Origin of the sequence: Agrobacterium tumefaciens (assembly GCF_017726655.1) — a bacterium.
GTDB classification, from domain to species: Bacteria; Pseudomonadota; Alphaproteobacteria; order Rhizobiales; family Rhizobiaceae; genus Agrobacterium; species Agrobacterium tumefaciens_B.
This window is the reverse complement of the sequence record NZ_CP072308.1, coordinates 168,493-281,815: the sequence shown is the minus strand read 5'-3', so window position 1 is coordinate 281,815 and position 113,323 is coordinate 168,493. Positions and strand designations below refer to the sequence as shown.

Annotated in this window: 111 protein-coding genes and 1 riboswitch (1 of these 112 cut by a window edge); of the genes, 47 read left to right on the top strand and 64 right to left on the bottom strand. The window is 59.7% G+C overall.

Annotated elements, in window-relative coordinates; translation table 11 throughout:
- The first annotated feature begins 205 nt into the window (after positions 1-205).
- Genes AT6N2_RS01400 through AT6N2_RS01385 form a run of 4 tightly spaced genes read left to right on the top strand, consistent with a single transcriptional unit; the run spans position 206 to position 3,735 of the window.
- Complete coding sequence (locus AT6N2_RS01400) at positions 206-1,495, top strand: efflux RND transporter periplasmic adaptor subunit (RefSeq protein WP_209087832.1); 1,290 nt, start codon at positions 206-208, stop codon at positions 1,493-1,495.
- A 15-nt stretch (positions 1,496-1,510) separates the two neighbouring features.
- On the top strand, positions 1,511-2,230 hold the full coding sequence (locus AT6N2_RS01395; protein WP_077224769.1) for an ABC transporter ATP-binding protein: 720 nt from the start codon (positions 1,511-1,513) through the stop codon (positions 2,228-2,230).
- A complete protein-coding gene (locus AT6N2_RS01390) occupies positions 2,220-3,428 on the top strand; it encodes an ABC transporter permease (RefSeq protein WP_209087829.1) in 1,209 nt (402 codons plus the stop codon). The genes AT6N2_RS01395 and AT6N2_RS01390 overlap by 11 nt, the downstream gene beginning before the upstream one ends.
- Positions 3,429-3,456: 28 nt before the next feature.
- On the top strand, positions 3,457-3,735 hold the full coding sequence (locus tag AT6N2_RS01385; protein WP_209087827.1) for a hypothetical protein: 279 nt from the start codon (positions 3,457-3,459) through the stop codon (positions 3,733-3,735).
- 51 nt (positions 3,736-3,786) lie between these two features.
- Here AT6N2_RS01385 and sufA read toward each other — a convergent pair whose 3' ends face one another.
- From sufA to AT6N2_RS01350, 7 genes are all read right to left on the bottom strand, one after another.
- Positions 3,787-4,176 carry a Fe-S cluster assembly scaffold SufA gene (sufA, locus tag AT6N2_RS01380; RefSeq protein ID WP_004442383.1) on the bottom strand — a complete coding sequence of 130 codons (390 nt, stop codon included), beginning with the start codon at positions 4,174-4,176 and terminating at the stop codon, positions 3,787-3,789.
- Positions 4,177-4,281: 105 nt separating this feature from the next.
- Positions 4,282-4,665, bottom strand: coding sequence for an SUF system Fe-S cluster assembly protein (locus tag AT6N2_RS01375; protein WP_004442386.1), 384 nt, complete (start codon positions 4,663-4,665; stop codon positions 4,282-4,284).
- A 36-nt stretch (positions 4,666-4,701) separates the two neighbouring features.
- On the bottom strand, positions 4,702-5,943 hold the full coding sequence (locus tag AT6N2_RS01370; RefSeq protein ID WP_063948754.1) for a cysteine desulfurase: 1,242 nt from the start codon (positions 5,941-5,943) through the stop codon (positions 4,702-4,704).
- 109 nt (positions 5,944-6,052) lie between these two features.
- Positions 6,053-7,324 carry a Fe-S cluster assembly protein SufD gene (sufD, locus tag AT6N2_RS01365; protein ID WP_209087825.1) on the bottom strand — a complete coding sequence of 424 codons (1,272 nt, stop codon included), beginning with the start codon at positions 7,322-7,324 and terminating at the stop codon, positions 6,053-6,055.
- Positions 7,325-7,347: 23 nt separating this feature from the next.
- Positions 7,348-8,103 carry a Fe-S cluster assembly ATPase SufC gene (gene sufC, locus AT6N2_RS01360; protein ID WP_003522658.1) on the bottom strand — a complete coding sequence of 252 codons (756 nt, stop codon included), beginning with the start codon at positions 8,101-8,103 and terminating at the stop codon, positions 7,348-7,350.
- Positions 8,104-8,341: 238 nt separating this feature from the next.
- Positions 8,342-9,811 (bottom strand): Fe-S cluster assembly protein SufB, encoded by a 1,470-nt coding sequence (gene sufB / locus AT6N2_RS01355; RefSeq protein WP_006698793.1) that lies wholly within the window; start codon positions 9,809-9,811, stop codon positions 8,342-8,344.
- 199 nt (positions 9,812-10,010) lie between these two features.
- On the bottom strand, positions 10,011-11,180 hold the full coding sequence (locus AT6N2_RS01350) for a cysteine desulfurase family protein (protein ID WP_209087822.1): 1,170 nt from the start codon (positions 11,178-11,180) through the stop codon (positions 10,011-10,013).
- 211 nt (positions 11,181-11,391) lie between these two features.
- On the opposite strand from AT6N2_RS01350, the gene AT6N2_RS01345 reads away from it, so the two are divergent.
- Positions 11,392-12,069 carry an alpha/beta hydrolase gene (locus AT6N2_RS01345; RefSeq protein ID WP_063948746.1) on the top strand — a complete coding sequence of 226 codons (678 nt, stop codon included), beginning with the start codon at positions 11,392-11,394 and terminating at the stop codon, positions 12,067-12,069.
- Positions 12,070-12,135: 66 nt separating this feature from the next.
- Here the strand turns inward: AT6N2_RS01345 and AT6N2_RS01340 are convergent, their stop codons facing one another.
- Entirely contained in the window at positions 12,136-13,257 is a 1,122-nt protein-coding gene (locus tag AT6N2_RS01340) for an anhydro-N-acetylmuramic acid kinase (protein ID WP_209087819.1), read from the bottom strand.
- A gap of 148 nt (positions 13,258-13,405) precedes the next feature.
- Here AT6N2_RS01340 and tyrS point away from each other — a divergent pair, with 148 nt between their 5' ends.
- On the top strand, positions 13,406-14,659 hold the full coding sequence (gene tyrS, locus AT6N2_RS01335; protein WP_063948742.1) for a tyrosine--tRNA ligase: 1,254 nt from the start codon (positions 13,406-13,408) through the stop codon (positions 14,657-14,659).
- A 141-nt stretch (positions 14,660-14,800) separates the two neighbouring features.
- Here the strand turns inward: tyrS and AT6N2_RS01330 are convergent, their stop codons facing one another.
- Complete coding sequence (locus tag AT6N2_RS01330; RefSeq protein WP_209087816.1) at positions 14,801-18,181, bottom strand: DUF3971 domain-containing protein; 3,381 nt, start codon at positions 18,179-18,181, stop codon at positions 14,801-14,803.
- 234 nt (positions 18,182-18,415) lie between these two features.
- Between AT6N2_RS01330 and bcp the strand changes: the two genes are divergently transcribed.
- The 14 genes from bcp (at position 18,416) to AT6N2_RS01260 (ending at position 31,119) form a co-directional block, all read left to right on the top strand.
- On the top strand, positions 18,416-18,883 hold the full coding sequence (gene bcp / locus AT6N2_RS01325; protein WP_063948738.1) for a thioredoxin-dependent thiol peroxidase: 468 nt from the start codon (positions 18,416-18,418) through the stop codon (positions 18,881-18,883).
- A 13-nt stretch (positions 18,884-18,896) separates the two neighbouring features.
- A complete protein-coding gene (locus AT6N2_RS01320) occupies positions 18,897-19,721 on the top strand; it encodes a ferritin-like domain-containing protein (protein WP_209087813.1) in 825 nt (274 codons plus the stop codon).
- A 92-nt stretch (positions 19,722-19,813) separates the two neighbouring features.
- Positions 19,814-21,106 (top strand): M23 family metallopeptidase, encoded by a 1,293-nt coding sequence (locus AT6N2_RS01315; RefSeq protein WP_209087811.1) that lies wholly within the window; start codon positions 19,814-19,816, stop codon positions 21,104-21,106.
- 219 nt (positions 21,107-21,325) lie between these two features.
- On the top strand, positions 21,326-22,822 hold the full coding sequence (locus AT6N2_RS01310) for a DEAD/DEAH box helicase (protein WP_209087808.1): 1,497 nt from the start codon (positions 21,326-21,328) through the stop codon (positions 22,820-22,822).
- Positions 22,823-22,829: 7 nt separating this feature from the next.
- Positions 22,830-23,288 carry an NUDIX domain-containing protein gene (locus AT6N2_RS01305; protein WP_209087805.1) on the top strand — a complete coding sequence of 153 codons (459 nt, stop codon included), beginning with the start codon at positions 22,830-22,832 and terminating at the stop codon, positions 23,286-23,288.
- 887 nt (positions 23,289-24,175) lie between these two features.
- Positions 24,176-25,303 carry a branched-chain amino acid ABC transporter substrate-binding protein gene (locus AT6N2_RS01300; protein ID WP_209089577.1) on the top strand — a complete coding sequence of 376 codons (1,128 nt, stop codon included), beginning with the start codon at positions 24,176-24,178 and terminating at the stop codon, positions 25,301-25,303.
- 130 nt (positions 25,304-25,433) lie between these two features.
- The gene (rpe, locus tag AT6N2_RS01295) at positions 25,434-26,111 is read left to right on the top strand and encodes a ribulose-phosphate 3-epimerase (protein ID WP_063948726.1); all 678 of its coding nucleotides are present in this window, start codon (positions 25,434-25,436) and stop codon (positions 26,109-26,111) included.
- 44 nt (positions 26,112-26,155) lie between these two features.
- Positions 26,156-26,659 carry a hypothetical protein gene (locus tag AT6N2_RS01290; protein WP_209087803.1) on the top strand — a complete coding sequence of 168 codons (504 nt, stop codon included), beginning with the start codon at positions 26,156-26,158 and terminating at the stop codon, positions 26,657-26,659.
- Between the two features lie 81 nt (positions 26,660-26,740).
- On the top strand, positions 26,741-28,048 hold the full coding sequence (gene purB / locus AT6N2_RS01285; protein ID WP_063948722.1) for an adenylosuccinate lyase: 1,308 nt from the start codon (positions 26,741-26,743) through the stop codon (positions 28,046-28,048).
- 80 nt (positions 28,049-28,128) lie between these two features.
- The gene (locus AT6N2_RS01280) at positions 28,129-28,692 is read left to right on the top strand and encodes an alpha/beta hydrolase (RefSeq protein WP_063948721.1); all 564 of its coding nucleotides are present in this window, start codon (positions 28,129-28,131) and stop codon (positions 28,690-28,692) included.
- 192 nt (positions 28,693-28,884) lie between these two features.
- Positions 28,885-29,649: a phosphoribosylaminoimidazolesuccinocarboxamide synthase gene (gene purC, locus AT6N2_RS01275; protein ID WP_063948719.1), complete on the top strand. Its 765-nt coding sequence runs from the start codon at positions 28,885-28,887 to the stop codon at positions 29,647-29,649.
- A 53-nt stretch (positions 29,650-29,702) separates the two neighbouring features.
- Positions 29,703-29,945 carry a phosphoribosylformylglycinamidine synthase subunit PurS gene (gene purS, locus AT6N2_RS01270; protein WP_006314096.1) on the top strand — a complete coding sequence of 81 codons (243 nt, stop codon included), beginning with the start codon at positions 29,703-29,705 and terminating at the stop codon, positions 29,943-29,945.
- A 19-nt stretch (positions 29,946-29,964) separates the two neighbouring features.
- Positions 29,965-30,636: a phosphoribosylformylglycinamidine synthase subunit PurQ gene (gene purQ, locus AT6N2_RS01265; protein WP_209087800.1), complete on the top strand. Its 672-nt coding sequence runs from the start codon at positions 29,965-29,967 to the stop codon at positions 30,634-30,636.
- A 78-nt stretch (positions 30,637-30,714) separates the two neighbouring features.
- Positions 30,715-31,119, top strand: coding sequence for a hypothetical protein (locus AT6N2_RS01260; protein WP_209087797.1), 405 nt, complete (start codon positions 30,715-30,717; stop codon positions 31,117-31,119).
- Positions 31,120-31,319: 200 nt separating this feature from the next.
- Here AT6N2_RS01260 and AT6N2_RS01255 read toward each other — a convergent pair whose 3' ends face one another.
- Positions 31,320-31,625 (bottom strand): DUF1127 domain-containing protein, encoded by a 306-nt coding sequence (locus tag AT6N2_RS01255; RefSeq protein ID WP_209087795.1) that lies wholly within the window; start codon positions 31,623-31,625, stop codon positions 31,320-31,322.
- Between the two features lie 93 nt (positions 31,626-31,718).
- Here AT6N2_RS01255 and AT6N2_RS01250 point away from each other — a divergent pair, with 93 nt between their 5' ends.
- The 3 genes from AT6N2_RS01250 (at position 31,719) to AT6N2_RS01240 (ending at position 35,776) form a co-directional block, all read left to right on the top strand.
- Positions 31,719-33,137 carry a PLP-dependent aminotransferase family protein gene (locus AT6N2_RS01250; protein ID WP_209087792.1) on the top strand — a complete coding sequence of 473 codons (1,419 nt, stop codon included), beginning with the start codon at positions 31,719-31,721 and terminating at the stop codon, positions 33,135-33,137.
- Between the two features lie 154 nt (positions 33,138-33,291).
- Positions 33,292-35,526, top strand: a complete 2,235-nt coding sequence (gene purL, locus AT6N2_RS01245) for a phosphoribosylformylglycinamidine synthase subunit PurL (RefSeq protein WP_209087789.1) — start codon at positions 33,292-33,294, stop codon at positions 35,524-35,526.
- Positions 35,527-35,542: 16 nt separating this feature from the next.
- Positions 35,543-35,776, top strand: a complete 234-nt coding sequence (locus AT6N2_RS01240) for a BolA family protein (protein ID WP_003516012.1) — start codon at positions 35,543-35,545, stop codon at positions 35,774-35,776.
- Positions 35,777-36,103: 327 nt separating this feature from the next.
- Here AT6N2_RS01240 and AT6N2_RS01235 read toward each other — a convergent pair whose 3' ends face one another.
- Complete coding sequence (locus AT6N2_RS01235) at positions 36,104-37,252, bottom strand: hypothetical protein (protein ID WP_209087786.1); 1,149 nt, start codon at positions 37,250-37,252, stop codon at positions 36,104-36,106.
- A 110-nt stretch (positions 37,253-37,362) separates the two neighbouring features.
- Between AT6N2_RS01235 and AT6N2_RS01230 the strand changes: the two genes are divergently transcribed.
- The 3 genes from AT6N2_RS01230 (at position 37,363) to AT6N2_RS01220 (ending at position 39,436) form a co-directional block, all read left to right on the top strand.
- Positions 37,363-37,611 (top strand): hypothetical protein, encoded by a 249-nt coding sequence (locus AT6N2_RS01230; RefSeq protein WP_209087783.1) that lies wholly within the window; start codon positions 37,363-37,365, stop codon positions 37,609-37,611.
- A gap of 144 nt (positions 37,612-37,755) precedes the next feature.
- On the top strand, positions 37,756-38,091 hold the full coding sequence (gene grxD / locus AT6N2_RS01225; protein WP_209087780.1) for a Grx4 family monothiol glutaredoxin: 336 nt from the start codon (positions 37,756-37,758) through the stop codon (positions 38,089-38,091).
- Positions 38,092-38,227: 136 nt separating this feature from the next.
- The gene (locus AT6N2_RS01220; protein WP_063949092.1) at positions 38,228-39,436 is read left to right on the top strand and encodes a multidrug effflux MFS transporter; all 1,209 of its coding nucleotides are present in this window, start codon (positions 38,228-38,230) and stop codon (positions 39,434-39,436) included.
- Between the two features lie 224 nt (positions 39,437-39,660).
- On the opposite strand, the gene AT6N2_RS01215 is transcribed toward AT6N2_RS01220, so the two are convergent.
- From AT6N2_RS01215 to rpsD, 5 genes are all read right to left on the bottom strand, one after another.
- The gene (locus tag AT6N2_RS01215) at positions 39,661-40,485 is read right to left on the bottom strand and encodes an inositol monophosphatase family protein (protein WP_144573956.1); all 825 of its coding nucleotides are present in this window, start codon (positions 40,483-40,485) and stop codon (positions 39,661-39,663) included.
- A gap of 30 nt (positions 40,486-40,515) precedes the next feature.
- On the bottom strand, positions 40,516-41,343 hold the full coding sequence (locus AT6N2_RS01210; protein WP_209087777.1) for an inositol monophosphatase family protein: 828 nt from the start codon (positions 41,341-41,343) through the stop codon (positions 40,516-40,518).
- Between the two features lie 16 nt (positions 41,344-41,359).
- Entirely contained in the window at positions 41,360-42,283 is a 924-nt protein-coding gene (gene ttcA / locus AT6N2_RS01205) for a tRNA 2-thiocytidine(32) synthetase TtcA (protein ID WP_425292737.1), read from the bottom strand.
- Positions 42,284-42,347: 64 nt separating this feature from the next.
- On the bottom strand, positions 42,348-43,277 hold the full coding sequence (locus AT6N2_RS01200; protein WP_209087772.1) for a glutaminase: 930 nt from the start codon (positions 43,275-43,277) through the stop codon (positions 42,348-42,350).
- Between the two features lie 69 nt (positions 43,278-43,346).
- A complete protein-coding gene (gene rpsD, locus AT6N2_RS01195; RefSeq protein WP_004442465.1) occupies positions 43,347-43,964 on the bottom strand; it encodes a 30S ribosomal protein S4 in 618 nt (205 codons plus the stop codon).
- Positions 43,965-44,412: 448 nt separating this feature from the next.
- Between rpsD and AT6N2_RS01190 the strand changes: the two genes are divergently transcribed.
- Positions 44,413-45,396 (top strand): TerC family protein, encoded by a 984-nt coding sequence (locus AT6N2_RS01190; RefSeq protein WP_209087769.1) that lies wholly within the window; start codon positions 44,413-44,415, stop codon positions 45,394-45,396.
- A gap of 237 nt (positions 45,397-45,633) precedes the next feature.
- Here AT6N2_RS01190 and AT6N2_RS01185 read toward each other — a convergent pair whose 3' ends face one another.
- The 7 genes from AT6N2_RS01185 to AT6N2_RS01155 form a co-directional block, all read right to left on the bottom strand.
- Entirely contained in the window at positions 45,634-47,178 is a 1,545-nt protein-coding gene (locus tag AT6N2_RS01185; protein WP_233282457.1) for an ATP-binding protein, read from the bottom strand.
- Between the two features lie 95 nt (positions 47,179-47,273).
- On the bottom strand, positions 47,274-48,167 hold the full coding sequence (locus tag AT6N2_RS01180) for an EamA family transporter (RefSeq protein WP_209087766.1): 894 nt from the start codon (positions 48,165-48,167) through the stop codon (positions 47,274-47,276).
- 37 nt (positions 48,168-48,204) lie between these two features.
- On the bottom strand, positions 48,205-48,840 hold the full coding sequence (locus AT6N2_RS01175; RefSeq protein ID WP_209087763.1) for a LysE family translocator: 636 nt from the start codon (positions 48,838-48,840) through the stop codon (positions 48,205-48,207).
- Positions 48,841-49,025: 185 nt separating this feature from the next.
- Positions 49,026-49,265, bottom strand: a complete 240-nt coding sequence (locus AT6N2_RS01170) for a hypothetical protein (RefSeq protein WP_209087761.1) — start codon at positions 49,263-49,265, stop codon at positions 49,026-49,028.
- A gap of 392 nt (positions 49,266-49,657) precedes the next feature.
- On the bottom strand, positions 49,658-50,479 hold the full coding sequence (gene murI / locus AT6N2_RS01165; RefSeq protein WP_209087758.1) for a glutamate racemase: 822 nt from the start codon (positions 50,477-50,479) through the stop codon (positions 49,658-49,660).
- Positions 50,463-51,296: an RNA methyltransferase gene (locus tag AT6N2_RS01160; RefSeq protein ID WP_063949091.1), complete on the bottom strand. Its 834-nt coding sequence runs from the start codon at positions 51,294-51,296 to the stop codon at positions 50,463-50,465. Before AT6N2_RS01160 ends, murI begins: the two co-directional genes overlap by 17 nt.
- A 379-nt stretch (positions 51,297-51,675) precedes the next feature.
- Positions 51,676-52,206 (bottom strand): hypothetical protein, encoded by a 531-nt coding sequence (locus AT6N2_RS01155; protein ID WP_063948676.1) that lies wholly within the window; start codon positions 52,204-52,206, stop codon positions 51,676-51,678.
- Between the two features lie 214 nt (positions 52,207-52,420).
- Between AT6N2_RS01155 and AT6N2_RS01150 the strand changes: the two genes are divergently transcribed.
- Positions 52,421-53,635, top strand: a complete 1,215-nt coding sequence (locus AT6N2_RS01150) for an NADP-dependent isocitrate dehydrogenase (RefSeq protein ID WP_063948674.1) — start codon at positions 52,421-52,423, stop codon at positions 53,633-53,635.
- Between the two features lie 439 nt (positions 53,636-54,074).
- Positions 54,075-54,701, top strand: coding sequence for a glutathione S-transferase family protein (locus AT6N2_RS01145; protein WP_209087755.1), 627 nt, complete (start codon positions 54,075-54,077; stop codon positions 54,699-54,701).
- A 75-nt stretch (positions 54,702-54,776) separates the two neighbouring features.
- Here the strand turns inward: AT6N2_RS01145 and AT6N2_RS01140 are convergent, their stop codons facing one another.
- The 3 genes from AT6N2_RS01140 to recA all read right to left on the bottom strand — a co-directional run bounded on the left by AT6N2_RS01140 (position 54,777) and on the right by recA (position 59,229).
- A complete protein-coding gene (locus tag AT6N2_RS01140; RefSeq protein WP_209087752.1) occupies positions 54,777-55,160 on the bottom strand; it encodes a VOC family protein in 384 nt (127 codons plus the stop codon).
- 80 nt (positions 55,161-55,240) lie between these two features.
- A complete protein-coding gene (gene alaS / locus AT6N2_RS01135) occupies positions 55,241-57,904 on the bottom strand; it encodes an alanine--tRNA ligase (protein WP_209087750.1) in 2,664 nt (887 codons plus the stop codon).
- Between the two features lie 236 nt (positions 57,905-58,140).
- On the bottom strand, positions 58,141-59,229 hold the full coding sequence (gene recA / locus AT6N2_RS01130; RefSeq protein WP_063948669.1) for a recombinase RecA: 1,089 nt from the start codon (positions 59,227-59,229) through the stop codon (positions 58,141-58,143).
- A gap of 246 nt (positions 59,230-59,475) precedes the next feature.
- Between recA and AT6N2_RS01125 the strand changes: the two genes are divergently transcribed.
- Positions 59,476-60,417, top strand: a complete 942-nt coding sequence (locus tag AT6N2_RS01125) for a carbohydrate kinase family protein (protein WP_209087747.1) — start codon at positions 59,476-59,478, stop codon at positions 60,415-60,417.
- A 29-nt stretch (positions 60,418-60,446) separates the two neighbouring features.
- Positions 60,447-61,370 carry a pseudouridine-5'-phosphate glycosidase gene (locus tag AT6N2_RS01120; RefSeq protein ID WP_209087744.1) on the top strand — a complete coding sequence of 308 codons (924 nt, stop codon included), beginning with the start codon at positions 60,447-60,449 and terminating at the stop codon, positions 61,368-61,370.
- Positions 61,371-61,655: 285 nt separating this feature from the next.
- Here the strand turns inward: AT6N2_RS01120 and AT6N2_RS01115 are convergent, their stop codons facing one another.
- Positions 61,656-63,884 carry an OmpA family protein gene (locus AT6N2_RS01115; protein ID WP_209087742.1) on the bottom strand — a complete coding sequence of 743 codons (2,229 nt, stop codon included), beginning with the start codon at positions 63,882-63,884 and terminating at the stop codon, positions 61,656-61,658.
- Between the two features lie 346 nt (positions 63,885-64,230).
- Here AT6N2_RS01115 and AT6N2_RS01110 point away from each other — a divergent pair, with 346 nt between their 5' ends.
- The 5 genes from AT6N2_RS01110 (at position 64,231) to AT6N2_RS01090 (ending at position 68,095) form a co-directional block, all read left to right on the top strand.
- Complete coding sequence (locus tag AT6N2_RS01110; protein ID WP_144573940.1) at positions 64,231-65,004, top strand: ABC transporter substrate-binding protein; 774 nt, start codon at positions 64,231-64,233, stop codon at positions 65,002-65,004.
- 112 nt (positions 65,005-65,116) lie between these two features.
- Positions 65,117-65,920 (top strand): ABC transporter permease, encoded by an 804-nt coding sequence (locus AT6N2_RS01105; protein ID WP_144573939.1) that lies wholly within the window; start codon positions 65,117-65,119, stop codon positions 65,918-65,920.
- The gene (locus tag AT6N2_RS01100; protein ID WP_209087740.1) at positions 65,917-66,747 is read left to right on the top strand and encodes an ABC transporter permease; all 831 of its coding nucleotides are present in this window, start codon (positions 65,917-65,919) and stop codon (positions 66,745-66,747) included. The genes AT6N2_RS01105 and AT6N2_RS01100 overlap by 4 nt, the downstream gene beginning before the upstream one ends.
- Positions 66,748-66,917: 170 nt before the next feature.
- Positions 66,918-67,184: an usg protein gene (locus AT6N2_RS01095; protein ID WP_209087739.1), complete on the top strand. Its 267-nt coding sequence runs from the start codon at positions 66,918-66,920 to the stop codon at positions 67,182-67,184.
- Positions 67,185-67,270: 86 nt separating this feature from the next.
- Positions 67,271-68,095: a class I SAM-dependent DNA methyltransferase gene (locus tag AT6N2_RS01090; RefSeq protein ID WP_209087737.1), complete on the top strand. Its 825-nt coding sequence runs from the start codon at positions 67,271-67,273 to the stop codon at positions 68,093-68,095.
- Between the two features lie 242 nt (positions 68,096-68,337).
- On the opposite strand, the gene AT6N2_RS01085 is transcribed toward AT6N2_RS01090, so the two are convergent.
- The 4 genes from AT6N2_RS01085 to AT6N2_RS01070 form a co-directional block, all read right to left on the bottom strand.
- Positions 68,338-69,303: an aliphatic sulfonate ABC transporter substrate-binding protein gene (locus tag AT6N2_RS01085; protein WP_209087735.1), complete on the bottom strand. Its 966-nt coding sequence runs from the start codon at positions 69,301-69,303 to the stop codon at positions 68,338-68,340.
- Positions 69,304-69,589: 286 nt separating this feature from the next.
- A complete protein-coding gene (locus AT6N2_RS01080) occupies positions 69,590-70,078 on the bottom strand; it encodes an Lrp/AsnC family transcriptional regulator (RefSeq protein ID WP_003507846.1) in 489 nt (162 codons plus the stop codon).
- A gap of 70 nt (positions 70,079-70,148) precedes the next feature.
- Positions 70,149-70,802 carry a uracil-DNA glycosylase family protein gene (locus tag AT6N2_RS01075; RefSeq protein ID WP_209087733.1) on the bottom strand — a complete coding sequence of 218 codons (654 nt, stop codon included), beginning with the start codon at positions 70,800-70,802 and terminating at the stop codon, positions 70,149-70,151.
- Entirely contained in the window at positions 70,795-71,388 is a 594-nt protein-coding gene (locus AT6N2_RS01070; RefSeq protein WP_209087732.1) for a thermonuclease family protein, read from the bottom strand. Before AT6N2_RS01070 ends, AT6N2_RS01075 begins: the two co-directional genes overlap by 8 nt.
- Positions 71,389-71,497: 109 nt before the next feature.
- On the opposite strand from AT6N2_RS01070, the gene AT6N2_RS01065 reads away from it, so the two are divergent.
- The gene (locus tag AT6N2_RS01065; protein ID WP_209087730.1) at positions 71,498-73,033 is read left to right on the top strand and encodes a sensor histidine kinase; all 1,536 of its coding nucleotides are present in this window, start codon (positions 71,498-71,500) and stop codon (positions 73,031-73,033) included.
- A 13-nt stretch (positions 73,034-73,046) separates the two neighbouring features.
- On the opposite strand, the gene AT6N2_RS01060 is transcribed toward AT6N2_RS01065, so the two are convergent.
- A complete protein-coding gene (locus AT6N2_RS01060) occupies positions 73,047-73,451 on the bottom strand; it encodes a diacylglycerol kinase (RefSeq protein WP_209087728.1) in 405 nt (134 codons plus the stop codon).
- A gap of 8 nt (positions 73,452-73,459) precedes the next feature.
- Positions 73,460-74,494, bottom strand: a complete 1,035-nt coding sequence (cobT, locus tag AT6N2_RS01055; protein WP_209087726.1) for a nicotinate-nucleotide--dimethylbenzimidazole phosphoribosyltransferase — start codon at positions 74,492-74,494, stop codon at positions 73,460-73,462.
- A 152-nt stretch (positions 74,495-74,646) separates the two neighbouring features.
- Between cobT and AT6N2_RS01050 the strand changes: the two genes are divergently transcribed.
- The 4 genes from AT6N2_RS01050 to ribB all read left to right on the top strand — a co-directional run bounded on the left by AT6N2_RS01050 (position 74,647) and on the right by ribB (position 77,409).
- Entirely contained in the window at positions 74,647-75,432 is a 786-nt protein-coding gene (locus AT6N2_RS01050; RefSeq protein ID WP_337926164.1) for an adenosylcobinamide-GDP ribazoletransferase, read from the top strand.
- Positions 75,433-75,450: 18 nt separating this feature from the next.
- The gene (locus tag AT6N2_RS01045; RefSeq protein ID WP_063948646.1) at positions 75,451-75,642 is read left to right on the top strand and encodes a DUF1289 domain-containing protein; all 192 of its coding nucleotides are present in this window, start codon (positions 75,451-75,453) and stop codon (positions 75,640-75,642) included.
- Entirely contained in the window at positions 75,639-76,346 is a 708-nt protein-coding gene (locus AT6N2_RS01040; RefSeq protein WP_209087722.1) for a TIGR02281 family clan AA aspartic protease, read from the top strand. Before AT6N2_RS01045 ends, AT6N2_RS01040 begins: the two co-directional genes overlap by 4 nt.
- A gap of 151 nt (positions 76,347-76,497) precedes the next feature.
- A riboswitch (FMN riboswitch) is annotated at positions 76,498-76,647 on the top strand.
- 120 nt (positions 76,648-76,767) lie between these two features.
- Positions 76,768-77,409 carry a 3,4-dihydroxy-2-butanone-4-phosphate synthase gene (gene ribB / locus AT6N2_RS01035; protein WP_144573932.1) on the top strand — a complete coding sequence of 214 codons (642 nt, stop codon included), beginning with the start codon at positions 76,768-76,770 and terminating at the stop codon, positions 77,407-77,409.
- A 79-nt stretch (positions 77,410-77,488) separates the two neighbouring features.
- Here the strand turns inward: ribB and AT6N2_RS01030 are convergent, their stop codons facing one another.
- The 4 genes from AT6N2_RS01030 to AT6N2_RS01015 all read right to left on the bottom strand — a co-directional run bounded on the left by AT6N2_RS01030 (position 77,489) and on the right by AT6N2_RS01015 (position 80,760).
- The gene (locus AT6N2_RS01030) at positions 77,489-78,250 is read right to left on the bottom strand and encodes an ABC transporter permease (RefSeq protein ID WP_063948640.1); all 762 of its coding nucleotides are present in this window, start codon (positions 78,248-78,250) and stop codon (positions 77,489-77,491) included.
- A complete protein-coding gene (locus AT6N2_RS01025; RefSeq protein ID WP_209089573.1) occupies positions 78,247-79,173 on the bottom strand; it encodes an ABC transporter ATP-binding protein in 927 nt (308 codons plus the stop codon). The genes AT6N2_RS01030 and AT6N2_RS01025 overlap by 4 nt, the downstream gene beginning before the upstream one ends.
- Before the next feature lie 105 nt (positions 79,174-79,278).
- On the bottom strand, positions 79,279-80,100 hold the full coding sequence (locus AT6N2_RS01020; RefSeq protein ID WP_209087720.1) for a sulfite exporter TauE/SafE family protein: 822 nt from the start codon (positions 80,098-80,100) through the stop codon (positions 79,279-79,281).
- A 138-nt stretch (positions 80,101-80,238) separates the two neighbouring features.
- The gene (locus tag AT6N2_RS01015; RefSeq protein ID WP_209087718.1) at positions 80,239-80,760 is read right to left on the bottom strand and encodes a DUF2244 domain-containing protein; all 522 of its coding nucleotides are present in this window, start codon (positions 80,758-80,760) and stop codon (positions 80,239-80,241) included.
- On the opposite strand from AT6N2_RS01015, the gene nth reads away from it, so the two are divergent.
- Entirely contained in the window at positions 80,759-81,541 is a 783-nt protein-coding gene (nth, locus tag AT6N2_RS01010) for an endonuclease III (protein WP_144573930.1), read from the top strand. The two genes, AT6N2_RS01015 and nth, sit on opposite strands and share 2 nt — an antisense overlap.
- Here the strand turns inward: nth and AT6N2_RS01005 are convergent.
- On the bottom strand, positions 81,503-82,240 hold the full coding sequence (locus AT6N2_RS01005) for a sulfate transporter family protein (RefSeq protein WP_209087716.1): 738 nt from the start codon (positions 82,238-82,240) through the stop codon (positions 81,503-81,505). The two genes, nth and AT6N2_RS01005, sit on opposite strands and share 39 nt — an antisense overlap.
- Positions 82,241-82,533: 293 nt before the next feature.
- Here AT6N2_RS01005 and AT6N2_RS01000 point away from each other — a divergent pair, with 293 nt between their 5' ends.
- On the top strand, positions 82,534-83,367 hold the full coding sequence (locus tag AT6N2_RS01000) for a MurR/RpiR family transcriptional regulator (RefSeq protein WP_209087714.1): 834 nt from the start codon (positions 82,534-82,536) through the stop codon (positions 83,365-83,367).
- A 63-nt stretch (positions 83,368-83,430) separates the two neighbouring features.
- On the opposite strand, the gene AT6N2_RS00995 is transcribed toward AT6N2_RS01000, so the two are convergent.
- The 10 genes from AT6N2_RS00995 to AT6N2_RS00950 form a co-directional block, all read right to left on the bottom strand.
- Complete coding sequence (locus AT6N2_RS00995) at positions 83,431-85,005, bottom strand: FGGY-family carbohydrate kinase (RefSeq protein WP_209087712.1); 1,575 nt, start codon at positions 85,003-85,005, stop codon at positions 83,431-83,433.
- Between the two features lie 60 nt (positions 85,006-85,065).
- The gene (locus AT6N2_RS00990) at positions 85,066-85,785 is read right to left on the bottom strand and encodes an HAD family hydrolase (RefSeq protein ID WP_209087710.1); all 720 of its coding nucleotides are present in this window, start codon (positions 85,783-85,785) and stop codon (positions 85,066-85,068) included.
- A 7-nt stretch (positions 85,786-85,792) separates the two neighbouring features.
- The gene (locus AT6N2_RS00985) at positions 85,793-87,277 is read right to left on the bottom strand and encodes a mannitol dehydrogenase family protein (protein ID WP_209087708.1); all 1,485 of its coding nucleotides are present in this window, start codon (positions 87,275-87,277) and stop codon (positions 85,793-85,795) included.
- 118 nt (positions 87,278-87,395) lie between these two features.
- The gene (locus AT6N2_RS00980) at positions 87,396-88,394 is read right to left on the bottom strand and encodes an ABC transporter ATP-binding protein (RefSeq protein ID WP_063948622.1); all 999 of its coding nucleotides are present in this window, start codon (positions 88,392-88,394) and stop codon (positions 87,396-87,398) included.
- Between the two features lie 12 nt (positions 88,395-88,406).
- The gene (locus AT6N2_RS00975) at positions 88,407-89,231 is read right to left on the bottom strand and encodes a carbohydrate ABC transporter permease (RefSeq protein ID WP_004445255.1); all 825 of its coding nucleotides are present in this window, start codon (positions 89,229-89,231) and stop codon (positions 88,407-88,409) included.
- A gap of 11 nt (positions 89,232-89,242) precedes the next feature.
- Complete coding sequence (locus tag AT6N2_RS00970; RefSeq protein ID WP_063948620.1) at positions 89,243-90,115, bottom strand: carbohydrate ABC transporter permease; 873 nt, start codon at positions 90,113-90,115, stop codon at positions 89,243-89,245.
- A gap of 241 nt (positions 90,116-90,356) precedes the next feature.
- Positions 90,357-91,670, bottom strand: coding sequence for an ABC transporter substrate-binding protein (locus tag AT6N2_RS00965; protein ID WP_063948618.1), 1,314 nt, complete (start codon positions 91,668-91,670; stop codon positions 90,357-90,359).
- A 143-nt stretch (positions 91,671-91,813) separates the two neighbouring features.
- On the bottom strand, positions 91,814-92,767 hold the full coding sequence (locus tag AT6N2_RS00960; RefSeq protein ID WP_209087706.1) for a sugar-binding transcriptional regulator: 954 nt from the start codon (positions 92,765-92,767) through the stop codon (positions 91,814-91,816).
- Positions 92,768-92,849: 82 nt separating this feature from the next.
- A complete protein-coding gene (locus AT6N2_RS00955) occupies positions 92,850-94,133 on the bottom strand; it encodes an extensin family protein (RefSeq protein ID WP_209087704.1) in 1,284 nt (427 codons plus the stop codon).
- 406 nt (positions 94,134-94,539) lie between these two features.
- Positions 94,540-96,354, bottom strand: coding sequence for a methyl-accepting chemotaxis protein (locus AT6N2_RS00950; RefSeq protein WP_209087702.1), 1,815 nt, complete (start codon positions 96,352-96,354; stop codon positions 94,540-94,542).
- A gap of 238 nt (positions 96,355-96,592) precedes the next feature.
- Here AT6N2_RS00950 and AT6N2_RS00945 point away from each other — a divergent pair, with 238 nt between their 5' ends.
- Positions 96,593-96,904, top strand: coding sequence for a DUF1883 domain-containing protein (locus AT6N2_RS00945; protein ID WP_209087700.1), 312 nt, complete (start codon positions 96,593-96,595; stop codon positions 96,902-96,904).
- Positions 96,905-97,016: 112 nt separating this feature from the next.
- Here the strand turns inward: AT6N2_RS00945 and AT6N2_RS00940 are convergent, their stop codons facing one another.
- On the bottom strand, positions 97,017-98,333 hold the full coding sequence (locus AT6N2_RS00940; RefSeq protein WP_209087698.1) for a replication-associated recombination protein A: 1,317 nt from the start codon (positions 98,331-98,333) through the stop codon (positions 97,017-97,019).
- Positions 98,330-99,736 carry a DegQ family serine endoprotease gene (locus AT6N2_RS00935; RefSeq protein ID WP_209087696.1) on the bottom strand — a complete coding sequence of 469 codons (1,407 nt, stop codon included), beginning with the start codon at positions 99,734-99,736 and terminating at the stop codon, positions 98,330-98,332. The genes AT6N2_RS00940 and AT6N2_RS00935 overlap by 4 nt, the downstream gene beginning before the upstream one ends.
- Positions 99,737-99,950: 214 nt before the next feature.
- Here AT6N2_RS00935 and AT6N2_RS00930 point away from each other — a divergent pair, with 214 nt between their 5' ends.
- A complete protein-coding gene (locus AT6N2_RS00930) occupies positions 99,951-100,301 on the top strand; it encodes a lysozyme inhibitor LprI family protein (RefSeq protein WP_063948605.1) in 351 nt (116 codons plus the stop codon).
- A gap of 12 nt (positions 100,302-100,313) precedes the next feature.
- On the opposite strand, the gene AT6N2_RS00925 is transcribed toward AT6N2_RS00930, so the two are convergent.
- Together AT6N2_RS00925 and ilvD are read right to left on the bottom strand one after the other, a co-directional pair.
- The gene (locus AT6N2_RS00925) at positions 100,314-101,315 is read right to left on the bottom strand and encodes a serine hydrolase domain-containing protein (protein ID WP_209089571.1); all 1,002 of its coding nucleotides are present in this window, start codon (positions 101,313-101,315) and stop codon (positions 100,314-100,316) included.
- 424 nt (positions 101,316-101,739) lie between these two features.
- Positions 101,740-103,575, bottom strand: a complete 1,836-nt coding sequence (ilvD, locus tag AT6N2_RS00920) for a dihydroxy-acid dehydratase (protein ID WP_063949084.1) — start codon at positions 103,573-103,575, stop codon at positions 101,740-101,742.
- 307 nt (positions 103,576-103,882) lie between these two features.
- Here ilvD and msrP point away from each other — a divergent pair, with 307 nt between their 5' ends.
- Both msrP and msrQ read left to right on the top strand, forming a co-directional pair.
- Complete coding sequence (gene msrP, locus AT6N2_RS00915; RefSeq protein WP_209087694.1) at positions 103,883-104,824, top strand: protein-methionine-sulfoxide reductase catalytic subunit MsrP; 942 nt, start codon at positions 103,883-103,885, stop codon at positions 104,822-104,824.
- Between the two features lie 2 nt (positions 104,825-104,826).
- Complete coding sequence (gene msrQ / locus AT6N2_RS00910; RefSeq protein ID WP_209087692.1) at positions 104,827-105,492, top strand: protein-methionine-sulfoxide reductase heme-binding subunit MsrQ; 666 nt, start codon at positions 104,827-104,829, stop codon at positions 105,490-105,492.
- Between the two features lie 424 nt (positions 105,493-105,916).
- Here msrQ and rplQ read toward each other — a convergent pair whose 3' ends face one another.
- The 12 genes from rplQ to rplF all read right to left on the bottom strand — a co-directional run.
- Positions 105,917-106,342 (bottom strand): 50S ribosomal protein L17, encoded by a 426-nt coding sequence (gene rplQ / locus AT6N2_RS00905; protein ID WP_003521014.1) that lies wholly within the window; start codon positions 106,340-106,342, stop codon positions 105,917-105,919.
- A 118-nt stretch (positions 106,343-106,460) separates the two neighbouring features.
- Positions 106,461-107,471, bottom strand: a complete 1,011-nt coding sequence (locus AT6N2_RS00900) for a DNA-directed RNA polymerase subunit alpha (protein WP_003495228.1) — start codon at positions 107,469-107,471, stop codon at positions 106,461-106,463.
- Positions 107,472-107,666: 195 nt separating this feature from the next.
- Positions 107,667-108,056 (bottom strand): 30S ribosomal protein S11, encoded by a 390-nt coding sequence (gene rpsK / locus AT6N2_RS00895; RefSeq protein ID WP_003495225.1) that lies wholly within the window; start codon positions 108,054-108,056, stop codon positions 107,667-107,669.
- A gap of 138 nt (positions 108,057-108,194) precedes the next feature.
- The gene (rpsM, locus tag AT6N2_RS00890; RefSeq protein WP_003516122.1) at positions 108,195-108,563 is read right to left on the bottom strand and encodes a 30S ribosomal protein S13; all 369 of its coding nucleotides are present in this window, start codon (positions 108,561-108,563) and stop codon (positions 108,195-108,197) included.
- A 302-nt stretch (positions 108,564-108,865) separates the two neighbouring features.
- The gene (locus AT6N2_RS00885; RefSeq protein ID WP_003507790.1) at positions 108,866-109,456 is read right to left on the bottom strand and encodes an adenylate kinase; all 591 of its coding nucleotides are present in this window, start codon (positions 109,454-109,456) and stop codon (positions 108,866-108,868) included.
- Entirely contained in the window at positions 109,453-110,793 is a 1,341-nt protein-coding gene (gene secY / locus AT6N2_RS00880) for a preprotein translocase subunit SecY (RefSeq protein WP_004442582.1), read from the bottom strand. Before secY ends, AT6N2_RS00885 begins: the two co-directional genes overlap by 4 nt.
- Entirely contained in the window at positions 110,738-110,905 is a 168-nt protein-coding gene (locus AT6N2_RS00875; protein ID WP_155737506.1) for a hypothetical protein, read from the bottom strand. The genes secY and AT6N2_RS00875 overlap by 56 nt, the downstream gene beginning before the upstream one ends.
- A gap of 218 nt (positions 110,906-111,123) precedes the next feature.
- Positions 111,124-111,603: a 50S ribosomal protein L15 gene (rplO, locus tag AT6N2_RS00870; protein WP_209087690.1), complete on the bottom strand. Its 480-nt coding sequence runs from the start codon at positions 111,601-111,603 to the stop codon at positions 111,124-111,126.
- Positions 111,604-111,619: 16 nt separating this feature from the next.
- Entirely contained in the window at positions 111,620-111,826 is a 207-nt protein-coding gene (rpmD, locus tag AT6N2_RS00865; protein ID WP_003495212.1) for a 50S ribosomal protein L30, read from the bottom strand.
- Positions 111,827-111,837: 11 nt separating this feature from the next.
- The gene (gene rpsE / locus AT6N2_RS00860; protein ID WP_003495208.1) at positions 111,838-112,407 is read right to left on the bottom strand and encodes a 30S ribosomal protein S5; all 570 of its coding nucleotides are present in this window, start codon (positions 112,405-112,407) and stop codon (positions 111,838-111,840) included.
- 119 nt (positions 112,408-112,526) lie between these two features.
- Entirely contained in the window at positions 112,527-112,889 is a 363-nt protein-coding gene (rplR, locus tag AT6N2_RS00855; protein ID WP_003521008.1) for a 50S ribosomal protein L18, read from the bottom strand.
- Between the two features lie 12 nt (positions 112,890-112,901).
- A protein-coding gene (rplF, locus tag AT6N2_RS00850) for a 50S ribosomal protein L6 (RefSeq protein WP_063948598.1) crosses the window boundary here: on the bottom strand, positions 112,902-113,323 show its 3' portion. It continues 112 nt past the right edge of the window; only the last 422 of its 534 coding nucleotides appear in the window; its start codon lies off the right edge, out of view; its stop codon occupies positions 112,902-112,904.

Genomic DNA, 113,323 nt, shown 5'->3' with positions numbered 1-113,323 from the left:
TCTGCCCAAAAGATGGCATCGGCTTTTCGAATACCTATCTCTAGCAGACCAGAACTATCATAAATATTACCAAGTTTTCACTTCACCCTTGGGGCAAGCTATGCCACTTCCCACAATCAGAGGAATATAACGGCGACAGACGGACGGACAAATCGGAGAGCGACGGCAACTCTCTGTAGTATTTTGAACTTTGCGAGTGACGAGAATGAATGACGCCAATACGAGTGGCAGCGACACCCAGCCCGATCTGCGCGAGATTTTGGGGACGACCAGAAACGGCCGAAAGAAAAAGTCGCGTCGGTTCCACTATTTGGCAGCAGCCATTGTGCTGATTGGCGGCGGTCTTGGTTATTATTACCAATCACGCGCAGGCAGCGTGGCTTACACCTACACGACGGAACCCGCACGCCGTGGCGATCTCTCCGTCATCGTCACCTCCACCGGCTCGGTTCAGCCGACGGATCAGGTTGATATATCCAGCGAACTGTCCGGCACCGTGCGCAAGGTTAATGTCACCTATAACACGCCGGTCAAGGCCGGGGACGTTCTGGCGGAGCTGGATACCAACAAGCTGGAGGCCGACGTGCAGAGCGCTCGGGCAAAACTCGCCTCCGCCAAGGCCAGTGTGCTCAAGGCGCGCGCCGATCTCGACTCGGCAAAAACCTCGATGGAGCGCCTGAGATCGCTGGTGCAGAACCGCGTCTCGAGCCAGCAGGATCTGGACGCCGCGCAGTTCACCTACGATGCGGCGGCCGCAACGCTTGACGTCAATGAGGCGAGCGTGCTCTCGGCGGAAGCGGATCTGCGGCTCGCCGAGGTCAACCTTGGCAAGGCGAAGATCGTCTCGCCCATCGATGGCGTCATCCTTACCCGCAGTGTCGATCCCGGCGCCACCGTCGCCTCCTCGCTAAATGCGCCTGTGCTTTTCACCATCGCCGGCGATCTGCGGCACATGGAGTTACAGGTCTCGGTGGACGAGGCCGATGTTGGCAAGGTCGATACAGGCCAAAAGGCCACGTTCAATGTCGATGCCTATCCCGACCGCAGCTTCCCGGCCGAGATAGAGACGGTGCGCTTCGCCTCGGAGACGGTTTCCAACGTCGTCACCTACAAGGGCATATTGACGGTCGACAACGCCGAACTGCTGCTGCGCCCCGGCATGACGGCAACCGCCAATATCGTCGTGGAGGACATCAAGGATGCCCTGCTGGTGCCCAATTCGGCGCTGCGTTACACGCCGCCGCGCGAATCCGCCTCCCGCGGCGGCGGGTTGATGAGCCTGTTCCGCCCGCCGCGCATGGGCCGCTCGCAGAACCGCGACACTGGCCAGGCAGCGACCGGCAAGAGAACCGTTTGGGTGTTGCGCAACAACGCGCCCGTCTCCGTCGCCATCGAAACCGGCTCCACCGACGGCCAGCATACCGTCGTAAAATCGGGAGAGCTGAAAGCCGACGACCAGGTGATTACCGACGCCACCGCGCGCAACGCCGGCTGAGGGAGGGGCATGCGTTTGGAACAGCCGCCGCTCATCGAATTTCGTGACGTCGTCAAGCAATATGGCCGCGGCGAAGCGACGATCCGCGCGCTCGATGGCGTCAGCTTATCCATTCGTGAAAAGGAATTCGTTGCCATCATGGGGCCGTCAGGCTCCGGCAAATCCACCTCGATGAACATCATCGGCTGTCTGGATGTGCCATCGGCAGGCGAGTATCTCTTCCAGGGCGTGCCGACCAGCGGCTTCGACAATGAGCACCTGACGCTGCTGCGCCGGCACATGCTGGGTTTCGTCTTTCAGGGCTTCAATCTTCTCTCCCGGACATCGGCCGTCGAAAATGTCGAGTTGCCGCTGATCTATCGCGGCATGAAGGCCTCGGAGCGTCGGGAGCGCGCCATGGAGGCGCTGGCGCAGGTGGGGCTCAAAGGCCGCGAAGATCATACCACGCAGGAGCTTTCCGGCGGCCAGCAGCAGCGTGTGGCCATTGCCCGCGCCATCGTTACCCGCCCCGCCCTGCTTCTGGCCGACGAGCCGACCGGCAATCTCGACACGAAGACGAGCGTCGAAATCATGGAACTGATAACCTCGCTCAATCGCGACAAGGGCATTACGGTCGTCATGGTGACGCATGAGGAGGATATCGCCGCTTATGCCGGGCGTCTGCTGCGTTTTGTAGACGGCCACCTCGCCTCCGATAGCGCCGCGGATGAAAAGGAGACATCGGATGTTCTTTGAAACGTCGCGTCTTGCGCTGCGTGCCATCAGCCGCAACCTTTTGCGCTCCTTCCTTACCGTGCTTGGCGTCGTCATTGGTGTGGCCGCTGTCATCGCCATGGTCACCATCGGCAATGGCACGACAGAGCAGGTAAAATCGGAACTGTCACGGCTCGGCACCAACATGCTGTTCATGCGTCCCGGCCAGTTCGGACCCGGCCGCGCCAGCACCGAAGCCAAACGCTTCGATGACCGCGATGTCGAGGCCATCCGCAACCAAATCTCGGGCATCCGCGCTGTCGCGCCGCAAAACCGCAGCGCTGCAGCAACCGTCATTTTCGGCGGCAAGAACCACCAGACGAGCGTCATCGGCACCACGAATGACTATCTGATCGCGCAGGATTGGACCATCGCGCTCGGCCGTGACTTCCAGCCTGCCGAAGATCGCGGCGGCCAGATCGGCTGCATCATTGGCGAAACCGTGCGACAGGAGCTCTTCGGGGCGGAGAACCCTGTCGGACAGACAATCCGTGTCAGCAACATCTCCTGCCCCGTCATCGGTGTTCTCGCCAGAAAAGGCCAGTCCGGCCTCGGTGACGATCAGGACGACACCATCATCATGCCGCTGAAAATCCACCAGCGGCGCATCGGCGGCACCACCACCATTTCCTCGATCATGGTCTCGGCGCAGGATGGCGTTTCCACCGCCAAGGTGCAGAGCGACCTGCAAAACCTGCTGCGCGAGCGCCGCCGCATCGGCATCGGCCGTGAGGACGATTTTACCGTCAACGACATGACGCAGATCGCGTCCGCCATGACCGGCACGACGACGCTTCTCACCGGACTTCTCGGCGCGGTTGCCGCCGTCAGCCTTCTCGTGGGCGGTATCGGCATCATGAACATCATGCTGGTTTCGGTAACGGAACGCACCCGCGAGATCGGCATTCGCCTGGCGATCGGCGCGCTGGAAAAACAGGTGCTCACGCAGTTTCTGGTGGAGGCGGTGATGCTCTCGGCCTTCGGCGGCATCGTCGGCATCCTCACCGGCCTCGGCCTTGCTTATGCCGTCGTCAGCTTCCTTAACGTGCCCTTCGTCACCAGCCCGTCGATCATCTTCCTCGCCTTTGCTTTTTCAGCGGCTATTGGGGTGATATTCGGATATTTTCCGGCACGGCGGGCGGCGAGTTTGAGCCCGATAGAAGCGCTTAGACACGAGTGAGCACAAATGGTAGCGGGAGAGAACCTCGATGTTCAAATCGGTATCCGATAGCGCCGCTGCCGCTGACGGCGGATCGCTTGCGCTCTTTGTGGAACGACAGGACGGGCAGACAGAGCAGTTTGTGATCCATCGCTCTTTAGCGGCACGCGGAACGCCTGACTACAACAAAGTCACTTCGAGCCTTCGGCCGCTAGCCGACCAGGATTGCGCAATGATCGCGGCGGCTCTCGAGCCGCTGTTGAAAACAACGCCATCAATCCATCCGCTGGCGGATTTTATCGAAGCGTTCAAAAAACAGCAGTCATGATCCTTGGAAAAAAGAAAGGTCTGTCCTCTATCGCGGGGATCGCGTTAGCAATCAGACGCTTGCTTCTGCCTCACGCTGCTTTGCCAGCGCCGCGAGATCAGCAGGCTTCAGCTCGACCGATTCGCCGCAGCCGCAGGCCGAAGTCTGGTTCGGATTGTTGAAGGTGAAACCGGAGCGCATCTTGGTCACTTCGAAATCCATCTGCGTGCCAAGCAGATAAAGGACTGCGGAAGGCTGAACCCAGACTTTCGCGCCTTCGAATTCCACCAGATCGTCCTTCGCATCCGGCTCGGTTACGAGGTCGATGGTATATTCCATGCCCGCGCAGCCGCCCTTCTTGATGCCGACGCGCACGCCCTTGGCGTCCGGTCCGGAATTTTCGACGATTGCTTTAACGCGAGAGGCCGCAGCCCCGGTCATGGTCATGATTGCAAAGCCCATGGGCCCATTCTCCTTCAACAATCGAGTTCAAGGCTCGATGCTTATGGAATTCAATTTAAGTGCGCGTGACGATGTCATCAAGGGATGACACCAGTCAAAATCAAATCAATACCAGCCTACAGCGACCTGCGCTTCTTCCGACATGCGATCCGGCGTCCATGGCGGATCGAAGGTCATCTCGACGGTGACGCCGGAAACACCCTCGACGGCGCCAACGGCGTTTTCCACCCAGCCCGGCATTTCGCCGGCGACCGGGCAACCGGGGGCCGTCAGCGTCATGACGATCTTGACCATCCGGTCGTCCTCGATATCGATCTTGTAAACGAGACCGAGTTCGAAGATATCAGCCGGAATTTCCGGGTCATAAACGGTCTTCAGCGCCGCGATCACATCGTCGCTGAGGCGTGCGAGCTCATCCGGCGGAATGGTGGATACCTTTTCCTGAGCTTCGGTCGCATCCTGGGTCTTTGCAGTGGCATCGGCAGTCATGGTCTTAAACCTCAATCCTGATTTCAAGCTGCGATATCAGGCGAAAAATTTGCGCGCATATTCCAGCGCCTCGACAAGAGAGTCTACTTCGGCGCGGGTATTGTAAAGGCCGAACGATGCCCGGCATGTGGAGGTGACGCCGAAGCGTTTCAAGAGCGGCATGGCGCAATGGGTGCCGGCCCGCACGGCAACGCCGCGCCGGTCGATCACCATCGAGACATCGTGGGCGTGAATGCCCTCAAGCTCAAAGGAGAAGATACCGCCCTTGTCAGGCGCGTTGCCGATGATGCGCAGCGAATTGATCTCGCGCAGCCGCTCGGCGGCGTAAGCGGCAAGATCGGCCTCGTGTGCTGCAATCGCGGCGCGGCCGAGATTGTCCATGTAATCGAGCGCGTAACCGAGGCCGATCGCCTGCACGATGGGCGGCGTCCCCGCTTCGAAACGATGCGGCGGCTCGTTATAGGTGACATTGTCTTCGGTAACGTCGAGGATCATCTCGCCGCCGCCCTGGAACGGCTGCATCTCGCGCAACCGGTCCGCCTTGCCGTAGAGCACGCCGATGCCCGAGGGACCATAAAGCTTGTGGCCGGTCATCACATACCAGTCGCAATCGATATCGCGCACATCCACCGGCATGTGAACCGCGCCCTGCGAGCCATCAACAAGCACCGGAATGCCGCGCTCATGCGCGATGCGGCATATTTCCTTGACCGGAACGATGGTGCCGAGCGCATTCGACATATGGGTGATGGCAACGAGCTTGGTGCGTTCCGTCAGGCTCTTTTCGAAAGCCTCGATATGAAACGCGCCGTCATCATCGACGGGCACCCAAACGAGCTTGGCGCCCTGCCGTTCGCGGATGAAATGCCACGGCACGATGTTGGAGTGGTGCTCCATGATCGAGATGACGATCTCGTCGCCCTCGCCGATCTTGGGCATGCCGTAGCCATAGGCAACCGTATTGATCGCCTCGGTCGAGGATTTGGTGAAGACGATCTCGTCCACCGAACCGGCGTTCAGGAACCGGCGCACTTTTTCGCGCGCCGCTTCATAGGCGTCGGTTGCGGCATTGGAGAGGAAATGCAGGCCGCGATGCACGTTTGCGTACTCATTTGCATAAGCATGCGAAACGGCGTCGATCACCACCTGCGGCTTTTGAGCGGACGCGCCGTTGTCGAGATAGACCAGCGGCTTGCCATAGACCTCGCGCGACAGGATCGGGAAATCCTTGCGCACGGCTTCGATGTCATAAGGGGCCGCCATTGCGGTCTGGTCCATTTCTCGGGCCCTTTCATGGTGCTCTTCTGGAGAGCTCCGGGTTTTGCAGTCGTTACCGCTGCTTCACGTCATCCTCGGGCTTATCCCGAGGATGACGACGGAGAGGTTGCTAAGCGTGATGCTCCAGCCAGCCGGAAATGATCGTCTCCAGCGCCTCTACCAGATTTTCTTCTTCCAGTTCCTCGACGATCTCCGCGACGAAGGCGTTGACGAGCATCGCCCGTGCTTTTGCCCGCGGCACGCCGCGCGCCATCAGGTAGTAGAGATGGTTGTCGCTGATATCGGCAACCGTCGCACCATGGCCGCACTGAACGTCGTCGGCGAAGATTTCCAGTTCCGGCTTTGCCGAGAACTCGCCATCGTCAGACATCAGCAGCGTATTGCACGCCATCTTCGCGTCGGTCTTCTGGGCATCCGGTGCGACCCGGATCATGCCCTGGAAAATGCCCTTCGCACGGTCGAACACCACATTGCGGAAAACTTCCGTCGAGGTCGTGTTCGGCACGTTGTGGCCGAGAACCATCGTCACGTCGGTATGGGTTTCGCCACCCAGAAGGTTGACGCCGCGAACGATGAGATCGGTGCCCTCACCTTCCACGTCGATGCGCAGTTCCTGACGCACCAGCTTGCCGCCGGCATTGATCACGAAGAGACGGAGCTTCGCTTCCGCGCCAAGCTTGATGCGCAGCTGACCAAGGTGAATATCGGCAGCACCCTGCTGTTGCAGAAGAATCCAGGTTGCTTCCGCGCCATCCTCGACGACGATATCGCTGACAGAGGACACAAGAGCGGCATCAGACGTCACCGAAAGGTGACGCTCAATGACGGTCGCTTTCGAACCCTTGCCAAAACGCACCGGGAAGCGGCTGTGAACCTGGCCAGCGCCATGGATCGCCTGCAGTTCGATCGGCTTATCGAGCTCAGCATCGGCGGGGATCTCGACCACGATGCCGTCACGCACGAAGCTGCCATTGATGCGGCCAATCGTGTCATCCTTGCTGGCTTCCGCCAGACCTGCGGCGGCGGAACCGTCGAGAAGGCTATCCGCAAAGCGCGATACGCTGACGTCATCGACCCTGCCGATATCGGCCGTGCCATGCAGCATATAAGCCACAGGCGAACCGGCAACGACGGACGTCACCTTCTCGATCACAGGCGCGGGGCGATCCTCAGGGACGGTCCGCAGCAGGCTCTTCAGATCGGTATAGTGCCAGGCCTCAATGCGGCGAGTCGGAAGACCGCCGGTTTTGAGATCATCGAACAGCACATCGCGGGCGGCAACCACGGCACCATCGCCGGGCAGCTCGCTGAACTTGGCGGTGTAGGCATCGACCAGCGCGGTTTCCGCTGGCGTCAGCCGGTTGGTAGCTTGAATGTTCATGGACATCACCTCCTGGCCTTCAATCAGGCCGCTTCACCGATGATGTCGGCGTAACCGTTGTTTTCCAGTTCCAGCGCCAGAGCCTTGTCACCCGAGCGGATGATCTTGCCCTTGTAGAGAACATGAACGCTGTCAGGCACGATGTAATCGAGCAGGCGCTGATAGTGGGTGATGACGACGGTGGCGCGATCCGGCGACTTCAGCGCGTTGACGCCGTCAGCCACGATCTTCAGCGCGTCGATGTCGAGACCGCTATCGGTTTCGTCGAGAACGCAGAGCTTCGGCTCCAAGAGCGCCATCTGCAGGATTTCAGCGCGCTTCTTCTCACCTCCGGAGAAACCGACGTTGAGCGGACGCTTCAGCATCTCCATGTCGATCTTCAGATCGCCGGCTGCTTCCTTGACGCGGCGGATGAAATCAGGCGTCGTCAGCTCGGACTCGCCGCGCGCCTTGCGCTGCTCATTCATCGCAACCTTGAGGAACTGCATGGTGGCAACACCCGGAATTTCGACCGGATACTGGAAGGCAAGGAAAATGCCCTTGGCCGCGCGCTCGGCGGCATCCAGTTCCAGAATGCTTTCGCCGTTATAAAGAATGTCACCGGAGGTGACTTCATAGTCCTCACGGCCCGACAGGATGTAGGACAGCGTCGACTTGCCGGAACCGTTCGGCCCCATGATGGCAGCAACCTCACCAGCGGCAACCTTCAGGTTGAGACCCTTGATGATCTCGGTTTCGGTATCGGCGATCTTTGCGTGCAGGTCGATGATTTCAAGCATGTTCAATTCTCTCGATCTTGTTTTCTCTTTCTGGAAGAGAAACGTTCAAATATCTCTGGTCTCAGTGTATCGGCCAGCCAGAATATCGCGGCCAACGCGAGACCGCTGCCTATCAGAAGAGGCTTGGCGAATGTCCATCCCGCCAGCAGCCCGCCAACTCCCAGAAAAACTCCGCACATCGATACGAACATGCAAAGCAATATGAGAAGCGCGGAGCCGCCGAGTCGGGAAGTCTCCATCAGCCCACGCTTCCTTCCAGCGAAATGCCGATCAGCTTCTGCGCTTCCACGGCAAATTCCATCGGCAGTTCCTGAATGACTTCCTTGACGAAGCCGTTGACGATCAGCGCGATAGCCGCTTCCTCGGGAATGCCGCGCTGCAGGCAATAGAACAGCTGGTCTTCGGAAATCTTCGACGTCGTCGCCTCGTGCTCGAAATGCGCAGAGGAATTCTTCGCCTCGATATAGGGCACGGTATGCGCGCCGCACTTGTCGCCGATCAGCAGACTGTCGCACTGCGTGAAGTTGCGCGTATTCGTCGCCTTGCGGTGGGCCGAGACCTGACCGCGATAGACGTTTTCCGAGAAACCGGCAGCGATGCCCTTGGCGATGATGCGGCTCGACGTGTTCTTGCCGAGATGGATCATCTTGGTGCCACTGTCGATCTGCTGGTGACCGTTGGAGACCGCGATGGAATAGAATTCGCCGCGGCTGTCGTCACCGCGCAGGATGCAGGACGGATATTTCCAGGTGATGGCCGAACCGGTTTCCACCTGCGTCCACGAGATCTTCGAACGGTTGCCACGGCAGTCACCGCGCTTGGTCACGAAGTTGTAGATCCCGCCCTTGCCTTCCTTGTCGCCCGGATACCAGTTCTGGACGGTGGAATATTTGATTTCGGCATCATCGAGCGCCACAAGTTCAACCACGGCGGCGTGAAGCTGGTTCTCGTCGCGCTGCGGGGCTGTGCAGCCTTCCAGATAGGAGACGTAAGCCCCCTCTTCGGCGATGATCAGCGTGCGCTCGAACTGGCCGGTGTTCTTTTCGTTGATGCGGAAATAGGTGGAAAGCTCCATTGGGCAACGAACGCCCTTCGGCACGAACACAAAGGAACCGTCAGTAAAGACAGCCGAGTTCAGCGTCGCGTAGAAATTGTCCGTCGTGGGAACAACCGAGCCCAGATATTTCTTCACCAGTTCCGGATGCTCGCGCACGGCTTCCGAAATCGACATGAAGATCACACCGGCTTTGGCCAGTTCCGCCTTGAAGGTGGTGACGACGGAGACGCTGTCGAACACGGCATCAACAGCGACCTGACGCTTTTCGACGCCAGCGAGGATTTCCTGTTCTTTCAGCGGAATACCGAGCTTTTCATAGACCTTCAGCAGCTCCGGGTCGACTTCATCGAGCGACTTCGGGCCGGGGGTGCTTTTCGGCGCAGCATAATAATAGAGATCGTTGAAGTCGATCTTGGGGTAGCTGACGCGCGCCCAGGTCGGCTCTTCCATCGTCAGCCAGCGCTTGTAAGCCTCAAGACGCCATTCCAGCATCCATTCCGGCTCCTGCTTCTTGGCCGAGATGAAACGGATCACCTCTTCCGAAAGGCCCTTCGGGGCCTTGTCGACTTCGATATTGGTTTCGAAGCCATATTTGTACTGGTCCACATCGATCTGGCGGACCTGATCGATCGTTTCCTGAACCGCTGCCATGTCGTTCTCCAATCTCGCCGGAGCCAAGGTCCGGTGGCTTGTCAACGTATCAAGGCGGAAAGCCGCCTTATTTGATCTCTGGGTAAATCGTTCCGAGCCGTCAACCGGGGCGGAGCTTATACCCATATAGGTGCGGGATGGCGCTTTTCACACATCCCGGCAAGCGGAAAATTGCTAATCCGCAATTCTTTGCCGCATTTTACGCGGCCTGACCGGAAAGCTTGCGCCGTCCGGCAATTTTCGCAAAGGCCGCAAGCGTCCTGTCGATATCGGCCTCGTCAGTTGCGTGACCGATGGAAATCCTGAGCGCGCCTAGCTTGGGATCGTGCCCCATCGCGCTCAACACATGGCTTTCGCCCACCTTTCCGGATGAACAGGCAGAACCGGCAGAAAGTGCGATACCTTCTATATCGAAGGCGATCTGCCCGGTCTCGGCCTTCAAGCCCGGAAGCGTGAAAAACGTGGTATTGGCGACCCGCATGACCTCCTCACCGTGGATGATCACATCAGGCGCGTTTAACCGCATCCCTTTTTCCAGCCGCGCCCGCAGCCCGGCAAGACGCGCCGCCTCAGCCTCGATATTCTGAGCAGCAACAGCGGCGGCAGCCCCAAAACCGATAACAGACAGGGTATTTTCCGTTCCCGAGCGATGGCCCTTTTCCTGGCCACCACCATGGATCAGCGGCTTCGGCATCATCACTTCACCGCGCGAAATGAGAGCCCCGGCACCCTTCGGGCCACCGAGCTTGTGAGATGAAATCACAATGAAGTCGGCATCGAGCGCGTTGATATCGAGCGGAATACGGCCCGCCGCCTGCACGGCATCAACAACCATCAGCCCGCCAGCCGCATGAACCAGCCGCGCCGCTTCAGCGACGGGCTGCAGAATGCCGGTCTCATTGTTCACCAGCATGCAGGCGACCATCGGCAGGCCGGCGGACCTGTCATGCGAAGACAGCAGCGCCTCAAGGGCGGCAATATCGAGGATACCTGCTGACGTAACGGGAACTTCCGTAACGTTACCGCTGTCAAAGCGGCCACCTTCGCGGAAGGCCGGATGTTCGATGGCGGAAATATAGAGCTGACTGACCCGGACCGGGCTGCGTCCCATTTTGAAATCCGGTGTCAGCACCAGATTGGCCGCTTCCGTCGCGCCGCTGGTGAAGGTCACGTGGGCTGATTCAGCCCCGGCCAGCGCTGCAACCTCGCGGCGGGCTGTCTCGATTACAGCCCGGGCGGCCCGGCCTTCGCGATGGACGGAAGACGGATTGCCGGCAAACTCGAGCGCAGACACAAGAACATCCCGCACGGCCGGCAAAAGCGGCGCCGTGGCGTTCCAGTCCATATATGTGCGCGTCAAAACCGTCATGGCGGTGAGGCTTTATCCAATCTTCCATGCGCAAAAACGCATTTTTCTTGAAATTACAGTTGCGCTTGCCTTATGACACGGTCCGAGTGCTTAAGCACACGCAAAGTTTCGAATTATTCTAAACTGCGTTCTAGAAAAGATGACACAGTTCGTCAAGTCTTCTCATCGGAAGAATGCGGTTGGAGAATGAAAAAACACGACCGGAGTACCAATGCCCGAAGTCATCTTTAACGGCCCTGCGGGTCGCCTCGAAGGCCGTTATCAACCCTCCAAGGAAAAGAGCGCGCCGATTGCGATCATCCTTCATCCGCACCCGCAGTTCGGCGGCACGATGAACAACCAGATCGTCTATCAGCTCTTTTATCTTTTCCAGAAGCGCGGTTTCACGACGCTCCGGTTCAATTTCCGCTCCATCGGCCGCAGCCAGGGCGAATTCGACCACGGTGCGGGCGAACTGTCCGACGCCGCCTCCGCGCTTGACTGGGTGCAGAGCCTGCATCCGGATTCCAAGAGCTGCTGGGTCGCGGGTTATTCTTTCGGCGCCTGGATCGGCATGCAGCTTCTGATGCGCCGCCCGGAAATCGAAGGTTTCATGTCGATTGCGCCGCAGCCGAACACCTACGACTTCTCCTTCCTCGCGCCCTGCCCGTCGTCCGGCCTCATCATCAATGGCGATGCCGACAAGGTCGCGCCTGAGAAGGACGTGAACGGTCTGGTCGAAAAGCTGAAGACCCAGAAGGGCATCCTCATCACCCACCGCACCGTCCCGGGCGCCAACCACTTCTTCAACGGCAAGGTGGATGAGCTGATGGGCGAATGCGAGGACTATCTCGACCGTCGCCTGAATGGTGAACTGGTGCCGGAGCCGGCGGCGAAGCGCATTCGGTGATAGGCCGGTAGCATTGCGGCAGACAATAGTGATCGGTGGTGGGTGAACCAAGCCCACCGCCATCAACTACGCCCGCACCAATACCCCACCCGTCACCGGCTCGCTCACCCCCGTCGTACCCGGATAAGTCAGCGGCAGTCCCTTTAGCGACCGAACGGCCAGATAGGCCCAGGCCTCCGCCTCCATAGCCCCGCCATCAAAACCCGCCTCCTCCGCCGCAATCACGCGTGCGCCGACCTTTGCTGCAAGCCCTGCAAACTCTTCCATGATCACCGGGTTCAACCGCCCGCCACCACAGACCACATAGGTCTTCGCCGCTTCCGGCAGGTAACTCGCCGATTTGAGGATTGCCGCCCCTGTCACATGCGCCAGCGTCCGCGCGCCGTCCGCAATCGAAACCTCACCCATTTTCGGCGGCGAAAAATCGCTGCGATCCAGCGAACGGCGGATATTGGCCGAGAAGAACGGGCTTTCCAAATAGTGCGCCACCAGCGAAGGGACCACGCTGCCTCCCGCCGCCGTCCTGCCGCCCTTGTCGAAGGCCTTGCCGGTATGGACCTCGATCCACTGGTCGATCAGCATATTGCCGGGACCGCTGTCGAAAGCGGCAAGCCGGCCACCCTCGCCGATATAAGTCAGATTGGAGATACCGCCGATATTGACGAAGACTGCAGGCGTTTCAAACCCGTCAGGCAGATTGGCAGACAGCGCCATATGATAGGCGGGAATGAGCGGCGCACCCTGCCCGCCATGCACCATGTCGTTGGCGCGCATGTCATAAACCACGTCAATACCGGTTTCGGAGGCCAGCAAAGGCCCGTCACCGATCTGCACCGTCAGCGCCTCATCCGGCCGGTGCAGCACCGTCTGGCCATGAAAACCGAGGACATCGATATCACCGGGCTGAAGCCGGTGGCTCTGAAGAAAGGATTTCACCACCGCCGCATGCGCAAGCGTCAGCTTGCGCTCGGCCTCATCAAGATCTCCGGGGCGCTCGCGACGCTCGCGAATGGATTTCGCAGTCACGAGCGCCCTTTGCCAGATGGCGCGCAGGCCCGGATCATAGGGAAAATAACCGCTCGGCCCATGCCGAACCACGCTTTCGCCATCCGTGCGCAACAGGGCGATATCGATGCCGTCCATCGATGTACCGCTCATCAGCCCGATTGCCGTTTTGACCTCGCCCACGTGCCGCTCCCCTGCAAACTCGAATCATGCTCGCCTGAATCCCGACATTCATGGCCGAAACGGGTGCACATTTCAAAAAACAATGATAAAGCCGCCACGGTCATCGGTTTTCGATGGCCGCACAGATCAAACCAGAAAGTAAAAGGTTATGTCCAGGTTCAAGTCCGATTTCCTCCGCACGCTCGATGAGCGCGGCTTCATTCACCAGATCTCCGATGAGGCAGGTCTCGACGAACTGTTCGCCAAGGAAACCGTGACCGCCTATATCGGCTATGACCCGACGGCTTCCAGTCTGCATGTCGGTCACCTCACCCAGATCATGATGCTGCACTGGATGCAGAAGACCGGCCATCAGCCGATCTCACTGATGGGCGGTGGCACCGGCATGGTGGGCGACCCTTCCTTCAAGGAAGAAGCCCGCAAGCTGATGACGATCGACATGATCGAGGACAACATCACCTCGCTCAAGCACGTCTTTGCCAACTACCTCGATTACGATCGCCCCGGCAACCCGGCGCTGATGATCAACAACGCCGACTGGTTGCGTGGTCTGAACTACCTCGAATTCCTGCGCGATGTCGGCCGCCACTTCTCGGTCAACCGCATGCTGTCCTTTGACAGCGTGAAGACCCGCCTTGATCGCGAACAGTCGCTGTCCTTCCTCGAATTCAACTACATGATCCTGCAGGCCTACGACTTCGTGGAGTTGAACCAGCGCACCGGCTGCCGCCTGCAGATGGGCGGCTCTGACCAGTGGGGCAACATCATCAATGGCATCGACCTCGGTCACCGCATGGGGACACCGCAGCTTTACGCGCTGACCTCGCCACTTCTGACCACCTCTTCCGGTGCGAAGATGGGCAAGTCGGCGTCGGGCGCCGTGTGGCTGAACAAGGACCTGCTGCCGGTCTATGATTTCTGGCAATACTGGCGCAACACGGAAGATGCCGACGTCGTACGCTTCGCCAAGCTGTTCACCACCCTGCCGATGGATGAAATCGCCCGCATTGCAGCGCTAGGCGGATCAGAAATCAACGAGGCGAAGAAAATTCTCGCAACGGAAGTGACGGCGATCCTGCATGGCCGCGCCGCTGCGGAAGAGGCTGCCGAAACGGCGCGCAAGACCTTTGAAGAAGGCGCGCTTGCCGAAAACCTGCCTTCGATTGAAGTTCCCACAGCAGAACTCGAAGCCGGCCTCGGCGTGCTTTCACTCGTTGTCCGCGCCGGTCTCGCCGGCTCGAACGGCGAGGCCCGCCGCCACGTTCAGGGCGGTGCGGTCAAGATCAACGACAAAGCTGTGTCCGACGAGCGCCAGATCATCGGCACCGCCGATATCACCGCGGACGGCGTCATCAAGCTTTCGGTCGGCAAGAAGAAGCACGTTCTGGTTCGCCCGGCGTGACCGACAAGAAAACGCGCAATCGGGGGCCGCGAAAGCGGCCCTTTTTCTTGGCGTGTTTGCCGTAAGCGCCTAGCGGTTTTACGCGCCTGCGATGGGATGAACCTGGAGCTTGGGTCCATCGCATTCATTAGGATGACTTTTCTAGAATTCGAATATCTGCCGGAAGACGCCGGGAGCGATCAGCGATAGCGGATTGATCGTCAGCTTCGGCTGATCGGTCTGACCCGAGAGCTTGAATGTGATGCCGAGCAGGCCGCGGTCACGGCCATTGCCAAGGAAGATGCCGATGAACGGCAATTCGCCGAAGAGCCGGTTCAGGCCATAGGCCGGCATGAAGGTGCCGGTCATGTCCATGCGGCCGTTCTGGTCCTTCAAGAGCCCCTGGAACGTCGCGCCGATCTGCTCGCCGCGCACAACGCCGTTCTCGACGGCAACCGCGCCGTTGACATAAACGATACGCGCAAAGCCCCGCTGGAATTTCTCAGAGCTGACATCGATATTGCGTCTCACGGCATTGTTGAGGCTTCTGCCATCCTCGCCGGTCGGCGTCGCCACGATGTCCTGCAACTTCGCTTCGTTGACGACGGCAAAATTGCGCAGGTCGAGCGAGCCGCTCCAGTCGCTGCCATTGGACGTCGTCAGCGCGAGATTGAGAAGCCCGCCGCGGATGCGGCTGTAGATATTGGCGAAACGGGCGAGCGAACCGGCATCGCTGCTGGTCAAGGTTACCGTGCCGCTCGCACCACGATTGGTGGTCTGGGCGACGACGGCCTGACCATTGCCGGTGACACCGCGCACATCCACCGCGCGCACCTTGCCATCTCGCACGCTGACATCGGCGTTGACATTGCCGAGAACCTCGTCGTTGAACCCGTAGACCTTGTCGAACTGCGCCTTGACCGAAAGCGACGGCTGGGAGCGTGATACACCATCGCCGCTGCTGGAGGGGTTGCGTAGCTTCGAGATGAAGGGCCTCAAATCGGCGGATTTCCCCGATGCATTGACGATGTAACCGTTCTTCGAAGCGGCGACCGATACGGCGTAGTTATCGGACGGCGACAGTTGTACCCGATTGAGATCGGCGGAAATCAGTCCGTTCTTGGAAAAGACGATATCTCCGGCGGCACCAAATCCATCGCCATCGAGCGAGAAGTTGCTGATCGACGTGCGTCCATCCGCCACCTGGATGGTAAAGGCGGCGCTGGCAGGAATGCCGATGCCCTTGCTCCAGCCAAGTCCCGGCAGAATGAGCGATGCTTTGGTCAGGTCCAGGCGAACATCCTGCCGTTTTGGATCAGCCCCTTCGATTTCAATCGCGGTGGTGCCGCCGAGAACCGTCGAGAGTTCCGGTGCGAGCTTGGCGATCTGCGTCTCGTTGAGGCTTGCCTTGAGTGACAGTGTCGGCGCGATATCGCTTTTCTTGCGGACCGGCTCCGTCATCACAATGTCCATCGGCACATCGTCGATACGGCCCTTGCCCTCCAGCCGGAGCTGTCGGTCATCCAGCGTCATGAAGCCATCGACAGCCGTCACCTTCCGGCCGGCAAAAGGTTTCGTCAAAGACAGGTTCTTCAGGTCGAGATCGGCCGTCCAGACCGGCGGCGGCGGGTTCTGGCTGGAAAGCAGGCCGACGGTCAGATTGGCGTGGGCTTTGACATCCCCGGCAAAATCATCCGGCTTGAATTGCGTGTCCTTGAGCGCATTGATGGGTTTCAGCGTCGCGAGCTCCGCAACGGCATCGGCAGCGCCCGAAACGTTCAGCTCCAGATTTCCCAGCAGCGGCTTGTCGTACACATCGGAAATGAGGAAGCGGCTGTTTTCCAACGCAAGCGACCGGTTGGACGGGAAATAGGTCGTTCCCTGTTTGATATCGACGGCCATCTTGCCGCCGACGAGGTCGAAATGAGCATCGACATCGCGCAGCGGCGGAATGTCACCGGTGGTATTGAGGCGCGTATCATCGATGTCGAAACGGATCTGCATCTCGCTGTCGCCGAGCACCAGCGGGCAGCCCGGCCCGCACATCCGTCCTTGCGGGATGAAGACCGCGATCGAGCCATTGGTAATCGTGCCGCCGTAGAGATTGGACACGACCCATTCGCGCGGCTTGTGCGCCATCCAGAAAGGCCACAGCTGCTTGACCGCCGTCGCCTCCATTTTCGGAATCTGCCCGGCAAAACTGATTTCCGGCGATCCCTCGCCAAATCGGAGTTTCAGGGATCCCGCCATGTCTCCCAGTGGCCCGCTGACGTAGAGCGAGGGTACCTCAAGCTGCTTTGTGGAGGCGGTGAAATGGCCTTCAGCCTTCGCACTGAAAGGCACGGGCTCCTCGCCCGAAGCCTCCGAGGAGGCGATACCATTATCGACCCGGAGCGACAGTTCGAAACCGTCGTCGGCATCGCTGATCTCTCCGGCAACAGGGATTACGGTGCGCCCGAGGTCGATGCGTGAATTGTCAATGACGAGCCGGCTCTTTGCGAAATCGTAACGGGCGTTGACCGTTCCTGCGGTGAAGGTCTGGGACTCGCCGCCGATCATCAGCAGACCATTGCCGAGCCCGACAGAGACTTCGAGCCGCGGCTCCTGCCCTTCCGCCGCACGCCGAGCAAGAATATTGACGCCCGTCTTGACGTTCAGGCCTTCGTGCAGATTGCCCTCGGGATCGAATTTTTCGAGAAAGGGTCCGATGTCGAAACCATCGATCCGTGCCTCAAAGCCGTCGATGCGCCCACCCGATCCGGATGTCTGCAACGAGACGCTCGCAACCTCACCGTTGAACAGCGTTTCGCCATCGAGAGAATATCCGCCCTGCTGATCCGGCGTCAGCGACAGTTCACGCACCTCAATTGTGCGCGGTTTTCCCTGCTCTCCAGGGGGAAGACGTACCGACACGCTGGAAATATCAATCTCTTCGGTGCCGCTGCTGAGGAAGGCCTGGGCGAGCTTGTCCAGCTGGCCGAACGCCTCCTGCAATTGCTGAGGCACCGCGTCGAGCTTGAGGCTGGCAAGGTCGAAACCGTTGCCTTTCGGCAGAAGCGCGGTGTCGAGCTCCATCCCGTCGGCTTCGAGGCTTTCCACCGAGACGCGGCCGGTGAGGAGCGCGAGCGGATCGAGCGCCATGCCGATTGCCCGCGCGCGGCTGAGATGCTGACCGGATTCTTTCTCGACGATGTCAACATCTTCCGCCACCAGCGCCAGCCGCAACCCGGTGGAAAACCGGATGGCAGAGGAACCGATACGCGCGCTGTAGTGCGGGCCGAGCGCCTTCTCCAGCGCCTGCTGCGCCTGGCTCGAGAGCGTCTTGTCGATTGAGCCGGTCTCGACCGACAGTATGATGCCACCGATGGACAGGAAGGCCAGAACGAACAAGGCCGCAAAAATCTTGAAAAGTGCGCGCGCCATGGAGCGCGGCGGCGGGCAATGCACGATGATCGGGTCTTCGGCCTGCGCCGACGGAAGATCGTGCAAAGCAACGATATCCCGCTTGCCGAACTTGACCTTTTCACCCCTTATTTCAGCCATACGCCCGTGCTTGCCTCTGGATCCACTGTTTCGCCGCGACACCAAAGCGGGATGGCGAAAATCGATGCGGTTTTCGTCTGGAATCACGCCCCTTATCGGTAACCCGGATCATGATCGAGTTTTCGTGTCGTTTCGACCCCAAAATCTCAAATCGCGATCTGGACGGCGCGCGGTTTCGCTATATATCGAATGTGGCGACTTTCCCTCAACATCCCGGCGAAAGAAAGGTAGATTATGACAGACTTGAAGATTGGCAGCCCGGCTCCCGATTTTACTTTGCCCCGTAACGGTGAAGGGACGGTGACATTGTCGAAACTTCAAGGCAAGGCGGTCATCCTCTATTTCTACCCCAAGGACGACACGTCGGGCTGCACCGCAGAGGCAATCGACTTCAGCGCGCTCGGCGGCGAGTTCGAAGCTGCCAACGCCGTCGTGATCGGTATTTCGCCCGACAGCGTCAAAAGCCACGACAAGTTCGCGGCCAAGCATTCGCTTTCGGTCATGCTGGCCTCCGACGAGGAAAAGGCCGTTCTGGAAGCCTACGGCGTCTGGAAGGAGAAAAGCATGTATGGCAAAAAATACATGGGCGTCGAACGCACCACCTTCCTCGTGGCGCCTGACGGAAAAATCGCGGAAATCTGGAACAAGGTGAAGGTTGCGGGCCACGCGCAGGCCGTGCTCGAAGCAGCAAAGACGGTGTAGGGAACAACCCGCCGTGACGTCCCCGTTCAAGATCGCATCGCTTCGCGGCGGTGCGACGGATGCCATCAGGAGCGCTGATCTCGACACCAAGACCGCGCTCGCGCAGGAAACAGCGAGCCGCTGGTTCGAGCGTCGACTGTCGTTGCGCTCGCCGCTCGACCCTGCCCTGCCGGAGCGGCCGGGCAGACCGGAGAAACCGGTGCTCGTGCCGCCGACCGCCGTCGAGCGTCGCTCGCTTCACACCATCAAGGGCCGGATCGCGCTCTTGCACGCCATCGCCCATATCGAACTTAATGCCGTCGATCTCGCACTCGATATCGTCGCCCGTTATGCCAGCGAACCGGTGCCGCATTCCTTTTTCGATGGCTGGATGCAGGTCGCGTTCGAGGAAGCCAAACATTTTCGCATGGTCCGCGACCGGCTGAGGAGCCTCGGTGCCGATTATGGCGACTTGCCGGCCCATGACGGACTATGGCAGGCCGCCCACTCCACCCGCAACGACTTGACCGCACGGCTTGCCGTCGTGCCACTCATTCTTGAAGCGCGCGGACTGGATGTGACCCCTTCCCTGCAGGCTAAGATGCGGGAGACAGGCGACCTCGAAAGCGCTGCCGTTCTCGACGTCATCTATAATGATGAAAAGGGCCATGTCGCGATCGGGGCCAAGTGGTTCCGGTTTCTCTGTGCCCGTGAAAAGAAGGACCCCGCCGCCACCTTCAGGCAATTGGTACGCGCCAATTTCCGCGGCCCTCTAAAGCCGCCGTTCAACGATCTCGCCCGTGCCGAAGCCGGCCTCACGCCTTCGTTTTATCGCTCGCTGACCTCCATCAGCCAATAGCAAACGAGGTGGAAACGCCTGCCCGGCAAAACTTCGTTAACCTTAACGAATTATGTTTTCCCTTTAGAAATCGGCCAGTCCGGAGAGAGATTGTGACTGATACGGGGCAAAACAGGGTGTTCGGCAAGAAGCGTGAGCCACACGTGCTCATCCTTGCGCGAGGTGAAAGCGTGCGCCATATGACCATCCGGCCGTGGATGGCGGCGCTTGCCGGCTGCACGATCGGCCTTTTCTCGCTCGGTTATCTCGGCGCCACAAGCTATCTCATCCTGCGTGACGACCTCATCGGCGCGACGATGGCGCGCCAGACGCGCATGCAAAACGACTATGAAGACCGCATCGCAGCACTGAGAGCGCAGGTGGACCGCGTGACATCGCGACAATTGCTCGATCAGCAGGTTGTTGAAAAGAAAGTGGAAAAGCTGCTCGAGCAGCAGGCGGCACTGACCTCGCGCCACGGGCGCATGAGCGAATTGCTCGAGCGCGCCGAAAGTTCCGGCATCGCCGCCGACCCGGCCGCACCGCCCTCCCTCTCGAACGCTCTGGCGCCGGAAAAACGTGCCGATCTTTCCGGTGGCCTTTCCGCAATCGAAAAGCTGATGACGCCTCGCCATCCGGAAAGGCCTGCCGCACCAGACCGGCGCGCCGCTTATCTGCCCGAAAGCCGAGAGACCCCGTCTGATCGGGCCGACCGGGTGTTTTCCAAGGTGACGTTGTCGCTGAAGGATATCGAGCGCCAGCAGATATCGCGCATCGCGCGACTCACGAGCGACGCGGAGGATAAGGCCAACGCGATGCAGGACATCATCCGGCAGACGGGCCTGAAGATCGAAGAGGACGGGGCGACCGACATTGGAGGGCCCTATGCTGAACCTCAACGCGGCGAAACTGACCCGTTCAACCTCTCGCTTACCAACCTCGACAATGCGCTGAACAGGCTCGACATCGTCAAGGAAACCGCAACCACCCTGCCCTTCGGTAACCCAGCTCCGGGCCGATCGATCACCAGCCGGTTCGGCAACCGCATGGATCCGTTTCTCGGCCGGCCAGCGCTACATACCGGCATTGATTTTCGTGCTGAAACGGGCGCGGACGTCAAATCGACGGGCGCGGGCCGGGTGACAGTGGCGGAATATTCAGGCGGTTACGGCAATATGGTCGAGATCGATCACGGCCAGGGCGTTTCAACGCGATTCGGCCATCTCTCGGCTATTGTGGTGAAGGCGGGCCAGAAGGTCGAAGCCGGCGACGTCATTGGCCGGGCCGGCAGCACTGGCCGCTCCACAGGCCCGCATGTGCATTACGAGGTGCGCCGCAACGACATGCCTGTTGACCCGATGCGATTCCTCATCGCCGGAACGGAGCTTAAAACCTATCTGAAATAGCGCACCGAAATTAACGCTTCCTTTGCTATTTTAACGATAAATCGGCGAAATATGCGCCACGGGCCAAAAAGCCCCGCCTTCGGCATCACGTTTCCAGCGCTTTTCCCGTTGTTTCCTTGACTTTCCGGCAATTTGGGCCTATCCCCGCGCCAAGTCTATGCAAGTGCCACAGCGCACGCAGGTATTTCATACCGAACCAGAACGGAAAAAGTTCTTCCTTTGACAACATTCTCTGATCTTGGCCTGAGCCAAAAAGTTCTTTCCGCTATTGCAGATGCCGGCTACACGACGCCGACACCCATTCAGGCTGGCGCCATTCCGCCGGCGCTGGAAAAGCGTGATATCTGCGGTATCGCACAGACCGGCACGGGCAAAACCGCGTCCTTCGTCCTGCCGATGCTGACCCTGCTCGAGAAAGGCCGCGCGCGTGCCAGAATGCCGCGCACGCTAATCCTTGAGCCGACCCGCGAACTGGCCGCCCAGGTCGCCGAGAATTTCGAGAAGTACGGCAAGAATCACAAGCTGAACGTCGCGCTTCTCATTGGCGGCGTTTCCTTCGAAGACCAGGACCGCAAGCTTGAGCGCGGCGCCGACGTGCTGATCTGCACCCCAGGCCGCCTTCTCGACCATTGCGAACGCGGCAAGCTCCTGATGACCGGCGTGGAGATCCTCGTGATCGACGAAGCCGACCGTATGCTGGATATGGGCTTCATCCCCGATATCGAGCGTATCGCCAAGATGATCCCCTTCACGCGTCAGACACTCTTCTTCTCGGCCACCATGCCGCCGGAAATCCAGAAGCTGGCCGACCGCTTCCTGCAGAACCCTGTCCGTGTCGAGGTCGCGAAGCCCTCCTCCACCGCCAAGACCGTTGCGCAGCGTATCGTCGCCGCTCACAACAAGGACTATGAGAAGCGCGCCGTGCTGCGCGATCTGGTCCGCGCCGAAGAGGCTGAGCTAAAGAACGCGATCATCTTCTGCAACCGCAAGAAGGACGTCGCCGACCTGTTCCGCTCGCTCGATCGTCACGGTTTCTCCGTTGGCGCGCTGCATGGTGACATGGACCAGCGTTCGCGCACGACGATGCTGCAGAATTTCAAGGACGGCAATCTGAAGCTGCTCGTCGCATCCGACGTTGCCGCCCGTGGCCTCGATATCCCTGACGTCAGCCACGTCTTCAACTTCGATATTCCCATTCACTCGGAAGACTATGTCCACCGCATCGGCCGTACCGGTCGTGCCGGGCGCTCGGGCAAGGCCTTCACCATCGTCACCAAAAGCGACACGAAATATCTGGACGCCATCGAGAAACTGATCGGCGAGAAGATCGAGTGGCTGAACGGTGACATCTCCACCCTTCCCGCGCCCATGGAAAGCTTCGAAAGCAATTCGGGCCGCCGGGGCAAGGAACGAGGCGGCCGAGGCCGCGAGCGCAACCGCCGCGATGCCGCGCCGGTTGAAAACATCAATCAGGGTTTACAATCCGCTGCGGACACGGACGTCGCGGCTCATGGAGACGACAAGGTGAAAGCAGAACGCAGGCAGGAAAAGACCCCGCGCAATTCCGACCGGAACATTCGCAACCCGCTGCATGCCAATGACGACAACCGTGATCGCCGCCGTCACTATCGCGACCACGACGATGGCCCGACACCGGTTGGTTTCGGTGACGATATCCCTGCTTTCATGCTGATCGTGGCAAACGCCAAGGCCTGACCAATCGATGGACAGCATGACGCCGACCGCCAAGCCAGGCCTTGATTTTCCGGGTGTTGGTGTTGGCCTTGCTATTGTCAGGGACGGCCGCGTGCTTCTTTGCCGGCGCTTGAAGGCGCCGGAAGCCGGATACTGGAGTATTCCGGGCGGCAAGGTCGATCATCTTGAAACCTGCCTCGCCGCAGCCCGCCGAGAAGCCGAAGAAGAAACCGGCCTCACGATCGGCGAGATCGATTTTCTCTGCCACAGCGAATATATCAATGAGGAAGAGCGTCACCATTGGGTGTCGCTGATGTTTGTTGCGCGTAATGCGCAGGGCGAGCCTGCCTTGACCGAGCCGGACAAGCTTTCCGCCATTGAATGGTTCGATATGGATGAGCTCCCTGAACCGCTCTCCGCCTTTGCGAGGGACGCTATCGCAACGCTGAAACAGACCGGCGCGACACCGTACAAGGCCACCCTCTGAACGCGGGGCGAAAGCCGGAAATTCCGTTGGATGGTCGGTTTCGGGGAAGGTGGACAGCCATTTTCCAGGCCAAATCTCTCCTACGGAAAGCGGGCGAGCAAGAACGGCTTTTTCATAAGGCCGGCCCAACTCAATTTTAAATTGATTGAATTAGCCAAACGTAAAAAGCCGCTTCAGTTTCCCGAAGCGGCTCATACGTGATGAAAAACATAGAATATAAACGCAATATAGTCTGGCAGTGCTTATAACCGGAACACTTCCGAGGCCGTTAAAGCCAATTTCAGTCGTCCCCTGAAACGCCTTCATCTAAACGAATGATCTACTTTCCGTCAAGCTAATCTGCTCGCAAAAGCGAAAAAATTGCGGCCAGATAAACCTTCCGGCCGTGTCAAACTTTACGTATTTGGAATATATATCAGCGGGTTGCCTAAGTGGTTATTAATTATCATATTTATAATCTGCACTTAGCCAGCGCGAAGCCCTTTAATATGTTTTCCAAATTGATACTCTATTCCACGAAGGTATTATTTTTCTAAAACAATATAAGTACTTGCCTTAACCTGATGAAGGGGCCCAACGGCGACGTGCACAATGTTGGGCGGACAAACACATCAAAGGCAATTGAAGGCTTGATTTGCAGGCGAGTAAAACAACTTCAAATTGCCATCCATCGATTTACCTGCTGGAGCCGTACTGAGACACTAGGCGGTCCGGGGCGAGACAGTTTTTGATACACCCATAAGCGCACATCTCGTGGCGCTGAAGGGCGGAAGCCGAAAACCAGAAGCGGCGCACGGTCGCGCACCGGTTCCCGCCAGGAACGTTGTCGACAAGGTGCTTCGGGCGAATGTCTGGGATATCGGCGTATTTTTCCTTTGGAAAACCTGCTGTTGCCGATAAACATCAAGCCGGGACAACAGGATTTCGATCACGTCATGCTTTCACTTCGCCTGCTAACGATTATCGCCGGTTTTGCCTTTACGGGCGCAGCGAGCGCGGCATCGATTGGCATCGTCGCCCCGCAGAATGGTCCTTACGAGCTTCTCGGCCAGCAGGTGCGGCAGGGCGCAAAGGCGGCGGCGGCAAAGCTCGGGCTTGATATCGTTGAAATTCACGAAAGCTGCGAAGACGGTAGCGGCGGTGCGATTGCAGATGGTCTGGTCGCCGCCAAAGTCAGTGCTGCGATCGGGTTTTTATGCACCGAGACGCTTCAGGGTGTCCTGCCGCCCTTAAAGGCAGCGGGCATACCCGCGATCACCCTTTCCAGCCGGGCACCGATCCTGATGGAAGACGCACTGAAATACGGCTGGCCGCTGTTCCGGCTTGCCCCGTCGGACAGGGCCGAATCCGACCGGATCGCAGAAATCATGCTGCGCGACTGGAAAGGCCATTCGATTGGGCTGGTGGATGATGGCACGATCTACAGCCGCGAACTCGTCGATCGCATCCGCTCGGTATTGGAGGAAAACGGCTTGAAGCCGACGTTCAGCGATACGATGCGGCCCAATCAGGAACAGCAGGTGGCGCTGGTCCGGCGGCTGGCGCGCACCGGCGTCTCCCACGTCTTTATCGGCGCGGAGCGCAACGACGTGGCCATCATCGCAAGGGACGCCGCATCCGATAACCTCGCCCTGACCATCATGGGCGGCGACGCGATGAATGCCGCCAATAACCCCGTCCCCCTGACGGCCAGTGTGCTCGCTGTCACACGCCCGGCCTATGACACATTGCCCTCCGCGCTGGCAGTTGCGGCTGAACTGCGCGGCGCAGGCATCGAGCCCGAGGGTTACGTGCTGCCTGCCTATGCCGCGGCCGAACTGAGCGCCCAGCTTGCAGAGGCCGTGCAGGCGCAGTCGAAACCTGCGCCGGAAATCCTGGCTGGCGGCACCGTCTTTAAAACCGTCATCGGCGATCTCGGCTTCACCGCATCGCACGACCTGACGGACAATCCCTATCGCCTGCAGCGCTGGAACGGTCAGCGCTTCGAACCGGTGGACAGGGCCGAAAAACAATAGACATCGTGCCTGTCGAAAAATTCGATGAAACGCGTCTGAAAACGACGGACAACCGCGCGGCCGGCCGTTTCAAAGCGGAATACTTGGTGTTAAAGGCAACTTACGCAACGCGTCGAGAGGAGTTTGCCCCATGTCCCTGCCCATCCGCATAGCCCCGTCCATTCTGGCTGCGAATTTCGCCAAGCTTGGACAGGAAGTCGCCGATGTCACGGAAGCCGGCGCTGACTGGATCCATCTCGACGTCATGGACGGCCATTTCGTGCCGAACATCTCCTTCGGCCCTGATGTCATCAAGGCGCTTCGCCCGCACAGCAACGCCTTTTTCGATTGCCATCTGATGATTGCTCCCGTCGATCCCTATCTCGAGGCCTTCGCCAAGGCCGGGTGCGATAGCATCACCGTGCACGCAGAGGCCGGCCCCCATCTGCACCGCTCGCTCCAGACCATTCGCGGACTTGGCCTCAAGGCCGGTGTGACGCTCAACCCTGCGACGCCGCTTTCCGTCATCGAAAACGTGCTCGATGATGTCGATCTCGTGCTGATCATGAGCGTCAATCCCGGCTTTGGCGGTCAGAAGTTCATTCCCGCCATGCTCGACAAGATTCGCGCGGCAAAGGCAATGATCGGTCAGCGGCCAATCGAGCTGGAGGTGGATGGCGGCGTGACGGCACAGACCGCAGGTGATATCATTGCCGCCGGAGCCAATGCACTGGTCGCCGGTTCGGCGGTCTTCAAGGGCGATGGTGTCGAAGACTATCGCAAAACGGTCGCCCTGCTGCGCTCGGCAGCGGAAGCCGGACGGACCTAACCCACCCGGCTGAATGCGGCACAACAGGGCGTCGGGGGATCGCCATGGAAAGCAGCATGGATTTCCGTGACAAGTCGCTGCTGGCTCTGCTCATCCTGTTCGGCGCGTTTGGTTGGGGCGTCTGTTCAGCTGCATCCGCCGCTACTGGGCTCTATGTCCGCAACAGGCTGGAAACCGATCATACCGCCGATATCGTCATGCTTTTTTTCGCGGGCGGTTTTTTCGGCTGGATTCTGGCGCTGACAGCGCTCCGCTTTCTCCCTGCCTCGACATCCGGGCCATTGCGTTTTGCGGCGGCCTGTCTCGCCATCGCATTCTTCACGCTCGCCGGTGCGGCAGCCGTGTTCGCATTCGAATACCGCATCTTTTATGCGCAATGGCACGCATCGACCTTTTCAAGCATCTGGTTTTTCCAGCAGCTCTTCACCTCGCTTGGCGCGGTGTATCAATTCGCAGTTCTCGGTCTCGGACTGTATTTTCCCTTTGCCGCTCTTCCGCTCCTGCCCGCCGGCGCAATCCTCTGCCGGCGTGCGCGGCAAGCGACATAGCCATGCAGCTTGATAGATTGAGATTACCGGAACACTTTGCTAAACGGGCAGCAAAATTCCTCCACTAAGAAAGTCATTGCCATGATCCCTCGTTACTCCCGGCCGGAAATGGTCGCCATCTGGTCGCCGGAAACAAAATTCCGCATCTGGTTCGAGATCGAGGCACATGCCTGTGACGCGCTGGCCGAACTCGGCGTCATTCCGAAGTCGGCAGCCCAGACCATCTGGGAAAAGGGCGGCAGCGCCACCTTCGACGTCGCCCGCATCGACGAGATCGAAGCCGTGACCAAGCACGACGTCATCGCCTTCCTTACCCATCTCGCAGAATTTGTCGGTCCCGACAGCCGTTTCGTCCATCAGGGCATGACATCGTCGGATGTGCTCGATACCACGCTCAACATCCAGCTCGTGCGCGCCGCCGATCTACTGCTCGCCGACATGGACCGCGTACTCGCCGCGCTGAAGACCCGCGCCTTCGAACACAAGAACACGGTGCGCATTGGCCGCAGCCACGGCATCCATGCCGAGCCGACAACCATGGGCCTGACCTTTGCCCGCTTCTATGCCGAGATGCACCGCAACCGTGAGCGCCTCGTGAATGCCCGCGCGGAAATCGCCACCGGCGCGATCTCCGGCGCCGTCGGCACCTTCGCTAATATCGACCCGCGCGTCGAAGAACATGTCTGCGAAAAGCTCGGCCTTATCCCGGAGCCGGTTTCGACGCAGGTCATCCCGCGTGACCGTCACGCCATGTTCTTCGCGACGCTCGGCGTCATCGCCTCGTCGATCGAAAACGTCGCCATCGAAATCCGCCACATGCAGCGCACCGAGGTTCTGGAAGCGGAAGAGTTCTTCTCTCCCGGCCAGAAGGGCTCGTCGGCGATGCCGCACAAGCGCAACCCGGTGCTCACTGAAAACCTCACGGGCCTTGCCCGTCTGGTGCGCATGTCGGTCGTCCCGGCCATGGAAAACGTTGCCCTCTGGCACGAGCGCGACATCAGCCACTCCTCGGTCGAGCGCGCGATCGGCCCTGACACGACTGTCACTCTGGACTTCGCATTGAACCGTCTGGCCGGCGTCATCGAAAAGCTGGTGATCTACCCGGACAACATGTTGAAGAACATGAACAAGTTCCGCGGTCTCGTCCATTCGCAGCGCGTTCTCCTGGCGCTGACGCAGGCTGGCGTATCGCGCGAAGACGCTTATCGTCTGGTCCAGCGCAACGCCATGAAGGTCTGGGAACAGGGTGCGGACTTCCTTGAGGAACTGCTGGGCGACGAGGAAGTGCGCGCTGCTCTGCCTGAGGCGGTCATCCGCGAAAAATTCGACCTTGGCTACCACACCAAGCATGTCGACACGATCTTCACCCGCGTCTTCGGCAACGCCTGAGACTTGCACCGACCTCGAGACTTGACGTTAATGCCGCCGCGGCCTTGATCGCGGCGGCATCACAACACAGATATGGGCGCATGAAAGTTTCAGAAGCAGATATCCTGATCGTCCCCGGTTACACCAATTCCGGCCCCGACCACTGGCAGAGCCGCTGGGAGCGCAAGCTCTCCACCGCCCGCCGTGTCGAGCAGGCGGAATGGTCGAAACCCGTAAAGGAAGATTGGGTCGCCCGGCTGGTCGAAGAGGTCAATGCCTCCAGCAAGCCAGTCGTTCTCGTCGCCCATTCGCTCGGCGTTCCGACCGTGATCCATGCCCTGCCCGAAATCGGCAAGAAAGTATCGGGCGCGCTTCTCGTTGCGCCGCCTGATGTCGCCAATCCGGACATCCGGCCGAAGCACCTGATGACCTTCGGGCCTTACCCGCGCGATCCGCTGCCCTTTCCGACGATCACCATCGCCAGCCGCAACGATCCCTTCGGCTCCTACGAACACGCCGATGACATCGCAGCCGCCTGGGGCTCATTGCTCATCGATGCCGGCATGTCGGGCCATATCAATGCCGAATCCGGCCATGGGCCATGGCCAGAAGGCGGCATGGTCTTCGCCCAGTTCCTGAGCCGCCTGACGGCGGTTGAGCCCTGAGGACAGAGGCAGGTTACCATCGGCCCTGCCCGCGCCCATTTGATGAAGCCGAAGCGGCCTCCGACGCTGATACAAGAATTGAAGGGAAATATGCCAGCCGCATTGTAGAATGCGTGCTTTTCCTTTATGGGACCGCTTCAAAGACAAAACGCAACGCCACCAGAATCGGCGTCAACCAAGAGACCTGCTATCATGAACCGTCGCCGCCGTATTTACGAAGGCAAGGCCAAGATCCTTTATGAGGGTCCGGAGCCAGGCACGCTTATCCAGTTCTTCAAGGACGATGCGACCGCCTTCAACAAGAAGAAGCACGAAGTCATCGACGGCAAGGGCGTGCTGAACAACCGCATTTCCGAATATGTGTTCACGCATCTGAACAAGATCGGCATTCCCACCCACTTCATCCGCCGCCTCAACATGCGCGAGCAGTTGATCAAGGAAGTGGAGATGATCCCGCTTGAAGTCGTCGTGCGCAATGTCGCCGCCGGCTCGCTTTCCAAGCGCCTCGGCATTGAGGAAGGTGTGGTGCTGCCGCGCTCGATCATCGAGTTCTATTACAAGTCGGATGAGCTCGAAGACCCGATGGTTTCAGAAGAGCACATCACGGCGTTCGGCTGGGCCAACCCCGCCGAGCTTGACGACATCATGGCGCTTGCCATCCGCGTCAACGACTTCCTCTCCGGCCTTTTCCTCGGCGTCGGCATCCAGCTTGTCGATTTCAAGATCGAGTGCGGGCGGCTGTTCGAAGGCGATATGATGCGCATCATCCTCGCCGATGAGATTTCGCCCGATAGCTGCCGTCTCTGGGACATCGAGACCCAGAAAAAGATGGACAAGGACCTCTTCCGTCGCGACATGGGCGGGCTTGTGGAAGCCTATTCCGAAGTGGCGCGCCGTCTCGGCATCATCAATGAAAACGAACCGATCCGCGGCACCGGCCCTGTTCTGGTGAAGTAATATCGGCTCGTGAAATAATATTGGCCTCGTAGGGTAAATCAGGAGAAGATCAGGTGATCAAGGCACGGGTGACTGTTACGCTGAAGAACGGCGTTCTCGATCCGCAGGGCAAGGCAATCGAAGGCGCGCTTGGCAGCCTCGGTTTTGATGGCGTCGGCCACGTCCGCCAGGGCAAGGTCTTCGATCTGGAACTGGAAGGCGCCGACAAGGCCAAGGCCGAAACCGACCTGAAGGCAATGTGCGAAAAGCTGCTGGCCAATACGGTCATCGAAAACTACGCCATCAGCATTCTCTAAGCTCCAGGAGCCGCCGTCCATGAAATCCGCTGTCGTCCAACTTCCCGGCCTCAACCGCGACCGCGACATGATCGCGGCTCTCACGAAAATCTCCGGTCAGGCGCCTGTCACCATCTGGCAGACGGAAACGGACATTCCCGATGTCGACCTGATCGTCATTCCCGGCGGCTTCTCTTACGGCGATTATCTGCGCTGCGGCGCGATCGCCGCCCGCATGCCTGTCATGCAGGCCATCCGCGAGAAGGCGGAAAAGGGCGTGAAGGTTCTCGGCGTCTGCAACGGCTTCCAGATTCTGGTCGAAGCCGGCATGCTGCCGGGCGCCCTGATGCGCAACGCTTCGCTGAAATTCGTCTGCCGCGAAGTGAAACTCGAAGTCACCAATAACGACACCGATTTCACCCGCGCCTATGACAAGGGCCAGATCCTGCGCTGCCCCGTCGCCCATCACGACGGCAACTATTTCCTCGATGCGGATGAGTTGAAGTCGGTCGAAGGTAACGGCCAGGTCGTGTTCCGTTACGCCGAGGGCACCAATCCCAATGGTTCGCTGAACGACATTGCCGGCGTCATCAACACCAAAGGCAACGTTCTTGGCATGATGCCACACCCGGAAAACCTGATCGAAGCTGCGCACGGCGGCAATGACGGCCGCGGCCTCTTTGCTTCGGCGCTTGGCGTCATCGCAGCCTGACAGACGGGCGGGCCTCAAGCCCGCCTTTTTTGATGCCGGCTGACGGCGTCGTTTTGGCCCTCTCTTCTGGATGACCTGATGTCTTATGCTCTTCGATCGAATGCCCTCAAGGCGACCGGACTGTTTCTGGCCGCAGCGACCCTGGCCGCCTGTCAGCCGAAACCACAGCCGACAAGCTCGGTCTCGCGCGCGGCCCTCCCCACCATGGAGCGGGTCGCGCTCGGCGCCAATGCCTGCTGGTTCAAGTCGGGCGACCCCGCCTTCAAGGCCTATCGTCTGGCGCCGGAACTCAACTCCTTCTCCGGCCGTCCGCGCATTCTGCTCGTGCCACGCAACAGCCCGGAATCCCGCCCCATGCTCGTGGTGCAGGCCGAGGGCAACCCGGCAAAGCTCGACGCCTTCGGTCCCGTCATGAACGAACCCATGTCCAGCCGCATCGCAACCGACGTCAAGCGATGGGCGAACGGCGGCAAGGGCTGCTGATTTCGCATACGCCTACATCAAAGACGTCATCCTCGGTCTTGTGACACGGCTGTCCTGGGAATGACGGGAAGCGGCTGCGGCCCTTGCCGTGTACCGTGATAGCCCATAAAAAAACCCGCCAACGCCGGTTGGGATAGGCGTGGCGGGCTGCCGAATGGCTGATGGCGCCGGGGAAAGAAGGCGCCGCACTCCGACAAAAATCAAAACGATCGTGTTGGCCAGGAAAGAAGCTTGGACTTTGCGGCCTCGCGAGACGCGTCCTCGCGTGAAATGCCGATATCTTCCAGAAGATCGTCAGACAATTCTCGCAATGCGAGCCGTCCCCGCCGTTTCTGTTGCCAGTTCAACATGCCCGCAATCATGCGACCAATGAGCGTGCGGGCGATCTTGGCCGGATACGGCGCCGGTGCGACCATGTCGCCGGCATCGCGAAACACGCGTTCCCGTTCGTAGCCATCAGGATAAAGCGTATCCGCTGTCGAAAGGTATTGATCCATCTTGCGCATATTGCACCTATTGTCTCCGTTCGTTGATCTTCAATCAATGCAGACAATAAATACAATTGACTTTGACACAGATACAATGCATAAATTGTCACCATGACAAATTGGCTTCCCGATATCACCGAGGGCGACGGCCCGATTTATCTGCGCCTTGCCGACAGCATCGAAAGCGCGATTTCCGATGGTACGCTGCAGGCTGGCGCGAAATTGCCACCCCAGCGCAACCTCGCCTACGATCTTGGGGTGACAATCGGAACAATCAGCCGCGCTTATGCGCTGATACACGAACGCGGCCTCGTCAGCGGCGAAGTCGGTCGCGGTACCTATGTCAACGAACGCAAGACGCCGGCACCCTCGTCTTCAATGGAGCAGGTCGCCTCCGCCTTCGGCAGCACCCGTCATGCCATCGAGGCCACCGGCGAATATCGCCTGAACACGACGGCCGCGCCGGATGTCGGCCAGAGCGTGGTGATCGCCCGTCATGTTGAGGCACTGACGCGCGAACATGGTTATGACATCACCAATTACGCCCGCTCCTTCCCGGATAACTGGTGTAAGGCTGGCGCTCGCTGGCTTTCACAAAACGGATGGACGCCGAAGCCGGAAAACATCGTCTCGACGCTGGGCGCCCACGCTGCGGTCATGAGCGTGGTGACGGCCATGACCGCCCCGGGCGACCGCATCGTCTTCGAACAGGTCACCTATTCCCATATCAGCCGCAGCGCCGCCCTTGCCGGAAGGCGGGTGACATTGGTCGATGCGGATGAGAACGGCATCATCCCCGAGGATTTTGAACGGGTCTGCGCGCAGCAGCATCCCAAGATGATCTTCCTGATGTCTGCGGGTCAGAACCCGACCTGCGCCACCCTGCCGGAAGACCGCCGCCGCGCAATCGCCGACATCGCCCGTCGATACGGCGTCTGGATCGTCGAGGACAATCTCTACGGTGCAATGACGCGCGAGGCGATCCCCCTGATCGCTGAGTTCGCACCCGACATCACCTTCGTGGTCGGCGGCCTGTCGAAATCCGTCGCCGCCGGCGTGCGTGGCGGCTGGGTCGCCTGCCCGGCGCAATATTCGTCGCGCATCCGCATCTCCCACTCGATGCTGACGGGCGGCCTGCCCTTCATGCTGGCGGAACTGAATGCACGCCTCGTCAATAGCGGCGACGCCCATGATATTCGCAAGGACTGTCTCGCCGAGATCAACCAGCGGGAAGCGATTGCCTGCGAGGCTTTTGCCGGGCTGGAGTTCAACTCGCTGCCGGATATCGCCTTTCTGTGGCTGAGACTGCCCGAACCCTGGCTTTCCGGTACCTTCCGCAATGCGGCGATGAAAGAAGGGGTGCTGATCGACGACGAGGATGAGTTCAAGGCCGGCCGAACGGACAAGGTTTTCCACCGCGTGCGCGTCAGCCTGTCCGGCCCCTCGAACCAGCAAGAGTTGACCCGTGCCCTTGGCATCCTGCGGCACCTGCTCGACAACGGCTCCGCCGGTTATGAGAGCGTTGCGTGACCCGGCCCGTCGCTGGCAAAAGACCGGACACGGCCGTGGAATAACGGCAAAAACCCATCTTTAGCCAGCAAACAGGCGCATTTTCCTGTCGCACCATTGAGCCTCTTGCGCTAAAGAACCGGAAACTTTCCTCGGCTCGAACCGCGTGAGACCTATGTCTATCTCAAACTCCATCAAGATCACCCCGGAACTCGTTGCATCCCACGGGCTGAAGCCCGACGAATACCAGCGTATCCTCGACCTGATCGGACGGGAGCCCAGCTTCACCGAGCTTGGCATCTTCTCGGCCATGTGGAACGAGCACTGCTCCTACAAGTCGTCCAAGAAGTGGCTGAAGACGCTGCCCACCAAGGGCCCGCGCGTCATTCAGGGCCCCGGCGAAAACGCCGGCGTTGTCGATATCGACGATGGTGACTGCGTTGTCTTCAAGATGGAGAGCCACAACCACCCGTCCTATATCGAGCCCTATCAGGGTGCGGCGACCGGCGTCGGCGGCATTCTGCGCGACGTCTTCACCATGGGTGCACGCCCGATCGCCGCCATGAACGCGCTGCGTTTCGGCGCGCCCGACCATCCGAAGACCCGCCACCTCGTGGCTGGCGTCGTTGCCGGTGTTGGCGGCTACGGCAACTCCTTCGGCGTGCCGACCGTCGGCGGCGAAGTGGAATTCGATCCGCGTTATAACGGCAATATCCTCGTCAACGCCTTCGCCGCCGGTCTTGCCAAGTCAGACGCGATCTTCCTCTCGGAAGCCAAGGGTGTCGGCCTGCCGGTGGTTTATCTCGGCGCAAAGACCGGCCGCGACGGCGTCGGCGGCGCGACCATGGCGTCGGCCGAATTTGACGAATCGATCGAAGAGAAGCGCCCGACCGTTCAGGTCGGCGACCCCTTCACCGAAAAGTGCCTGCTGGAAGCCTGCCTTGAGCTGATGAAAACAGGCGCTGTCATCGCCATTCAGGACATGGGTGCCGCCGGCCTCACCTGCTCGGCCGTGGAAATGGGCGCAAAGGGCGATCTCGGTATCGAACTTGACCTCAATGCCGTGCCTGTGCGCGAAGAACGCATGACGGCTTACGAAATGATGCTGTCCGAAAGCCAGGAGCGCATGCTCATGGTTCTCGAGCCCTCCAAGGAAGAAGTCGCCAAGGCGATCTTCGTGAAATGGGGTCTGGACTTCGCCATCGTCGGCAAGACAACCGACGACCTGCGTTTCCGCGTCATTCACAATGGCGAGGAAGTCGCCAACCTGCCGATCAAGGAACTGGGCGATCAGGCTCCCGAATATGACCGCCCGTGGACACCGGCGAAGGTGCCCGCCCCACTTGCGGAAAACGACGTCCCCGCTGCCGATATCGCCGACGCGCTGGTATCGCTCGTCGGTTCGGCCAACAATTCCTCGCGCCGCTGGGTCTACGAGCAGTATGACACGCTGATCCAGGGCAATTCCCTGCAGCTGCCGGGCGGCGACGCCGGTGTGGTTCGCGTCGAAGGCCATGACAAGAAGGCGCTCGCCTTCTCCTCCGATGTGACCCCGCGTTACGTCGAGGCTGATCCCTTCGAGGGCGGCAAGCAGGCCGTCGCCGAATGCTGGCGCAACATTACCGCAACCGGCGCCCTGCCGCTCGCGGCCACCGACAACCTCAATTTCGGCAATCCGGAAAAGCCCGAAATCATGAGCCAGCTTGTCCATGCCATCAAGGGCATCGGCGAAGCCTGCCGCGTGCTGGAATTCCCGATCGTTTCCGGCAACGTCTCGCTTTACAACGAGACCAACGGTCAGGCGATCCTGCCAACCCCGACCATCGGCGGCGTTGGCCTCCTGAAGGATTGGGGCCGTATGGCGCGCATCCGGTTTGCCGCCGCTGACGAAGCAGTGCTGCTTGTTGGTGCGCCTGCCGGCCTCGGCACCCACATCGCGCAGTCGGTGTACATGCGTGACATTCACGGCCGTACCGATGGCCCGGCGCCGCATGTCGATCTCGACGCTGAAAAGAAGAACGGCGATTTCGTGCGTGGCGTCATCACCGATGGCCTTGCCACCGCCGTTCACGATTGCTCGTCCGGTGGCCTCGCCCTCGCCGTTGCAGAGATGGCGATTGCCTCCGGCATCGGCGCGACTATCGATGCGGTCGAAGGCCACAACCCGGTCCTCACCTTCTATGGCGAAGACCAGGGCCGTTACGTCCTGACCGTGAAGAAGAGTGATCTCGACAAGGTGCTGGCGGCTGCCAAGGTGGCAGGCGTTTCCTGCGCCAACATCGGCGTTACCGGCGGCTCCGCTGTAAAGCTGGGCACGGCGCGCGCCGTCGAGATTAAAGAATTGCACTCGGCCTATGAATCGTGGTTCCCTCAGTTCATGGACGGCGAAACTCTAGTCGCCGCAGAATGAATTAAGGAGAAACACCATGCCCATGAAACCCGGCGACATTGAAGACATGATTAAGGCGGGAATTCCCGGGGCAAAGGTCACGATCCGCGATCTGGCCGGTGATGGCGATCATTACGCGGCGGAAGTCGTGGCAGATGCATTCAAGGGCAAGACCCGCGTGCAACAGCACCAGATGGTCTATGACGCGCTGAAAGGCAATATGGGCGGCGTTCTGCACGCCCTCGCCCTGCAAACCTCGGCGCCGGAATGACGATGCTGTCAATCGCGGTTTTCTGTCCGATCGGCTGAAAGACCTGAGGATTAAAAACAGCCCTCGTGACGCTCTCACGCGGGCCTTTTTCTGTCAGATGTCATCGTTACTTTTAGACGCTCTGCTTTTTCTGCGAGCTGCAGTCGCTGCCTCAATGGTAGTTGCATGGGCCAGCCTCTTACAACAGTCATTTCGGCCCGGAGCCGTAATCCAGCCGACGCGCGTCTGCGCGACGGAGAAACTTGTTTCCGCCAAGGGGACTTGGCACGACGGACAGAGCAAGGGGGAATTCGAATGCCGCGCTCCGCTTTCAAAGACGGAAACACTCTAAAAAACAGGCGGCGTCTGAGAGTCGAGGTCAGCAAAGGATGCGGCAGGCAGGGGGCCCGCCGTCAGCAGGGTAAAGTCGTAACCGGACTTTCGGTCCGGCCCCAGCACATATTGCCGATGCATGCGCAGGAAATTGCGCTTGTTCTTTTTGTACCGCTCCGGCGAAAGCGAATGCTTGAACCGGATCGGCACGATCTTCGGCTGCGGCGCATCGCGGTGCCCCGTCAGCGCGACCGTGTTGCAGCGATAGAGATGGATCGGATCGGTCAGACACTGGATATCAAACCATGTCACCTCCGGGTGACGCGCAATTGCGCCCACGCTCTCCCGCAGCCGCGTGGCGCTGGACAGGAACGCGCATTGCAAAGCCGCGCCACCCAGCGTCGCGAATGACAGCTTGCGGCCATCAAGCGCATCGGGCCTCAGTTCCAGCGCGCGGCCGATGACGGCGAGCGCCAGACTGGCCCCCATGCTGTGCGATACGACCAGAATCTCATCCGATGGCTGCTCGAGCGCCTTCAAGACAAGCCCCGCCCTCGCCTCGATCCAGTTTCGCGCAATCGGTTCATCGCGGCCGACGGCGAGCGCAAAGCGCCAGTCCGCGTAAAGATGCAGGGTGTGAAACCGCTCTGCAAATGGCAGAAAGGCTTTGACGAAAAACAGGGCAGCCGCTGGGATGCTGATTATAAAGAGCCAGAACGGCAAAGCAAAAAGCCAGGGGGAAAGTGCAATGCTCACCGCAAGCGCGGCACCGGTCAGCATCAGCAGAAACGGAAAAATGAAGAACAGGCCAAACCGCCAGGCGTGGCGCAGATAGCGGCCGGCGCCGCCCTCGGCGATAATGCCTGCGCCCGCTTTGAAACCGAGCCAGATCTGCCGCCAGACGGGCGCAGCCCGCAGCTCGGATATGACGTCGTTATGGTCATAGACGAAAATATCGGAGTGCGTCTGCCAGTCACCTGCCGCAGCCCCCACGGTGAACGCCTGCCCCGCAGGCCTGCTTTCAACCGGCCCCACGGTATAATTGACATCCCACGTCTTGCCGGCAAGCGTCGCAGCCCTTTGATACCTCAAATGGTGGGCCGCCGCATCGAGTGGATCGAAACCGGGGAAATAAAGTACGAGGCGTGACTTGACGCGCGGCATGCATAAACCTTCAGGCTCGAGACACCCGAAAGGATCGCTTGATACAGTGGGCGATGCACGTATAGTAAAAAACGCGACGGAAATATGGTTTATTTAATGGCGAGGGAAATTTGTCTGGCATCGTCGATCAATTGCTCAACGGCGTCGTAAAAGGCGCTCTCGCCGAAGTGCTGACCAAGACCGGCATTCGTAAGATGCGCCGCGCGCGCCGGACGAAAAGCACCGGCTCTTCCGCCGGCGGTATCCTCGGCTCCGTACTGGAAGCCGCGATCAAGGCCGCCGTTAAACCGAAGCCAGCCCGCAAACAGGTGAGCAAAAGGCGCACCGCAGCGGCCCGAAGCCGGCAGCGGTACAAATAAAAGCTGCGGGTCGGATTTAGCCTGTCTCGTCATGCGACGGAGACGTATTTTTTATGCTTTCCGGGTGGAAATCGCGCCGCGACATGTTATTTAGAGGCTAACAGAAAGCAGCGGCCTTGAACCGCATGTGAAAGGAATAGGCCTATGAGCGGCATTCACGACATGATCGACAGCGAAGTGAAGAGCAACGATATCGTTCTTTTCATGAAGGGCACCCCGCAGTTTCCGCAATGCGGTTTTTCCGGCCAGGTGGTACAGATCCTCGATTATCTCGGCGTTGAATACAAGGGTATCAACGTGCTGGCCGATGCCGACATCCGTCAGGGCATCAAGGACTATTCCAACTGGCCAACCATCCCGCAGCTCTACGTCAAGGGTGAGTTCGTTGGTGGCTGTGACATCGTGAGAGAGATGTTCCAGTCCGGCGAATTGCAGAGCCACTTCCAAGAACAGGGTATCAGCGTCCGCGGCGCGGCCTGATTTCGGCCGGTTCATCCGGCCCACCCTGATTGTCAGAAATTATGCCAGGCGTTGCTTCATGCAACGCCTTTGCCGTTCTTTTTGGGGCAATCCTGTGACCGAACTTTCACAATCCACCACGTCGCGCGCTGGCTCGATGGGGCGCACGGAATTCATTGCGCTCGCCGCCATGTTGATGGCGCTCAATGCACTCGCCATCGACATCATGCTCCCCGGTCTTCAGCAAATCGGCGCCTCGCTGGGCGTCGAGAACGAGAACCATCGCCAATATGTGATTTCCACCTATCTTCTCGGCTTCGGTATCGCACAGCTTCTTTATGGGCCGATTTCGGACCGTTTCGGTCGGCGCAAGCCGATGCTCGTCGGTCTGGCCATCTATATCATCTCCGCCATTGCCGTGGTCTTCGTGCCGTCATTCGCCGGCCTCCTGTTCCTGCGCTTCATTCAGGGCATTGGCTCGGCGGCAACACGCGTCATCACCATCTCGATCGTGCGTGATATTTACGGCGGCCGGCAGATGGCGGAAGTCATGTCGCTGATCATGATGGTCTTCATGGTCGTTCCGGTCATCGCGCCTGGCACCGGCCAGATCGTGCTCTTCTTCGGCAACTGGCACCTCATCTTCGCCTTCATGGCCGGCATTGCTGCCATCGTAACGACATGGATGTATTTCCGCCTGCCGGAAACGTTGCATCCGGATGATGTCAGGCCCTTCACTGCCCGTTCGGTGCTCGCCGGCTTCAAGATCGTGCTCACCAACCGCATCGCGCTCTGTTACACGCTGTCTAGCACCTTCATCTTCGGTGCGCTGTTCGGCTTCATCAACTCGGCCGAGCAGGTCTATAAGGGCATCTATGGCCTTGGCGCGTGGTTTGCGGCGGCTTTTGCTGGCGTTGCCCTGTTCATGGCCTTCTCGTCCTTCATCAATGCGAAGCTGGTTGGCCGGATAGGCATGCGCAAGCTCTCGCACGGCTCACTGCTCGGCTTCATCGCCATCACCTTCCTGTGGCTGGTGGTGCAAATGATCGGTCCGGAACCGATGCCGTTTGCCATCTTCATCGTGTTCTTTGCGCTTGCCATGTTCCAGTTCGGCTGGATCGGCTCGAACTTCAACTCGCTCGCCATGGAACCGCTTGGCCACGTCGCCGGCACCGCCTCTTCGGTCATCGGCTTCATGGGAACCGTCGGCGGTTCGCTGATCGGCGCCGCTATCGGCCAGGCCTTCGATGGCACGGCCCTGCCGATGGTCGCGGGTTTCTTCATCGTTTCGATCATCGGCCTGATCTTCGTGCTGATCGGCGAAAAGGGTGTGCTGTTTCAGGCGCATAACAAGCCCACGCACTGATGTTACCCAGAAATGACAAAGGGCGCGGAATTCTGTTCCGCGCCCTTTTTATTTGACGGTTCCCGTTATACGCATTCCGTCACTTCGGACCTGATACGGGTCCAGCCAGCCCAAGTCCTTGGGCTGAAAAGAGTCTGTCCCCCGCGCAGACGCGCGGCTACTGGATGCCGGATCTAGTCCGGCATGACGCGAGAAAGCCCTTCCGGCCTGCCCAATCGGCCACCTCACACCGTGAAAATCTTCTCCCGCAACAATTCCCATGTCTGCTGGTCAGGCGCAAGCAACAGCCCGCCATCTAGGTGACGCGGCAGATAGGGCGAACCGTCGAGACGGGCAGCATAGGCGCCCGATTCCTGCGAGATCAACGTGCCGGCCAGGTGGTCCCACGGCATCAGCTTGTTATACATCAGGAAATGCATGTGGCCGCCGCAGAACAGCCGGTATTCGTGCGCCGCACAGCGATAGCTGGTGAAAAGCCGCACATCGGCGAGATTCATCAAGATCTTTCGCCGTGTCTCCACGTCGAAATAGCCGGTATTGGCGATGCCGACCATCTGCGACAATTCCGGCGCCGGCACGACCGACATTTGCGTCTGCGAACCATCGGCACTGCACAGCCATGCGCCGGAGCCCTTTTCGGCAATCGCCCAGTCATTGCCCATGGGGTCGAAGATCAGACCGGCAACGGTCTCACCCTTGGAGATGACGCTCATCATCACGCCAAAGAGCGGCAGGCCGGACGCAAAGTTGTAGGTGCCGTCGATGGGATCGACCACGACAGCCAGATCGGCATCGGCCAGCTTGCCGAGCAGTGAAGCATCCGCCGCCACAGCCTCTTCACCGACGAACAGCGCATCGGGCATGATCTCCTGCACGCGAGCCCGGATCAGCCGCTCGGCGGCCTCGTCGGCTTCGGTCACGAGATCGATCGCCTCGGACTTTATCCTGACATCGCCCTCGCCGAGATTGCGGAACCGGGGCAGGATTTCCACGGCCGCCGCCTCCTGGAGTGCATTGGCAAGAGAGGCTATGTCGAGTTCGATGGCCATGGGCGATATCCTTCCTTCTGAGCGTCAGTCTTATATAGCGACGATTTCCCGTCGCAGCATCTTCCAGCTCTCCTTGTCGGGAGCCGACAGGATGCCGCCGGCGGTGTGGCCGGGCCGATAGGGCGTCGCGTCGAATCGCGCCGTGTAGCCGCCGGCTTCCTGGTGAATGAGAACACCGGCGAGATGATCCCATGGCATCAGCTTTTCGTGGCCGATGAAATGCAGCTTGCCAGCCGAGGCGAGCCAGTATTCATGCGCCGAGCAGTTGAGCGACAATGCCATCTTGATCTTCGCCATATTGGCGGCGATCACCGGCCGGCGATCGGGATGGCTGTGTCCCCACGAGAAAATGCCGACCATATCGGAGAGCGGGGCGGCATCGGCGACCTTCAGCTTCGCCTGCGAGCCGTTCTTTCGGTGAAGATGGGCACCCTCGCCTTTCAGTGCGACGATTGTATCGCCCATGACGGGATCGTGAATGATGCCCGCAACCGTTTCACCTTTCACGGTGACCGCAAGCAACGTGCCAAAGGCGGGAAAACCGGAAGCATAATTGAACGTGCCATCGATTGGGTCGATCACGAAGGCGAGCGGTGCATCGGCAAGGGCGGGAATGACTGATGGGTCAGCCTCATAGGTCTCCTCGCCGACAATATGCGCCTTGGGAAATCGCTGAAGCAGCGCGGCGGTAATCACCTTCTCGGCGAGAATATCGGCCTCGGTGACAAGGTCGACGGCGGATGTCTTTTCGGAGATGGCGCCAGCGCTCAGATTCCTGAAGCGGGGCATGATCTCATCCGTACCGGCTACGGCAACGGTGGAAATGAGGAAATCGATATCTTTATCGGAAAGGGTCATCGCGAAGGGTACTTCTTCATAAGGGAGGGTGGGCCTCCCTAGGCTCTTCAGATGACGCCCCCGTGACAGAAAGCGCCGAAAAATCAAAAAGCTTGGTATCGAGGAGATGCGAAGGGTTCACATGCGCCAGCGCCCGCAGCATCACATCCTTGCGGCCCGGCATACGCCGCTCGATATCCGCCAGCATTTCCTTCATGGCATTGCGCTGAAGCCCGTCCTGTGAGCCGCAAAGGTCGCAGGGAATGATTGGAAACTCCATTGCGGCCGCAAATTTCGCCATGTCTTCTTCGGCGCAATAGGCAAGCGGGCGCATGACCATCAGGTCACCCTCGTCGTTCAAAAGCTTCGCCGGCATGCCCGCCAGACGGCCGCCATGGAAGAAGTTCATGAAGAAGGTTTCGAGAATATCCTCACGGTGATGGCCGAGCAGCAGTGCGTCGCAGCCCTCCTCCCGCGCGATGCGGTAGAGATTGCCGCGCCGCAGCCGCGAACAGAGCGAACAGTAGGTGCCGCCGGAGGGCACCTTCTCCTTCACCACCGAATAGGTGTCACGATATTCGATGCGGTGGGCAACGCCGATCTTCGCCAGATACTCCGGCAGCACGTGTTTGGGGAAATTAGGCTGGCCCTGATCCAGATTGCAGGCAATAAGTTCCACCGGCAAAAGGCCGCGCCATTTAAGATCGAGCAGCAGCGCCAGAAGACCGTAACTGTCCTTGCCGCCGGAAAGGCCGACCAGCCAGCGCGTCTGGCCCTTCAGCATGTCGAAATCTTCAAAGGCTTGGCGCACATTGCGCAGCAGCCGCTTGCGCAGCTTGTTGAACGAGACCGATCGCGGCGCATTGTCGAACAGCGGATGCGAGTTACCAGCTTCTTCAGGCGAGTCCCGATCGGCGCCGATCTGCTCATCCATGTCATCGATCTTGGTGAGAATATTCATCATCCGCTCGCTCCGGCACGACTGCCGTTCTTCATGCAGGCAATGCCCCCATCCGCCAGCAATATCAAGCCCCGAATACGGACCAGCCGGTTTTCGTCGCCAGCAATTCCAGCGCCTGTGACCCGAGCGCCGAATTGCCGACCTTGTTGAGGCCCGGCGACCAGACCGCAATCGAAGCCTTGCCCGGCGCCACGGCCATGATGCCGCCGCCGACGCCGCTCTTGCCCGGCAGGCCGACATGATAGGCGAAATCACCCGATCCGTCATAGTGGCCGCAGGTCAGCATCAGCGCATTGATACGTCGCGCACGACGGTCCGAGACGACCGTGTGCCCGGTGAGCGGGTTACGGCCGCGATTGGCCAGAAACAGGCCAGCCCGGGACAACTGCGCGCAGGTCATGGATAGCGCGCACTGATGGAAATAAACGCCGAGCGTATATTCCACGGGATGATGCAGATTGCCGAAGGAACGCATGAAATTGGCGAGCGCAAAATTGCGGAAACCCGTCGCCTGCTCCGATTTCGCCACCGTATCGTCGATGCTGATCGTATCGTCATCGGCGAGATAACGGACAAAACGCAGAAGCTCGCCGATCGCCTCACGCGGCTGGTGGCCGGAAAGAACGATATCCGTCACCACGATAGCACCGGCGTTGACGAAGGGATTGCGCGGGATTCCGTGCTCGTGCTCCAGTTGGACGATGGAGTTGAACGACGATCCGGACGGTTCGCGCCCCACCCGGTTCCACACCGTCTCACCGGCCTTGCCGAGCGCAAGCGTCAGCATGAAGACCTTGGAAATGCTCTGGATTGAAAACGGTGTCAGCGCATCGCCGGCCGTATAGGTCGTTCCATCGACCGTGGTGATGGCGATGCCGAACTGGTTGGGATCGACTTTGGCGAGTTCGGGAATGTAATCCGCGACCTTCCCCTCACCCAGTCTCGGCAGCATGCTGTCATAGATGGAATCGACGATCGCCTGAATGTCCTGCATGCAAAGCCTTCCCCAGCAAACAAAAAAGCCGCCCCGAAGGGCGGCTTTCTCAATACTGAAACGCGTCGATTAACGCGAGTAGAATTCGACGACCAGATGCGGTTCCATGACGACCGGGTACGGAACGTCGGAAAGCGACGGAACGCGGGCGTAGGTCGCAACCATCTTGTTGTGGTCAACTTCGATGTAGTCGGGAACGTCACGCTCAGCGAGCTGAACGGCTTCCAGAACGGTGACGAGCTGCTTGGACTTCTGACGAACTTCGATAACGTCGCCCGGCTTGCAGCGGTAGGAACCGATGTTGACGCGAACGCCGTTAACCGTGACGTGGCCATGGTTGATGAACTGACGCGAAGCGAAAACGGTCGGAACGAACTTGGCGCGGTAGACGATGGCGTCCAGACGCGACTCGAGCAGGCCGATCAGGTTTTCAGAAGTATCGCCCTTGCGACGGTTTGCTTCGTCGAAGGTGGCGCGGAACTGCTTTTCGCGCAGTTCGCCGTAGTAGCCCTTGAGCTTCTGCTTGGCGCGCAGCTGCGTGCCGAAGTCGCTCATCTTGCCCTTGCGGCGCTGGCCGTGCTGGCCCGGGCCGTATTCGCGGCGGTTAACCGGGGACTTCGGACGGCCCCAGATGTTTTCGCCCATGCGGCGGTCAATTTTATACTTAGCCGATTCGCGCTTGCTCATCGTATTTCCTTCTCAAAAGGTTATGCCGGCCTGTTGCCAGACCGGTTAAGGAAACACGCCCTCCTCTGAAGCCCGTTTCAGGGCCTCTGACAGGCTTCTCACATGCAAATGGAGAAACCACGGGACATGTCGGTGATATTGACCGCCGAACGTCAGTTCTTAAACTGCAGGGCAGTCAACAAAACACACCGGACATCACTGCCCGGCGTTGGGGCGGCTTCTACAGAGCTTTCACGGTTTTGTCAAACAAGGCTTTTCGCTTTTTCTGAGGTCTCCTCTTGAAAAGCGAAAGTGCCCACCCATCTCTCCATCGTGATCAGAACTCGGGCCCCTCTGGCGTGTTACCGGACAACACGTGATGTCGAGTTTGTTAAGGATGGGGCCACGTAGATTTTTGACACACGTTCCCCATCCGTAAAGCCAACCTCGTCCGGCTAAAGGTTGACTGATGGACTTTTTTCTATCGGATTTTCTCGGCACACCCACCTGGATGTGGGCTGTCTTTATTTCTCTCGTCCTTGGCCTGCTCGCGCTCGATCTCGGCGTGCTGCACAAGAACTCCAAGGAAATCGGCGTTCGTGAAAGCCTGCTGATGTCAGGCTTCTATATTGTCATCGGCTTGGCCTTTGGCGGCTGGATCTGGTATCAGTCCGGCCAGCAGTCGGCCATGGAATATGTGACCGGCTTCGTGGTCGAAAAAAGCCTGGCGATGGACAATATCTTCATCATCGCCATGATCTTCTCCTACTTCGCCATTCCCCGACAGTACCAGCACCGCGTGCTGCTCTGGGGCATCCTCGGCGTCATCGTCCTGCGCGGCATCATGATCGCCGGCGGCGCGGCCATTGTCGAAAACTTCCATTGGGTGCTTTATCTCTTCGCGGCCTTCCTCGTTTTCACGGGCCTCAAGATGCTGTTCTCCTCCGATCATGACGAGAACGATATCGGCAATAACCGCATCCTGAAATTCCTTCGCAGCCGCCTGCCGGTAACGGAGAAGCTGCATGGCGAGAAATTCTTCGTCAAGGAAACCGATGAGGCGACCGGAAAACTGAAGACCTTCGTGACGCCGCTCTTTCTGGCGCTCATCATGGTCGAAATCGCCGACCTGATCTTCGCGGTCGATTCGATCCCGGCGATCTTCGCGATCACCACCGATCCGTTTATCGTCTATACCTCGAACATCTTCGCGATCCTTGGCCTGCGCGCCCTCTATTTTGCGCTTGCCGCCCTGATCCATCGCTTCGCCTATCTGAAATATGCGCTGGCTGCGGTTCTGGTCTTCGTGGGTTCGAAGATTTTCGTGGCCGACATGCTCGGCATCGCCAAGATCCCGCCGGCCATTTCGCTCGGCGTCACCGTCGCCATCCTCGCAACCGGCATCATCGGCTCGCTGATTGCGACGCGGAAAGAAGCGAAGGCCATAGAGTAAGGATGAGCAAGGAGGCGGCGATTGTGCCGCCTCAAATTGATGAAGAGCGTCCGTTAAGGACAAGTCTGGCACCAACACACAATACATATGCCGTCACCCCGGACCTGATCCGGGGTCCAGCGCGATCAAGTCCTTGATCGCGTTAGACTCTTCTCCCGGCGCAGACGCGCCGCGGCTGGATGCCGGATCAAGCCCGGCATGACGGAAAGGTTATTCCATGAAGGAACCCTATCAACCTCACTCAGCCGCCAGCCTTGCATTATCCTCAGCCGCATCCGCATCGCCGGGTGCGGTTTTTGCGTCGAGATCGGGAAATGCCACGATCCGCTTGCCTGAGAAATCGGCATGGACCACCACAAGCTCCTTCTCCTCGAAATAACCGAGCAGACGCCGCGCGCGGCGGGCGGAGTGGGTGCCGTAGGCGCGGGCGATCCGGGCATCCGACGGGCAAGGCTCTTCGCCAAGCGCCGCCTTGACCAGCAACAGGAAAACACCCTGCAGGTCATCGGAAACCGAGGTCGAAAGCTCCAGCGCCTTTTGCCAGCCTTCGCTTGCCGCCATCTCCGCATCCACGCCGGAGCGCGCAATCGCCACCTGCCGGCGGAATTCCGCCAGCGTCATCGGCGTTCCGGGAATGCGGCGCATACGGGCGCGCACCAGAAAGTCCTGGTAGAGGACCGCGTCCGTGCGATAGGCCGATTGCGGGTCGTCGAGAATTTCAACGAGAACCGCCGAAATCTTTTCCTCGCGCTCCTCCGGCGTCATTTCCGGCTGGCCTGCGCGCGGCGATTGCTCAGGTGTTGGGCCGACTGCGGCGGGTGTGGAACGGGAGAGCTCTGCGAGAATATCCGTGGTTGGCCGTGGCGAGGGCGGCGTGCGGCGCACGGCAGCGCGCGTGAACTCTTCCGGGTCCGGCGTAAAAATCAGGTCTTCGACGTCCTGCGGCGCATCCGGCAGGGGCATCAGCTTCGGTGAAGAGGACCGGGCCGAGGTTTCCACCGACCCAATGACGATTGGCAGCGGACGGCGCGACAGCGCCGGGCCGAGCGCCACGAAATTGCCGCGCTGAAGATCGCGAAACATTTCCGCCTGCCGCCGATCCATGCCGAGCAGATCGGCCGCGCGCGCCATGTCGATATCAAGGAAAGTGCGGCCCATCAGGAAGTTCGAGGCTTCCGCGGCCACGTTCTTGGCAAGCTTGGCCAATCGCTGCGTGGCGATGACGCCGGCAAGACCACGTTTACGGCCACGGCACATCAGATTGGTCATCGCGCCAAGCGAGGCCTTGCGGGCATCTTCCGTGACTTCACCAGCAACGGAGGGCGCAAACATCTGCGCTTCGTCCACCACCACAAGCACAGGATACCAGAATTCGCGATCGGCATCGAACAGGCCATTGAGGAAAGCGGCGGCCGCGCGCATCTGCTGTTCGATATCAAGCCCTTCCAGCGTCAGCACGCAGGAGACGCGGTGCTGTCGAATGCGGTTGGCAATGCCGGCGAGTTCGGCTTCCGTGCGCTCGCCATCCACCACCACATGACCAAACTTATCGGACAAAGTTACGAAATCACCTTCGGGATCGATGATGACCTGCTGCACCCATGGCGCCGATTGCTCCAACAGCCGGCGCAGAAGATGCGACTTGCCGGAACCGGAATTGCCCTGCACCAGCAGGCGCGTCGCAAGCAATTCTTCGATATCGAGCTTGGCCTGCTGCCCGCCCGATAGGGTTCCCATGTCGATGCCGACCTGCAATGTTCCATTCCTCGTGCTGGATGTCATCCGGCCGATTCCCTGGGGCTCGGCCGAAGATGCTCTTTACCAAAAAATCCGCTCTTGCGTCTCACCCGTGCCGATAATGCACAGGCAATTCACGCTCAGCACTGCGGAGACCCGACCCAGAAGCGTGAAATGCCGATGCGACGACCGAAGACGTTGAGCGCCAGCCCAAGAATGACCAGTGCTGCGCCGATGATTTCGAAAACGGTTATGTGTTCGTCAAAGGCGAAATAGGCGCTGATGAACCCGACCACAGGCACCAGCAGCGAAAACGGCGCGACTGTTCCAGCCGGATACCGCAGCAGCAGATAACTCCAGATACCAGCGCCGACAATCGTCGCGCCATAGGCCATGTAGATCACAACGAACGCCATGGTCGGCGTGGCATTCACCACACCCGCGGCAATCGCTTGAGGTCCCTCCACCACGAGCGACAGCAGGATCAATGGCAGAACGGGCACAAGGCTTGTCCAGGCGACGAAGGAGACAGCATTGACCTGGCCGATGCGGCGATTGACGATGTTTCCGCAGGCCCAGGCAATCGCCGAACCGACGCCCATCAGAAGCGGGACCAGCGCTGCCGCCGTCATGCGCTCCACGCCGATGACCGCCAGCCCGCCAAAAGCGATGATCGCGCCGACAACCTGCGACGGCAATGGTCGTTCGCCGAGGAACACCACGGCAAGCGCCAGCGTGAAGAAGGCCTGCGACTGCATGACGAGCGAAGCAAGCCCCGCAGGCAACCCGAGCTTGATGGCCGGGTAAAGCAGGCCGAACTGCACGAAGCCCATGGCCATGCCGTATACGATCATGTGCCGCCACGGCACATTGGGTTTCCGCAGGAAGAAGACCAGGGGCACCGCCGCAAAGAGGTAGCGCACACCCGTCAGAAACAAAGGCGGCATATCCATGACGCCAATCTTGATGGCGACGAAGTTGAAGCCCCACAAAAACACGGTGATCAGGGCGAGGAATATATGCGGCAATGCCATTTTGTTATGTCCGAATTTCAGGCAATCAAGAGGTGCCTTACGATGCAACCGCCCTCTTCCAGCCGAAGGTAATGAGGCCAGCGCCAACAAGGAGACCGCCCCCCGTGCGGTTGACGATGCGCTGAACCCGCGGCTTGCGGATCGTGTTGCGGGCGGCACTTGCCAGAAGTCCATAAAGGGCCGCATTGACGGTGGCAAGCACAAGGAAGGTCACTTCGAAAATCAACACCTGCGGCCAGAAGGGCAGCGTCGGCACCAGAAACTGCGGCAGGAAGGCGACGAAAAAGACAATGCTCTTCGGGTTAAGCGCCGTGACGATATAGGCGTGCAGGAAGATTTTCAGCGGCCGCTCACGGCCGGTCACCTTGGAACCACCGGCCGCATCACCAACCGGCGACCGCCACAGCTTGATACCGAGATAGATGAGATAGGCCGCTCCGATCCATTTCAGACCGGTAAAAAGCGCCGCCGATGTGGCCAGCAACGCCCCAAGCCCGAGCATCGAGGCGGTCATGGCGGTAAAATCGCCCAGCGCCACCCCTGTCACCGTCGCAGTACTCGCCTTGCGGCCATGGCCCAGCGCATAAGAAATGACCAGCAGGATGGTCGGTCCCGGAATGGCAAGCATGATGGCGGAGGCGGCCACAAAGGCCAGCCAGTTTTCCAGTGGCATGATGAGTCTCCCTTATCCAATCTGTCGAGCAAGCCACGGAAAATGTTTCGCTTCAAGCCGATTTTACAGACCGCGCAGCTCTCTTGTAACAACCCGAAAAACGTCCCTGCAGGATTTTCTTCGCCGTCGTCGGTTAGAATTCGCTACGGCCCCTCCCGCCTGTCTGCACGGGAGAGGCTACCCCGTCAAAACCGCGGCGCCCAGTGAGGGACTTCCCATTCCCGTCGCCGCTTCACCCGCGATGGTTCAAGGCCGATATCTACCAGAAGACGTTCCGGCAGATCGGCGGGATCGGTCGGCGGCGCACGGGGCACCACAGCGGCAATGAGAACCGCTTTGAGGGTTTTCCAGACGCCGAATGTAACGAAGAGGCGGTCGACGGCATCCGGCAGCGCATATGCTACCAATGGTTGATCATTTTGCATGGGAAATCCATCCCGGCGCAGCTAGGCGTCCAGGTCCTTTATCGATGAAAAACGACAGGACGAAACGACGGGCGCGGCAATCATGCCACGCGAACGCGCAGGTCACATGTCAGACGGAGAGAAAATGCCAAACGGCTGGGAAATCAGGCCATAAGCCTTATCGGAGCGCGATGCGGCGCACCACATAACCGCTAAAGACCACGCCGGAAAAGCCAGACAGGCCGTTAAGGCGCATATTCATGTCATTGGTCATTTCACGCCTCCATTTATAGCGGTTACAGACAATGAGCATCTTACACAGGAAATCCGATGCGACAAGAGGCCGCAATCTCGAATTGCAGAAGATCAGAGAAAACGATGCAAAAATGCAACAGAGCCTTTGGCCTGCAAAGTCAGCGCGCGGAAACGCTGAGACCAAATCCCTGCATCAGCCGCCGCGTGGCAAAATCCGGCTTGCCTGACGTGAAGGCGGCAAAGTCGAAACCTTCGGGGTGTTCGGCATCCTGCGGTAGCGGCACCAGATGGCGCGCACGCCGCGCAATCGCCTCGGCAGGATCGAGCCAATCGACCGGCCAGGGGGCCAGGCGGCGAAAAACATTGGCCATGAAGGGATAATGGGTGCAGGCAAGCACGACGATATCCGTGCGCTTGCCATTATCCTCAATGAAACAGGGCTCTATTTCAGCAAGCACGGCGTCGTCAGCGATCGGCTCTCCCCTGATCCAGCTCTCCGCCATGCGCGCCAGATTTTCCGACCCCACAAGACGGACATGACATTGGCTGGCAAAGGACTGGATGAGATCTCGGGTATAGGCGCGCTTGACGGTGCCCGGTGTCGCCAGCACGGAAACGAGACCCGAGCGGGTACGCTCCGCAGCGGGTTTGATCGCGGGCACGGTACCGACAAAGGTCATGTCCGGAAAACGGGCGCGCAAATCCGCGCCAGCCAGCGTAAAGGCGGTGTTGCAGGCGATGATGCAGACTTCCGGGCTATACTCGTCAAGCAGCCTTTCGAACAGCGAGAGAATACGCGCCCTCAGCGCTTCCTCCTCCCAGCCGCCATAGGGAAAACCCGCATCGTCGGCCACGTAGATGAAGCCACGCTCGGGCATCAGCACCCGCGCCTCGCGCAGCACGGTCAGTCCGCCAATGCCGGAATCGAATACCAGCACCGGTTTCAGCACATCGGCCGCCGCCTCATTCGTTTTCAGCATTCTCCCCTGCTCCCTCGGCCGTAGGCCCCGCTGCCCTGCCCGTCTTTTTCGGCCATTGCCGCGGGAAACGGTCGAGCGAATTGATCACGCCGCGGAAAACGCTGATTTCCTGTTCGGAAAAGCCGCGTCTCGACAGCACGGCCCGCAGATTGTCGACCATTTTCGGCTTTTTTTCAGCGGGATGGAAATAACCGCGCGCATCCAGCGCTTCCTCGATGTGTTCGAACAGGCCGAAGACCTGCTCTTTGGTCGAAGGCCGCTGCTCGACGGACTGGAACAGCGTCTCGCCCAGATCGTCCATGCCCGACTTCATCCACTCATAGGACATCAGAAGCACGGCCTGCGCTATGTTCAGCGACGCAAAAGCGGGATTGACCGGGAAGGTCACGATCTCGTCGGCCAGCGCCACCTCCTCATTGGTCAGCCCCCAGCGCTCGCGCCCGAACAGGATGCCGGTTCTTTCCCCGGTCTTGAATTTTTGCCGCAGCGTTTCGGCGGCGGTAACAGGTGCGCGCACCGGTTTGAAACCGTAACGCTCGCGCGCGGTCGTGGCATAGACAAAATTCAGGTCCTTGATCGCCTCTTCCAGCGTTTCGAACACTTTTGTTGCGTCAATGACATGATCGGCCTTGGAAGCTGCGGCCCGCGCCTTCTCGCTCGGCCAGCCATCGCGCGGCTTCACCAGCCGCAATTCGGCTAGACCGAAATTCGCCATAGCCCGCGCCACCATGCCGATATTTTCGCCGAGTTGCGGTTCGACCAGAATGATCGCCGGGCCTTCCGCCACAAGTTCAAGCTCGCTGTTTGTGCCTGCCATCGTCGTTCGTCCGTTTTCTTGAAAGCGTCGCATCAACTTTCACGCCGATACTTTAAAGCGCGCTTCACTGGCACAGATCGGCGATAAAATCAAAGTCGGAACGGGCAAACGGCGACTTTCGACTGAATGAAGGGCTGCAACCTCACAGTCGACGTCATCCTCGGGCTTTTCCCGAGGATCTGCCAACGTAATGATGTCCTTCGACGCGGTGGGATCCTCGGCGCAGGGCCGAGGATGACGTCGAGTGAATGTTGACCCTTCGCCACCGGCCCCAAGGGGATCGGAGCCTGTCCGGACATTCAAACCAGCCAGCAGTGGGACAAGCCCTAGAATAACGGTGGAGATGTTTTCAATTGCACCAATACTCCTATCGCCGACCTCACTCCCCCTTGATGATATTCGCCATCTCCTCGCGCAGCGAATCCCGGCCTTCGTCACCCACCCGGTGGATGTCGCTGATGACAGGACGGCCATCCTCTTCGATGACGTCGAAATGCACCTCGTCCACGGTCGCCTTCATCTCAGCTTCGTCCATACAGGCCCAGAGCTTGAATTTGGCCGTCACATCAGTCACGCCATCCTTGACCGCGCCCGCCGTCACGGACACATCCTGCAGCGGGCAACCATCCTGCGAATTGGTCACGACATCGTAACCGAAGGGATCGCCCTTCTCGCCGCTTTCGGCCTCGTAGGCCGGCTTCTTGGAGGCTTCACGGTATTGCGCGACGAACTCCTTGCTGAAGAGGCTTGTCAGCATGTCCTCGTCGAATATGTATTTCCAGTTTTCCGCATCGCCGGACCAGTTCTTGACGGTGATGTCCATCACTTTCTGGACGGGATCGGCGGGTCCGGCTGCGAGGGCGGCGTGGGAAAAGAGGACGGCGGCAGTGAGAAGCAGAGTTTTCCGCATGGTTTGATCCCGGTAGAGGCCCAGAGACGGGCGAAGCGATTCGCCTGACTGTATTCCGGCATTATGGTTTGGCAATGCGCAAAGCGTTATTGCGCTGCGCCAAAAAAGCGCCCCCCATGGCTTTGCCTCAAGCGCGTGCAATGCTATAGCCGCACCGGATATTTTTCCGACTATTGGCGTCAACAGGCGCCACAGCTTCGAAGGTGAGGAATTCATGGCAAAGATCAAGGTAGCCAATCCGGTCGTCGATCTCGACGGCGACGAAATGACCCGTATCATCTGGCAGCTCATCAAGGACAAGCTGATCCTGCCATACCTCGATCTCGACATCGAATATTACGATCTCTCGGTTGAAAACCGCGATGCCACCAACGACCAGGTCACGGTCGATGCAGCCCACGCCATCAAGAAGCACGGCGTCGGCATCAAGTGCGCCACCATCACCCCGGATGAGCAGCGCGTCGAAGAATTCGGCCTGAAGCAGATGTGGAAGAGCCCGAACGGCACCATCCGCAACATTCTGGGCGGCGTCATCTTCCGCGAGCCGATCATCTGCAAGAACGTTCCGCGCCTCGTTCCGGGCTGGACCAAGCCGATCGTTGTCGGCCGCCACGCTTTCGGTGACCAGTACAAGGCAACCGATTTCAAGTTCCCCGGCAAGGGCAAGCTGACCATCAAGTTCGTCGGTGAAGACGGCCAGGTCATCGAAAAGGACGTTTTCGACGCACCGAGCGCCGGCGTGGCTCTCGCCATGTACAACCTCGACGAATCCATCCGCGAATTCGCCCGCGCCTCCATGAACTATGGCCTGATGCGCAAGTGGCCGGTCTACCTCTCCACGAAGAACACCATCCTCAAGGCCTATGACGGCCGCTTCAAGGATATCTTCGAAGAAGTCTACCAGACCGAGTTCAAGGCGCAGTTCGACGAAATCGGCATCACCTATGAGCACCGCCTGATCGACGACATGGTCGCTTCCGCGCTGAAGTGGTCCGGCGGCTACATCTGGGCCTGCAAGAACTACGACGGCGACGTTCAGTCCGACACGGTTGCGCAGGGCTTCGGCTCGCTCGGCCTGATGACCTCCGTTCTCCTGTCTCCCGATGGCCGCACTGTCGAAGCCGAAGCTGCACACGGCACGGTCACGCGCCATTACCGTCAGCACCAGAAGGGTCAGGAAACCTCGACCAACTCGATCGCCTCGATCTTCGCCTGGACCCGTGGCCTCGCCCACCGCGCCAAGCTGGACGACAATGCGGAACTCGCAAAGTTCGCAGCGACGCTCGAAACCGTCTGCGTCGACACCGTCGAAAGCGGCTACATGACCAAGGACCTCGCGCTCCTCATCGGACCCGACCAGCCCTGGCTCTCCACCACCGCTTTCCTCGACAAAATCGACGAAAACCTCAAGAAGGCGATGGCTGCTTAAGCCGGCTTTTCAAACACATCAAAACCCGGCCTCAGCGCCGGGTTTTTTATTTTGCGCGGCATAGATGAAATAACGGCTCAATAAAGACACCATAAACAACCATATAGCGAACTAATATCGCAAATGGCCGCCATGCGTTGGTATAGAAACGAGAGCAGCGCAACGTGTGATTTGTTTTTTCCTCAGCCTGTCTTGATTAGCCCCTGTACTAGGCGCAGAATTCGATTTCGAGTGCCGGGATCAAAAGAACAACAAGACCAAGCGACACCACATCTACTTGCAATTAACTTGCCCGGCACAGTCAAATATCCATCGGAGCATCGGCGCGATCTCAGGGAACACGTAAGCGATGTTGCGACCATAACAAGGTGGAGCGCAGGGTAGAAATCCCTGCCGGTTTCCATGATGCATCGACGATTTTGCTTGGGGAGGCAAAAGCATGAGTGAACTGATCTTTTACACGAACCCCATGTCGCGCGGCCGCATTGCCCGCTGGATGCTTGAAGAAGTGGGTGTACCCTACCGAACCGAGATACTGGGTTTCGAAACCTCGATGAAGTCGCCCGCCTATCGGTTGATCAATCCGATGGCGAAGGTACCCGCCATCAAACATGGCGATACCATCGTCACCGAGGCCGCAGCAATCTGCGCCTATCTGGCAGATGCCTTTCCCGGCGCGAACCTTGCGCCCACGCCGAAATCGCGCGGGCTCTATTACCGCTGGATGTTCTTCGCCGCGGGCCCGCTGGAAATGGCGGCGAGCATGAAGGCGATGGGTTTCGAAGTCCCCAAGGAAAAACTGCGCATGGCCGGCTGCGGCAGCTATGCGGATGTGATGAATACGCTGGAGCGGGCCGTCAGTGAAAACCGCTTTATCGCCGGCGATCTCTTTACCGCCGCGGATGTCTATGTCGGCGCCCACGTCGGCTGGGGCCTGCAATTCGGCACGATTGAAAAACGCCCGGCCTTCATCGACTACATGGCGCACCTGACCGATCGCCCGGCCTTCAAGCGGGCCGCGCAGCTTGACGAGGAAGCGGCAAAGGAAATGAACGCGACGGGATAAGACTGGCCAGCCTCGCCGCTGCCAATAAACAATACTCCGCCCGACAATTAAATGTCTGATCGATCATTCGGCGGGTTATTCGGCGGACGGGCCGAGCGGCTCTCCGACCTCTATTGCATGTCCGTCCGGATCGTAAAAACGGAAGACTTTCTGCCCCCAGGTCTGCCGCTCGAGCGGGTGGATAAGCTCCACGTGCGGCGCGATATCTTGAAAAGCCGCGTCGACATCCGCATGCTCGAAATAAAGCAGAAGATTTCGTCTGCCATAGGATTCTTCCGCGCCCGACGATGTCCCCCAGACGGTCTCGGCAAGCGACCGCCCCTCGTGGATTGCAAAGCCAGTTTCAAAGAGGACGAAGTTTCCGAAATCCTCGGCTATCTTCAGGCCGAGCCTGTCGCGATAAAACGCCTTAGACCGATCGATGTCACGCACGAAAGGGATGGGATTCACAAAACGCATCGTTTCCCTCCGTAGTTTCCTTGGTGGTCAAGGTCGAGACAAAAGGCGGGGAAAACCCCGCCTTTCTCAATTCTTGTCGATCAGGCCGCCAGCGCCGCGGCCACTGCCTCGATGGCATCCTGCGCCTTGGCGCCATCTGGGCCGCCAGCCTGCGCCATATCAGGGCGGCCGCCGCCACCCTTGCCGCCGAGGGCAGCAGACGCGGTGCGGACGATATCGACAGCGCTGAAACGGGACGTCAGATCTTCGGTCACGGCAGCGACAGCGCTTGCCTTGCCATCTTCGGAAACGGCGATCAGCAGCACGACGCCAGAGCCGAGATTGGCCTTGGCCTCATCGGCAAGCCCCTTCAGATCCTTGGCATCGATCCCAGCAAGGGATTTTGCCAGGAAGTTGACGCCGGCAACCTGCTTGACGTCGCTTGCGCCAGCATCGGCCGAACCGCCGCCCATGGCGAGCTTGCGGCGAGCATCGGCAAGCTCGCGCTCCAGCTTCTTGCGCTCATCGAGCAGGCCTTCAACACGCGAAAGCACGTCGCCCGGCTGAACCTTCAGTGACGAGGCCAGCGCCTTCACTCGCTCGTCCTGTTCCGCGAGATAGGCAAGAGCACCTTGCCCCGTAACAGCCTCGAGACGGCGTACACCGGCACCGACAGCGCTTTCACCGAGGATGCGGATGAGACCGATCTGACCGGTGGCGCCGACATGCGTGCCGCCACAAAGCTCGACGGAGTAAGGACGGTTGGCCTTTGCGCCATGCAGGCCGGTGCCCATCGAGACCACACGAACCTCGTCACCGTATTTTTCGCCGAACAGCGCCATCGCGCCCTCGGCAATGGCGTCATCGACGCTCATCAGGCGGGTCACGACAGGCGAGTTCTGCAGCACGATTTCATTGGCCATCTCTTCAACGACCTTCAGCTCCTCGGCCGACATCGGCTTCGGGTGTGAAACGTCGAAACGCAGGCGCTCGGGAGCGACCAGCGACCCCTTCTGGGCAACGTGGGTGCCGAGCACTTCACGCAACGCCTCATGCAGCAGGTGGGTGGCGGAGTGATTGGCGCGCAGACGCGAGCGGCGGTCATGATCGACCGTCAGCTGAACGGCATCGCCGACTTTCAGGCCGCCCTTGGAAACGGTGCCCATATGGACGAAGAGGCCTTCGCCCCGCTTCTGGGTGTCGGAGACGGCAAAGGCGCCGTTATCGCCGGTGATGACGCCAGTGTCGCCCATCTGGCCGCCGGACTCACCATAAAACGGCGTCTGGTTGACGACGACCTGCACGGTCTCGCCATCCGCAGCGCTCTCAACGGCCTTGCCGTCCTTGACGATGGCCTGAATGACGCCTTCGGCAGTCTCCGTGTCATAACCGAGGAACTCGGTCGCGCCGAGCTTTTCCTTGAGTTCAAACCAGATCGTTTCGGTCGCCTTGTCACCGGAGCCGGCCCAATGCGAGCGGGCTTCCGCCTTCTGGCGCTCCATGGCATCCGTGAAGCCGGGAATATCGACGCCGATTTCACGGGCGCGCAGCGCGTCCTGCGTCAGGTCGAGCGGGAAACCATAGGTGTCGTAAAGCTTGAAAGCGGTTTCGCCATCCAGCATGTCGCCCTTGTGCAGTGTCGAGGTGGCATCCGACAGCAGCGACAGGCCGCGTTCCAGCGTCTTGCGGAAACGGGTTTCCTCGAGCTTCAGGGTCTCGGAAATCAGCGCTTCGGCGCGGATCAGTTCCGGATAGGCGCGGCCCATCTGCTGCACCAGCGACGGCAGCAGCTTGTAGATCAGCGGCTCGCGTGCGCCGAGAAGTTCGGCATGGCGCATGGCGCGGCGCATGATGCGGCGCAGAACATAACCGCGGCCTTCATTGGACGGCAGGACGCCATCGGCAATGAGGAAGGCGGACGACCGCAGGTGGTCGGCGATGACCCGGTGGCTGGCGCGCTTTTCGCCTTCAGCCGGAACACCTGTCGCTTCGACGGAAGCGGCGATCAGCGCGCGGAACAGGTCCGTATCGTAATTGTCGTGCTTGCCCTGCAGCAGCGCAGAGATACGCTCCAGACCCATGCCGGTATCGATCGACGGGCGCGGCAGGTCGATGCGCTCTTCCTTCGTCACCTGCTCATATTGCATGAAGACGAGGTTCCAGATTTCGATGAAGCGATCGCCATCTTCTTCCGGCGAGCCGGGCGGGCCGCCCCAGATATGATCGCCGTGGTCGTAGAAGATTTCGGAACAGGGACCGCAGGGGCCGGTATCGCCCATCGCCCAGAAATTGTCGCTGGTCGGGATGCGGATGATACGGTCATCGGAAAAACCGGCAATCTTCTTCCAGAGGTTAAAGGCCTCGTCGTCGGTGTGATAGACCGTGACCAGCAGACGATTGCGGTCGATGCCGAATTCTTTGGTGATCAGGTTCCAGGCGTGGGTGATCGCCTCTTCCTTGAAATAATCGCCAAAGGAGAAATTGCCGAGCATTTCGAAAAAGGTGTGGTGGCGAGCGGTATAGCCGACATTGTCGAGGTCATTATGCTTACCGCCAGCGCGCACGCATTTCTGCGCGGTTGCGGCGGTGGAATAGGGACGGCTTTCCAGACCGGTAAAGACGTTCTTGAACTGCACCATGCCGGCATTGGTGAACATCAGCGTCGGATCGTTGCGCGGCACCAGCGGGCTGGAGGGCACAATCTCGTGTCCGTTCTTCTTGAAGTAGTCGAGAAAGGTCGACCGAATTTCATTTACACCGCTCATGCCCACACACCGCTCACAGCTGGAGTCCATCACCTGCCATCGGAAACGATGGCTATATTGCAAAATCACTGGCTTTTATCGTCCGTGCCCGGCCCTGTCCAGCCATCGCGGTCAGTGAAGGCGCGTAGGCAAACAAAAAGGGCCACGCGAAAGAAATCGCACGGCCCATTTTGTTCAATCCAGTTCACATCGAGAAAAGCGACGCGGCAACGGATGCCCGACACTCGACGGCAGAATCAACCTTCGTCACTGTCGCCGTCATCGCCGGAATCAGGACCGCCATTCTGCAGGAAACGATCCGCAATCAGGCCTGCATTCTGGCGCAGCGCCAGTTCGATCTCATTGGCCGTATCCGGGTTGTCGCGCAGGAAGGTCTTGGCATTTTCACGCCCCTGCCCGAGACGCTGACTGTTGTAGGAGAACCAGGCACCAGACTTTTCGACGATGCCGGCCTTTACGCCGAGGTCGACAAGCTCGCCGGTCTTGGAAACGCCTTCACCATACATGATGTCGAATTCGACCTGCTTGAAGGGCGGCGCCATCTTGTTCTTGACGACCTTGACGCGCGTCTGGTTGCCGACAACCTCTTCGCGTTCCTTGACAGCGCCAATACGGCGGATGTCGAGGCGAACGGAGGCGTAGAACTTGAGCGCGTTACCGCCGGTCGTCGTTTCCGGCGAACCGAACATGACGCCAATCTTCATACGGATCTGGTTGATGAAGATGACCATGCATTTCGACTTGGAGATCGAAGCGGTCAGCTTGCGCAGCGCCTGGCTCATCAGACGCGCCTGAAGACCCGGCAGGCTATCACCCATCTCGCCTTCGATTTCCGCCCGCGGCGTCAGCGCCGCAACGGAGTCGACCACGAGCACGTCAACCGCGCCGGAGCGCACCAGCGTATCGGTGATCTCAAGCGCCTGCTCGCCCGTATCCGGCTGCGAGATCAGCAGGCTCTGCAGATCCACGCCAAGCTTGCGGGCATAGACCGGATCAAGCGCATGTTCGGCATCGACGAAGGCGCAGATGCCGCCCTTCTTCTGGGCTTCCGCAATGGTCTGCAGCGCCAGCGTCGTTTTACCCGAGCTTTCCGGACCATAAATTTCAATGATACGCCCCTTCGGCAGACCGCCGATGCCGAGCGCGATATCCAGGCTGAGCGAGCCCGTCGAAACGGTTTCCACTTCAACCACATTTTCATTGGAACCGAGCTTCATGATCGATCCCTTGCCGAACGACCGTTCGATCTGGGAGAGCGCCGCTTCCAGTGCCTTGCTTTTATCCACCGATTTATCCTCTACGAGACGCAAAGAATTTTGTGCCATCCGAACCACCTTTAGGTTATTGAAGCCGCACAGGCAATGTAGCAGTATGGGAACGGTATGTACTCTATTTGTTCTCATTTCACAAGACTAAGCCAGCATATTGAAAACAAATAGTGATAAGTCGTTTGTTCTGCTTTCGTTTTTCTGTGCGCGGCCGCTTGCCGTGAACTGGAGGCGAGGTCAGGAAGACGTCAGTCTAGGCCGAATCGTCCGGTCTTTCCATCCGCCAAAGAGGGAAATGCAAGCGTGAATAAAATACTCGTTCTGGGCGGCGCGCACATCGACAGGCGCGGCATGATCGAGACTGAAACGGCGCCGGGCGCCAGCAACCCCGGCTCGTGGATGGAAGAGGCGGGCGGTGGTGGTTTCAACGCCGCGCGCAACCTTTCCCGGCTCGGCTTTCAAGTCCGTATCATCGCCCCTCGCGGCGGCGACGTGACGGGCGAAGCGGTGGCGGAGGCTGCGCGACAGGCTGGCGTCGAGGACACGCCATTCACCTTCCTCGACCGCCGCACACCGAGCTACACCGCCATCCTGGAGCGTGACGGCAATCTCGTCATCGCGCTTGCCGATATGGACCTCTACAAGCTCTTTACGCCCCGCCGCCTCAAGATACGCGCCGTGCGCGAGGCGATCACGGCGAGCGATATCCTGCTTTGCGACGCCAACCTGCCTGAGGATACGCTGACGGCACTTGGCCTCGTTGCCCGCGCCTGCGAAAAGCCGCTCGCCGCCATCGCCATTTCGCCTGCAAAGGCGGTGAAGCTGAAAGCGGCGCTCGGGGATATCGACATTCTCTTCATGAATGAGGCGGAAGCCCGCGCTCTTACCGGCGAGACGGCGAAAAATGTTCGTGACTGGCCCGATATTTTACGCGAGGCCGGGCTTTCCGGCGGCGTCGTCACCCGCGGCGCAAGCGAAGTCGTGGCCTTCAACGAAACGGAAAAAGCCATCCTCCACCCGCCCCTCATCCGTGAGGTGAAGGACGTCACCGGCGCCGGGGATGCCATGGCCTCCGGTTACCTCGCCGCCATTGCCGAGGGAAAAACAATTAGGGAGGCGTTGAGACAGGGAGCCGCGGCAGCGGCGATTACCGTGCAGTCACCCTTTGCGACATCCCACGACCTATCAAAAGACAGTGTCGAAGCCATGTTGGGGCTTGTTCCCCAGGCCGAAATGCTGGCATGAACCCGCTTTTAAGAACTGGAAAAGATGAAATGACCCGCCCCATCTCCCCTCTCCTGCCGATCGTCTATTCTCAGGAAGTCGCCGCCGCCAAGCAGCGCGGTGCGCCGCTCGTTGCGCTCGAATCGACCATCATCACCCATGGCATGCCGTATCCTGGCAATATCGAGATGGCGGAAAGCGTCGAGCAGATCATCCGTGATCAGGGCGCGGTTCCGGCCACCATCGCCGTCATTCACGGCACGCTGCATATCGGCCTTGAGAAGGATCAGCTCGAGGCGCTGGCCCAGACCACGGATGCCATGAAGGTCTCACGCGCCGATATCGCCTTTGCGATCGCCGAGCGCCGCACGGGCGCAACGACGGTTGCCGCCACCATGATCGCCGCCGCCCGCGCCGGCATCCGCGTTTTCGCGACCGGCGGCATTGGCGGCGTGCACAAGGGTGCGGAAGAGACCTTCGACATCTCTGCCGACCTGACCGAGCTAGCCAAAACGGGCGTCATCGTCGTCTGCGCCGGCGCGAAAGCCATTCTCGATATTCCGAAGACGCTTGAAGTCCTCGAAACCAACGGCGTGCCTGTCGTCACCTTCGGATCGGAAGAATTCCCGGCCTTCTGGTCGCGTTCCTCCGGCCTGGCGAGCCCACTTTCGCTGAACAGCCCGGAGGCAATCGCCAACTTCCAGACGACCCGCGAACAGCTCGGCATCGATGGCGGCATGCTGGTAGCCAATCCCGTGCCGGAAGCCGACGAAATTCCGCGCGAGGAAATGGAAATCTACATCAACCGCGCCATCTCGCATGCCGAGCGGGACGAAGTGACAGGCAAGGCGGTGACGCCGTACCTGCTGGGCGACATTTTCCGCCTGACGGACGGCCGCAGCCTCGAGACCAATATCGCGCTGGTTCGCAACAATGCGCAGCTCGCGGCTGAGATTGCGGTGGCGCTAAGCTGACCGTCGGGGTTGGGATCATCCTCAAGGTTGCGGGTGACGGCAGGGTTCGAAAACCTCTCCTCCGTCATGCCGGACTAGATCCGGCATCCAGCCACGGCGCGTCTGCGCCGTGAAACAGTCTTTCGTGATCAAGGACTTGATCACGCTGGACCCCGGATCTGGTCCGGGGTGACGGGTTGCGGATGATGAAGCATTGCCAAATGCCTCGGCGTTGGGGACATCGTAAGCAACAAAAGGCCCGGAGAGCTTGCGCTTCCGGGCCTTGTTTTTTCTATTTGAACCCGATCAGTTCTGAGCGACCGGCTTCACCAGCGGCGTCACGCGGCGGATGGTGACGCGGCGGTTCTGCTGTTCCGGGCCGAGCGTCTGGACCTTCAGGTAGCGCTCGCCATAACCCTGCGTCGCAAGGTTTTCCGGCGGAATGCCGTAGACATCGGTCAGCACGTTGGCGACGGAGGCGGCGCGCTCGTCGGAAAGAACGAGGTTGCTTTCATCCGAACCGACGGCATCCGTATGGCCTTCGATCAGGAATGTTTCCGCCGGGTTCTTTTGCAGCGCCTTGTTGATCGCGTCGGCCACCTTGCGCAAAGAACGCGCCTGCGCCATCGGGATTTCGGCACTGCCGGTCGCAAAGGTGATCGTATCCAGATCGATACGGCGCACCTTGTCGCGGATACGGGCCGAATAGCGCACTTCGTCCAGCGAATAGACACGTTCCACCGGCTCGACTGGCGGCTGTTCCAGGAATCGATAATAATCGCGATCCGGATCGCTCGACGTGTCGATGATGTAGTCCGTCACGGGAATGCGCAGACGCATGGGCGGCAGGTCGAGACCGGGGTCGCGATAAACATAATCGCGGTCGGGATCGTCCATCAGCTCCGGTGCGTAGAACAGCACATATTCGCGACCGCGATCGTCAATACGCGAACGCTGGATCACGTCGCCATAACGGTTACGGATCGTCACGACCTGCGTGCCATCGCGACGTTCCACGGTTTCGCGGACACGACCGTCGGGCAGACGCTCGTAATAAGGCTCGCCGCCATCGCGGATGAAGCGCTGGTTGTCGTCGCCACGCACCACGACTCGGTCACCGAACTGCAGGATGATCGGCGCATCGCCATCGCGATCACGCGGGCGACCCTCACGCGGCTGCCATTCGCGCACGCCGTCCGGCCGCTCATATTGCGGGCGACGGTCGACACGCTCGCCCTGCTGGGAGGTGATCGCTTCCAGCTTGACGGGCGGCGGCGGGGCCTTGCCCTCGGCGGCACCGGCGCGCTGCGCCTCGGCGTCGGAGGTCGGAACCTTGAAGTCGCCGGCCTGTTCGCGTTCACGACGGCGTTCTTCGCGGGTCTGGCGGTTGCCGGAGCGCTCCACTTCCTTGTCGCTGTCGAGAACGGCGGCGCCCTTGTCGACCGGCAGGATAACGGTATCGGCCGTCTTGGACGGGTCCTTGGCGATGGCCTTGGCCTTGTCCAGCTGCTCCTTCGTCATTGGCGGTGCTTCGGTCTGCGGAACAGCGACCTGATTGGGCACGGCTTCGCCGGCAGGCGCCTGCCCGGTCGTCGCACCGCTCGGCGGCGGGGTTGGCGCGCCCGGCAGCGGTGCTGCGGGTTCGCCCTTCACCGGCGGCTGCTCTGAAGGCTGCTGGCCGGGGGCGGGGTTGGGCTGTGCCTCGGGAGCAGGCGGGCGTGCGGGAGTGGGCGCCTCGGTGGGAACCGGTGCTTCCTTCGCTGCAGGCTCGGGCGCTGCGGGTTTTTTCTCGGGCACGGGCTTTTCGGCCGGTGCGGCCTTCTGCTCCGGTGCTTTTTCTTCTGCCGGCTTTTTCTCAGGCGCAGGCTTGGCCGGCTGCTCGGCATTTTCAGGCCGCGCGGCAGGCTGCTGCTCGGCGGCCGGTTCCTTCGCTGGCTCCCGGCGCGGGCGCTCGGGTCGCTGCTCGCCATCTGCGGCCGGCTGTTCGGCGCGGGCGGGCTTGCGCGGGCGTTCCTGCGGCTGCTGTTCGGCAGGGGCTGCTTCCGGGGCTGCTTCGCGCTGGCGGGCCGGGCGCTGTTCGCCCTCACCCTGCGGCTCCTGCGCGCGCTCAGGCTTGCGGGGACGCTCTTGCGGCTGCTCGGCAGGCGCGGGTTCGGGACGCACCTCGCGCTGCTGCGGTTCTGGAGGCGCTTCGCGCTTAGGCTCGGGGCGCGGTTCGGCCGGGGCCTCGCGCTTGGGTTCAGGCTCGCGCTGCGGCTCCGGCTCGCGCTGGGGCTCCGGGGCGCGCTCTTCACGCTTCGGTTCGGCAGGTTGCGCTTCTTCGGCCTGCTGACGCTTCTTCTTGAGTTCCTCTTCCGGGTTCTCCTGCGCCGGCTCCGCCTGCGCCAGAATTATCTGGCCGGGCGCGGTTTGCGACACTGGCGCCTTGGCGCGTGCTGCACCGGCAAAGCCCGCCGCTGCTGGCTCAACCGCAATCGCGAGAGACATGAGCGGAAAAACCACCCCGGTCAGCAATGTGTTTTTCTTTTTCAGCATCAGTGCTTCCTCATCTGCCGTCATTTTGTTTGTCGCAAGATACGCGACGTCGTGGGCCCGGCTTGGCACGCAGGCGCTGTTCAACGCCCAACACACGCTCCGGTTCCCATGATGACCAGATGCTTCTGTACCGGAAATGAACAGATCAAGGCCTTTTCGTGGAAGCTCTGCGGCACAAACGCGGTCACTAATATTGCAGTTGCATTTTTTGACCAAGCGGATGAATAATCACATCCGCGCTGAAGGCCACAGGCGGTATCCCCCGTTCTGCCGCGCCCAGCGACCATGGCGTCCGCACTGAAAACAACAACAGACCGCGGATGAACGACCAAAAGAGAGGATCGAAATGCCTATTTCCACCCGTCTGCTCGCAGCCGTATCGATTGCCGCCATCTCGCTTTTTTCCGGCGCGGCTCTCGCGCAGGACAAGATCGTCATCGGCACCGAAGGCGCCTACCCGCCCTTCAACAATCTGGAAGCCGACGGCACGCTGACCGGCTTCGACATCGACATCGCCAAGGCGCTGTGCGAACAAATGAAGGCCGAATGCACCTTCGTTACCAATGACTGGGACGGCATCATCCCCGCCCTTCAGGCCAAGAAGTTCGACGCGATCATCGCGTCCATGTCGATCACGCCGGAGCGCCTCCAGAAGGTCGACTTCTCCAAGAAATATTACAACACCCCGCCGGCAATCGCCGTGCCGAAAGATTCGCCGATCAAGTCCATCGAAGATCTCAAGGGCAAGTCGCTCGGCGCGCAAGGTTCCACAACACACTCCAACTATGCCGAAAAGCATTTCCCGGATGCGGACGTGAAGATGTATCCGACCGCCGACGAATATAAGCTCGACATCGCGAATGGCCGCATCGACGCCGTGATCGACGATATCGTCGTTCTGTCGGAGTGGCTGAAGACCGACGCCGGCAAGTGCTGCAAGATCCTGACGCCGCTCAAGGTCGATCCCGAGATCAACGGCAACGGCGCAGGCATTGCCGTGCGCAAGGGCGACACGGCGCTGGCCGACAAGTTCACGGCCGCAATCGCCGGTATCCGCGCCAGCGGCAAGTATCAGGAGATCAACAAAAAATACTTCGATTTCGACGTTTACGGCGATTAAGCCGGTTCGATCTGTTGAAATCTGGTGGCGGAAGGCTTGCCCTTCCGCCATTTTTGTTTGAAAACGTCACGATAACAATCACGGCGGCTTAAGACCGCAGGGGAAAATTGGCATGAGCGGAGCATTTTCCGCCATAGGTGCGTTCTGGGCCTATGTCTCGACACTTCTCGATCCCTTCTGCGGACCGGTCGGTCTCTTCTCGCTTTTCGGAAACGGCACCCTTGTCGCCTGCGGCGATGCGGGCTGGGGCGATGAAATCGCCTTCGGCGTCAAGGTCACGATCTCGCTGGCGCTTGCGACCCTGCCCGTCGGGCTGCTGATCGGTTTCCTCATCGCGCTCGCCGCACAGTCGGAAGAAAAATCACTGCGGCTGGCCGCCGGCATCTACACCACGATCTTCCGCGGCCTGCCGGAACTCCTGACGCTTTTCATCGTCTATTACGGCATTCAGATGCTGCTGCAATCGCTGGCAGGTTACGTCGGCTTCAGCGGCCCCATCGAAATCAACGCTTTCGTTGCCGGCATGGTGGCGCTTTCGGTCGTCTTTTCGTCCTATGCTTCCGAAGTGCTGCTTTCGGCTTTCAAGGCCATACCGAAAGGCCAATACGAGGCCGGTGACGCGCTCGGTCTTTCCCGCAGCCGCACCATGGTGCTCATCATCATTCCGCAGCTGGTGCGGATCGCTCTGCCCGGCATGACCAATCTCTGGGTCATCCTGCTGAAAGACACGTCCTACGTCTCGATCATCGGCCTTGCCGATATCATCCGCCAGACCGGCATTGCCGCCCGCGTCAGCAAGGAAGCCTTCTTCTTCTATGGCATCGCCTGCCTGCTTTACCTCATCCTGGCACTCATCTCGTCCGTCGGCATCGGCTTCATCGATCGCTGGTCGCGCAAATCGGAGGCCAGACGATGAGCCATATCCAGGAACTCATTCCGCCGCGCCCGGCGCCGATCGTTGCGGACAAGCCGCTGAACATTTCCCGTATCGTCGGCATCGCCGTCATCACGCTCTGGCTGCTCCTCGCCGCCGCGCTGATCTTCGCCATGATCGAAGGCTGGGACTGGGACAAGTTCCAGCGCTATGGGCCGCGCTACATTGATGGTCTCATCACCACCATCACGCTGGTCGGCAGCTCAATCATTCTTGGCGCAATCCTCTCAGTGCCGATCGCCTTTGCGCGCATGTCGGAAAACCGCATCATCGGCGCGCTGGCCTATGCCTATGTTTACGTCTTCCGCAGCACGCCACTGCTGGCGCAGCTTTTCCTGATCTATTACGGCCTCGGCAGCTTTCGCCCGGCGCTGGAAGCCGTCGATCTCTGGTGGTTTTTCCGCGAAGCCTGGTATTGTGGGCTCCTGTCGCTGACGCTCAACACCGCCGCCTATCAGGCCGAGATCCTGCGCGGAGCGATCCAGAGTGTGCCGCGCGGCCAGCACGAGGGCGCGGCCTCGCTCGGCATCTCGAAATTCATCACCTTCCGCAAGATCATCCTGCCACAGGCGCTGATCGTCGCATTGCGCCCTTATGGCAACGAGATCATCCTGATGATCAAGGGCTCGGCGGTTGTCTCCATCGTCACCGTCTTCGACCTGATGGGCCAGACCCGTTACGCCTTTTCCCGCACCTTCGATTATCAGGCCTATCTCTGGGCTGCGATCTTTTATCTCACGATCGTTGAGACGCTTCGGCATGTTTGGGCCTGGCTGGAAGCCCGGCTGACGCGACACCTCAAGCGTTAAACGTCAAGGTTGGCAGCACTCATCATAAGAGGCTGCCAACATTTTGATAAATATAACAAAATTGTGACGCAACCCACCCTTTGGCAAGGTTGGGTTAACCATGCCGTGTTCCCATATCAGATACAGCGGCAATGCTGTGATCGGTCATCATCGATATGGGAACCGCCATCATGAACAAGGACATGGAAAAGATGCTGAGGGGCTACGGCCTCACCACCGCCCAGATTTTCTACCGCCTGCCGGACCATCCGCTGGTCCTCCAGACCTATGTCTGGCAAAACTACGACCTGGCCCCTGATTTCCCCGAAATGCACGGCTTCCTCAAATTCTGGCAGGAAAAGCTAGACGGCCCCCTGCACTCCGTCCGCTATGTGCACCGGCAGGTTATCTCGGCGCAGGAATGGCGCGCGCTGAAAGGGGAGTTCATCCTCCACTAAGAGCCGCAAGCCCACATAAACGTTGCGCCCGTTCCCGATGCGGCTTACAGCAAACGTCAAATGAAGACGCTGACGGATAAGGCACGATGACCAAGAATCAGAAGATCGACGAAGAGGCGCTCGCCGAGGCCTATAACCGCGCACTCGCGCTTGAAAAGGCCGGAGATGTAGACGCGGCGGTGAAGGCCTATGAGGAGGTTCTCGCTATCGATCCTGAGGACCATGGTGGCGCAGCCGTGCGCATCGCCGCCATGGGCCGGGGCGAACAGCCGTCGAAAGCACCCGACGCCTATGTCGAAACCCTGTTCGACCAACATGCCGAAGCCTTCGAGGACATTCTTGTCGAACAGCTCGGTTACGCCGTGCCGATGATGGTGCGCCAGCGGCTGCAGACGCTCAACCTCTGCCCCTTCAAGCGCCTGCTTGATCTCGGCTGCGGCACCGGCCTCACCGGCGAGGCGCTGCGGGATATGGCCGAGGACATCACCGGCATCGATATTTCCGAAAACATGGTCGAGATCGCCCATGAGAAGGACCTCTACGAGACGCTTTACGTCGCCGAAGTCGAGGATTTCCTTGAGGACAATGACGACGAGCCCTTCGACATCATCACCGCCACCGATGTGCTGCCCTATCTCGGCGCGCTGGAGCCGCTGTTTTTCGGCGCGGCCGAAAACCTCAATGCCGGCGGCCTGCTGATCTTCTCCTCGGAAACCCTGCCCGAAGAGACCATGGCCGGGCGTCCCTACATGGTCGGCCCGCACCAGCGTTTCGCCCATGCCGAAACCTATGTCCGCGAAAGACTGGCGGCGACCGGCTTCGAGGTCGTTGAAGTCACCGACATCAATGTGCGCATGCAGGACGGCAATCCGACACCCGGTCATCTCGTGATTGCGAAGTTCAAGGGCTGAGCCTCCGTCATTGCCGCAGATTTCTTCTCCCCGCCGGGGAGAAGGTGGCCCGAAGGGTCGGATGAGGGGCAACGCTCGCGATATGCGGAGAGCTTGCCCCTTCATCCCGCTGCCGCGGACTCCTCCCCGGCGGGGAGAAGAAACAAACGGCATGCGGTTGCCTCACATTCAACACCAACGGCCTGAATCAACCTCTGAGCAACATCCGCCAGCCGGTTGAAGAGACTCCACTTTCCCGCCCATCAACTCGCCTTCGGGCGCCAGACGATATCCGCCACCTTGAGCTTCTTCGGCACGATCTTCAGATCGTAGAACTCATCGGCAAGCGCCTGTTGATAGGCAATGGCTTCATCCGAAACCACTGACACGCGACCGAGATCGGCACCCGGACGGGTGAGCGATACCTTCGTAACGTCCTCGGGAACACCGGTGATGGCGGCGAGCGACTTTGCAGTCGCATCGATGTTCGCCTGCGCCTTTGCGCCTACATTGGCCAGTTCCTTTAGGATCAGCGGCACGAGATCGGGATTGGCCTCGACGAAATCGCCATTGCCGAGAAAGTAGCTCCATGGATCGACGATGCCTTCGGCTGTCGAGAGCACCCGGGTCGTTGGCTCCTTTTCCGCCACCGCAAAGTAGGGATCCCAGATCGACCAGGCATCGATATTGCCGCTTCGGAAGGCGGCCGCCGCATCCGGCGGGGCGAGATCGATGGGCGTGACGTCTGCCAACGTCAGCCCCGCCTTTCGCAGCGCTTTGACGGTGACATTATGGGCGCTCGAGCCGCGCTTGAAGGCGACCTTTTTGCCCTTCAGGTCTTCGAGCGTCTTCAGCGGCGAATCCTTCTGCACGAGAATGGCCGATCCGCCCGCCGCCGCCTTATAGGTGCCGACATAGCGCAGATTACCACCGGCGGCCTGCGCGAAAAGTGGCGGCACATCGCCGGTCGGGCCGATATCCAGCGCACCGGCACCCAGCGCTTCAAGAAGCGGCGGCCCGGAGGAAAACTCCGACCACTTCACCTCAATGCCGCGATCCTTCAGCAAGGCTTCAAGCGCACCCTGGCTTTTTGCCAGTGCGATCACGCCGTTTTTCTGCCAGCCGATGCGCAGCGTCGTCGCTGCGGCACTTGCCCGCCGGATATGCGGCAGAAACAACGCTCCCGTCGCACCTGCGATCAGCCCCAATGTTCCGCGTCTTGTGATCATATCGATATCCTCGCTGTTACCATCACCAGATACCAAAAGCGTAGATATTCGACAGATTTTATCAAATTCTCACGTTGCGCGGAGACGGCGCAGAGAGAATTGAATGTGCTAATTTGCTTGATAGGGCGGAATAAGATTGTCGCGCCTTGGCCGTGCATACCGGATGGACCTTCCGGCAAGGACATCCCCTAACGGGCCAGATCGATGGGGAAAGGCAATCCCCACATAAAAATGCCCTCCCCGGCGGCCGGAAAGGGCATCGTTCAGAGATAGGATGGACTGCGGATCACTCTTCGCCGGATTTCGGATTATCCAGCAACATGTAATCGAGCGGCAGTTCCGTCGTATATTTGATCTGCTCCATCGCGAAGGCGGAGGACACGTCGCGGATTTCGATCTTCGCGATCATCCGTTTGTAGAAGGCGTCATAGGCCGCAATATCTGGCACGACGACGCGCAGCAGATAATCGACGTCACCGCTCATGCGATAGAACTCGACCACCTCAGGGAACTCGGAAACCACTTCGGAAAAGCGCTTCAGCCATTCGATGGAATGCGAGGCGGTGCGAATGGAGACGAAAACCGTGACCTTGGTATTGACCTTGACCGGATCGAGCAGGGCCACACGCCGGCGGATGACGCCGTCTTCTTCCATCTTCTGGATACGCCGCCAACAGGGCGTTGTGGAAAGGCCAACCTTTTTCGCCAGATCGGCAACGGCCAGCGTGGAATCCTCTTGCAGAATGCGCAAAATCTTACGGTCTAGGCGATCCAATGCGTCTACCCTCCTGAATTAATTTCCTTTCAATACACTAATTTTTGCGAAAAAACAGAAAATTGTTTCACTAAATCCGCATTTCCACATATTGCCGCAGAACCGGAAGCAACTCCTCTGTGTACCACGGGTTCTTTTTCAGCCATCCGGTATTGCGCCAGCTCGGATGCGGAAGGGGCAAGATGCCGGGACCGGCGTTGACGTGCAGGTAGCTGCGCCAGTTTTGCACCGTCTCCGTCATGGTTTTCGCGCGTTTTTCACCGAGGTGAAAGGCCTGCGCATATTGGCCGACGGCGAGGATCAGCTCCACCTGGGGCATTGCCGCGATAACCCGCTGCCGCCAGTGCGGGGCGCATTCGCGCCGCGGCGGCAGGTCGCTCCCCTTGTCGTCGTACCCGGGGAAACAGAAACCCATGGGTACGATGGCGAAACGGTCAGGATCATAAAACGTCGGTCTATCGACATTCAGCCACTGCCGGAGCCGGTCGCCCGAGGCATCGTTGAAAGGCAGCCCCGATTCATGAACGCGCAGCCCCGGCGCCTGGCCGGCAATCAGGATGCGCGCTTTTCGCGAGAGGACCACCACCGGTCGCGGTTCGTGCGGCAGGCGATCCGCGACGCCCTTGAGCGGGCCGTCGCGACAGAGACGACAGCGGGCAATTTCGGCACGCAGGCCGCCCAGCGCATCCTGGTCCATCGGCGCGGTCCTTTCTCTTTCAGCCATGCCCCCACCCCAGCAGATGACGAAGAATGGTCAGGAAACCGGTTGCGGGGGTATCGAGATCCGCCGCTCGGTGTTCGCGACGCCATTGCGACGGGTTTTCAAATTCTCCCACCCAGATACCGCGCGCCTGCCGACGGGCTTCTGCCTGTTCGCTGGAGAACTGAAAATAACCGGACGCCACTGCAAAGCCCGCAGACACCATGTCCGACGAGACATCCCTGCCGCCTGCGGAACAATAGACCAGCAGCCGGCCATATCGATCTCTTGAACCACCCGAGCAGGAAAAATCCGCAGCGCTTGCCAGCCGCTGCAGGGCACGGCGCGCTTCCTCGCCGCATGGCCAGCTTTCGCTGCCGCGAAGACATGTCTGCGCAAGCTCGGGCGCATCAATGCCGAGCAGCCGGAAACGGTCGCCGCCCTTTGCCAGCGTATCACCATCGATCACAAAAAACCGGCCACGGTGGGTTTCGCTGTTGAATTGATCGAGCCTCGCGGCGATGAGGATGCCAAGAAACACGGTGGCGAGGAAAAGCCCGCCGTCGCGCAGCAGCGAAAAGCCCCTGCCCTTGCCTCCATTTCGTCTCATGTCACAACAAACCCTTGTCAGAAATGGCAAACAAATCCTTTCACGGCAGCATCTTCTTAAGATTTTGGGCGTAGTCTGCAAGGGTTCATGTCACCCCTGCGTTGTAACAATGAGTAGAAGCGTCAGCACGTCCACCGACAAGATCATCGTCGACCGCTCGAAAAAACACCGCAACAAGGCGGTTTTCGACACGGTCAAGACGACGCGTGAACGCCTGCAGCAGGGACCCGGCGCAAGCGACGCCTATGAGCGCGAAATGCTGACCATGCACATCGCCGAGGCCCATCAGGGCGCGATGATCATGCCGCTTTTCATCGTTCTTGCCTCCGTCATCGGCCTCTACATCACCCGCGACATCAGCCTGATCCTCTGGTCGCTGACCGCGCTCAGCTTACATGCGTTTTCGCTGCTGCTGGCCAAGCGGGCGGCGAAACAGGACATCACCGCCGACAATATCCAGCACTGGAAAAACCTTTTCCTCGGCATGCAGATCCTGACCGGCTTTGCCTGGGCGATGTTTGCGCTGGCGGAGCCCACCCGCCACGATCCGACGCTCATTCTTTTCTTCAAGGGCTCGACGCTGCTGATCGCGCTTTCCTTGACCGCCATTGCCAATTTCATGCTGCGGCGGGCGATTTCCCTCACTTTCCTGCCTGTGCTCGCAGCGCTTGGCATGACGGCAGCCATCTCGCGAAATCCATTCGATGTCGGCCTCGCTCTGATGTTCGGCATGGCCATCCTTTTTTGCCATCGCATCACCAACCGGCTCTACCAGACCAGCGTCAAGCTCCTGTCGTCCCAGACCGAAAAGGACGACCTGATCGCCGAACTCGAAGTCGCCAACTCGGTCTCCGACGAAGCGCGGCGTCGCGCGGAGGAGGCCAACCTCGCCAAGTCCCGCTTCCTCGCCTCCATGTCGCACGAACTGCGCACACCGCTCAACGCCATCCTCGGCTTCTCCGAGGTCATGTCGTCGGAGGTACTCGGTCCGCTCAACAACCCGCTCTACAAGGAATATTCCGGCGATATCCACCGCTCCGGCCAGCATCTGCTTGATCTCATCAACGAGATCCTCGACCTGTCGCGCATCGAGGCCGGTCGCTACGATCTCAACGAAGAGTCCATTTCCATGCTCGAAATTGCCGAAGACTGCATCGGCATGATCCAGCTGCGCGCCCGCGCCAAGAATATCCGCATTTCCCAACAGTTCGAAGCCAGCCTGCCGCAGGTCTGGGCCGATGAGAAATCCATCCGGCAGGTCATCCTCAACCTGCTCTCAAACGCCGTGAAATTCACGCCCCAGGGCGGCGAAATCCTCGTCAAGGCCGGCTGGACGGCGGGCGGCGGCCAATATGTATCGATCAGCGATAATGGTCCCGGCATCCCAGAAGAGGAAATTCCGATTGTGCTGTCGGCCTTCGGTCAGGGCTCCATCGCGATCAAGAGCGCCGAACAGGGAACAGGGCTCGGCCTCCCCATCGTTCAGGCGATCCTGGCCAAGCATGATGGCCAGTTCATCCTCAAATCGAAGTTGCGCGAGGGCACCGAAGGCATCGCCATTCTGCCGGCGAAGCGCGTGTTACAGAGCCTGCCAGCGGTGGAAGAGACCCACGCCATCCAGCCGCGGCGCCGGTCATTTGCCTGAACCCGCGGAAATCTCAGAAAAATAGCGTCGTCACCAGCGAATACAGCACGAAAAATCCGTTCGCCATCAGCAGGCAGAAGACGGCGAACGAGCCGAGATCCTTGGCATGGCGTCCGACCGAAGAGATTTCCGGCGAGATGCGGTCCACCAGCTCCTCGATGGCCGTATTCAGCGCTTCAACCGAAAACAGAAGCAGCATCAGCACCGTGAAGACGAGAAGATGTGCAAATGGCGAACCGGCGACCAGCAAAAGGGTGAGCCCCGCGCCAAAAGCGAGAACCTCGTGGCGAAACGCCGCTTCCTGCCACAGCCGGCCAAGCCCTTGCAGGGAATAGCGGGCGGCGGCAAAAAGATGCCTCCAGCCCTTCTCCTTGCGGAAGGCCGGTTCTGGCGGCGGCATGTGCGGCGTCGCTTCCATCTTCAGCCTCAATGATTGGTGGGCGGGGCGATGCGGGTGTCTACCCCCGCTGCCTCGAAGGTCGCCATGCCGGAATGGCAGGCGGCAGCGGCCTTGACGATGCCAGCCGCAAGAGCTGCACCTGTGCCCTCGCCGAGCCGCATGCCGAGCGCCAGAAGCGGTGTCTTGCCCAGCTTTTCAATCGCCGCAAGGTGGCCGGGCTCCCCCGAGACATGGCCGATAAGGCAATGGTCGAGCGCAGAGGAATTGGCAGCCTTCAGCAGCGCCGCAGCGGCCGTTGCCACGTAGCCATCCACGAGCACGGGAATGCGTTGCACGCGCGCAGCAAGAATCGCACCGGCAATCGCCGCGATTTCGCGTCCGCCGAGACGGCGCATGATTTCCAGCGGGTCCGACAGGTGATCCTTGTGGAAGTCCACCGCCGCCTTCACCGCCGCGATCTTGCGGGCCATGACGTCCCCTTCCGAACCGGTGCCCGGACCGGTCCACTCCTCCGCCGTGCCGCCGTAAAGTGCGAGATTGATGGCAGCGGCAATCGTCGTATTGCCGATCCCCATTTCGCCGACACAGAGAAGATCGGTGCCACCGGCAATCGCCTCCATGCCAAAGGCCATGGTCGCGGCGCAGTCGCGCTCCGAAAGCGCCGGCTCACAGGTGATATCACCTGTCGGATAGTCCAGCGCCAGATCGAAAATCTTCAGGCCGAGATCATTGGCAACGCAGATCTGGTTGATCGCCGCACCGCCAGCCGCGAAATTTTCCACCATCTGCTGTGTGACCGAGGTCGGATAGGGCGTGATACCATGCCGCGTAACGCCGTGATTGCCGGCAAAGATCGCCACCAGCGGACGGTTGACGGCAGGCGAACGGCCGGACCAGGCGGCCAGCCACATGGCGATCTCTTCGAGACGACCGAGCGAACCGGCAGGCTTCGTCAGTTGCGCATTTCGCTCCTTTGCCGCCACAAGCGCATGGGTATCCGGGCCGGGAAGCTCGCGCAGCAGCGCGCGAAAATCGTCGAAGGGCAATCCGCTCATGCTCATGATATCAATCTCTCTCGTCGCCGCACTGGCTTTCGCATCGGCTCATGCGTCCGGAACTTGTGTTTTCCGGCAAATCGGTCTTTGTTGCGCCTCTCATAATCGCGGATGCGCCGCGGAACAACCGGAAATGCAGAGACTGCAGCGGAGAGAGCATGAAGGCCGGGGATTTTATAACAGATGTCATGCATTCCCTCGCCTTTCTAAGCCGCCTGCCTGTCCCCTCGCGGTTTTTCGAGAACGCCGACGCCATATCGATGAGCCGCACCGCCCGCGCCTTTCCCGCTGCCGGTCTGTTGATCGCCCTGCCCGGCGCCGTCCTTGTTGTCGTGTGTGCTGCCTTTGACGCCTCACCACAACTGACCGGCTGGCTGATCATCGGCATCACCGCACTCATCACCGGCGCTTTGCATGAAGATGGGCTCGCCGACACGGCCGACGGCTTCGGCAGCGGCAAGGACAAGGCGCGCATGCTGGAGATCATGAAAGACAGCCGAATCGGCAGCTATGGCGCCATCGCCATGGTTCTGTCTTTCGCGCTGCGCGCTACCGCCCTTGCCTCGCTGATCGAGACGTTGCCGGCAAAAGCTGCCGCCGCCGCCTTCATCGCCGCGCTGGTCCTCAGCCGCGGGTTGATGGTGTGGCATTGGCAGACGCTGCCCGCTGCAAAAACCTCCGGCCTCGCCGCCGGTGCCGGGCAACCCGGCACCGGCGAGCGCAACATCGCGCTGGCAATCGGTGTGCTGCTCTTCCTCCTCTTTACGCTGCACGCCCTGCCAGCCGCCTCGATCGTGCTGGTGCTCGCAGCAGCATGCCTGGCAACGATGCTGTTTGGCAGGCTCTGCGATAGCAGGATCGGCGGCCATACCGGCGATACGATCGGCGCCTGCCAGCAGATCACGGAGATCGTGACCCTTGTCGCCCTTGCCCTCGCGGCCTGACCGATTGATATAGAGCCCATGGAAACACCCTGCATCCACATCTGCCAACTTGAGCGAACCAACAGCCTCTGCATCGGCTGCGGCCGCACGCTGGAAGAAATCGGCGGCTGGGCCGGCTATAGCGACGAGATTCGCCGCGACATCATGCGGCGGCTGCCGCAAAGACTGAGCAATCTGCCAAAGACCGCCAAGGAGACACAGACCACATGAACAGGCTGACCATCGTTCTCCTTCTGCTCGCCGTTGGCCTTGGGCTCCTTCTCATCAATCACGATGGTGGCCGAACGCTTGGCATCGACAATGACCGGTTCGCGCATGTTCTCTACCTTCTGCCGATTGCGGGCCTGTTATCAGCGGGCATTCTGGCCGGCAGGCGCGGCAGCCTCGGCACCGTCATCCGACAGCTCGCCGTCTGGCTGGTCATCATACTCGGGCTTGTTTCGGTCTATCTCTACCGCTTCGACCTGCAATCCTTCGGTGACCGGCTGCTCGGCGGGCTGATGCCCGGCCGCGCCGTAGTGGTGACGACACCAGGCGGCGAGCAGGAAATCGTGCTGCACAAATCGATGAGCGGCCATTTCGAGGCGAATGTGAATGTCGAGGGAAAATCGATCCACATGCTGGTCGATACCGGCGCAAGCTCCGTCGTGCTCGCCAATGACGACGCAACCGCTGTCGGCATCGATACGACGGGTCTGCGATATACCGTGCCGGTCATGACGGCAAACGGACGCACGGCCGCCGCTCCTGTGACACTCACGGAAATCGCCATCGGCCCAATCGTCAGGCGCAACATTCCAGCCCTTGTGGCGCAGGACGGTCAATTGGGCCAGAGCCTGCTCGGCATGAGCTTCCTGTCCACGCTCGGTTCGTTGCAGATGCAGACGGATGAATTGCGGTTGCGTGATCGCTAAGCGGCACCCTCCTCCGCCTCAAACCCGGCACATTAGCATCCACAGAATGAAATACCCGGTTTACCCAGCAATCGGGTTGTCCGTTTCGCGCAGGCAAATTGTTGCGAAACATTGCCCCCTTGATTTTGCCCCGTTTGATAATCTAAGTTGAGATTGTTCTCAGGGCGGGGTGCAATTCCCCACCGGCGGTATCGGGATTTTCCCGGAGCCCGCGAGCGCTTCCGGTCTCCAAAGCCGGGAGGTCAGCAGATCCGGTGAGAGGCCGGAGCCGACGGTATAGTCCGGATGGAAGAGGACAAGGCATAAGACGTTCGCGCGTGCGCGGGCTTCGCATTGCATTGTTCGCCCAAGGGATATTTGGCGCTTTCCGAAGCGCGAAAATGCCGCAAAACGGCATAACCCTTGAAAGGCTTGAAAGAAAATGACCATTGCTAAGATTGAAGACGCAATCGACGCTATTTCCCGTGGCGAGATGGTGATTGTTGTCGATGATGAAGACCGCGAGAATGAGGGCGATATCATTGTCGCTTCAGACAGCATCACCCCGCAACAAGTCGCCTTCATGATGAACCATGCGCGTGGCCTGATCTGCGTCGCCATGCCGGGCGAACGTCTCGATGCACTCGATATTCCCTTGATGGTGTCGCGCAACACGGAATCGCTGAAGACGGCATTCACCGTTTCGGTGGATTATATTCCCGGCACGACGACAGGCATCTCCGCAGCCGACCGCGCAAAGACTGTGCGAGCGCTCGTTTCGGAAGGGTCGCGCGCGGAAGATTTCGCACGCCCAGGCCACATCTTTCCGCTGCGCGCCAACCCGAAGGGCGTTCTCGGCCGTACCGGCCACACGGAAGCGGCCGTTGATCTTTGCCGTCTCGCCGGCAAATTCCCTTCCGGCACCATTTGCGAAATCGCCAATGACGATGGCACCATGGCCCGCCTGCCGCAGCTTGAAGTCTTTGCCGAACGCCATGGCCTGTTGATCGTGACGATCAAGGACCTCGTGTCCTATCTGGAAGGCGAGGTCTTTGAAGAAGTGGCGCAAAAGCAGGTTGCATAATCGCGACCCTGCCCATTTTCCCCGATCAAAAACGCCCGGTGAAAACCGGGCGTCATCGTTTCCAGAGATATAGCCCGGATCAGTTGCGCAGCCGGTATCCGGTCTTGAACATCCAGCCCACAATCCCGAGGCATACTGCCAGAAACAGCGTGATCATCGCCAGGCTGATCACCGGGTTGACGTCGGCGATCTCATAAAAGCTCCAGCGGAAACCGCTGATCAGGTAAAGCACGGGGTTGAAGTGGCTGACCGTTTGCCAGAACGGCGGCAACATGTCGATCGAATAGAAGCTGCCGCCGAGAAAGGTCAGCGGCGGAACGACCAGCATGGGAATGAGGTTCAGCTGTTCGAAATTCGACGCCCAGATGCCGATGATGAAGCCGAAGAGGCTGAAACTGACCGCCGTCAGCACGAAAAACAGGATCATCATGAACGGATGGGCGATGCTGATATCGACGAAGAACGAGGCTGTGATCAGGATGATCGTGCCGATCATCAGCCCCTTTGTCGCCGCCGCGCCGACATAACCGGCGAGTATTTCCGTCATTGCGACAGGTGCCGAGAGAATTTCATAGATCGTGCCGGTGAACTTCGGGAAATAGATGCCGAAGGAGCCGTTGCCGATACATTGCGTCAGAAGCGTCAGCATGATGAGCCCGGGCGTTATGAACGCGCCATAGGAAACGCCGCCAACCTCCTGAATCCGCGAACCGATCGCGGTTCCGAAGACGATGAAATAGAGGGAGGTCGAAATGACTGGCGACACCACGCTTTGCAACAGCGTGCGGCGCGTGCGCGCCATTTCGAACAGATAGATGGACTTGACGGCTTCGAAATTCATTTCTGGCCTCCGACCAGCGAAACAAAAATATCCTCAAGCGAGCTTTGCCGCGTCGAGAAATCCTTGAAATGGATGTTGGCAGCGAACAGGGCACCGAGGACATCGGCGATGCGTCCCTGCTCGCCATTGTCCTCGATTTCGTACGTGATCGTTGTGCCATCTTCTGAAAGCATGAGGCCAAACGGCGCGAGGCTCTCCGGCAAGGCGTCGATCGGCTGCGAAAGCTCGAGGAAAAGCTGTTTTCGCCCCAGCTTTTTCATCAGCGCCGCCTTTTCCTCCACAAGCAGCAGTTCGCCGCCATTGATGACACCCACACGGTCGGCGATTTCTTCCGCCTCCTCAATGTAATGCGTCGTCAAAATGATGGTGACGCCCTTGGCGCGCAGCTCCGAAACGACATTCCACATGTCGCGGCGCAACGCCACGTCAACGCCAGCGGTGGGTTCGTCGAGGAAAAGAACCTTCGGCTCATGGGCAAGCGCCTTGGCAATCAACACCCGTCGCTTCATGCCGCCGGAAAGCTCGCGCAGCATGTTGTCTTTCTTGTTCCAGAGGGACAGAGATTTGAGGATACGCTCGATGAGTTCCGGGTTCTTCTTCTGCCCATGCAGACCGCGCGAGAAGCTGACAGTATTCCACACCGTCTCGAACTGGTCCGTGGTAAGCTCCTGCGGCACGAGGCCGATCAGAGCGCGGGTCTGGCGGAAGTCCTTCACCACATCATGCCCGCCGACCATGACGGAGCCTTCGCCGGGATTGACGAGACCGCAGACAATCGAAATCAGCGTCGTCTTGCCAGCCCCGTTCGGGCCGAGAAGCGCCAGGATTTCACCCTCCCGGATATCCAGACTGACGCCCTTCAGCGCCTGAAAGCCATTGGCGTAGGATTTTGTCAGATTCCGGATGGAGACAATGGCATTCATGGCGAACTCTTTCGAAAAACCGAGCAAGATGAACGCCATATAGGCCGCAGAAGTTGCAAAAGCCAGCCCGATGGGCTGAACACAGCGTTCGGCCCAGGCGAAAAATCAGCCGAAGACGCTATAGAAAAACTGCGCGGCGACAACAACCAGAAACAGCCCGAAGGCGCGCTCCAGCTGCTTCTTGCTGAGCGCATGCGCCAGCCTGGCACCATAGGGCGCAACCAGCAGCGTGATCGGGATCAGCAGGAAGACGGCGATCCAGTTGATGAAGCCGGTCGAGAAAGGCGGCAGGCCCGCGTCCCCCCATCCCGCCCAGATATAACCGGCAAGACCCGGTAACGAAATCAGCACGCCGACGCCGGATGACGTTGCGACAGCCTGATGAATGCTCCGTCCGTAAAGCGTCATGAAGGTGTTGTTCATCACGCCGCCGCCCACGCCCATCAGGCCGGAGAAGAGGCCGATACCGGTGCCCACCAGAAAGCGCCCCGGGTTGCGCGGCAGGTCGGAGCCGAGATGCCAGCTCGCCCGGTTGAAAATCATACGGAAGGCGAGCAGGAGGGCGATAAACGCAAATATCAGTCGCAGCGCCACGCTGGAGGCATAAGCGGCAACCACGGATGCGAGGATGGTGCCAAGCGGCACGGCGATGATCCAGCCCTTCAGAAGGTCGATATCAACGGCGCCTTTCTGACGATGGGTCAGAAAAGAACGGATGGACGTCGGAACGATGATGGCGAGCGATGTTCCAAGCGAAAGATGCATGCGCACCGCCTCGGGCACATCCAATAATCCGAAGACATGGTAGAACACCGGCACCAGAACCGCGCCACCACCGATGCCGAACAACCCGGCCAGAAGACCGGCGACAACACCCGCTGCCGCAAGCGCCGCTGCAAACACGATAATCTCAGAAACAGGGGGCATGGAATGGCTCCGGAAGGCCGTTGTCGCAACGGGTGCCACTCTTAGCGCATCAGGAACGGGCAGCAAGCCGCTTCGCCGCCGCACGGTACGCTGCGCGTTTCTTTCGCCGCTAATCCTCGCGCTCTCGGATGATTGGTCTCACATCCGACGCCTGACGGTTGCGAGCGCCGAGCCGAACGCCTTCGCGAAGCTCTCACGATCGTCGGGATTGAGGAAGGAGCCGATATCGGTTGCCCTGCCCTCACCGGTCACGTGCATCGAAACGATACCGATTTCATCATGTCGCCTGACCCGGAAGCGGGCCCAGAAGGGATTGAAGCGGTGCTCCACCATGCGTCCGGCGGGAGAGAACTTGCGAATGGAGAGGCTGGTCCGCGAGACACTGACTTCCTCGCGCGCCTTTGCGGCCCGGTAGTTCGCGCGAAAAGCCACGTAAAGCAGCAGGAAATCGAACCCGAAGAAGAGGCCGATCGGCCAGGCCCCCGTCGCGAAAAAAAAGCCGCCATAGACAAGGCAGGCGAGCCCGGAAAAGAGGAGCAGCAGGCGAAAACCCCTTCGGCCAAGCGAACGGTGCGGAACGAGTTCCGCCGCGAAAATCGGCTGGTCGTTGAGCGTATCCACGTTGCGTTCCTCACGGCGGGCTGGATATAGATAGTCCATGACAATCGCCAAGACACGATCCAGCACCCAAACATTGAAAAAGTCAAATCCGTCGCCGCGGCGCAAGCCCGCGCGGGTGAAGACCGCCTATTCGAAGGATGAGCTGACGGAAATCTTCCGCCGCTTCTCCATTCAACGGCCCGAACCGAAGGGCGAACTGGAACATACCAATCCCTTTACCTTGCTGGTCGCCGTTGCGCTCTCCGCCCAGGCGACCGATGTGGGTGTAAACCGTGCCACACGCGCGCTGTTTCAGGTGGCAGACACGCCGGAAAAAATGCTGGCGCTGGGCGAGGAACAGCTGATCGGTTACATCAAGACCATCGGCCTTTATCGCAACAAGGCAAAAAACGTCATTGCGCTGTCGCAGATGCTGATCGACAATTTTGGCGGCGACGTGCCGAAAACCCGCGACGAACTGGTCACGCTGCCGGGCGTTGGCCGCAAGACCGCCAACGTGGTCATGTCCATGGCCTTCGGCATACCCACGCTTGCTGTCGATACCCACGTCTTCCGCATCGCAAACCGGCTCTGTCTTGCGCCGGGCAAGACCCCTGACGAGGTCGAAGACCGGCTCATCCGCATCATCCCCGAGCAGTATCTCTTCCACGCCCATCACTGGCTGATCCTGCATGGGCGCTATTGTTGCAAGGCGCGCAAGCCGGAATGCGAACGCTGCGTAATTGCCGACATCTGCAAATCGCCGGAAAAGACTTTTGATATTCCAGCACCGCTCGTGGAATTACCCGCGCAGCTGTTCGGTGCGGCCAGCGGCGAATGAAGGATCTCGGCGGCTGACAGCCTTATGAAGATGCACCATCATCGAGGCGGCAAAAAGCGGCGTCAGCAGGTTGAGAAACGGGACAGCGAGAAAAGCAGCGATCACCAGTCCCGCCATGAACACGGTGGTGCGATGCTTCACCCGGAACAGCCGCGCCTCAGCGGGTGAGCGAAACCGCATCGCCGCAAATTCGAAAAATTCCCGGCCGAGCAGATAACCGTTCACCAGAAAAAACGCGATGAGGTTGATGCCCGGTACAAGCAAGAGGAAAAGCGCGATCAGGTTGCCGGCTATCACAACGCCGAAAAACTTGACCGACGACACCACCGCCTCGCCCATTGGCATCGCGGTGCCCGGGGGATCTTTGGGATAGCTCCTTTTCTCCACAACTTCGGCAACGTCATCGAGAAACAGACCGGCAATGACGGCGGTGACCGGCGAGATGAGCAGAGCCAGCGCCAATGCGAGGCCTATGCCGGCAAATATGGCGAAAACGAATGTCAGCCAGCCCGCCCAATCCGGCACGCCGGGTATGAGCGTGTCGATCCACGGAAGGGCGAAGTAGATAAAGATCGAACGGATCGCAAACCACAGGGCCGCAAGCACGAGAAGCGTCAGCCCCAGCACCTTCCAGAACACAGACCGCGTCTCTGCCGCAAACAGATTTTGGAAGGCAAGTCGCGCCGCATCAAAAATCATCAGGAACTCCTCGACACGCCCAGGGTTTGGTCTGTCATTCACATGGCAGATAGGAGGTGACTGCAAACCGTGCAAGACGGCTGTAAGAACGACTTTTTCGGATTTAAACCGGTGATGGAATTTCCCTTGAATAAAAGATATCTCTAAAATATAATAAACCATCTATTAAAATTCGCAGTCGGGGATAAGGCGGAGGAAAAGCCAGGACAAGCAGTCGCTACCCCAAAGCGCGGTTGGCACGCCCGTTTGCGCGCACATGCATCATCGTTCAATAAAGATACAAGAATGAGGCGTTGGTGGAAAAGCTGCTGTTGAACCTTACCCGCGCGATGAAGGCCGGTACGCCCTCAGAACGTAAGATTGCCAAATATCTGATTGAACATCTCGACGAATTGCCCTTCGAGACGGCGCAGACGCTTGCCGCTAAACTTGGCCTCAGCCCGATGACGGTCGGCCGGTTTCTACGGTCGCTGGGATACCGGCAATTCAGCGATATCCGCGCCGATTTACGCCACGCTGAAGAAGCAGCCATCGCGGACAGGCCCTTCCCGACCGACGCCGGCGACCGTCACGCCAACCCATTTTCACAGCTATTGTCACAACAGATTCAGGCCATCCAGACGTCGTTCGACATGACGACGCAGTCGATCTGGCATATTGCCATGACTGAAATTGCCGAAGCCACGGATGTTTTTCTCGCAACGTCACCCGAAGGTCTGGAGGCCGGGCGGCATTTCTACGGCAGGCTGCTGGAAAGTCGCGGCCACACGCATTACCTCGGCACCGACAGCGCGACCTATGTCGCCCTGTGGGATTTCGATCCCGCCGGGACGCTGCTCGTCATCACGGATTGCGGCGGCAACCTCGCGCCGCTGCAGCGCCTGGCAGCAATGGCGCGCAAGAGTGGTTACAGGACATTGCTGATCACCACACGTTTTTATGAATGGGGCCCGGAGAGCGTCGATCTCTGTCTTGCCATGCCGCAGACGCAGAATGGCAGCCAGGGCCTGTTGCAACTCGTCTCGCTGCTGGAATTCACGCTCTGCGCGCTTGGCGCTGGTGCCGATGACGCCGGCAGGGCACGAACAAAAAACGTTGCCGCTCTGAAACGCTCGCTTCGCGGCTGATTGCGATTTGCCGGCAGCCAGGATCGAGCGGCACCCAACCGGCCTACTGTTTCAATAAAAAAATCACAGGCTCTCCAGTTCCTGGCGATGTCGGTACATGGCGAGAAAACGCTGGTAGTCCCGCTCGTAAGCGGGAGCGAGCGCAGGATTGCCTGAAATCTCTGCATGGCCCGGATACATGGCGGCGCCGGCATGCGCGAGGCTTTGATGCACTCCGCCGGCTGTCGCAGCCGTCATGGCTGTGCCCAGAAGCACAGCGTCGGCGGTGGCGGGAACGACGATCCGCTTGCCCGTCACGTCGGCATAAAGCTCCATCAACAGCGAGTTTTTCACATGTCCGCCAGTAACATGGAGCGTTTCCACGTCATAGCCGAAACACTGCATGGCATCGAGCACATGGCGGGCCCCAAGCGCAATCGCCACGGCGGTACGCCAGTAGAGGCGGCAAAGGCTGTCGAAAGACGTATCGAGAGTGAGCCCGCTGATCACGCCCACCGCATGCGGGTCAGCATGAGGCGAACGGTTGCCGTGGAAATCCGGCAACACATGCAGACGCTCGGCGAAGGATGCTCCCTCGACCGCGCGCAATTCGGTGACGCGTGCGACGATCCGGGCGTGCAGAGCCGTATCTGGCTCACCACCCGCTGCATGCATGCGCACGATGTGATCGAGCAGCGCCCCCGTCGCCGACTGTCCGCCCTCCACCAGCCAGTGGCCGGGCAGCACCGCCTGCCAGTAGGGTCCCCAGAGACTATGGCCCGGCATCGGCTGCTCGGACATGGCAACGAGACAGCTCGACGTTCCCGCGATCAACGCCACATGTTTGCCGACGTCGTCGGAAAGGCATCCGCCAAGCGCCCCGAGAGCGCCGGCATAGGCATCGATCATGCCCGCCGCCACCTGACAGCCGGTATCGAGACCGAGTTCCCCGGCAGCCTGGGCCGAGAGCGGACCGATGGCTCCGCCGGGCATGACGGTCGTTTCGGGCAGCCCTGCCCGCGCCTTCAAATCTTCCAATCCGGCGATAGCAAGGTAGTCCGCCTGCCAGCCCGGATTTTCCTGCGCTAGAAAGTTCCACTTCGCGGTTTGCGTGCAGTTTGATCGCCGCGCTGAGCCGGTGGCCTTCCATGTCAGGAAATCCGCAAGATCAAAGGCGAAAGACATGCGTGCCCAGCTTTCCGGCAGATGGTTCTTCAGCCACATCAGCTTTGGCATCTGCATCTCCGGCGAGACGCTGTTACCGGCAAAATCCAGCACCCGGTGACCTGAACCCGTCAGGCGGTCCGCCTCCTTTATCGCGCGATGATCGAGCCAGACGATCGTATCGAACCGGTCTTCACCGGTAACGGAAACGGAGACAGGTTCCCCCTCGTGATCGCGAATGACGAGTGAACAGGTGGCGTCAAAGCCGATCGCGCCGATGCTCTGCGGCAGAATGCCGGCGTCGGCGAGTGCGGCTTTCACCGCGGTGCAGACTGCATTCCAGATATCACCGGAATCGTGTTCGGCGTGATTTTCACGCGGCCGCTGCATGATGATGGGATGCGTGGCCCGCGCAAGCAGCCGGCCGCTTGCATCAAAAATCCCGGCACGGGCGCTCGCCGTACCGACATCGACAGCGACGAGATTTTGACGCATCAAGATTGCAATTCCATCCCTTGCGCGATGATCCGACGGCGGCAGACGACCGGACTGAAATCAGCCTCTATCACGTTCCATCCGCCTGCCAAGACCGCCCCTCCCCACGTAGCTGTCCACAAGTTGAACCAAATCCGGCATCGCGTCAAACACGGCATCGGCTCCGAGCCCGGCGATCTTTTCGCGGAATGCGGGAAAGCGGGCGTGCGAGCCGCCGGTAAAGGCAAAAACCCCCATGCCGGCAGCCTTTGCGGCGGCTATCCCAGCCGGACTGTCCTCGATGACGATGCAGTGATGAGGATCGGCCTGCATTGCCTGGGCCGCATGCAGGAAGAGATCGGGGGCCGGCTTGCCGTTCTTCACCATGGTGGCGCTGAAGACGTAAGGCTCGAACTTCTCGATGAGCCCTGTCAGCCCAAGGGAATAACGGATTCGCTCGGGCTGACTGGACGATGCAACGCAACGTTTGATGGCGGCGAGGCTGTCCAGTGTTTCGGCAATGCCGTCGATGGGCTGCAACTCGTTCCTGAAGCGCTCGAACAATGTCGCGCGCATGTGCTCAAGAAAATCGATGTCCGTCTCGACACCATAGTCTTCGAACAACGTCCTTGTCATGCTTGCGACGCTGCGGCCAAGAAAGCGCTCGTAGGCCTCCTCCTCCCCCATTGTCACACCGAGATGGGAAAGCATATCCAGAAGAACGGAAATGGAGACCGGCTCGCTGTCGACCAGAACGCCGTCACAATCGAAAATCAACAGTGGCTCAGTCTCGCCTTCCATTATCCAGTCACTCTTCAGCCAGCTTGTCATCCAGATAAAGCTTTAGGGTTTTTACCGTGCCCTCTTGCCACAGCGTTTTCAGCGCGTGGGCGAAGCGTTTACGGAAAAGCGCCGATTCGGCAACAGCGCCAAAGATGTCATCAAGCGCGAGGAATGCCATCGGGTCATCCTTGGCCTTGATGGCCGCGGCCTGCAGTCGTTCGGCACTGGCATCGTTGAACACGATCTCCTTACCGCTATCGGACGTGCCGTGGAAATAGCGGCACCACAGTGCCGAAACCAAGGAAAGACCGACAATATCCTCTCCGCGCTGAAGACGATCTGCGGTCGAGGGAAGGATGAATTTCGGCTGGCGGTTGGAACCGTCCTGCGCCAGACGCGGAATGGTGTCGCCAATCTTGGGATTGAGAAAGCGCCGCTCGATCAGCGCGAAATACTCATTGAGGTCCGTATCCGGCACCGGCGGAATGACCGGGATGATCTCTTCCTTTTCGAGCTTCGCCAGAAATGCGCGGATCAGCGGATGCTCCATCGCTTCATGGACGAAATGGATGTCGAGCAGCGCCGCAGGATAGGCGATTGCCGCATGGCCGCCATTCAGAATGCGGATTTTCATGTGCTCATAGGGCGCAACATCGGACACGAACTGCACGCCCGCCTTCTCGAGAGCCGGTCGGCCAGCCGGGAAGTTGTCCTCCATCACCCATTGCTTGAACTCTTCACAGAAGACCGGCCAATTGTCGTCGATGTTGAAGTCGTCGCGGGCGATGTTGCGTTCGCGATCACCGGTAGCGGGCGTGATGCGGTCGACCATGGAATTCGGGAAAGCGACGTTCTCACCGATCCAGTTGGCGAAGGCCGGATCGGACAGTGCCGCCAGCCCGACCACAGCATTTTTCGTCACCTTGCCATTGTGGGGGATGTTATCGCAGGACATGACGGTGAAGGGCTGCACACCCTTCGCCCGCCGCACCTTCAGACCAGCGACGATGAGGCCAAACACGGTTTTCGGCGACGTCGGGTTCCTGCCGTCTTCGGCTATGGCCGGATGCTGCGGGTTAAACGAACCGGAGGCATCGATGAAATAGCCGCCTTCTGTAATCGTCATCGACACGATACGGATCTTCGGATCGGCAAGCGTATCGATGATGGCACCGGTGTCGCCGACCGGCAGAATGTCGATCATCGGCCCGGTGACGCGCGCGCCGGTGCGGTTATTGTCCTGCTCGACAACGGTCGTCAGGAAATCCTGTGCGGCAAGTTTTTCGCGCATGACGGCATCGGACGGCAGGACGCCTGCGCCGATGATCGCGAAGTCATGGTCCGTGCCGGTGTTGAACAGGTCGTCGAGGTAAACCGCCTGATGCGCGCGGTGGAAATTGCCAACGCCGAAATGCACGATGCCGGCAGAAAGATCGTCCCGGCTGTAGGACGGAATCGCCGCCGTCTTCTTTGCTTCGTCAAGCGTTGCGAGTGAAAGTTTGCATGTCATGTCATGATCCTCGAAGGGAAACGGTGGTCTTGCCAATCGCCCTGTCGCGGGCATTCGGACTGTCTGCAAACGGCCGCCACCGAATGGCGAGCCGCTCCGTCGTTAGGGCCAGCCCCGCCTAGATCGCTTTGCCCTTGTCATCGAATCTGTGGATTTTGGTATCGTCGGGCGTGATGAAGACAGTGTCGCCGTGCTTGCAGGCAAATTCGCCGTCCGCGCGGGCGGTAATCGGGCCGATGCCTGGGACATCGATATGCAGAAAAGTGTCGGAGCCGAGATGTTCGGCGACCGTGACCTTGCCCTGCCACAGCCCGCTTTCCTTGGACAGGAGCAGATGTTCCGGCCGCACCCCGGCGGTGGTGGCGCCTTTGCCGCGGGCGTAGTCTCCGGTGATGAGATTCATACGCGGCGAGCCGATGAAGCCAGCGACGAAGAGGTTGGCAGGCGAACGGTAAAGCTCCATCGGGGAGCCGACCTGCTCGATGTTGCCACGGTTCAGGACGACGATCTTGTCGGCCATGGTCATGGCCTCCACCTGGTCGTGGGTGACGTAGATCATCGTCGTCTTCAGCGTGTTGTGCAGCTCGGAGATTTCCAGCCGCATGGTGCCGCGCAGCGCCGCATCGAGGTTGGAAAGCGGCTCATCGAACAGGAAGGCAGAGGGTTCACGCACAATGGCGCGGCCAATCGCCACGCGCTGGCGCTGGCCACCCGAGAGCTGCGAAGGCCGGCGCTCGAGATAATCGGTGAGGTTCAACACGCGGGCCGCATCCTCCACCTTCTTGTCAATGACAGCCTTGTCGAGCTTGGCCATCTTCAGCGGAAAGGCGATGTTGTTTCTCACACTCATATGCGGATAAAGCGCATAGGACTGGAACACCATGGCAAGACCGCGCTCGGCGGGCGCGCGCTCGGTCACATCCTTGCCGTCGATGACGATCTTGCCGCCGGAGACATCTTCGAGCCCGGCGATCAGGCGCAGAAGCGTGGACTTGCCGCAACCCGACGGGCCGACAAAGACGACGAATTCGCCATCGTGGATATCGAGATCGATCGACGGGATGACTTTTGCCTCACCGAAGACCTTGGACACGTTCTGAAGGGAAATGCTGCCCATGTTTGTCGTTCCTTATTTCACGGCGCCGAAGGTCAGGCCGCGCACGAGTTGCTTCTGCGAGAACCAGCCAATGACGAGAATGGGGGCGATCGCCATCATCGAGGCGGCCGAGAGTTTTGCCCAGAACAGCCCCTGCGGCGAGGAGAAGGAGGCAATGAAGGCCGTCAGCGGCGCTGCATTGGTGGTCGTCAGCCGGATGGTCCAGAAGGATTCATTCCAGGCGAGGATGACGTTGAGGAGCAGCGTCGAGGCAATGCCCGGAACCGCCATTGGCGTCAGCACATGTACGATCTCGTTCCACAGCGATGCGCCATCCATGCGCGCGGCTTCCAGGATCTCGCCCGGGATTTCCCGGAAATAGGTGTAGAGCATCCAGATGACGATCGGCAGGTTGATGAAGGTGAGCATGATGGTGAGCCCGATGCGGGTATCGAGCAGGCCGGCATTGCGGAAGATCAGATAGATCGGCACCAGCACGGCGACCGCCGGCATCATCTTGGTGGAGAGCATCCACATCAGGATGTCCTTGGTGCGCTTGGTCGGCGAAAAGGCCATGGCCCAGGCGGCGGGAATGGCGATGATCAGCGCGATGATTGTCGAGCCGAGCGACAGCACGACCGAGTTCATGAAGGGCTTGAAGTAATCGCGCTGGGTCTGGACCGTCACGTAATTCTCAAGCGTGCCCGAGGGAATGAGGCTGAAGCCGGCGATCGCCTCCGGCTCGGTCTTGATGGAGGTGAGGAAGGCGTAAAGGATCGGGAAGAACAGCAGGAGCGCGACGATCCATGCAGCGATGGAGAAGCCGATCTTTGCGCGAGTGGTTGTCTTGCGTGCCATGATCGGTCTCCTTAACGGTCGAGGTTCTTGCCGACCGCGCGCATCAGGAAGATGGCGACGATATTGGCGAGGATGACGGCGATGATACCGCCGGCCGAAGCGCCGCCGACGTCATAACCCAGAAGCGCGGTGCGATAGATGAGGAAGGCGAGGTTGGTGGACGCATAACCCGGGCCGCCATTGGTGGTGACGAGGATTTCCGCGTAGACGCCGAGCAGGAAGATCGTCTGGATCAGAATGACGACGGTGATGGCGCGGGAAAGATGCGGCAGCGTCAAATAGATGAAGCGGTTGACGAAGTTGGCGCCATCCATCTCGGCGGCTTCCTTCTGCTCGCCATCGAGCGATTGCAACGCGGTGAGCAGGATCAGCGTCGCAAAGGGCAGCCATTGCCAGGCGACGATAATGATGATCGAAAACAGCGGGTACTGCGCGAACCAGTCGACCGGCTGAAAACCGAAGAATCGCGAAAGATCGGCGAGCACGCCGTAACCGGGATGCATGATCATGTTCTTCCACACCAGTGCTGCGACCGGCGGCATGACGAAAAACGGCGAGATGATCATGATGCGCACGATGCCCTGGCCGAAGATGTCATTGTCGAGCAGCAGCGCAATCGCAATACCGCCGATGACGGTGATCAGAAGCACGCCGCCGACGATCAGAAGCGTATTCCAGATGGACTGGAAGAAGGCCGGATCGGTGTAGAAATACTGGTAATTGAACAGGCCCGCAAAGCTGACATTGGCCGGGTTCAGAAGATTGTAATTCTGAAACGAGAACCACAGGGTCATCGCCAGGGGCACGATCATCCAGACCAGAAGCAGCAGCACCGAAGGCGCCATCATCAGCCGGGCCAGCCCGCTCGTGTTTCGCGTCGCCATATGCATCCCTCCATCAGTGGCCAAAGGGCCGGGCATTGTTCGCGCTGCCAAAAGGCGGCCAGGGGCAGCGCCCAAGGGTGGGAAAGGGTCGGAAAAGGGCGCAACACCCTGTTTCAGCGGATGTTGCGCAGCGATTGCCAGACCACATTGTTCTTATTGAAAACGCCGGACCAGGCCGGCCGCCGGACTTGCCGGGGTGTTCGCTGCCCGGCCTCGTACCGGGCAGCGAACGTCGGGAGGATTACTTGATGTAACCGGCGCGGGTCATTTCGCGCGTTGCAGTCGACTGGGCGCTGGCGAGCGCATCATCGACGCTGGACTGACCGGCAACGACCGCCGAGAACAGCTGACCGACCGTGGTGCCGAGCGCCTGGAACTCAGGGATCGCCACGAACTGACCACCGGTGTAAGGCACGGGCTTTACAGTCGGTTTTGTGATGTCGGCGGCATCCATGGCGGCAAGCGTCGGCTTGGCGAAGGCGGCCGCCTTTTCATAGTCGGCATTCTTGTAAAGCGAGGTGCGGGTGCCCGGAGGCACGTTTGCCCAGCCTTCCTTGGAAGCGACGAGTGCGGTGTAATCCTTGCTGGTTGCCCAGGAGATGAACTTTTCAGCGGCTTCCGCCTTCTGCGAGCTTTTCGGGATCGCCAGGTTCCAGGACCACAGCCAGTTGCCATGGTTCTTCAACTCGCCATGCGTCGGGAACAACGCATAACCGACCTTGTCGGCAACGGTGGAATCCTTCGGGTTGGACACGAAGGAGGCTGCCACCGTGGCATCGATCCACATGCCGCACTTGCCCTGCTGGAACAGCGTCAGGTTCTCGTTGAAGCCGTTCGAGGAGGCACCGGACGGGCCGGCATCCTTCATCAGGTCGACGTAGAACTGCAGCGAGCTCTTCCATTCCGGCTGATCGAACTGCGGCTTCCAGTTTTCATCGAACCAGCGGCCGCCAAAGGAATTGTTGAGTGCGCTGATGAAGGCCATGTTTTCGCCCCAGCCGGCCTTGCCGCGCAGGCAGATGCCGTTGATGTCGGCCTTGCGATCCGTGATCTTGCGGGCCGCATCGCCGATGAATTCCCAGGTCGGGTTATCGGGCATCTTCAGACCGGCTTTTTCAAACAAGTCCTTGCGATACATGATCATGGCGGATTCGCCATAGAATGGCGCTGCGTAAAGCTTGCCGTCGGCGGAAAGGCCGCCACGGATCGCCGGCAGAATGTCGTCGACGTCATATTTGTCGCCGAGCTTTTCGAGCGGCAGCAACCAGCCCTGCTTGGCCCAGATCGGAACTTCGTAGTTACCGATGGTCATGATGTCGTATTGACCGCCATTGGTGGCGATATCGGTCGTCACGCGCTCGCGGAGAACGTTCTCCTCGAGCGTGACCCATTCGACCTTGATGTCAGGGTTCTTGGCGGTGAAGTCGGAGGTCAGACCCTGCATGCGGATCATGTCGCCGTTGTTCACGGTCGCGATGGTCAGCGTTTCGGCGGAAGCAAGGGTCGAAAAGGCGAGTGCCGAGCATGCGCCCAGCAAAATGGTCTTCAATGTCATATCTTCCTCCCAGAAGAAAAATGATGAGCATTCGCTTTGCTCTGGGGCATTTACTCACTTTGGCGTGAGAAAAGTCAAGCAACATCCTGTGCTGCGACGCACATGAAAAACCAAACCATTGATTTTATTTATCTAATTTTTGCTCAATGTGTGAGCAAATATTCGCCTGTCGCTTCGTCGGTGATGAGGCCGTTCAACAAACCGCCCCTCAGCGCCGCCAAAATCGAAGCGTGCTTGCGGGCTCCCTGCGCCATGCCGATGACGGTGCAGGTGTCTCGTGAAGGAATGGGAACAGAGGCGACACGCTCGTTGACGGGGTGCTCGAAAATGTGACCATCGGCGTCATACATCCAGCCGCAGATTTCACCCACGGCGCCTCCCGCCATCAGGGCCCTCATCTCGTCGACACCAAGGAAACCATCAACGCAAAGGGGCGCGTTTTCGCCGAGTTCGCCGACACCGACGAAGGTGACATTGGCGGCCGCGCCAAGCGCCAGCGTGGAGCGGACCATGGACTGGTCGTGCAAAAGCTCCCGCTCTTCGGCCGACGAGCAGAGCACCGGCAACGGCATCGGAAAATGCCGGGCCTTGATGGCATCCGCCATACTGAAGATGACGTTGTAATAAGCGGCCGATCCATCCGGCCCGATATTGCCGGTCAGCGACACGATGCGATGTTGGGGACATTCCATCGGCGGCAGCTGATCGACGGCGGCCTTCAATGTACGGCCGGTGCCGATGGCGAGCACGATGGGATCGGCATTCTTCAGCCAGCGTTCGATTTCCGCCGCCCCCGCCTCGGCAATTCCGACGGTGGAAGACACGCCGGCCGGGTCGCTCGGCACCACCTCGATATATTTGAGGCCGAATCTGTCCTTGAGGCGCTCTGCTTTTTCAAGACAGGCGGCGATGGGGTGGTCGAGCCGGACCTTGATCAGCCGCTCGGCAACGGCCAGCGACACCAGCCGCTGTGCGGACTGGCGTGAAATGCCCATGGCAGCAGCAATTTCGTCCTGGGTGCGTCCGGCAACGTAATAAAGCCAGCCGGCGCGGGCCGCATCATCCAGCCGTCCCTGTGCTTCGTTTCGTCTGGCCATGCCGCTGCCCTTCGTGAATTGCCTCTGCGCATTTGCTGGCATTTTTTTGCGGCGGCTGTCAAACGGGCAGCGTGGTTACGCCTCAGTCACAATGTCTGTAACCGGACTTTCGCGTGCGCAGGTCGAAGTGAAAGTGGTTCCAGTGGTTCGGGTCGCTGCCGGGGCCGAGGACGGTCGAGAAATACTTGCAGCTGTCCGAGCGGACCGCCTTCAGCAGAGCCTTTTCGCGAAAAGCGAAAAAACTCTTGGTGCGCACATCGATTTCCTTGCCGTTCTTCAGCGTGATGGTGCCGATGTCGATGGCGTTGCCGCGCGCATGTTCAGACCACGGATTGCTGGAGCGCGAGTTCATCTTGCGGCACGAATATCCACCCATCGGCGTGATGCGGCCGACACCGGACAGATAACGGAAGCGCGAGGATGGCACGAGTTCGAACTTGACCCATTTGGCGAAGGCAAGCGTCACCTGACAATTGAGTTTCACAGCCGGGCGGATGGCGACGCCGCTCGCAAGGCCACTGAGCTCAATCGGATAATCGATGCCGCAGGTCGGGCCATCAGCAATGCGGGCAACGTCACGGAAGGCGACACCGAGGCGACGCAACTCGGCGCGGCAGGCAACCTCGGAGGATGGCATGACACCGGGCGGCATGATGCGGCTGCTTTGCGGTCCGCCGCGCGCCATCGGATCGTTGGGCATGAGCATGGCAACTTCCTCGACCGGCTGCCGCCGGCCGGAGGACCCTGGCGGTGGCGGCGGAATGAGGCGAGACTGGCTCGCTGCCGGCTGCCGACGGGCAGGTGAAATCGCCACCGGATTGTCCGTGCCGATCCCATCTACAACCGGCTGAGCGGACGCGCCTTCGGCAATATCCGCATCCTGTTCCTCGGCAAGGCCGCGCACCGGTTCGACACCCAGCATGGAATCCATGTTCACGCCGCCCTCGCCTTCGGCGATCTGGTTGCTGGCCAATTGCTGCTGTGTATCGGGCTGGTTCTGAATGGCCTGCGGTGCCATGACGGAATGGCCGCTGGCCGCCATGCGCGCCTGATGCTGCGATTCGAGTGTGGAATAACCCTGCGCACCCTGCGGCGATTGCAACAGCGGATCCTGCGATGCATAGGCCTCGGGCATTGGTTGGGAAACCGCGCCGGCGTAGTCGTCTGGTTGTTGGACGCGCGCGGCCTGGTGGACGGCACCGGCGGGCGCACTGTAGCCCTGTTGCCGCGAGGACCTGATGGCGCTGACACGGGTCGTGCCATCAACCTCAGCCGGGGGTACGAGACCCTCCGCCGAGCATGACACCATGACCGTGGAAATCATCAGCAACGTCACAAGACGACGCGGAAGGGAAACATACGCCATACGAGAACCTGTACCTTCAGCGGCCGCAATCGCGGCAATACAGGATAAATTTTAAAGAAATGAGGTAAACGAAACCTTATTGGTGCCGGGAAATAACGAACCGGGCAGTTCTCAGGTATCCGGAAAGCGAAAAAGCACAACCAGATAACGTCCGTCATTCCGGCCTTGCGCCGGAATCCATCCGACTCGCGTCTGCGCGCCGACAAGAATGCTTTCAGCCAGGACGGGGGATGGCCACATACCGGCTAAAGGCCGACATGACGGGCGGAAAAAACTCGGCGAAACAGAGGCCGCTGGAATGCGCGAAATGCCGTGCGAGAATGCCGGAAAGAGGTCTAATATCAAGCCTGAACGAAAAAGGGCGCAGCCAGGCCGCGCCCTCCAACGTCACTCGAACCACCTGAATTCACGCCGCCCGGGCAGTCTCCCGGCTCGCACCATGTCCCAGTTCAAAACGGGAGAGCAGCGCCCGCAACTGCTGGCTTTCCTCTGCCAATGTCTGGCTGGCCGCGGTGGTTTCTTCCACCATGGCAGCGTTCTGCTGGGTCATCTGGTCCATGTGGTTGACGGAAGTGTTGATCTCCTGCAGCCCCGTCGCCTGTTCGCGTGCTGCGGTCGCGATGGAGTTGACGTGGCCTTCCACGCGGTTCACCAGAGCCACAATTTCCTCCAGCGCATCACCGGTCGAGCGCACCAGCGCAACGCCGCCGCCCACTTCTTCCGCCGAGCGGTTGATAAGCGTTTTGATTTCCTTGGCTGCGTTGGCAGAGCGTTGCGCAAGTTCACGCACCTCCTGTGCCACGACCGCAAAACCCCGGCCCGCCTCGCCTGCCCGTGCTGCTTCGACGCCGGCATTCAGCGCAAGCAGGTTTGTCTGAAAGGCAATTTCGTCGATAACCGAGATGATCTGCCCGATGCGTTTCGAGGACTCTTCGATACGGCCCATCGCGTCGACGGCATTGCGCACAATCTCGCCCGATCGACCGGCGCTGGACTTGGTATCCTGCACCATCTGCCGGGCCTCGTTTGCCCGGTCGGAGGCGGTACGCACTGTGGCGGTGATCTCGTCGAGAGCTGCCGCCGTCTCTTCCAGCGCTGCCGCCTGCTGCTCGGTGCGGCGCGAAAGATTGCCGGTCGCGCCGCTGATATCGGACGCGCTGTCATTGACGACGTGGCCGGTTCTCGCAATCGCTTCGATCGCGCCATGCAGGGCGCCGACGGCGCGGTTGAAGTCCAGCCGCAGCTTTTCGTAATCCGTTCCGATATCGGTCAGCGACACGGTCAGGTCACCATCGGCGAGCGCCTCGAGCGCGCTGCCGAGCTGCTCCATGGCATGTGCCTGCCTGTCGGACACGGAACGCAGCACCATTTCATTGCCGCGCCGCTCTGCCTCCAGCGCCCGCTGCTGGTCTGCCTCGCGCGCTTGCAAGGCGCTGCGCTCATTGACGCTGTCGCGCAACACCAGCAGCGTCTTCGCAATCGCGCCGATCTCATTACGACGGTCGGCGAACTGGATATCCGCGTCGCCATCGCCATCCGCGATCCGCCGCATGCTCTGGCGAATGAGATCGATGGGCCGGGTAACGCTGCGAACCACGAAGGCGGCAATGCCCACCACAAGAAGGCCAACCGCGATGCAAAGGCCGCCGTTGAAATAGGCGTCGCGCCAGAACACGGCTTCAAGATCGTCGACATAAACCCCGGTGCCGACAATCCAGCCCCAGGGGGCGAAACCGGCCACATGCGAGAATTTCTCGACCGGGTCCGGCGCACCGGGCTTCGGCCAGTAATAATCGACAAACCCCTGGCCGCCCGCTTTGACCGTTTTTACGAACTCAACGAACAGCGCCTTGCCATTCGGATCCTTGTTGCCCGTGAGGTCGGTTCCGTTCATTTCAGGCTTGATCGGATGCATCACCATGGTCGGATGCATGTCATTGATCCAGAAATAACCGCTGCCATTGCCGTAACGCATCGCCGCGATCGTTGTCTTTGCCTGTTGTTGCGCCGCCTCCCGCGTCAGGCTTCCGCCCTGCTCCAACTGGTAATATTGCTTGAGAATGGCAACGGCGGTCTCGTTCATCGCCGCAAGTCCGGCTTTCCGCTCCCGCTCCATCTCGTGGTAGCTTTCAAACAGGCTGAATGTGAGAGCGGCAGCCAGTATCGCCAGAAACAAGGCGACAAGCGCGTAAAGGCGCATGGATATTGTGACGTTTTTCATCTTCCCCCCAAGTCGATGACAGCAATTCGACCAGCCGATGTTAGGGGCAAGAAATTGATTATTATTAAATGCGAATATTATACGTTCGTATTATTCGCCTATGGCTGAAGGCGTCTCGTCGCGGGTCCCGCGGGCCATGTCAGGGAGGGATTTTCGGACTGACCGGCCGCATCTAAAGATAGCGTTAATCGTAGGGGCTTATCCTTGCTGACCAAAATGACGTTGAGGGAGACGCGCGATGGCCCGGCCCAATTTTCGCTACACGCATTATGACCTGAAGGAGCTTCGAGCCGGTACGGTCATCGAAGTATCCCTGTCGGCGATCAATAACGTCCGCCTGATGACGAGTGCGAATTTTCAGCGCTTCACCGAGCTGCTCGATTTCAAATATCTCGGCGGCGTGGCGAAAAAATCCCCGATCCGTCTCGCCATTCCTGAGACATTGCACTGGCATCTGATCATCGATGCCGAAGGCCATGGCGCTCTGGCGGAATCCTCAGTCAAGATGCTGCCTGCACAGCCGCAGGCGATGCACCGAAAAGCATCCTGATCGCGGTTTAGAAACAGTCACTTACGGCCATTTGACGAATCATTTTACCAGCGACCTGAATCTCTTTCTCAAGACCGCCCGAGGCACGATTTCCGGCCGGGCGCCGCAAACGCTAGCGCGTCGAGCGCTCGCGGCGCAGCTTCGCCCACCAGTCGAGGCGCTTGCGTATTTCCCTTTCGAAGCCACGATCCGGCGGATCATAAAATGTCGTGCGCCCCATCTTCTCGGGGAAGTAATCCTGCCCTGAAAAAGCATCGGGCTCATCATGGTCATAACGGTAGCCGTCACCATAACCCTCACCCTTCATGAGCTTTGTAGGGGCGTTCAGAATATGTTTCGGTGGCACCAATGAGCCGTTTTCTTTCGCTGCGCGCATCGCCGCCTTGAAGGCGGTGTAGACGGCGTTGGATTTCGGTGCGGTTGCGAGATAGACGCACGCCTGGGCGAGCGCCAGCTCCCCTTCCGGGGAGCCCAGATAGTCATAGGCATCCTTGGCCGCATTGCAGATGGAAAGCGCCTGCGGATCGGCAAGACCGATATCCTCGACCGCCATGCGCACCAGCCGGCGTCCGATATAGAGCGGGTCTTCGCCTGCATCGAACATCCGGGCGAGGTAATAAAGCGCCGCATCCGGGTCAGACCCCCGCACCGACTTATGCAGCGCCGAGATCAGATTATAATGGCCGTCCTGGCTCTTGTCGTAGACCGGCGCACGCCGCTGCACGATGCGTGTCAGCCCTTCCGTATCGAAAATCTCATCCTTGCGCGCCGCGCGCCACACCTCTTCGGCAAGCGTCAGTACGGCACGGCCGTCGCCGTCGGCCATGCGGATAAGGCTCGCGCGCGCCTCCTCCGTCAGCGGAAGCTGTTTCTCCTCCGCCTGCTCGGCACGCTTCAACAGCTCGCTGAGGCTTTCTTCGTCATGCGAGCGGAAGGTCAGCACACGCGCCCGCGACAGAAGAGCGGCATTGAGCTCAAACGACGGATTTTCGGTGGTGGCGCCGACGAGAATAATGGTGCCGTCTTCCATGACGGGCAGAAAACTGTCCTGCTGCGCCCGATTGAAGCGATGGATTTCGTCGACGAACAGCAGCGTCTGGCGACCGTTCATGCGGCGCGTGCGCGCCGCCTCAAATACCTTCTTGAGATCGGCGACACCGGAGAAGATCGCGGAAATCTGCTCGAAGGCGAGGCCCGCTTCGCCGGAAAGCAGGCGGGCAACCGTGGTCTTGCCAGTGCCGGGCGGTCCCCAGAAAATCATTGAGCCCAACGATCCACTGTCGATCATCCGGCGCAGAACGCCCTCTTCGCCCGTCAGATGCTCTTGCCCGCTCACTTCCGCCGGCGTTTTCGGCCGCAGACGATCGGCAAGAGGCCGCCGGTTGGCGACCTCCACGGGCACTTGCGGGGCGAAGAGATCATCGCTCATCGCAGGAACTGCCGGATACGCTGCCCGTCACGCAGGATTTCCACGCGCCAGAAACCGGGATTGTCATCAAGCGCCTTTTCGACGGCGGCGGTCGATCCGATATCCGCGCCGTTAAGGGACAGGATGACGTCCTTGGGCTGGAAGCCCACGCGATAGGCCGGCGACCCACGCTTGACATCGGTAATGACGACGCCCGTTACCTGCGACGGCATGCGCAATTCATCCGCAAGCTTGGGCGAGAGATTGGCAACGGTCGCACCGGCGAAAGGATTGCGCCCCTCGATCAGACGTTCGTCCCTCGGCGCCGTTTCCGGCGCTGTGTCCAGCGCAATCGTCAGCTTCTTTTCCTTGCCCTTCTCCACGACAGTCAGTTCGGCGGATTTACCGATGCCGGCAGTCGTCAGGCGATAACCCAGCGCATCGGGGTGCTCGACCTCAAAGCCATTGACGGCGGTCACCACCTGACCGGGCTCGATGCCCGCCTTTTCTGCCGGACCGCCCTTGGTGACGCTGACGACGAGCGCGCCGCGGGCACGGTGCAAACCAAGCGCCTCGGCGACATCCGAAGTCACGGGATCGAACGTAGCGCCGATATAGGGCCGCTGGAAGTTCGCATCGCCTCTTTCGGCGGCAGCCACGAACACCCGCACCAGATTGGCAGGAATGGCAAAACCGATGCCGTTCGAGCCACCACCCTTGGAGAATATCGCCGTATTGATGCCGATCAGCTCACCCGCCATGTTCATCAGCGCACCGCCGGAATTACCGGGGTTGATGGACGCATCTGTCTGAATGAAGAAGCCGAAATCACCCTGCGTCACCTGATTACGCGCAAGGCCGGAAACGATACCGCTCGTGACGGTCTGCCCGACACCGAAAGGGTTACCGATGGCGAGCACCAGATCACCCACTTCGATCCTGTCGGAATTACCGAGCGACAGCACCGGGAACTGCTCCTTGGCGTCAATCTGCAGCACGGCCAGATCGACCCGATCATCCTTCAGCAGCACCTTTGAGGAAAACTCACGTCCATCGGCCAGGGCCACCTTGATGTCGTCGGCGCCATCGATGACGTGATTGTTTGTCACGATCAGCCCGCCGGCGCTGACAATCACACCCGAACCCAGCGACGACTGCTTTTCCGTGCGGTTCGGCATCTGCTGGCCAAAGAACTGCTCGAAGAAGGGATCGCCGGCAAAGGGCGACAAACGCCGCTGGACGACGCGCTCGGCATAGACGTTGACCACAGCACCCGCCGTGCGCTTCACCAGCGGCGCGAAGGAGAGCTGCATTTCCGTGTGGCTTGCCGGCACGGTTTTCGTGTCCTGCGCGCCCGCGCCACCGGGCATGAGAACAAGCGCGGCGAGAAAGCCGGTAGACAGATACTTCAACACGCTTCGCATGTGATTCCTCATCGTCATCAGTATGATGGAGTTATAACGCCAAAGCCTGTAAAGCAAAGAGCGGCAAGATGATGGCTATCGTTTCGATGGCATCTTTTAGAAGACCACACTTTCCCAATCCGCGCTTTTTCCTGTGTCTCGGCTCCAGCGGCATGGAACCGGTGAGCGGGCTTTCCGGTTTCCTCCGAACACGAATTTCTCAAAGAGACCCGTCATGGATTTGAAAAAGCCTCTCCTCGCCTGCGGCCTGCTCCTCGCCTCCTCCCTTTCCTCGCCCGCCGCTGCGGCGAGCTTCGACTGCGCAAAACCCGATCTGGCAGCCGACGAAAAAGCCATCTGCGACAATCGCGCCCTCAACGATCTTGATGTGAAGATGGCCACCACGTTTGATATCCTCACCCAGCTGATGGCCATGGGCGCGCGCGACACGTTGCGTGACGAGCAGAGCAAATGGCTGAAGAAACGACAGGAATGTGCGGCGGACGTGGCGTGTTTGACGAGCGCCTATGACGAGCGAATGAATAAGCTTGGCGAGGCTTTCCAGAGCATCAACCGGCCACTCTGATATCAGCGATGATCAGACTGCACGGATGATGTCTGTCATCAGCCCGTGTAGCTGGTCCCGGTATCCGGTTCTGGCCGATGGCGCGTCCTCGCGCGAGGTCATGACCACTGAGAGCCTTCTGGACGGAACAATGTAAAGCATCTGGCCGCCATAGCCCCAGGCGTAAAACACCTTCTCTCCGCCCATCTCCTTGATGAACCAGCAATATCCGTAACCATCTCCGTTAAAGACGGAGTTGGTGCGCTGTTGCCAGGACTGGTCGATCCACGCCTGGGAAATCAGCCGCTGCCCCTCCGGGGTGACGCCGCCGCGCCGGTACAGTTCTCCAAAGGCCAGAAGTGAGCGGGCGGTCATCGCCATCTGGTTTCCGCCGAGATAGATGCCCTGCGGATCACGCTCCCAGCCACCGATCGCAAAACCCTCAAGTGGACGAAACCAATCTCGCGCCAAGGCAAGTGTCGAGCGGCCGGAGGCCTTGGTCAAGATCGCCGAGAGCAGATGCGTGGACGCCGTGGAATACAACATGCCACCACCCGGCTCCCCGGCAAAACCGGCGCCGAGAGCCATCCGAACCCAGTTCCGACTTGCCACCCAGCGTCCGTAATTCGGCCCCGACAAGCGCTCCAGTCCGGATTGCATGGACAAAAGATTGCCGATGGTGATCCGCTCCAGCCGCGGATCGGGATTCTGCGGAAAATCGCTGCGCAGGATGGTCGCGATCGGCTGGTCCGCGCTCTCGATGACCTTGCGATCGATGGCCATTCCGACCAGCGCCGAAATGATCGATTTTGACGCCGATTTGATATTGGTGGAGCCGTTAAGACCCGCGCCATGATAAGCGCGGCTTGCAACCTCCTCGCCCTCGATGCTGATGATGACTGCCTTGAGACTGGAAAGCGCGTCCGCATTCCGAAGCAACGGTTCGAAACGAGCCGCACCGCCGGCAGTCTGCGCGCGGGCAATGGAGGCGAAAGGTAGCGACACCATGAAGGCGAGTGCGGTTCGTCTTTTCATGGTGATGAAGGTAGTCATCGCTGCTTTCTGGAAAAAGGTCGCTGGACGAACATCACTCCAATGTGACTACGAGATAGGAAAAAGCTGTAAGTCGTTTCGTATTAGCGATGGAAAAACAGAATGTTGAAGGCCGTCGAAGAATCACCCTGTGAGGCGCTTCAATTTGTTTATGAGCTGGGCTTCACACTCAATTCAGACAGTAAAAAGCCGCACCAAGGCGCGGCTGACGAATTGCAGATCGAACATCACTCTCGACGTATCCTCGGGCCTGTCCCGAGGATCTATCCATGTCGCGTAGTATTGGTCGGTTGCATACGCTCGGGACAAGCCCGAGCATGAGGGAAGAGAGCTTTTCGGTTCCGATCAGCAAGCTCCAGCCATCGCGCAAGGCGGCGGTGAGTACTGCGCCCCCCTGCCGACAGGATTACTCCGGCAAAATCCGCACTGCACCCTTATCCGCGCTCGATGCAAAGGCCGCGTAGGCCTTCAGCGCTGTGGTGACATTGCGCTTGCGCGGTGCTTCCGGCTTCCAGCCCTTTTCTTCCTGCTCGGCCCGGCGCGCGGCCAGTTCCGCATCGGAAACCTTCAGGTTGATCGTGCGGTTCGGAATGTCGATCTCGATCAGGTCACCCTGGCGCACCAGGCCAATGGCGCCGCCCTGTGCCGCTTCCGGCGAGGCGTGGCCGATAGAAAGGCCTGACGTGCCACCGGAGAAGCGGCCGTCGGTGATGAGCGCGCAGGCTTTGCCAAGGCCCTTGGATTTCAGGTAGCTGGTTGGATAAAGCATTTCCTGCATACCCGGCCCGCCCTTCGGACCTTCATAACGGATGACGACCACGTCGCCCGCCTTGACCTCGTTGCCGAGAATGCCCTTCACGGCCGCGTCCTGGCTTTCGTAAACGACCGCCGGGCCGTTGAATTTCAGGATGGATTCATCAACGCCCGCCGTCTTAACGATGCAACCGTCTAGCGCGATGTTGCCGTAAAGCACGGCAAGGCCGCCATCCTTGGAGAAAGGCTTCTCGACCGAACGGATGACGCCGTTGTCGCTGTCGGTATCCAGATCGTCCCAGCGCGAAGACTGGCTGAAGGCGACCTGCGTCGGCACGCCGCCGGGGGCCGCCTTGAAGAATTCACGCACCGTCTCGCTGTTGGTGCGGGTGATATCCCAACGGTCGATGGCGTCGCCGAGCGTCGCTTCATGTACCGTATAGGTATCGCGGTTGATGAGACCGCCGCGCTCCAACTCGCCGAGAATGCGCATGATGCCGCCGGCGCGGTGAACGTCTTCCATGTGAACGTCCTGCTTGGCGGGCGCGACCTTGGAAAGGCAGGGCACCTTACGAGACAGCCGGTCGATGTCTTCCATGGTGAAATCCACCCCGCCCTCGTGCGCGGCGGCGAGGATATGCAGCACGGTGTTGGTGGAGCCGCCCATGGCGATATCCAGCGACATGGCGTTTTCAAACGCCGCCTTGTTGGCGATGGTGCGTGGCAGAACGGTTTCGTCTTCCTGCTCGTAATAACGGCGCGCCAGATCGACGATCAAATGACCGGCCTCAACGAACAGGCGTTTGCGATCCGAATGGGTCGCGAGCGTCGAGCCGTTGCCGGGCAAGGACAAGCCGAGTGCCTCGGTCAGACAGTTCATCGAATTGGCGGTGAACATGCCGGAACAGGAACCGCAGGTCGGGCAGGCAGAGCGCTCGATGACCTTGACGTCCTCATCGGAGATCTTGTCATCGGCAGCAGCCACCATGGCGTCAACCAGATCGAGCGCAACGGTCTTGCCGTGCAGAACCACCTTACCCGCTTCCATCGGACCGCCAGACACGAAGACGGCGGGAATGTTGAGGCGCATGGCAGCATTCAACATGCCGGGGGTGATCTTGTCGCAGTTGGAAATGCACACCATCGCATCGGCGCAATGGGCGTTGACCATGTACTCGACCGAGTCCGCAATGATCTCGCGCGACGGCAGCGAATAAAGCATGCCGTCATGCCCCATGGCGATGCCGTCATCGACCGCGATGGTGTTGAATTCCTTGGCGACACCGCCAGCCGCTTCGATTTCGCGGGCAACGAGTTGACCGAGATCCTTCAGATGCACATGGCCGGGCACGAACTGCGTGAAGGAATTGACGACAGCGATGATCGGCTTGCCGAAATCGCTGTCCTTCATGCCGGTGGCGCGCCAAAGGCCGCGCGCGCCCGCCATGTTGCGGCCGTGGGTTGTCGTTCTGGAGCGATAGGCTGGCATGGTGTTTTCCTCGATCTCTGGCCGGGAGCGCGTTCCGCGATAGCGGCAAGATGGCTCCTTCCCTATTTTGCGGTGTTTCTAGCGCAAACCGCGAGCGCTGTCACTGTCACCTTCGGTCAAAACAGTACGGTCCGGTACGGTACGCCCCTGAATTTGACCTGCCATAAAGGACCGGGCATCACAAATGCGCGATTGCGAGCCGCCGGCTCTATTTTTCATCGCAGCGCTGAAACATATCTGTGCAGCGACCGTATTGGCTATCATAATCGATTTATCGCCGATGCACCCGGCTTTTGTGGAGGTTACCATGCCCGCCTATCGTTCGCCTCATATTGCGTCTTCAGAAATCACGCCGAAGTCCTTCTATCTCTCCCGACGCAATTTCCTCGGAACGGCGGCAGGGCTCGCAGCCATTGGCCTGGCGGGACGCGAGGCTGTCGCCGCACCGCTTTCGGCAAAGGCCAGTGCCTATAAGCTGGATGAAAAGCTCACGCCGCTCGACGCGGTCACCAGCTACAACAACTTCTATGAATTCGGCGTCGGCAAATCCGACCCAAAGGAAAATTCCGGCAAGTTCAAGCCAACACCCTGGACGGTAAAGGTGGACGGCCTCGTTTCGAAGCCGCAGGAATTCGGTATAGAGGAGTTGATGAAATATCAGCTTGAGGAGCGCACCTATCGGATGCGCTGCGTCGAGGGCTGGTCGATGGTCATTCCGTGGATCGGCTTCCCGCTTGCGAGCCTGCTCGACAAGGTCGAGCCACTGGGCAGCGCCAAATACGTCTCCTTCGAGACCGTCGTTCGGCCAGACGAAATGCCCGGACAGAGCGGCCTGTTCCAGCCTTTGTCATGGCCCTATGTCGAAGGACTGCGTCTCGATGAAGCGCGCCATCCGCTCACCATCCTCGCCGTCGGGCTTTATGGCGAAACGCTGCCGAACCAGAACGGCGCACCGATCCGGCTCGTCGTGCCGTGGAAATACGGCTTCAAGGGCATCAAATCCATCGTCCGGATCTCGCTCACCGAAAAACAGCCGGAAACGACCTGGAAAAACTCCAATGCCCGCGAATATGGCTTCTATTCCAACGTCAATCCGCATGTGGACCACCCGCGCTGGAGCCAGGCTACGGAGCAACGCATCGGCGAAGGCGGCTTTTTTGGTACGCAGAACCATCCGACGCTGATGTTCAATGGTTACGAGGAAGTGGCGAGCCTTTACGCCGGCATGGACCTGAAGGCGAATTACTGACCATGGCCTTTGCCCTGACCCTTCCCTCGCTGCCGAAGCGTTACCAACCGGCAGCCATCTGGGCGCTCTATGTCATCGGTCTCGCTCCCGGTGTCTGGTATTTTTACCTCGCCGCAACGGGCGGCCTCGGCTTCAACCCGGTCAAGGATTTCGAGCACCTGCTCGGCATCTGGGCACTGCGCTTCCTCTGTCTCGGGCTGCTCGTCACGCCGCTGCGCGACCTCTTCAACCTCAACCTCATCGCCTATCGGCGGGCGCTGGGCCTCATCGCCTTTTATTATGTTCTGGCGCATTTCACCGTCTATCTGGTGCTGGACCGCGGCCTCGTCTTCAGCTCCATCGCCGGCGACATTCTCAAACGCCCCTACATCATGTTTGGCATGGCGGGGCTCATCATGCTCCTGCCTCTGGCGCTGACCTCGAACCGCTGGTCGATCCGCAAACTCGGCAGCCGCTGGAACACGCTGCACAAGCTCGTCTATCTCGTCCTCATCGTCGGCGTGCTGCATTTCGTGCTGGCGCGGAAATCGATCACGCTGGAGCCGATGTTCTATATCAGCACGATGGTGGTGCTGTTGGGCTATCGGCTGGTGCGCAAACCGATCCTCCAATACAAGCGCGCGCGCCAACCACGCCGTGCGCCTTTACGCGCGCCGCCAAACGCATGAGCCCTCCCGAGAGACCGTCCCCGCTTCAACAAAGCACGGCACTGTCTTCAGCCGCTCAAGCCGTGTTGAGCGACGCATTCCACATTATTGCGCGTGGCTCAGCATTCGAACCGACTCAAATTTGTAAAGGGTTAGATGTGAGGCAGCGGCAGGCGTTGTCGCAACTCGCCGAACGCATTACGGAAGGCGACGTGGGGGAAGACGATCTGCAAACCCTCTGGGCAACGCATAACGCCACCGACCGAGTGTATATTCTGCTCCCTCTGACCGAAACTGTGAACCAGATCGCGCGACACCTGCCGCATCATAAACCCCGGCGCGGGCAAAACCGCCGGTAACAGCAAACCCACTATCCGCAACAAAAAAGCCGGGCGATCTCTCACCCGGCTTTTTTAACTCACGACGCCTTAAAAGGCGTCAGACCTTATGCGGCTTCGGCAGCAGCAGCTTCAGCAGCAACGCGAGCCTTGTCAGCTGCGCCCTTGGCGTCAACGTCGCGCTCGACGAATTCGATGACGGCCAGAGCAGCGTTGTCGCCCTGGCGGAAGCCGGCCTTCATGATACGCAGGTAGCCGCCGTTGCGGTTTGCGTAACGGGCTGCGATCGCGTCGAACAGCTTGCGAACGGCGTCCTGATCCTTGATCTGCGAAATCGCCTGACGACGAGCGTGCAGGTCGCCGCGCTTGCCGAGGGTGACGAGCTTCTCAACGATCGGGCGAATTTCCTTCGCCTTCGGAAGCGTGGTGACGATCTGCTCATGGGTGATGAGCGAAGCAGCCATGTTGGCAAACATTGCCTTGCGGTGGCTGGCGGTTCTATTGAGCTTGCGGCCTGAATTACCGTGGCGCATTGCTATTCTCCTTCTACGCAGGTTCCTTCTTTAAGGCCTGCCGTTTCCTGGCACATGCAGATGACTTATCTGCTGTTTGACGGGGAAAGGCAGTCTTTGAGGTCTGCCTTCTTGTTTGTTAGTACTGGTCTTCGTAACGCTTGGCGAGATCTTCGATGTTCTCAGGCGGCCATGCCGGCACTTCCATGCCGAGGTGCAGACCCATGGAAGCGAGAACTTCCTTGATTTCGTTCAACGACTTGCGACCAAAGTTCGGCGTGCGGAGCATTTCGGCTTCGGTCTTCTGGATCAGGTCACCGATGTAAACGATGTTGTCGTTCTTCAGGCAGTTTGCCGAACGAACGGACAGCTCGAGCTCGTCGACCTTCTTGAGAAGCGCCGGGTTGAACGCGAGTTCCGTAACCGATTCTTCTTCTGCTTCCTTCTGCGGCTCGTCGAAGTTGACGAAGACGCCCAGCTGGTCCTGAAGAATGCGAGCGGCGAAGGCAACGGCGTCTTCGCCGGAAACCGAACCGTTGGTCTCGATCGTCATGATCAGCTTGTCATAGTCGAGAACCTGACCTTCACGGGTGTTCTCCACCTTGTAGGACACTTTCTTGACCGGAGAATAGAGGCTGTCCACCGGAATGAGGCCGATCGGGGCATCTTCCGCGCGGTTGCGCTCAGCCGGTACGTAACCCTTGCCGTTGTTGACGGTGAATTCCATGCGGATTTCAGCGCCGTCGTCGAGCGTGCAGATCACGTGGTCGGGGTTCAGGATTTCGATGTCGCCTACCGTCTGGATGTCACCAGCGGTTACGGCACCCGGGCCCTGCTTGCGTACGACCATGCGCTTGGAATCGTCGCCGTCCATCTTGATGGCGATTTCCTTGATGTTGAGCACGATATCCGTCACATCTTCCCGAACGCCGGGGATGGAGGAGAATTCGTGCAGGACACCGTCGATCTGCACGGCCGTAACAGCGGCGCCGCGCAGGGAAGACAACAGAACGCGACGCAGCGCGTTGCCGAGGGTAAGACCGAAACCACGCTCCAGCGGCTCGGCAACCAGCGTTGCCTTGGTGCGGCTGGACGAGGTGAACTCGACCTTGTTCGGCTTGATAAGTTCCTGCCAGTTCTTCTGAATCATCTTTAAACCTTCCGTTCGCCGCCACCATCCAATCGTGACGGACCGAGCATGAAAACACCGAGAGGAACCGAATTCAGTGGTTCATCGGTGGGTTCTTGAGCGCAAGTCCGCCGATCGAAATCGACGCGCACACGCCAGATACACGAAAATTCCGCCAGACCTGAGGTAAGGCGGAATTTCCGAACCACGGTCGCGTCAGACGCGGCGCTTCTTGCGCGGACGGCAACCGTTGTGCGGGATCGGCGTCACGTCGCGAATGGAAGTGATCATGAAACCGGCAGCCTGCAGAGCGCGAAGTGCCGATTCACGGCCGGAACCCGGACCGCAAACTTCAACTTCAAGCGACTTCATGCCGTGTTCCTGAGCCTTCTTCGCGCAATCTTCAGCAGCGATCTGGGCAGCGAACGGGGTCGACTTACGCGAACCCTTGAAACCCTTGGCACCAGCGGACGACCAGGCGATAGCATTGCCCTGTGCGTCGGTGATGGTGATCATCGTGTTGTTGAAGGTCGAGTTGACGTGCGCGACGCCAGACGTGATATTTTTGCGTTCGCGACGACGGACGCGTGCGGCTTCCTTGGCCATTTTATACCTTTCATTGATCTCTTCACCGCCGTAACACCAGCGGCTACACCGGCAATCAGCCCGTGACCGAGCTTTTCGCCAAACTCAGAAAGGCTGGCGCGGACTGCACCAGCCTCCCCTTTCCGGAGAACCGGAAAATTACTTCTTCTTACCAGCGATAGCCTTCGCCGGACCCTTGCGGGTGCGGGCGTTGGTGTGCGTGCGCTGACCGCGGACCGGAAGGCCACGACGGTGACGCAGGCCGCGGTAGCAACCGAGGTCCATCAGACGCTTGATGTTCATCGACGTCTCACGACGCAGGTCACCTTCGACCTGATAGTCGCGGTCGATGGCTTCGCGGATCTGAAGGACTTCAGCATCCGTCAGCTGATGAACGCGCTTGTCAGCCGGAAGACCGACCTTGTCCATGATTTCCTGCGCGAATTTCGGACCAATCCCGTGAATGTAGGTCAGCGCAATAACAACGCGCTTCGCAGTCGGGATGTTGACGCCAGCGATACGTGCCACGTCTTTTCTCCTTGGTTCCAGTTGCCATCCGGCAAGTGGTGATTCCATTTGAGCGGCCGAATGACCGCCAGTTCAAATTGGTGTCCGTGACAAGTCAAAACGACCGTACCCGGATCTCCCTTCCCTAAGGGAAATCCGCGCCAGTCGCTTGGGATGTCGCGAGTTGGCGCGGTGTTTAACGGAATCAGCGCAAAAAAGCAACCGGCTCCGCCAAGATTCTTTTGCGATCCAAAGGATCAGCCGCCTTTCGGAAAAGGAATATGGGCAAGAACGCGACAGTCCTCACCCATTCATTCCTTCGATCAGGCAGAGGCCTTCTCGAGAACGCGCTCGATAGCCTCGGTGACGGCATCGACATCTGCCATGCCATCCAGCGTCACCAGTTCGCCCTGTTCGCTGTAATAAGCGGACAGCGGCGCAGTCTTTTCGCGATATTCCGTCAGACGCTTGCGGAAAGCCTCCGGATTGTCATCCGAACGGACAGTGCCGCCAGCAGCAATGGTCTCGGCGACGCGGTTTTCGATTCGGCGAATCAAAGCCTCTTCGTCCACTTTCAGCTCAATCACAGCGTCGAGAACGAGGTTCTTCTTGCGCATGTTGTCGGCAAGCGCCTTCGCCTGCGGAACGGTGCGCGGATAACCGTCGAGAATGAAACCCTTGGCACAGTCAGGAGCTTCGATACGTTCGGAGACGATCTGATTGACGATATCGTCGGATACCAGCCCGCCGGCGTCCATGACGGCCTTGGCGCGCTTGCCGATTTCGGTGCCCGCGCTGACCGCAGCGCGCAGCATGTCACCGGTTGAAAGCTGGGGGATCCCGTATTTGTCAGTCAGCCGCTTGGCCTGGGTTCCCTTGCCCGCACCCGGCGGACCCAAAAATATCAGTCTCATCGTCCCCTCTTTCCTCCACGCAACTTCGACTTCTTGATCAGACCTTCATACTGCTGGGCGATCAGGTGACCCTGAATCTGCGCAACCGTATCCAGAGTTACACTGACGACGATCAAAAGCGAAGTACCACCAAGGGCTAATGGGATGCCCGTGCGTGCGATAAGTGTCTCAGGAAGGATACAGACGAAGACCAGATAAATCGCACCGACCACTGTGATGCGGGTCAGAACGTAATCGATGTACTCCGCGGTGCGCTCGCCCGGACGAATGCCCGGAATGAAGCCGCCATGCTTCTTGAGATTGTCAGCCGTATCCTTCGGATTGAACACGATCGCCGTGTAGAAGAAGGCGAAGAACGCAATCAGCAAGCCATAGAGCGCCATGAACAGCGGCTGGCCATGCTGCAGCGACGCGATGATCGAGGTTGCCCAGGTCGGCAGGTTGGTGTTACCGGCAAAGCCAGCAGCGGTTGCCGGCAGAAGCAGCAGCGACGATGCGAAGATCGCGGGAATGACGCCGGCGGTATTGAGCTTCAGCGGCAGGTGCGAGGTATCGCCCTGGAACATCCGGTTCCCGACCTGTCGCTTCGGATATTGGATCAGCAGACGGCGCTGCGCACGCTCCACGAACACGATGAGAGCAATGACACCGATTGCAACCACGACGACCGTCAGGATGAGCGGGGTCGAAAGCGCACCGGTGCGGCCGAGTTCCAACGTGCCGGCAAGAGCCTTCGGCAGACCTGCGGCAATGCCCGCAAAGATGATCAGCGAAATACCGTTGCCGATACCGCGCGAGGTGATCTGCTCGCCAAGCCACATCAGGAACATCGTGCCGCCGAGCAGCGTGATGACGGTGGAAATGCGGAAGAACCAGCCTGGATCGACCACGAGGCCATTGCCGCTTTCAAGGCCGACCGCAATGCCATAGGCCTGCAACGTGCCGAGCAGCACCGTGCCGTAGCGGGTGTACTGGTTGATGATCTTGCGACCGGCCTCGCCTTCCTTCTTCAACGCTTCGAGCGAGGGCACGACCGAGGTCATGAGCTGCACGATGATCGAAGCGGAGATGTAAGGCATGATGCCGAGGGCGAAAATCGCCATGCGCTCGACAGCGCCACCCGCAAACATATTGAAAAGACCGAGAATACCGTTGGCCTGGCCACGGAAGGCCTGCGCATAGGCTTCAGGGTTCAGGCCCGGAAGCGGAATATGGGTGCCGAGACGGTAGACGAGAAGTGCGGCAAGAGTAAACCAGAGACGCTTTTTCAGATCCTCCGCCTTAGCGAAGGTCGAAAAATTCAGGTTCGAAGCCAGTTGTTCCGCTGCTGAAGCCATAAATTTCTCCGAATGACCCTTGCCAGCCAGCAATACCGGCCAATGCGGAAAGGTCTAAAAGATACTGGTCAAAACCGGGCTTCGGACGAATGCAGCTCTTGGCCGCCATCATGCCTCACCCTGTTTTTTATGTCCTATCCCCTCCCCTACGGAAGTTCAAGAACTGTGAGGCTCTCCCTGCGGCACTTTCTGCCGCAAGCGGGGCAAAGAAAGCACACCGCGAAGAGATTGCCCTGATGCTCTATAAATCGATTTAGATCGAAAGCAACAGTGGCCAGGGAGCGCAAACGCCCGGCGCGACATGCGGACCGGGCGTCTGAAGTTCATATATTACTCGGCGGCTTCCGCTGCAACAGCGAGAAGTTTGATCGAGCCGCCAGCCTTTTCGATCTTTTCGAGCGCGGGCTTGGAAGCGCCGGCAACTTCGAAAGAGACCTTGGACTTCAGCTCGCCGTCGGCGAGAATGCGCACGCCGTCCTTGGCGCGACGGATAACGCCGGCAGCCTTGAGAGCAGCAGCATCGATCGTTGCGGAAGCGTCAAGCTTCTTGGAGTCGATGGCAGTCTGAATGCGACCGAGCGACACGACAACATATTCGGAAGCGAAGATGTTGTTGAAGCCGCGCTTCGGCAGACGACGGTAGATTGGCATCTGACCGCCTTCGAAGCCGTTGATAGCGACGCCCGAACGAGCCTTCTGACCCTTGACGCCGCGACCACCGGTCTTGCCCTTGCCGGAACCGATACCGCGACCTACGCGGATACGATCCTTGGAGGCGCCTTCGTTATCTCTGATTTCATTGAGTTTCATGATAGGTTACTCCGTCTCACTTCTCGTCAACGACGCGAACGAGATGCTGGACCGCACGGATCATGCCACGAACCGCAGGAGTATCTTCCAGGGTGCGCTGACGATGCATCTTGTTGAGACCCAGACCGACCAGCGTCTGACGCTGGATTGCCGGGCGGCGAATAGGGCTGCCGATCTGTTCGACCGTAACAGTCTTCTTGGCTTCAGTAGTCTTCTTGGCCATGATCCAGCTCCTTATTCTTCAGAAGCGTTGCCGGAAGCGGCACGGCGAGCCTGAAGGGTCGCATACTTCAGACCGCGCTGTGCAGCGATGTCCTTCGGATGAACCTGATGCTTCAGAGCGTCGAACGTGGCGCGAACCATGTTGTACGGGTTCGACGAACCGGTCGACTTCGCAACAACGTCATGAACGCCGAGCGTTTCGAAAACGGCGCGCATCGGACCACCGGCGATGATACCGGTACCGGCCTTGGCCGAACGCAGCAGAACCTTGCCTGCGCCGTGACGGCCATTGACGTCGTGGTGCAGCGTGCGGCCATCGCGCAGCGGAACGAAGATCAGATCGCGCTTTGCGCTTTCAGTTGCCTTGCGGATCGCTTCCGGAACTTCACGAGCCTTGCCGTGACCGAAACCAACGCGGCCCTTCTGGTCGCCAACGACGACGAGAGCGGCAAAGCCGAAACGACGGCCACCCTTGACAACCTTCGCAACGCGGTTGATCGCGACCAGCTTGTCGACGAATTCGCTATCGCGCTCTTCACGATTCTGGCGATCGTCGCGAGAACCTCTTTTTTCCTGTGCCATTGTCCTTGTCCTTTTTCTTTTACGGGTGGAACGGCAAACGAAAAGACCAGCGGCCTCACTGAAGAGATCCGCGTGGTCCGGTGAAATTCCGCCCGGATCATTGTCCGGGCGGAAAAAGATCAGAAGTTCAGGCCGCCTTCGCGGGCAGCGTCTGCCAGGGCCTTGATGCGGCCGTGATAGATGAACGCGCCACGGTCGAATACGACATCCTTGACGCCAGCCTTGACGCCGCGCTCGGCAACCAGCTTGCCGACAACCGTTGCTGCTGCAACGTCGGCGCCAGTCTTGAGCGAGCCGCGCAGATCGGCTTCGAGCGTGGAGGCAGACGCAAGCGTCTTGCCAGCAACGTCATCGATGATCTGGGCGTAGATGTTCTTCGACGAGCGATGAACCGACAGGCGCGGGCGGCCGTTGGCAACCGCCTTGATCTGGCGGCGCACACGGCTCGCGCGACGTGCAAGTGCTTCTTTCCTGCTAGCCATTTCGCGTGATCCTTACTTCTTCTTGCCTTCTTTGCGGACAATACGCTCTTCAGCGTACTTCACGCCCTTACCCTTGTAGGGCTCGGGACCGCGGTATTCGCGGATTTCCGCGGCTACCTGGCCAACCTGCTGCTTGTTGATGCCGGAAACGATGATTTCCGTGGGCTTCGGAACGGCGATGGTGATGCCGACCGGAGGCTCATAAACCACGTCGTGGGAGAAGCCGAGAGCCAGCTGCAGGTTCTTGCCCTGCATGGCGGCACGGTAACCAACGCCGTTGATTTCGAGCTTGCGCTCGTAGCCGTCCTTAACACCCTTGAAGATGTTCTCGATCATCGTGCGGGACATGCCCCACTTCGAACGAGCTTCCTTGCTCTCATTCGCCGGCGTTACGGAAACGCCGTTATCTTCGAGCTTCAGCTGAATGTCGTCGT

Bases quoted from the DNA above. Each gene is read 5' to 3' on its own strand.
- AT6N2_RS01400 (WP_209087832.1), top strand. From the start codon at position 206: ATGAATGACGCCAATACGAGTGGCAGCGACACCCAGCCCGATCTGCGC.
- AT6N2_RS01390 (WP_209087829.1), top strand. From the start codon at position 2,220: ATGTTCTTTGAAACGTCGCGTCTTGCGCTGCGTGCCATCAGCCGCAAC.
- AT6N2_RS01385 (WP_209087827.1), top strand. From the start codon at position 3,457: ATGTTCAAATCGGTATCCGATAGCGCCGCTGCCGCTGACGGCGGATCG.
- sufA (WP_004442383.1), bottom strand. From the start codon at position 4,176: ATGGGCTTTGCAATCATGACCATGACCGGGGCTGCGGCCTCTCGCGTT.
- AT6N2_RS01375 (WP_004442386.1), bottom strand. From the start codon at position 4,665: ATGACTGCCGATGCCACTGCAAAGACCCAGGATGCGACCGAAGCTCAG.
- AT6N2_RS01370 (WP_063948754.1), bottom strand. From the start codon at position 5,943: ATGGACCAGACCGCAATGGCGGCCCCTTATGACATCGAAGCCGTGCGC.
- sufD (WP_209087825.1), bottom strand. From the start codon at position 7,324: ATGAACATTCAAGCTACCAACCGGCTGACGCCAGCGGAAACCGCGCTG.
- sufC (WP_003522658.1), bottom strand. From the start codon at position 8,103: ATGCTTGAAATCATCGACCTGCACGCAAAGATCGCCGATACCGAAACC.
- sufB (WP_006698793.1), bottom strand. From the start codon at position 9,811: ATGGCAGCGGTTCAGGAAACGATCGATCAGGTCCGCCAGATCGATGTG.
- AT6N2_RS01350 (WP_209087822.1), bottom strand. From the start codon at position 11,180: ATGACGGTTTTGACGCGCACATATATGGACTGGAACGCCACGGCGCCG.
- AT6N2_RS01345 (WP_063948746.1), top strand. From the start codon at position 11,392: ATGCCCGAAGTCATCTTTAACGGCCCTGCGGGTCGCCTCGAAGGCCGT.
- tyrS (WP_063948742.1), top strand. From the start codon at position 13,406: ATGTCCAGGTTCAAGTCCGATTTCCTCCGCACGCTCGATGAGCGCGGC.
- AT6N2_RS01330 (WP_209087816.1), bottom strand. From the start codon at position 18,181: ATGGCTGAAATAAGGGGTGAAAAGGTCAAGTTCGGCAAGCGGGATATC.
- bcp (WP_063948738.1), top strand. From the start codon at position 18,416: ATGACAGACTTGAAGATTGGCAGCCCGGCTCCCGATTTTACTTTGCCC.
- AT6N2_RS01305 (WP_209087805.1), top strand. From the start codon at position 22,830: ATGGACAGCATGACGCCGACCGCCAAGCCAGGCCTTGATTTTCCGGGT.
- rpe (WP_063948726.1), top strand. From the start codon at position 25,434: ATGTCCCTGCCCATCCGCATAGCCCCGTCCATTCTGGCTGCGAATTTC.
- AT6N2_RS01290 (WP_209087803.1), top strand. From the start codon at position 26,156: ATGGAAAGCAGCATGGATTTCCGTGACAAGTCGCTGCTGGCTCTGCTC.
- purB (WP_063948722.1), top strand. From the start codon at position 26,741: ATGATCCCTCGTTACTCCCGGCCGGAAATGGTCGCCATCTGGTCGCCG.
- AT6N2_RS01280 (WP_063948721.1), top strand. From the start codon at position 28,129: ATGAAAGTTTCAGAAGCAGATATCCTGATCGTCCCCGGTTACACCAAT.
- purC (WP_063948719.1), top strand. From the start codon at position 28,885: ATGAACCGTCGCCGCCGTATTTACGAAGGCAAGGCCAAGATCCTTTAT.
- purQ (WP_209087800.1), top strand. From the start codon at position 29,965: ATGAAATCCGCTGTCGTCCAACTTCCCGGCCTCAACCGCGACCGCGAC.
- AT6N2_RS01260 (WP_209087797.1), top strand. From the start codon at position 30,715: ATGTCTTATGCTCTTCGATCGAATGCCCTCAAGGCGACCGGACTGTTT.
- AT6N2_RS01255 (WP_209087795.1), bottom strand. From the start codon at position 31,625: ATGCGCAAGATGGATCAATACCTTTCGACAGCGGATACGCTTTATCCT.
- AT6N2_RS01250 (WP_209087792.1), top strand. From the start codon at position 31,719: ATGACAAATTGGCTTCCCGATATCACCGAGGGCGACGGCCCGATTTAT.
- purL (WP_209087789.1), top strand. From the start codon at position 33,292: ATGTCTATCTCAAACTCCATCAAGATCACCCCGGAACTCGTTGCATCC.
- AT6N2_RS01240 (WP_003516012.1), top strand. From the start codon at position 35,543: ATGCCCATGAAACCCGGCGACATTGAAGACATGATTAAGGCGGGAATT.
- AT6N2_RS01235 (WP_209087786.1), bottom strand. From the start codon at position 37,252: ATGCCGCGCGTCAAGTCACGCCTCGTACTTTATTTCCCCGGTTTCGAT.
- grxD (WP_209087780.1), top strand. From the start codon at position 37,756: ATGAGCGGCATTCACGACATGATCGACAGCGAAGTGAAGAGCAACGAT.
- AT6N2_RS01220 (WP_063949092.1), top strand. From the start codon at position 38,228: ATGGGGCGCACGGAATTCATTGCGCTCGCCGCCATGTTGATGGCGCTC.
- AT6N2_RS01215 (WP_144573956.1), bottom strand. From the start codon at position 40,485: ATGGCCATCGAACTCGACATAGCCTCTCTTGCCAATGCACTCCAGGAG.
- AT6N2_RS01210 (WP_209087777.1), bottom strand. From the start codon at position 41,343: ATGACCCTTTCCGATAAAGATATCGATTTCCTCATTTCCACCGTTGCC.
- ttcA (WP_425292737.1), bottom strand. From the start codon at position 42,283: ATGAATATTCTCACCAAGATCGATGACATGGATGAGCAGATCGGCGCC.
- AT6N2_RS01200 (WP_209087772.1), bottom strand. From the start codon at position 43,277: ATGCAGGACATTCAGGCGATCGTCGATTCCATCTATGACAGCATGCTG.
- rpsD (WP_004442465.1), bottom strand. From the start codon at position 43,964: ATGAGCAAGCGCGAATCGGCTAAGTATAAAATTGACCGCCGCATGGGC.
- AT6N2_RS01190 (WP_209087769.1), top strand. From the start codon at position 44,413: ATGGACTTTTTTCTATCGGATTTTCTCGGCACACCCACCTGGATGTGG.
- AT6N2_RS01185 (WP_233282457.1), bottom strand. From the start codon at position 47,178: ATGACATCCAGCACGAGGAATGGAACATTGCAGGTCGGCATCGACATG.
- AT6N2_RS01180 (WP_209087766.1), bottom strand. From the start codon at position 48,167: ATGGCATTGCCGCATATATTCCTCGCCCTGATCACCGTGTTTTTGTGG.
- AT6N2_RS01175 (WP_209087763.1), bottom strand. From the start codon at position 48,840: ATGCCACTGGAAAACTGGCTGGCCTTTGTGGCCGCCTCCGCCATCATG.
- AT6N2_RS01170 (WP_209087761.1), bottom strand. From the start codon at position 49,265: ATGCAAAATGATCAACCATTGGTAGCATATGCGCTGCCGGATGCCGTC.
- murI (WP_209087758.1), bottom strand. From the start codon at position 50,479: ATGCTGAAAACGAATGAGGCGGCGGCCGATGTGCTGAAACCGGTGCTG.
- AT6N2_RS01160 (WP_063949091.1), bottom strand. From the start codon at position 51,296: ATGGCAGGCACAAACAGCGAGCTTGAACTTGTGGCGGAAGGCCCGGCG.
- AT6N2_RS01155 (WP_063948676.1), bottom strand. From the start codon at position 52,206: ATGCGGAAAACTCTGCTTCTCACTGCCGCCGTCCTCTTTTCCCACGCC.
- AT6N2_RS01150 (WP_063948674.1), top strand. From the start codon at position 52,421: ATGGCAAAGATCAAGGTAGCCAATCCGGTCGTCGATCTCGACGGCGAC.
- AT6N2_RS01145 (WP_209087755.1), top strand. From the start codon at position 54,075: ATGAGTGAACTGATCTTTTACACGAACCCCATGTCGCGCGGCCGCATT.
- AT6N2_RS01140 (WP_209087752.1), bottom strand. From the start codon at position 55,160: ATGCGTTTTGTGAATCCCATCCCTTTCGTGCGTGACATCGATCGGTCT.
- alaS (WP_209087750.1), bottom strand. From the start codon at position 57,904: ATGAGCGGTGTAAATGAAATTCGGTCGACCTTTCTCGACTACTTCAAG.
- recA (WP_063948669.1), bottom strand. From the start codon at position 59,229: ATGGCACAAAATTCTTTGCGTCTCGTAGAGGATAAATCGGTGGATAAA.
- AT6N2_RS01120 (WP_209087744.1), top strand. From the start codon at position 60,447: ATGACCCGCCCCATCTCCCCTCTCCTGCCGATCGTCTATTCTCAGGAA.
- AT6N2_RS01115 (WP_209087742.1), bottom strand. From the start codon at position 63,884: ATGCTGAAAAAGAAAAACACATTGCTGACCGGGGTGGTTTTTCCGCTC.
- AT6N2_RS01110 (WP_144573940.1), top strand. From the start codon at position 64,231: ATGCCTATTTCCACCCGTCTGCTCGCAGCCGTATCGATTGCCGCCATC.
- AT6N2_RS01105 (WP_144573939.1), top strand. From the start codon at position 65,117: ATGAGCGGAGCATTTTCCGCCATAGGTGCGTTCTGGGCCTATGTCTCG.
- AT6N2_RS01100 (WP_209087740.1), top strand. From the start codon at position 65,917: ATGAGCCATATCCAGGAACTCATTCCGCCGCGCCCGGCGCCGATCGTT.
- AT6N2_RS01095 (WP_209087739.1), top strand. From the start codon at position 66,918: ATGAACAAGGACATGGAAAAGATGCTGAGGGGCTACGGCCTCACCACC.
- AT6N2_RS01090 (WP_209087737.1), top strand. From the start codon at position 67,271: ATGACCAAGAATCAGAAGATCGACGAAGAGGCGCTCGCCGAGGCCTAT.
- AT6N2_RS01085 (WP_209087735.1), bottom strand. From the start codon at position 69,303: ATGATCACAAGACGCGGAACATTGGGGCTGATCGCAGGTGCGACGGGA.
- AT6N2_RS01075 (WP_209087733.1), bottom strand. From the start codon at position 70,802: ATGGCTGAAAGAGAAAGGACCGCGCCGATGGACCAGGATGCGCTGGGC.
- AT6N2_RS01070 (WP_209087732.1), bottom strand. From the start codon at position 71,388: ATGAGACGAAATGGAGGCAAGGGCAGGGGCTTTTCGCTGCTGCGCGAC.
- AT6N2_RS01065 (WP_209087730.1), top strand. From the start codon at position 71,498: ATGAGTAGAAGCGTCAGCACGTCCACCGACAAGATCATCGTCGACCGC.
- AT6N2_RS01060 (WP_209087728.1), bottom strand. From the start codon at position 73,451: ATGGAAGCGACGCCGCACATGCCGCCGCCAGAACCGGCCTTCCGCAAG.
- cobT (WP_209087726.1), bottom strand. From the start codon at position 74,494: ATGAGCATGAGCGGATTGCCCTTCGACGATTTTCGCGCGCTGCTGCGC.
- AT6N2_RS01050 (WP_337926164.1), top strand. From the start codon at position 74,647: ATGAAGGCCGGGGATTTTATAACAGATGTCATGCATTCCCTCGCCTTT.
- AT6N2_RS01045 (WP_063948646.1), top strand. From the start codon at position 75,451: ATGGAAACACCCTGCATCCACATCTGCCAACTTGAGCGAACCAACAGC.
- AT6N2_RS01040 (WP_209087722.1), top strand. From the start codon at position 75,639: ATGAACAGGCTGACCATCGTTCTCCTTCTGCTCGCCGTTGGCCTTGGG.
- ribB (WP_144573932.1), top strand. From the start codon at position 76,768: ATGACCATTGCTAAGATTGAAGACGCAATCGACGCTATTTCCCGTGGC.
- AT6N2_RS01030 (WP_063948640.1), bottom strand. From the start codon at position 78,250: ATGAATTTCGAAGCCGTCAAGTCCATCTATCTGTTCGAAATGGCGCGC.
- AT6N2_RS01025 (WP_209089573.1), bottom strand. From the start codon at position 79,173: ATGAATGCCATTGTCTCCATCCGGAATCTGACAAAATCCTACGCCAAT.
- AT6N2_RS01020 (WP_209087720.1), bottom strand. From the start codon at position 80,100: ATGCCCCCTGTTTCTGAGATTATCGTGTTTGCAGCGGCGCTTGCGGCA.
- nth (WP_144573930.1), top strand. From the start codon at position 80,759: ATGACAATCGCCAAGACACGATCCAGCACCCAAACATTGAAAAAGTCA.
- AT6N2_RS01015 (WP_209087718.1), bottom strand. From the start codon at position 80,760: ATGGACTATCTATATCCAGCCCGCCGTGAGGAACGCAACGTGGATACG.
- AT6N2_RS01005 (WP_209087716.1), bottom strand. From the start codon at position 82,240: ATGATTTTTGATGCGGCGCGACTTGCCTTCCAAAATCTGTTTGCGGCA.
- AT6N2_RS00995 (WP_209087712.1), bottom strand. From the start codon at position 85,005: ATGCGTCAAAATCTCGTCGCTGTCGATGTCGGTACGGCGAGCGCCCGT.
- AT6N2_RS00990 (WP_209087710.1), bottom strand. From the start codon at position 85,785: ATGGAAGGCGAGACTGAGCCACTGTTGATTTTCGATTGTGACGGCGTT.
- AT6N2_RS00985 (WP_209087708.1), bottom strand. From the start codon at position 87,277: ATGACATGCAAACTTTCACTCGCAACGCTTGACGAAGCAAAGAAGACG.
- AT6N2_RS00980 (WP_063948622.1), bottom strand. From the start codon at position 88,394: ATGGGCAGCATTTCCCTTCAGAACGTGTCCAAGGTCTTCGGTGAGGCA.
- AT6N2_RS00975 (WP_004445255.1), bottom strand. From the start codon at position 89,231: ATGGCACGCAAGACAACCACTCGCGCAAAGATCGGCTTCTCCATCGCT.
- AT6N2_RS00970 (WP_063948620.1), bottom strand. From the start codon at position 90,115: ATGGCGACGCGAAACACGAGCGGGCTGGCCCGGCTGATGATGGCGCCT.
- AT6N2_RS00965 (WP_063948618.1), bottom strand. From the start codon at position 91,670: ATGACATTGAAGACCATTTTGCTGGGCGCATGCTCGGCACTCGCCTTT.
- AT6N2_RS00960 (WP_209087706.1), bottom strand. From the start codon at position 92,767: ATGGCCAGACGAAACGAAGCACAGGGACGGCTGGATGATGCGGCCCGC.
- AT6N2_RS00955 (WP_209087704.1), bottom strand. From the start codon at position 94,133: ATGGCGTATGTTTCCCTTCCGCGTCGTCTTGTGACGTTGCTGATGATT.
- AT6N2_RS00950 (WP_209087702.1), bottom strand. From the start codon at position 96,354: ATGAAAAACGTCACAATATCCATGCGCCTTTACGCGCTTGTCGCCTTG.
- AT6N2_RS00945 (WP_209087700.1), top strand. From the start codon at position 96,593: ATGGCCCGGCCCAATTTTCGCTACACGCATTATGACCTGAAGGAGCTT.
- AT6N2_RS00940 (WP_209087698.1), bottom strand. From the start codon at position 98,333: ATGAGCGATGATCTCTTCGCCCCGCAAGTGCCCGTGGAGGTCGCCAAC.
- AT6N2_RS00935 (WP_209087696.1), bottom strand. From the start codon at position 99,736: ATGCGAAGCGTGTTGAAGTATCTGTCTACCGGCTTTCTCGCCGCGCTT.
- AT6N2_RS00930 (WP_063948605.1), top strand. From the start codon at position 99,951: ATGGATTTGAAAAAGCCTCTCCTCGCCTGCGGCCTGCTCCTCGCCTCC.
- AT6N2_RS00925 (WP_209089571.1), bottom strand. From the start codon at position 101,315: ATGAAAAGACGAACCGCACTCGCCTTCATGGTGTCGCTACCTTTCGCC.
- ilvD (WP_063949084.1), bottom strand. From the start codon at position 103,575: ATGCCAGCCTATCGCTCCAGAACGACAACCCACGGCCGCAACATGGCG.
- msrP (WP_209087694.1), top strand. From the start codon at position 103,883: ATGCCCGCCTATCGTTCGCCTCATATTGCGTCTTCAGAAATCACGCCG.
- msrQ (WP_209087692.1), top strand. From the start codon at position 104,827: ATGGCCTTTGCCCTGACCCTTCCCTCGCTGCCGAAGCGTTACCAACCG.
- rplQ (WP_003521014.1), bottom strand. From the start codon at position 106,342: ATGCGCCACGGTAATTCAGGCCGCAAGCTCAATAGAACCGCCAGCCAC.
- AT6N2_RS00900 (WP_003495228.1), bottom strand. From the start codon at position 107,471: ATGATTCAGAAGAACTGGCAGGAACTTATCAAGCCGAACAAGGTCGAG.
- rpsK (WP_003495225.1), bottom strand. From the start codon at position 108,056: ATGGCCAAGGAAGCCGCACGCGTCCGTCGTCGCGAACGCAAAAATATC.
- AT6N2_RS00885 (WP_003507790.1), bottom strand. From the start codon at position 109,456: ATGAGACTGATATTTTTGGGTCCGCCGGGTGCGGGCAAGGGAACCCAG.
- secY (WP_004442582.1), bottom strand. From the start codon at position 110,793: ATGGCTTCAGCAGCGGAACAACTGGCTTCGAACCTGAATTTTTCGACC.
- AT6N2_RS00875 (WP_155737506.1), bottom strand. From the start codon at position 110,905: ATGATGGCGGCCAAGAGCTGCATTCGTCCGAAGCCCGGTTTTGACCAG.
- rplO (WP_209087690.1), bottom strand. From the start codon at position 111,603: ATGAAACTCAATGAAATCAGAGATAACGAAGGCGCCTCCAAGGATCGT.
- rpmD (WP_003495212.1), bottom strand. From the start codon at position 111,826: ATGGCCAAGAAGACTACTGAAGCCAAGAAGACTGTTACGGTCGAACAG.
- rpsE (WP_003495208.1), bottom strand. From the start codon at position 112,407: ATGGCACAGGAAAAAAGAGGTTCTCGCGACGATCGCCAGAATCGTGAA.
- rplR (WP_003521008.1), bottom strand. From the start codon at position 112,889: ATGGCTAGCAGGAAAGAAGCACTTGCACGTCGCGCGAGCCGTGTGCGC.